This window comes from Bacillus altaicus (assembly GCF_042136375.2).
Lineage (GTDB): Bacteria > Bacillota > Bacilli > Bacillales > Bacillaceae_G > Bacillus_A > Bacillus_A cereus_U.
This window is the reverse complement of record NZ_CM143394.1, coordinates 3,107,477-3,222,819: the sequence shown is the minus strand read 5'-3', so window position 1 is coordinate 3,222,819 and position 115,343 is coordinate 3,107,477. Positions and strand designations below refer to the sequence as shown.

The following is a 115,343-nucleotide window of genomic DNA, read 5'->3' as shown; positions in this document are numbered from 1 at the left end:
AAAACGAAATGAGAAAATGATATTTGAAATGACACCGGTTCCAGCTCCTGAAGTTTATATGGATGGTGTGAAGCAAGGAATAGCAAAAATTCAGGACGGAGATTTAAAGAAAATCGTTCTATCTAGGTCGTTGGATGTTAAGTCTTCCGAGGTAATTGATAAACAAAAGCTTCTTCGTGAGTTAGCAGAACATAATAAGCACGGCTACACATTTGCAGTTAATTTACCGAAAGATGAAAAAGAAAAAAGTAAGACATTAATTGGAGCAAGCCCTGAATTGCTTGTTTCACGTAGTGGTATGCAAGTCGTTTCTAATCCATTAGCTGGTTCAAGACCACGAAGTGACGATCCAGTTGAAGATAAAAGAAGAGCAGAGGAATTACTTTCTTCTCCAAAAGATTTACATGAACATGCGGTAGTAGTTGAAGCGGTTGCCACAGTACTTCGTCCGTATTGTCATACATTACACGTTCCAGAAAAGCCATCAGTTATTCATAGTGAAGCAATGTGGCATTTGTCTACAGAAGTGAAAGGTGAACTTAAAGATCCCAATACTTCTTCTTTAGAATTAGCAATTGCCCTTCATCCAACGCCAGCAGTTTGCGGAACTCCAATGGAAGAAGCGAGAGAGGCTATTCAAAAAATTGAGCCATTTGACCGTGAATTCTTTACAGGAATGTTAGGGTGGAGCGATTTAAATGGAGATGGCGAATGGATTGTTACAATTCGATGTGCTGAAGTGCAAGAAAATACACTTCGCTTATATGCAGGTGCTGGAGTTGTTGCTGAGTCTAAGCCCGAAGAGGAGTTAGCAGAAACATCAGCTAAATTCCAAACAATGCTGAAAGCTTTAGGGTTAAGTGATAGCTCATTGAATGAAAAGTAGGGGGATGAAAGAATGTTAGCAGGTTATACGGAATGGCCAAAAGAATTATCGGACCGTTATCGAGAAGAAGGATGTTGGCTTGGTGAAACATTTGGCGGAGTGTTAAGAGAGCGTGCTGAAAAATATGGAAATCAAATTGCGGTTGTAAGCGGTAATACACAAATAACCTATAGTGAACTTGATAAAAAGGTAGATTGCTTAGCTGCAGGTTTACTGAATTTAGGAATAAAGCAAGAGGATCGAGTTGTAATCCAATTACCTAACATTATAGAGTTTTTCGAAATATGTTTTGCACTATTTCGAATTGGAGCGCTTCCTGTTTTTGCACTACCTTCACATCGAAGCAGTGAAATTAGTTATTTTTGCGAGTTTGGTGAGGCGAGTGCTTACGTTATTTCAGATAAGACTCTCGGCTTTGATTACCGAAAACTAGCAAGAGAAGTGAAAGAGAAAGTTCCCACTTTACAACATGTAATCGTAGTGGGGGAAGAAGAAGAATTTGTGAACATAACTGATCTTTATATGGATCCGGTTCCGTTACCAGAAGTTCAGCCAAGTGATGTTGCGTTTCTCCAATTATCAGGAGGGACAACAGGACTTTCTAAATTAATTCCTAGAACACATGATGACTATATTTATAGTTTACGTGTTAGCGCTGAGATTTGTAATTTAAATGCAGAAAGTGTCTATATGGCAGTTCTTCCAGTAGCACACAATTACCCGATGAGTTCTCCAGGGACGTTTGGAACTTTTTATGCGGGTGGAAAAGTAGTGTTGGCAACTGGAGGTAGTCCAGATGAGGCATTTGCTCTTATCGAAAAGGAAAAAGTTACGATTACAGCTCTCGTACCACCATTAGCAATGATTTGGCTTGATGCAGTGGATTCGCGTACTAACGATTTATCGAGCCTACAAGTACTTCAAGTAGGAGGTGCGAAATTTAGCGCTGAAGTTGCAAAACGAATACGCCCTACATTCGGATGTACATTGCAACAAGTATTTGGTATGGCGGAAGGATTGGTAAATTATACAAGATTAGATGATCACGAAGAAATTATTATTCATACGCAAGGTAGACCGATGTCTACGTTCGATGAAGTAAGAGTTGTTGATGAAAATGATAACGATGTAAAGCTTGGTGAAGTAGGTAGTTTATTAACACGAGGGCCATACACAATTCGTGGTTATTATAAAGCGGAAGAGCATAATGCACGATCATTTACAAGTGACGGATTTTATCGCACAGGTGATCTGGTAAAAGTAAATGAACAAGGTTACATCGTTGTAGAAGGAAGAGATAAAGATCAAATTAACCGTGGAGGTGAGAAGGTTGCTGCGGAAGAAGTTGAAAATCATCTATTAGCACATGATGCAGTACATGATGTAGCAATTGTATCTATGCCTGACGATTATTTAGGAGAACGTACTTGCGCTTTTGTTATAGCTCGCGGACAATCTCCAACTGTAAGTGAATTAAAAACGTTCTTAAGAGAACGTGGTATAGCGGCTTATAAGATTCCAGATCGAATTGAATTTATTGAATCATTCCCGCAAACAGGTGTTGGAAAAGTAAGCAAAAAAGAATTACGTAAAGCAATTGCTGAAAAACTTATTACACTAAAACGATAAAGAACTATTAAAATCGGAAGGAAGTGATTAGATGGCTATCCCATCTATTTCAGTATATAAAATGCCAATTGAATCAGAACTACCAAAAAATAAAGTGAATTGGACGCCAGATCCGAAACGTGCGGTTCTTCTAATCCATGACATGCAAGAATATTTTCTTGATGCATATAGCGATACAGAATCGCCAAAAATAGAACTAATTTCAAATATTAAGGTGATAAGAGAAAGATGCAAGGAACTTGGTATACCAGTTGTTTATACAGCACAACCTGGTGGACAAACGTTAGAACAACGAGGGTTATTACAAGACTTTTGGGGTGACGGTATTCCTGCTGGACCAGATAAAAAGAAAATTGTCGATGAACTTACTCCAGATGAGGATGATATATTCCTAACAAAATGGAGATATAGTGCATTTAAAAAGACGAATCTATTAGAAATTTTAAATGAACAAGGAAGAGATCAGCTTATTATTTGCGGTATTTATGCGCATATTGGCTGCCTTTTAACAGCTTGTGAAGCATTTATGGATGGTATCCAGCCATTTTTTGTAGCAGATGCAGTTGCTGATTTTTCACTAGAGCATCATAAACAAGCATTGGAGTATGCATCTAATAGATGTGCAGTAACGACATCAACAAACTTACTATTAAAAGATTTACAAAGTGTAAAAGGCGATGAGAGTGAAGGAATCACTTTACAGGAAGTGCATGAACTAGTTGCACAACTACTCCGAGAGCCAGTAGGGAGTATTGAAGTTGATGAAGACTTATTAAATAGAGGACTTGATTCGGTCAGAATTATGAGTTTAGTAGAGAAATGGCGTCGCGAAGGGAAAGAAATCACTTTTGCAGATTTAGCAGAACGTCCAACTGTTGATGATTGGTACCGTTTACTATCTTCACAAGCAGCACAAGTGCTGTAACAAATAGACTACATAATAAAGGGGTAGTAAAGAATGCCTAACAGTCAAAAGATTCGTCATTCATTATCATCTGCGCAGTCTGGTATGTGGTTTGCGCAACAATTAGATCCGCTTAGTCCGATTTATAATACTGGGGAATATATAGAAATAAATGGGAATATTAATCAAGAAATTTTCGAGTTAGCTGTACGTAAAGTTGTAACAGAAGCAGAAGCACTTCATGTTCGTTTCGAAGAGGATGAAATTGGCCCATGGCAAGTCATTGAGGAATCTTCAAAGTTTCATATGCATTTTATTGACGTTCGTAAAGAGGAAAATCCTGAAGAAGCTGCTAAGGTATGGATGAAAAATGATTTATCTATGCCCGTGGATTTAACAGAGGATAAATTATTTACTGAAGCACTTATTCAAATTGAAAATAATCGTTTCTTTTGGTATCAGCGCATCCATCACATTGTGATGGATGGCTATGGATTTTCACTTCTTAGCCAAAAGGTAGCGAATGAGTATACATCACTTATAGAAGAAACAAACAAGAATGAAAAGCCATTTGGCTCTCTTGCAAAAATTGTACAAGAAGATAATGAGTATCGTGAATCTAAACAATTTCAGGAAGATCGTACTTTTTGGTTAGAGAAGTTTGCAGATGAACCGGAAGTTGTAAGTTTGGCAGAACGAGCGCCGAGAACATCAAATGGATTTTCACGAGAAATTGCTTATTTATCAAATTCTAGTACGAAAACTTTACTAGAAGATATCAATATTTCGTTAACGAGTTGGCCCGAATTTGTTGTAGCTGTAACAAGTATTTATATGCATAAGTTAACAGGTGCAAATGATATTGTTTTAGGTTTGCCAATGATGGGGCGTCTAGGTTCTGTATCCATTCATACACCAAGCATGGTAATGAATTTAGTTCCACTGCGTCTCACTGTAACTCCAAATATAACTCTTGCAGAATTAATACAGCAAGTTTCTAAAGAAATTCGAGACGTACGTCGTCATTATAAATATCGTCATGAGGAATTAAGAAGAGACTTGAAGTTACTAGGTGAAAATCAAAGATTATTTGGGCCATTAGTGAATGTTATGCCTTTTGATTATGGGCTTAAATTTGCTGGGAATCGTGGTATTACACATAATTTATCAGCAGGACCAGTCGATGATTTATCGATAAATGTATATAAACGCTTCGATGAAAATGAGTTAATGATTCATTTTGATGCGAATCCGGAAGTATATAGCGATACGGAACTAGCATTGCATAAAGAAAGATTTATGAATCTATTAGAATTAGTGATAACTAATTATCACAAAGACGAGCCGATTGGAAAAATAAACATTACTCTTCCTGAAGAAAATCGTAAAGTTCTATTTGAATGGAATGAAACTAAGGAAGCTGAAGAGCTAATCAATCTACCTATATTATTTGAAAAACAAGTACGAAATAATCCAAATAAAATAGCGGTTATTTGTAACGGGATAAAACTTACGTATAAAGAGCTGAATGAACGAGCGAATGAACTTGCAAACTATTTAGTAGAAGAAGGAATAGAAGCAAATCAGTTTGTAGCCTTAGTATTTCCAAGATCAATAGAAATGGTAGTTAGTATGCTAGCAGTCCTAAAGGCTGGTGCAGCGTATTTACCAATAGATCCAGAATACCCAGCCGAGCGGATTAATTATATAGTAAATGATGCAAATCCAGTTTGTATCATAACACATTCATCTGTTTCATCAGATTTAGTTATAGAAAATGATATTAAAAAAATCGTATTAGATAGTGAAGAAACGAAACTAGCGTTAAAAACATATTCTCATATGAATATACGATTTAAGAATAATGAATCACCTTTAAACCCAGCTTATACAATTTACACGTCAGGATCAACCGGCAATCCAAAAGGTGTAATTGTTCCTATGAAAGGTTTAAGTAACTTCTTATTGGCTATGCAAGACATGTTTTCATTAAATGAAAACGATCATTTATTAGCAGTTACAACGTTTGCGTTTGATATTTCTGCTCTAGAAATATATTTACCTCTTATTAGTGGTGCAAGTATAACAATTGCTCAAAAAGAAGTAATCCAAGAGCCTTCGGCATTAACGACACTTTTACAAGAAGAAAGAGTGACAATTATGCAAGCTACACCGACGCTCTGGCAGGCGTTAGTAAATGAATATCCAGAGAGGCTACAAGGGCTAAACGTACTCGTTGGTGGTGAAGCTCTTCCAGCACATTTAGCAAATAAATTAAAAGAATTAGGTTGCTCTATAACAAACTTATATGGACCAACTGAAACGACAATTTGGTCTACCTTCATGAACATTGATGAAAGTGAAAGTGGTATACCTCCTATTGGAAAGCCAATTTGGAATACTGAAGTGTATGTGTTAGATACAGGGTTACAACCAGTTCCACCTGGAGTTATTGGTGAATTATATATTGCAGGTGAAGGACTTGCGAACGGATATTTAGGAAAACCTGAGTTAACAGCTGAAAGGTTTGTTGCAAATCCTTATGAAGAACCAGGAGCACGTATGTATCGCACAGGTGATCTTGTGAAATGGCGTACCGATGGTGTGTTAGAGTACATTAGTCGCGCAGATCATCAAATTAAAATTCGTGGTTTCCGAATTGAATTAGCTGAAATTGAAACGGTATTACAAGGGCATCAAAGTATTCGACAAGCGGTAGTAATAGTACGAGAAGATCGTCCAAATGATAAACGAATCATTGCGTATATCGTTGCTGAAGAGAAGGAACTGATTAATCTTTCAGAAATTCGTTCTTATGTTTCAGAAAGTTTAGCGAATTATATGGTACCATCGGCATTTGTTGTGCTAGAAGAATTACCATTAACGCCAAATGGTAAGGTTGATAGAAAGAAATTACCTGCTCCTGATTTTAATGGAATGAACAATGAGCGAGTTGCTAGAAATCCAAAAGAAGAAATATTATGTGATTTATTTGCAGAAGTACTTGGTGTTTCGCGGATCAGCATTGATGATAGCTTCTTTGAAATGGGTGGACATTCGCTTCTTGCATCTCGTTTAATGGCAAGGATTCGTGAAACGTTAAGTGTGGAATTAGGAATTGGAAAACTATTTGAATCGCCAACTGTTGCTGAATTAGCGAAACAATTGGATCGTGCAAAAAGCGCAAGACCAGCTATTAAGAAAGCAAATAGACCAAATGAAGTTCCACTTTCATTTGCACAGCGCAGGTTATGGTTCTTAAATTGTTTAGAAGGTCCAAGCCCTACTTATAATATTCCGTTAGTTATTCGTATGTCTGGAAAAATGAATGAGGAAGCATTGCAAGGTGCCTTTTATGATGTAGTTGAGAAACATGAAACACTTAGAACGATTTTCCCGAATTCACTTGGCAGTTCATATCAAAGAATTCTAGAAATGGATAAATTGAATTTAAAAATGATTATAACAAATACATGTAAGGATGAATTAGAAAGTACACTGTCTGAAGCTGTAAGATATAGTTTTAATCTTGATATCGAACCAGCAATTCGTTTGCAACTTTTTAAAGTAAGTGAAAACGAACATGTATTACTAATTCTTTTGCACCATATTGTAGGAGATGGTTGGTCATTACAACCATTAACGAGAGATTTTACAGCGGCTTATAAAGCGCGATGTCAAGGTGATAGTGTTCAACTAGAAACCCTTCCAGTTCAATACGCAGATTATTCACTATGGCAACAACAACTATTAGGTGATGAAACAAAACCAGACAGTATTATTTCAACACAATTAGATTTTTGGAAAGAGGAACTAAAAGGTTTACCAGATCAAATGGAGTTACCTACAGATTACCAGCGCCCAATTGAAACGAGTTATCGCGGAGAAACAATTCATTTTCATATAGATGAAGGTATGCATAGTAGGTTAGTAGAGCTTGCTCGTAAAAATGGAGTTAGTTTGTTTATGGTGTTGCAAGCAGGACTAAGTGCTTTATTTACGAAATTAGGCGCTGGTACTGATATACCAATTGGCAGTCCAATTGCCGGAAGAAATGATGATGCGCTATCAAATATAGTTGGTTTATTTGTAAATACATTAGTGTTACGCACAAATACATCAGGAGATCCAAGTTTTAAAGAATTATTAAATAGAGTGAAACACGTAAATCTTGCAGCTTATGAAAATCAAGATGTTCCATTTGAACGACTCGTTGAAGTGTTAAACCCAGTACGTACCCGAAATAGTCATCCGCTGTTTCAAGTTATGTTAGCTTTCCAAAATACGCCTGAAGCGACGTTTGATGTTCCAGATTTAGAAGCGAGCCTTGAAATTCAAAGTGTGGGCTCTGCAAAATTTGATTTAACATTTGAAATTAGCGAGAGTAACGGAGTTGATGGGACTTCAAAAGGCTTACACGGATTGCTAGAGTTTAGTACCGATTTATATAAACGTGAAACGGTTCAAAAACTAATAGAACGATTCATTCTGTTATTAGATGCTGCAGCGAAACATCCGGATCAATCAATTGGTAGATTAGAAATATTAACTTTAGCAGAGCGAAATACAGTTTTAGAAAAGTGGAATGGTGGTTTTCAAATTGTACCTGAAATGACATTGCCACAATTATTTGAAAAGCAGACTCATGTAAATCCAAATTCTATTGCTGTCGTCTTTGAAGATGAAAAGCTAACTTATGAAGAGCTAAATAGAAAAGCGAATAGAATAGCTCGTTTGTTAATAGCAAAAGGGATTGGTCCTGATCAACTCGTTGCTTTAGCGATGCGGAGATCTTTAAATATGGTTGTGAGCTTACTAGCTGTTCTTAAAGCTGGTGCGGGATACCTTCCGTTAGATCCGGATTATCCGTCAGATCGTATCTCATTTATGCTACACGATGCGAAACCATCATGTGTTTTAACAAATTCAGATGTGGAACTTGAATGTGATGAGGCACTAAAGATTTTAGTTGATGATGTGAACGTAATAGAAGAAATTGAGAAATATAGTGAAGACAATATTGATGAAATGGAGCGCATTAAACCGTTATCTCCTTCGCATATTGCTTACGTTATTTATACGTCAGGCTCAACAGGTAGACCGAAAGGCGTTATGATACCTCATCAAAATGTAGTAAGACTTTTAGGAGCAACTGATCATTGGTTCCAATTTGACGCAGACGATGTGTGGACGATGTTCCATTCATATGCTTTTGATTTCTCGGTTTGGGAAATTTGGGGACCTTTATTATATGGAGGGCGTCTAGTTGTAGTACCACATACTGTAAGTCGCTCACCGAAAGAATTTTTACAACTGCTTGTTAAGGAAAAGGTTACTGTTTTAAACCAAACTCCATCAGCGTTCTATCAACTGATGCAAGCAGATCGTGAAAATGAAGAGATTGGTCAAACATTATCTTTACGATATGTTGTTTTTGGTGGAGAAGCACTTGAACTAAGTCGATTAGAAGATTGGTATAGTCGTCATCCTCATAACTCACCGAAGCTGATTAATATGTACGGTATTACGGAGACGACGGTACATGTTAGTTATATTGAATTAGATGAAAGTATCGTATCTTTACGAGCAAATAGTTTAATCGGGTGCAGTATACCGGATCTTAAAGTATACGTATTAGATAACTATTTACAACCGATGCCACCTGGAGTAGTTGGAGAAATGTATGTTGCAGGTGCAGGGCTCGCTCGTGGATATTTAGGAAGAGCAGGATTAACTGCTGAACGTTTTATCGCAGATCCATTTGGTAAGCCAGGTACAAGAATGTATCGTACAGGAGACCTAGCGCGCTGGCGTCAAGATGGTACGTTAGATTATATAGGACGTGCAGATCATCAAATTAAAATTCGTGGATTCCGAATTGAATTAGGGGAAATAGAAGCTTTAATAATGAAACATCCTAAAGTTGAACAAGTAGCTGTTATTGTACGGGAAGATCAACCAGGGGATAAACGATTAGTTTCTTATATCGTCGCATCAAATAATGAAACGATTGATACGAATGAAATGCGTCAGCATGCAGGAGGTAGCTTACCAGATTACATGGTTCCATACGCTTTTGTAGTAGTAAATGAGTTACCTTTAACTCCAAACGGCAAATTAGATAGAAAGGCATTACCAGCTCCAGAATTTATTGCATCATCTTCTAGCCGCGGACCAAGAACACCGCAAGAAGAAATGTTATGTGACTTGTTTACAGAAGTTTTAAGTGTGTCTCAAATTGGAATTGATGATGGATTCTTTGATCTTGGTGGTCATTCACTTCTTGCAGTGCAGCTGATGAGTCGGATTAAAGAGGCACTTGGAGTTGAACTAAATATCGGAACTTTATTTGCAGCACCTACTGTTGCAGGGCTTGCTGAAAGACTTGAGATGGAAAATGGTCAAAGTGCACTTGATGTGTTGCTTCCATTACGAGCAAGCGGAGATCAATTACCACTATTTTGTGTACATCCAGCAGGTGGATTAAGTTGGTGCTATGCAGGACTTATGAAATCTTTAGGAACAGATTATCCAATCTATGGTGTACAAGCACGTGGTATCGCTGAAAATGAAGAACTTCCAAAAAGCTTAGAGGAGATGGCGGCGGATTATTTAAAACACGTTCGTGAAGTACAGCCTCACGGACCATATCGTTTACTCGGTTGGTCGCTTGGGGGAAATGTTGTTCATGCAATGGCGGCGCAACTTCAAAATGAAGGGGAAGAAGTAGAATTACTCGTTATGCTTGATTCGTATCCTGGTCACTTCTTACCGAATACGGAAGCACCTACTGAAGAAGAAGCGTTAATCGCATTACTTGCTTTAGGTGGATATGATCCAGATAACATGGATGGTAAACCACTTACTATGGAAAGTGCGGTTGCAATACTTCGCAAAGATGGAAGTGCATTAGCAAGTCTTGAAGAAGGGACTATTTTAAACTTGAAAGAAACATATGTAAATTCAGTAGGGTTGTTAGGGAAATACGTGCCAAAAGTTTATAACGGGGATATTTTATTCTTTAGATCTACTGTTATACCAGATTGGTTTGATCCTATTTCTCCAAATACGTGGCTAAATTATTTAGACGGGGAAATCGTGCAGCATGATATTGATTGTAGACATAAAGATTTATGTCAGCCAGGTCCACTTACAGAAATTGGACAAGTGCTAGCGAAATATTTGCAGAATAAGAAAGGGGTAAGTAAAGTATGACGAATCCATTTGAAAATGATAATTACACATATAAAGTATTAATGAATGAGGAGGGCCAGTATTCTCTCTGGCCTGCCTTTCTCGATGTACCAATTGGATGGAATGTCGTACGTGAAGAAGCTAGCAGACAAGTTTGCTTAGAATACGTTGAAGTTAACTGGAATGATTTAGAGCCGAAAAAAAATCAAATTAGCGAAAAAATATTAGTAGGAAAACAATAATGAAAGTAAAAATAAATCCAAAAGTAGTTGTAAGCATCGTTTATATAACAGCGATGTTTATGGCTGCGATGGATGCAACGATTGTGAATGTAGCACTGCAAACGATAAGTAAAGAACTACAAGTGCCCCCATCTGCAATGGGGACAGTAAATGTTGGGTATTTAGTTAGCTTAGCTGTTTTTCTTCCGATTTCTGGTTGGTTAGGAGATCGCTTTGGTACGAAAAAAGTATTTTTAACTGCCCTTTTCGTTTTTACAATTGCATCTGCATTATGTGGAATTGCTAATGATATTACTTCATTAAACATTTTTCGTATCATTCAAGGTGCTGGTGGTGGACTTTTAACACCAGTCGGGATGGCGATGTTATTCCGAACATTTTCACCAGAGGAAAGACCAAAAATTTCTCGATTTATTGTACTTCCAATTGCTGTGGCACCAGCGATCGGACCAATTATTGGTGGTTTCTTTGTAGATCAAATGTCTTGGCGCTGGGCATTTTATATTAATCTGCCGTTTGGTATCATTGCGTTGCTATTTGGACTTCTATTTTTAGCAGAGCATATTGAAAAATCAGCTGGTCGCTTTGATTCTCTCGGTTTTTTTCTTTCAGCACCAGGTTTTGCGATGCTCATATATGCACTTAGCCAAGGACCATCAAAAGGTTGGATTTCTCCAGAAATAATAAGTACTGGGATAGCTGGGATTGTGTTCATTACATTGTTTATTATTGTAGAACTGAAAGTGAAGCAACCGATGTTAGATTTACGCTTATTAAAAGAACCTGTTTTTAGAAAAATGAGTCTCATATCTTTGTTTTCATCAGCTGGTTTACTAGGAATGTTATTTATTTTTCCGCTTATGTATCAAAATGTAATAGGAGTTTCCACGCTGGAATCAGGTCTTACGACATTCCCAGAGGCGATTGGATTAATGATTTCTTCACAGATTGTACCATGGTCGTATAAAAAATTAGGAGCTCGAAAGGTAATCTCTATTGGATTAATAAGTACAGCGGTTATATTTGTTTTATTAAGTTTTGTAAATCATGATACGAATCCATGGCAAATACGAACACTATTGTTTGGTATAGGTATTTTCTTAGGTCAATCTGTCGGTGCAGTTCAATTTTCTGCATTTAACAATATTGCACCACCTTCTATGGGTAGAGCAACTACTATATTCAATGTGCAAAACCGACTAGGATCTGCAATAGGAGTTGCTGTTTTAGCTAGTATACTATCTGGATTTGGAAGTAATAGTGTACAAAATGATGCTCCAGCCGATTTCTTACCATATCAAGCAGCATTAATTGGATCGGCAATATTTTTACTTCTAGCATTACCATTTTCTTTACGTATTTCCGATAAAGAGGTAATGTCAAAGAAGAATAAAAAGCCGTTATCTGTATTACAAAAAGAGAAAGACGTCGTAAATGAATGAGTTGCAGCCTGCTAATACTCTTTTGAAATAAAGTGATATTGGTATTTAAAAGGAGAGAGTTTACATGATAGAGAGTAAAGTTGTAGATTCTGTACCAACTCTTAATGAGAATGGTTGTCAAATATGGTGGGCGAGAATTTCAGATTTACAATCATGGCATTACAATTTACTAAATGATGTAGAGCGAGAGAAAGCAAATTCATATCATCATTCGGCAGATTGTGCACGTTTTATAATAGGTTGTGTAATTAGTAGGTTAGTTCTTGGAAAGATACTTTCTATGTCGCCAGTTCAAGTACCGATTGATCGAATGTGCCCAGTATGTAAGTTACAACATGGTAGACCTCAATTACCAGAAGGTATGCCGCAAATATCCGTTTCCCATTCGGGTAAGTGGGTTGTCGTGGCATTTACAGAATCTGCACCTGTTGGTGTTGATGTTGAACAAATGAATCCAAATATAGATGTTATGAAAATGGCAGAGGGCGTATTAACAGACATTGAAATAGTACAAGTTATGAAATTACCTGATGAGCAGCGACTAGAAGGATTTTTAACATATTGGACTCGAAAAGAAGCAGTGCTGAAAGCGACAGGTGAAGGACTATTGATTCCACCAGTAGAAATTACAGTATCAGCTCCAAATGACCCTCCAAAATTGTTGGTTTTTAAAGATAGACAAGAGTTAGCAGAAAATACAATGATGGAAGATGTAAGGCCAAGTGTGGGTTATATGGCTGCAATTGCAATATTTAGTAAAGAAGTAACTGAAATTACGCAGTTAGACGCGGTATCGCTTTTAAATTATAAATAAGTTTAATAAAATATTTTATAGAAGAGGTGTTCCTCATGTTAGTGGCGGAAAATAGAAAAAGCGAATTAACTTATAATGTACAAGCAATTAAAAATATTTTATTTTCTGGAGATACATCATCTATTCTTGCTTTAGAAAAGCTTTTGAATGATACAGTTCAATTTGATGTTCTAGAACAAGAGGTAATTGATAGACAGTACATTCCGAAAGAAGCAAAAAATTTCTTTGATAAAAACGGAACATTTCTTTACCGCGTATCTAATGTTAGTTATAAAGGTAAGGTGTTATCTGAAAATCTAATTTTTGCAGATACTTCGTTTTTACCACATACTATAAAGCAAGAATTAGAGGATGGAAATATTCCAGTTGAAAAACTTATAGAAAAGATGGAAGTAAGAAGAAACGTATTATATGAAGGATATCAGCCATCTGGAAATATTATTGAATTGTTTGATGGATGTTCTGTTTCAGCGAATGTTTATCCAACTAGAAAATATCAAATTGTAAGGAACTGCAAATGTATATTTTATATTTGTGAAGTGTATCATGCAGAGAATATACAGGAACTGCTTAAATAAGAAATAAACAAGAAACCAGCCTATAAAATGGCTGGTTTCTTGTTTATTTAACAGCTTCTTTTAATTCTTTACCTGCTTTAAATGCTGGAACTTTACCAGCAGCAATTTGAATTTCTTCTCCAGTTTGCGGGTTACGCCCTGTACGAGCAGATCTTTCACGCACTTCAAAAGTTCCAAAACCGATCAGTTGAACTTTATCGCCAGATTGTAATGCAGTAGCAATGGTGTCAAATACGGATTGTACAGCTGTGGAAGCATCCTTTTGAGAAATATCAGCTGATTGTGCCACATTTTTAATTAATTCTGTTTTGTTCATGTTTTCACCTCATAAAAAAATTTTTAGAACGAATGTTTTAGTATAATGGTTAGTAAAGATAAAGCTATCTTTGTGATTAGAAAGAATGCTGTATATTTATGTTAATTTCGTTGAAAGAAACTGAATCCCTGCAAATTAAAAGGGATTTATTAAGAATTGATGCATACGACAAGCTATAATATGAAGATGAGGGGGAAGTATACGGATGATTTTTCGTGAAAAGAATGAGAAAGAAAGTATATTAATTCGTCAACATGATCATGGTTTTTTAGCTGGTGAGATTGCAAGCCATATAAAAGAAGATGTTTTTGAAGATAAAACATATTTAAAAGAGACAATCGATGCAATATACGAACATGATAGAGGATGGATAGAGCTTGATAAAGTACCAATTTTGAATGATGCTAAAAATATTCCATATACATTTATGGATTGTCCAAGTTCATTACGCTTTGTTTTTTATACGATTGGTTTGAATGCAATTGAAGAGTCAAATCCATACGGGGCGTTACTTTGTAGTAAACATTTTTTATCGTTTCCATTAAATGAGGAAGACGAAGAGATGATGTCATTTTATACAGGGGAATTGGAACGACAAAAAAGAATATTGAAAGCGTTAACAAAAGAACAGTTTGCGATGTTCGATAAACATTATAGATTATTAAAGTTTTGTGATGAACTTTCTTTATATGTATGCATGAATAAGCCTGGTGTAAAAAAGAAAAATGAAATTGATTTGTTTAAAGATGGTTTTGAAGGAACAGAAATTTTTAATAGTAAGGATGAGAAACCTATTCGAGCTGATTGGATGGATGAAGAAACAATTCGAATTACACCGTTTCCATTTAAAACGGAATTTTATACGTACGTAAAATATAAAACTATAAATAAACATGAAATTAATGAAAAAGGGATTGTAAAAGCTGATAGAGAAGTGGAATTGCAGAAACAGGTGATTCGTATAATAAAGTAAATAAAAAGGAATGCTCGTCAGTTTAGGAGCATTCCTTTTAAAATTAAATTAACTTGCCTGTTTTTTATTGATTTCTTTTAATTTCTCTGCTTGTAAAAACCGATTTGTTTCAGCGACAACTACACTACTTAACCCAATAAGACCAATTAAGTTTGGAATCGCCATAAGCCCATTTGCGATATCGGCAAATGTCCATACGATGCCTAGCTTTAAATTAGCACCAATAGCAATCATAACGATAAAGATTGCTTTATAATATCGTACAGCACCTTGTCCAAATAAATAAGCAACACACTTCTCTCCGTAATACGACCAACCTAAAATAGTAGAGTAGGCGAATAATATAATGGCGATACCGAGAATCATACTACCAGCAGTACCGAATACGGATTGGAATGCTAATGTAGTAGCTTCAACACCGGTTTTACCAGATTTCCATGCACCTGTTGTAATTAATACAAGACCAGTAATTGTACATACAATAAATGTATCTAGAAAAGTACCAGTCATAGAAACTAAAGCTTGTTTTGCAGGTGAATCTGTTTTGGCAGCAGCCGCAGCAATAGGAGCACTTCCTAAACCAGCTTCGTTAGCAAATACACCACGTGCCATTCCTATTTGAATTGCAGATGCAACTGTTGCACCGATAAAACCACCAGCAGCTGCAGTACCTTGAAATGCACCAGAAAAAATAAGTGAAAATGCTTCTGGAATTTGATCAAAGTGATAGAAAATAATAATAAGGCCAGCGATTATATAAAAGAATGCTTTAATAGGAACGATATATCCAGTAACTCTACCAATCTTTTTTACACCGCCCAAAATAACGATAGCGATTAAGAATGACATGAGTATACCAGTTAATGCAGGAGGGAAAGAAAAATTGATTCGCATTGCCTCTGCAACTGAATTAGATTGAACCATATTACCGATACCGAAAGAAGCAGCTGTGCCGAATATAGCGAATAAAACAGCCAGCCATTTTTTCCCTAAACCACGTTCTAAATAATACATTGGTCCACCGGAGTATTCACCATTTTCATTACTAACACGGTATTTCACCGCAAGGATTGCTTCGGCATACTTTGTTGCCATTCCGAATAAAGCAGTAATCCACATCCAAAAGATTGCGCCGGGTCCACCGATTGTCACAGCAGTTGCGACACCTGCTATATTTCCCATACCAATCGTTGCAGCCATAGCTGTCATCAGTGCTTGGAAGTGACTAATATCTCCAGAAGCTGATGTATCCTCTGATTTTTTAAAAGCTAGTTTGTGAGCGTATATTAGTTTACTAAACTGTAAACCTTTTAGGCGCACTGTGAGAATGATACCAGTTCCAACGAGTAGCAACAAAGTTGGTAACCCCCACACATATTGATTAATTTGTTCTAATACTTTACTTACTGTCTCCATCTGTATTCTCCTTTTTTAGAAAAAATAAAAACCACTTCAAGGAAATGAAATGGTCTCTGGAGAAACAAGGGATAGAAAAATAAACCGATACAAATCGGCATTTTCTTTCGCTTGTCTCTGTCCTTTTACCTGAGAGATTATCCGCTAGATTAGCGGATTTGCTCCTTCGGTGCTCGTTTTCCTCCGCGCTATATTAAGCGAGAGGGAGTCTCTCCAGAGATTCGTCCCCATGCAGTTCTACTTGTAAACAAGACCTGAGAGTTTCAAAGTTGGTTCAGCAACTTTTTGCCCCGTCGGTAGATCAATAGACCTTCTCCTGAATGGTTCATCCGAATTATAAAATTAAAAACTTAAACGTATTGATTGTGTATAGAATCAATAAAAATATTATAGATATACAATTAGTGAAATGCAATCATTTTTTATTTTGAAATAGTAAATATGTAAATGAGTTAAGAGTGAGATGTAATCCGTATAGGATTACATCTCACTTGAATTCCGAATTATTTGAAATAAAATCAATTTGGTGGTTTGATAGATTTAGAGGAACTAAAAATAGTTTTTGTTTATTGAGTATAAAAGCAGGGGTATTTTTGAAATACATAATATTATTATGTAAACAAAATAATGCAAGTGGGAAATGAACTGTATCATAAGGGGGATTAGAAATGCTATTAAAAACAATTTTTTGCAAGGTGGAAGAGGAGAAAAGGGAATTGTTTTCTGATGCGCAAGAAAAATGGCGTGATTTACAGTATTTAGACGGATTCTATGGACAATTTGGTGGGTGGCATGAAGAGGAAGCGTGTGTATATACTTTATGGGAAGATAGAAATGCATATCAATCATTCATGAATGATGCTCACGATACAATTTATTTAAATAGTAATCAAAAAGATACGTTTCTTTCATGTGAAATTGAACTATTTCAAACGTTGTATGATATAACAGAAACTCCTTTGAAAGGCGTAATTGCACAAGGATCATTTGTAAGAGTTGCAATTTGCGATGTGAAAGAAGGAAAAGAAAAGTATTTTTTACATACGCAAGAAACAATTTGGAATAAAGGAATGGAAAATGCAAAAGGAATGTTAGGTGGAGTTGTTGGGAAGTCTTTAAAGACTGAAAATCGTTACGTAGTACTAACGTATTGGCAAGATGAAATAGCACATGAACTCTATATGAAAGAAATTTTTCCAGAGTTATATCAGTTAGCAAATGTAAATGAGTATGTTGAAAATATAAATGGGAAGAGAGTTATTCGGAAGGAAGAATGGTCTGTTGCCGCTTCTAAATAAAGTTAGAACTTATTAAAGTAGCTAGTTTCGAAAAATTTGATACAGAACATTAGTTCTTGTATAATTACTTTGTACAAGAATAAGAGGGGAGATATTTAAATGAGTAAAGTTTTAAGATTTGAATTGCAAGTCCCAAACCCTGAAGAAGCTATTCAATTTTATACAAATAGTTTTGGATGGAAGTTTGAAAAAATGCCTGGGCCACATGACTATTGGTTCATAATTACAGGCGAGAGTGATAGACCTGGTATCGATGGTGGGTTAATGAAATCACCTGATGGTGCTACTAGGACGACTAATTCGATTGAAGTACCTTCAGTTGATGAGTACATAAAGAAAGTTATTGAAAATGGTGGACAAATAGTTGTACCTAAAACTGCTATTCCTAATATGGGTTACTTTGCTTATTGTATAGATAATCAAGGGCTTCTTTTTGGAGTATGTGAAGAAAATATTGAAGCGTAAAAAATTAGGGAGTTCGAGATTATTTTGTTTGTTGAACGATGTTTTCTATCAAAGATTATAATTATTGAACACTTTTGTATAAAAACTAGTATTATTTTAGCTGAAGAAGGATCCATTTTGATTATTTTCAAAAGGGTTCTTTTTTATTTTTCACATATTGTGAGTTATTTAGGCATTATTAATCCAACTTATATCGGTATATTATCTATGAAAAAAGTAAATAAATGATGTTATATTCAAGGGTTAATCTATTGACTGCTAAACAGTTTGAGGTGAAAAGGAAAAGAGGACCAATTATTTTCGTGTAAACATGTAATTAAGTGAAGACGTCATATACCCTTTCATGTTAATATATTTAAGTTATAATAGGAGGCTTACCCTTTTGTATTGTAGGGTAGAAGCAGTGTGAGCTTGAAATTTTTTATGAAAAGGATGTGCCTAACTTGCGTATCAATAAATTTATTAGTGAAGCTGGAAAAGCGTCTCGACGTGGAGCAGATAAGTTAATTAACGAGAGAAAAGTAATTATTAACGGTAAGGTTGCAAAAATTGGTGACCAAGTAAATCCAGGTGATGACGTACGAGTAAATGGAGAGCAACTTCGTATTGCTCGAGACCATGTGTATATCGCTTTAAATAAACCAGTAGGTATTACATGTACAAGTGAAAAAGCAGTAAAAGGTAATATTATCGATTTAGTGAATCATCCTTTACGAATTAGTCATATTGGACGTCTCGATAAAGACTCAGATGGTTTAATTTTATTAACGAATGATGGCGATATTGTTAATGAGATTTTACGTGCTGAAAATAAACATGAAAAAGAATATATTGTTTCAGTAGATAAACCGATTACACCTGAATTTTTAAAAGAAATGGAAGCGGGTGTTAAAATTTTAGGAACAAAAACACTTCCTTGTGAAGTAACACAGTTATCAAAATATGAGTTCCAAATTATTTTAACACAAGGATTGAATCGTCAAATTCGCCGTATGTGTGAAGCTTTGGGTTATCAAGTATACACGTTAAAACGTACGAGAATTATGAATATTGAGTTGAATAATTTACCAGTCGGACAGTGGAGAGATTTATCGAAAAAAGAGAAAAAACGCCTATTTTCAGACTTGAATTACGAACCACAAGATTGGTAAAAAAGAGAAGGGGAAACCAAAAAATGTTTTTGGTTTCTTTTTTTTGAATAAAAAATATATTTTTAACACTTGTAAAAATAAAATGAATAGGATATATTAAATAACAATAAATGGATTTGTTACAAAAGCAAAGAAAAGGACACGAGTTATTTTAAACGGTTATACAGAGAAGGAAGGAAAGCTGAGAACTTCCTAATGCAGTAAAATAACTTACCACCTTAGAGCTGCACTGGGGAAATCAAGTATCTAGTGCCGTGTAAGCGACGTTATCGCAAAAGAAGCCATTATGTTTTTTGTGATGGGAATCTGGGTGGAACCACGAATATAAGCATATTCGTCCCTATTTACTAGGGATGAATAGGCTTTTTTATATTTTATTTCATAATAAGCGAAGAAAAGGACACGAGTTATTTTAAACGGTTATACAGAGAAGGAAGAAAAGCTGAGAACTTCCTAACGCAGTAAAATAACTTACCACCTTAGAGCTGCACTGGGGAAATCAAGTATCTAGTGCCGTGTAAACGACGTTACCGTAAAAGAAGCCATTGCATTTAGTGATGGGAATCTGGGTGGAACCACGGGTAAAAGCACACTCGTCCCTATTTTAGGGATGAGTGTGCTTTTTATTATGAAATGGAGAGATGAAAAATGAAAGAACAGATGATCGAAATTAAATTTCCAGATGGTAGCGTTAAAGAATTTGTGAAAGGCATTACTTTAGAAGAAATTGCTGGGGCAATTAGTAGTAGCTTGAAAAAGAAAGCAGTCGCAGGAAAAGTTAATGATCAGTCTTTTGATTTACGACGAAATATTGAAGAGAATGCAGAAGTAGAAATTATTACTATTGATTCAAGTGAAGGTGTAGAAATTGCAAGACACTCTGCGGCACATATATTAGCGCAAGCTGTAAAAAGAATTTATGGTGATGTAAACCTTGGTGTAGGGCCAGTTATTGAAAATGGATTTTATTATGACATTGATCTTCAAAGTAGTGTAAACGTAGAAGATTTACCGAAAATAGAAAAAGAAATGAAAAATATTATAAATGAAAATGTAAAGATAGAGCGAGTTGAGGTTTCTCGAGAAGAAGCAAAAGAACTGTTTCAAGAAATGAATGATAGTTTGAAATTAGAGCTTTTAGAAGCAATTCCTAATGAGGAAAGTGTAACACTGTATAAACAAGGCGAATTTGTAGATTTATGTAGAGGACCACATTTGCCATCTACTGGTTATCTGAAAGCATTTCAATTAACTCATGTTTCTGGTGCATATTGGCGAGGCGATAGTAACAATCAAGTGCTTCAGCGTATATACGGTGTTGCATTTGCTTCACAAAAAGAATTAGAAAATTATTTGCATTTTGTTGAAGAGGCTGCGAAGAGAAATCATCGGAAATTAGGTAGTGAACTTGAATTGTTTATGTTTTCGGAAGAGGCTCCGGGAATGCCGTTTTACTTGCCGAAAGGACAGATTATTCGCAATGAATTAGAAGCATTTTTAAGAGAAATTCAAAATGAGTACAATTATCAAGAAGTGCGTACTCCATTTATGATGAATCAAGAATTATGGGAGAAGTCAGGGCACTGGGGGCATTATAAAGATAATATGTATTTCTCAGAAGTGGATCATAAAAGTTTTGCATTAAAACCGATGAACTGCCCAGGACACATGCTTATGTTTAAAAATAAATTGCATTCCTATCGCGAATTACCGATTCGCATGTGTGAGTTCGGTCAAGTGCATCGACATGAATTTAGTGGCGCTTTAAACGGATTATTAAGAGTTCGTACTTTCTGCCAAGATGATGCTCATTTATTTGTAACACCTGAACAAATTGAAGATGAAATCAAATCAGTGTTGGCGCAAATTGATTATGTGTATAAAACTTTTGGATTTGAGTACGAAGTCGAGCTTTCTACTCGTCCAGAAGATTCAATGGGTGACGATAAATTATGGGAGCAAGCAGAATCGGCATTAGAAAATGTATTACAATCATTAAATTATAAATATAGACTAAATGAAGGTGACGGAGCATTTTACGGACCGAAAATTGATTTCCATATTAAAGATGCTTTAAATAGAAGTCATCAGTGCGGAACAGTCCAACTTGATTTCCAAATGCCAGAGAAATTTGATTTAAATTATATAGATGAAAATAATGAAAAAAGAAGACCGGTTGTAATCCACCGAGCAGTTTTAGGATCTTTAGACCGCTTTTTAGCAATATTAATTGAGCACTTTGGCGGCGCGTTCCCAGTGTGGGTGGCACCAGTTCAAGTGAAAGTAATTCCAGTTTCAAATGCAGTACATGAACAATATGCAAAAGAAATTGAAGATAAACTAAAACAAGCGGGTATTCGTGTTGAACGGGATATTCGAAGTGAAAAATTAGGATATAAAATAAGAGAAGCGCAAATGCAGAAAGTTCCTTATATTCTAGTTATTGGAGATAAGGAAATGGAAAGAGAAGCTGTAAATGTACGGAAATATGGTGAAGAGAAGTCAGAAATTGTTGAACTAGATGCGTTTGTGGAAAGTATGAAAGAGGAAATAGGAAATAGAGATTGATAATAAAACACTCCATTAATATGTAATACTGAAGTTAAAGTAATTAAAGATATATTAAATAACAATAATAAACGCAGAGAAGGGATAGCTTAATTGCTATCCCTTCATCTTAATTTCACTATTTAATCCCATTGGTTGAAGAAAGTTGTTGTCTGTATTTATTGAGTGTATTCGTCGCTTTTGTACTCCAAAATATCACCTGGTTGACAATCTAAAGTCTTACATATCGCTTCTAATGTTGAAAAACGAACCGCTTTTGCTTTCCCATTTTTCAGAATGGAAAGATTCGCCATCGTAATCCCAACCCTCTCCGAAAGCTCCGTTACGCTCATTTTTCGTTTTGCTAACATCACATCAATATTAATAATAATTGCCATATCCTCCACCTCAGACCGTTAAATCATTTTCTGATTTTATATTAATAGCTTCTTGTAAAAGCCTTTGGAGAACAGCAGCAAAAACGGCGATCACCATAGAGGCGAAAATGATGGTCAATCCGATTGGTATGAAACTTGGAGGATCAATTTTTTTCGCCATGAGATAGTAGAGTGGCATACCTAGCAAGTACAAGGTACTGATCGTGATGGCACAGTATTTTATATTCTTTAAAGCCTTTACCGATAATTCCGAGAACGCTTGGTTCTTATCAATATAGCTTAAAAGTTTAAAAGCTTGATACAGAGCAAAGTAAAAAGGTATCGCTGCCGCGTACATATCGATTAAAACGAGAGATTTCATATAAGCAATATCTGGATACAATTCTCCAGCGAAATTCCCAATCTTAGGCACCAAAAATATGCACAATGCAAGAACTGGGACTCCTATAAAAATAATAGCTAGTTTTAAAAAGAGTGTCGTAACTTGTTTCATAAAAAGCACCTCACTTATGTAATAACAACATGATTTTATCACGTGATTTATCGTTTCGCAATAAAATTGTATTGTTTTTTATTGTGTTATTATTGTTATTGGAATATCTTTTTAATTTTGATAACAATAAAAAGCATTTCTCATTCCAAAGAAATGCTCTTATGAAGTGGTTTGTTTTCTTTTTTACCTTACAAAAATGTAAGGTAAATGTAAGGGAAATCGAATGAAAGGATTTTAGAAAAATGAGAATATTAAGCAGAGAAATCGTTTGTATTCCTTATGTATCTCAATCTGCATTTGGAAAATTTAAAAATTCTTAAGAATTTTTATGAGGAAAATATAAGAAATATATGGGAAATTCATACTATACAAAAGGGATGGAGTGAAAGAGATGTCAACAAATGTAGTTACTGTAGAAAGTGTAGAAAAAACGTATGGGAAAAGAAATGAGAATCAGTCAAAAGCATTAAGGGGTGTTTCATTAAGTATTAAAGAAGGAGAGTTTGTAGGGATTATGGGTCCTTCTGGATCTGGAAAAACGACATTACTTAATGTGATTAGTACACTTGATCAAGCGACAGGTGGCAGTGTAACAATAGCTGGCACAAATATTACTTCTATGAAAGGGAATGCATTATCAGATTTTCGTTCTCAAAAATTAGGATTTATTTTTCAAGATTTTAATCTACTAGAAAATTTATCAATTTATGAAAATATCGCTTTACCACTTTCCTTGCAAGGCGTACCGTCAAGTGAGATTACTGGAAAAGTTAATGAAGTAGCAAAGAAATTAGGGATTACTGAAATTTTAACTAAATATCCGACTGCTGTTTCTGGTGGACAAAAACAAAGAACAGCGGCAGCACGAGCTTTAGTACATAATCCGGCAATCGTATTAGCAGATGAACCGACAGGAGCACTTGATAGTAAAAATGCAAAAAGTTTATTAGAAGCGATGCAAGATTTACATGAAAATCACAATGTCAGTATTTTGATGGTAACACACGATGCATTTAGTGCGAGCTATTGTGAACGTATTTTATTTATTCAGGATGGACTTCTTTATAAAGAGTTAAAAAGTCAAGGAACACGAGAAAATTTCTATCAAGATATTTTAGGTGTGCTTGCCCAAATGGGCTCAGCAGCTGAGTCGAAGTAAGGGGGCGAGACTATGTTATTCAAATTATCACGTCATAGTATGAAAAAAATGTTAAAGGATTATATGGTTTTACTTATTGGTCTAGTCATTAGTATTAGTATTTTTTACATGTTCCAAACGATGGCGATGAATAGTGAATTTACAAAAGATAATAGTCTCATTAGTAGTATTAGGCTCGTCTTCTGGGTTGGTGCAATATTGCTTTCTTTCATTACAGTTTTTTACATCATATATGCCAATTCTTTTTTACTTACATTAAGAAGAAAAGAACTCGGTATGTACATGATGCTTGGAGCGAAAAAGAAAAAAGTAGCGCAATTATTATTTATTGAGACTTTTGGTATGGGGATTGTCAGTATTATTATCGGTATTTTAGTAGGAATAATACTTGCTAGTGTAGCAGGAAATTTTTTAATGAATGGAATGGGAATTTCAGCAAAAGGTAATTACGCATCTGTGTACACACCAGCTATATTAGTTACATCTATTTTCTTCTTAATATTATTTTTCATTACTGGTTTAATGAATAGTTTCCGATTATTACGTAAAACAGAATTAGAGTTAATACGTGAAGATGAAACGCAAGATGAGGTGAAGAAAAGTAAAACCCGCACAGTTATTATGACAGTACTAGGTGTATTGCTAGTAAGTACAGGATACTATTTTATGGTAAATATAAAAATGTTTGCTGAACTAGGATTTATAATAGCGACAATTGTTACGACATTAGGAACGTATTTCATTTTCAACTCGTTACTTCCACTTTTTGTAATGAAAATTAAGGGAAATAAAAAACGAAATGAAACGGGATTAAATAGTTTTACTTATGCACAGTTACGTTTTCGAGTAACTAGTTTATCGAGGGTACTAGGCACTGTAGCGATGTTAATTGCGTTAGGTGCAGGTGCAATGACAGCAGGTATGGCGTTTCAAAAGAATGTAGGCATTATGACAGACTTCTCACGTGTATATGATGTCGTAATTCATGATCCAAATGAACAAGATAAAGCAGCATTAAAAGAAATGGAAATTGTTGAAGAAAGCAAGTATAAGTATAAAGTAGATGGAGAAGCGGTGTATTACTTACGTAACGACTTAACTGAAAAACCACCACTTATTTCAGATCATTTTGATACAAAAACTTTAAAAGAACCTGTTCGTAAACGCGTGGCTGAACCTTTAACTGAACCTGTATATTCTGCTCTGGAAGCTCCTGAAGTAGCAAATAAGCTTCCTCGTATGCCAAAAGATTGGGAGGATGCGGTTGTAAGAGAGATACAAATTACACATAATCAATTTAACGGAAAAGCGGTAAGAATTGCAGATGAAGAGCATTATAAAGGAATTCAAGGAACAGAACATACTGTAACATTAGCAAAAGTAGATGATATGAAAAAGTATAAACAGTTATTAATCGAAATAGATAAGAGACAAAAAGAACAAATTGAAAAAACAACAGGTACAAAAGTAGACTTATATACTAAAATGACAATTTATCAGTTCATGAATAGTTTCATGAGCGGAACAATGTTTATGGGATTTTTCCTTGGAATTGCATTTTTAGCAATGATGGCGAGTTCTCTTATGTTCAAAATACTAACAGGAGCTTCTCGTGATGTACGCCGTTATGAAATGCTACGAAAAATTGGTGTGAGACGTAGTATGTTAACAAAAAGTATATATAAAGAGATTTCATATTTATTTATCTTCCCAGCAATTATTGGAATCTCCCACGTTTTAGTAGGGCTTAACTTATTCAGCTTTATATTAGTTGATCCGTTTGTGAAAGTGTGGGTGCCAATAGGGATATTCTTAGTAATTTATTTCATCTATTACTGGATAACTGTTCAATTGTATAAAGGTATGGTAATGCCGAAAGAAGAAGTGGTGAAATAGTTTAACGAAAGGGTCCTTGTTATGAAAACAAGGGCTTTTTTCTGTGTTTGTGATACATAAATACGTGTATGCGAGATGTTTTCAAGTCTTTCTGTAATGAATATATAGAAAATTAAGGAAATGTTAAGGGTTTATGTAGTGGAAAGTTAAGAAGTGTATGGGAGACTAATAATGTACAAACAAATTTAGATGGAATTGATATTTTTATAAATTTAAAGGAAAGGAAACGTTGTATGAGGAAGATAAAAAAATTAATAAAACTTATCGGAGTCATTACTATACTATTACTAATCATAGCGTTGGTATTTCCTACATGGACCTCACAAATAAAGGTCAAAAACAGTATAAGTACATTAGAACAAGTAGAGATAAATGGAACTGGTCATGAAATTATGATACGCGGCAAAGATAAGAGTAATCCAGTTATTATCTTTGTACATGGTGGACCAGGTTCTTCGGAAATACCATATGCTCAAAAATACCAAGACTTATTGGAAGAGAAATTCACGGTTGTCAATTACGATCAAAGAGCAAGTGGAAAATCGTATCATTTCTTTGAAGACTATTCTAACCTTTCATCAGATCTACTCGTGGAGGATTTATTAGCTATGACGGATTACGTTTCAAAACGTCTAGGCAAAGAAAAAGTAATTTTAATAGGCCATTCTTATGGTACATATATTGGAATACAGGCTGCCAACAAAGCTCCTGAAAAATATGAAGCATATATTGGCATTGGACAGATGAGCGATACAGTAGAAAGTGAGATGAATAGTTTAAACTACGTTATTGAACAGGCACAAAATGCTGGGAATGCGGATGAGGTTTCACATTTAAAAGGGTTAACTGAAAAAATTAAAAATGGTGATACATATACTCCGCGAAATTATGTTGCGAAATATGGTGGAACATCAAGACTCATTGAAAATCCAGATGGTGATAACATGGGGATGTTATTCAGTAATGAATATAACTTGTTAGATGTAATTCGTTATAACGTTGGATTATCACACTCTCAAACTGTCTTATTAGAAAAAGACTTAAAGAATCCATTACCTACTAAAGTAACTAAACTGAAGTTACCGCTTTATTTTCTTATGGGTAAATATGACTATAATACTTCATTTCATGCAGCTAAACAGTATTTTGATAGGATTGAAGCGAATCAAAAAGAATTTATAGCTTTTGAAAACTCAGCACATTACCCTCAATTTGAAGAGAAGGAAAAGTTTTATGAGTGGTTGTGTGATACATTCGTAAAATGAAATTAAATAAAAAAGCACTTATTTTAAAAATAAGTGCTTTTTTATAGTATATAATCGATCAAGAAGGAAAATGTTGGATAATAGTCGAAAGATATAATACAACTTCAGAGAAATGACGAGAATCGATATGTTTTGTCGAGAGAGGAGTTATTTTATTAAAAGATATAGGTACTATACATAGTTTTAGTTTCTGAATATTCATTTAAATAGAAGGGGTAATAGTTATGTTCATTCGAACTGCTAAGTGGTGTGGAATTACCTGTTTACAATTATTTGCTGCAATCTTATGTATAATCTGTCTAGGTGCGCTCCCTCGGTTATTTAAGGGATTGCAAATTGATTTAATCGGTTTTTGGAATGCAATTATATATGTTGGTGAGAAAGTACTTCACCCAACTGAAATTACATATGGTTTTCAAGCGCCGAGAAAATTATTTCCGCAAATTTGGATCCATTATATTGAAACGATGATAGTATTTCTTTCAGCTTTTTTACTTTCTTTATGTATAGCGTATGTACTTGTTGTTTTTGTACTGCAACGAACTCATATGAAACAAAGAATATGGAATGGGATTTTTCTTACCCTTGAGAGCATACCAGATATTTTACTTATTTTATTATCGCAACTTCTTGTCGTAATTATTTTTCAAAAAACAGGGTTTATGCCAATCAAACTGGCTGGATTAGGGGAAGAAAGAGTACGTTTGTTACCGATTATATGTCTTACAATACCAACAACGTTATTGTTTATTAAACTTTTGTTATTAAGGTTCAGAGAAGAATTAGAGAAAGATTATAGTATGTTTGCCAAGAGTAAAGGGTTAAGCTTACGGCATATTTTGACACATCATATTTCAAGAAATGTTTTATTGACGACAGTTTATTATGCGAAAACAAATATTTTATTTATGCTATCCAATTTATATATTATTGAATGGATTTTTAACACATATGGAATGTTTGTATTTGTAAAAGAACATTCGAACATAGAAATTTTCACAGTAAGTTTAATTATATTATATGTACCGATTTTTATCTTGTTTCGTTTATTACATACGCTTTTACAAAATGTTATAAAGGAGCGTGCGTAATATGTGGCAAGTTGTTAAAAGAGATGTAAGATTTTGGTTTGGTGTTACTTTTTTAAGTGTACTTATGATTGTTAGTATTGGGAATACGTTGTTTTTCGATGGGAACATTCGAGAACTAACGATGTTGTATAACGAAAAAGGAGAATTAGAGGCTGCTCCGTTTTCGCCATCGAGTAAATTTTGGTTCGGAAGTGATGACAAAGGTCGCGATCTTTTCCAGTTAATAATAGAAGGAGCGAAATGGACTGTAGGTGCGAGTATAGTTATTGCAGTTTTACGTGTAGTGATTGGGGGAGGCATTGGTTTATTACTTGGTATGTACAGTAAACGCTCATTTCCAGTTATCTCATCTTTTTTTGATCCATTCAGTATCGTGCCAATGGTTATGATTTCCTATTTTATTTTAAAGGAAGTTTTAATGTTCGACAGTGGAGAGGCAGCTGCTCCGTTTCATTTGCGAGTTGCGTTTCAAATTATAGTTCTTGCATGTCTTGCAGTACCGACAGTTATGTTGTATGTAGCGCAAGAAGTCAAGCGAATTAAGAAAGAAGAATTTATGTTGGCGGCAACAGTGCTTGGAGGAAGTAAGTGGCAAAGACTGAAGCGTCATGTATGGCCGCATATGTTACCATCATTTCTTTTATTAGTAGCCCAGCAATTTGTTAGCACTTTATTACTTCTCTTACATCTGGGTTTGTTGCGATTATTTTTTGGCGGAACAATAATCTTTGGCGGTATAGATGCAGATAGTGTAACAAAAGAATGGACAGGGTTAATTGGTCAAAACTTCCGTCACTTAACTACTCATACATGGATTGTACTTATTCCGATTGCTTTTTATAGTATGACAATCTTGTCAGGGAATCTTATTAGTAATAGTATGCAGGATGCAATTAAATTAGGGAATGTTAGAAGAGCGAAACGGAGGGATAAAGAAGTGAAAGTAGAGAAACAAATACAGCCTACAATTAAGGATTTTTCTTTCTATAGAGAGGTGCAAAAATAAAAAAAGATAGCTGAAGACAAATTGTTTTCAGCTATCTTTTTTCGTTTAAAGTGGAGGTAAATCAATCTTACCTTCTTCAAATAATTCTTTTATCATATGTTTTGTATAACCAGCTGCTTGACCAAATGTGATTTTCGCTGGCATTGGTGCTTCATTTACATCTACAACTACATCAATAATGCATGGTTTACTTTGTTTTACCGCATTTTCAAAGGCAGGAAGTAAGTCATCTAACTGTTCGACGCGGTATCCAATACCACCGCACGCCTCTGCGTATTTTGCGAAATCAGGATTCGTTAAGTCTGTACCAAATTCAATATTCCCCATAACTTCTTGTTCGAATTTAATCATAGCAATTTTATTATTGTTTAATACAACGACAACGATTGGTAGTTTATATTTAACAGCTGTTACGAAGTCATTCATTGTCATTCCGAATCCGCCGTCACCACAAACTGCAAACACTTGTTTATCCGGGAAAGCAATTTGTCCAGCAAGTGCACCAGGTAAACCGCAGCCAAGTGTTGCAAGCCAACTAGAAATGATAAATTTCTGGTTTGTCATACGGAAGTGCCTTGCAGTCCATACTGTTACATTTCCGACATCGACTGAAAGAATTGCGTCATCTTCTGCTACTTTCTGCAGTGCATGCATAACTCGTTGTGGTTTAATTGGAGTAGAAGAATCTTCTTCTTGAGTGTGTAATTTTTCTTCCCACTTTTTCATCATTTCTTGATGATGCTCTAAGAAGGAATGATCCTCGTGTTTTTCTACATTTTCAATTAACCATTTTAATGTTTTATCAGCATCACCAGCTAAGCCGATATCTGTCGTATAACGTTTTCCGATTTGTGCGGGGTCTGTATCAATATGAAGTGTTTTTGCTTTTTCGGGTAAGAAACCAGTGAACGGATAAGAAGTACCAACCATAATTAAAGTATCTGCATGCTTCATTGCTTCATAAGAAGGTTTCGTCCCGATTAATCCTAATCCACCGATACAAAGAGGGTGTTCATCAGGAACAATCCCTTTAGCTGGTAATGTAAGTACGATTGGAGCACCGATATGTTCTGCAAATGCAAGTAAAGACTCTCTTGCATGTTTTGCTCCTTTCCCGGCTAAAATAACAGGTTTTTTCGCTTCATTAAGTGCGAGTTTCGCTAAAGTTAAATCTTCTTCTTGCGGAAATATTTCTGGTAATGTAAAGGAAGAGTTTGTAATACGTGCACCATTTTTCACTTCAAATTTCGGAACATCATCTGGAATAGTTAGAACAGAGACACCTTTTTTCGTATATGCCATTCGAATTGCTTGATTCACAACAGCAGGTAACTGTTCAGCTGACATTATTCGTTGGTTATAAACCGCAACGTCATCAAACATTCTTTCTAAGTTTACTTCTTGGAAAAAATCAGTTCCGAGTAAATCACTTTCTACTTGTCCTGAAATTGCTAGTACAGGAGCTTGATCGAGTTTTGCATCGTATAAACCATTTAATAAATGAATCGCTCCAGGTCCTGCAATAGCCATACAAACACCAAGTTTTCCTGTTAATTTCGCATAGGCTGCCGCTGCTAACGCACCAGCTTCTTCATGGCGAACTTGAATAAATTTAATTTTATCTTGTTTTTTTCTTAAAGCTTCAATAATAGAATTAATGGAATCTCCAGGCATACCATATATGTGTTCTACACCCCAGTCAATTAAAAGATCCACTAATGCTTCACCGGCTGTTTTTCCAAACATAATCGTTCCTCCTTATAATAGGTAGATACTATTATGTTTTGGAGAAAAAGGAAAAATATACAAATGATATAACTTATTTGTTTTAATGATGTCCAGTGAAAAGAGTGAAGGCTGTTATTAGTAAAAATCCACTAATAGACCACGATAGAAACGGAAGGAAAGATAGCTGTTTTTTTGCTTTCCAAAGCATTTCGTGAATTGTGACATAGCCAAGAGAACCAATTGCGCTTCCCATAATAAGTCCTTGTAAATGGAGAGCTTTCCCGTCCATCATAATGCCAAAAACAGTACCGGTCCCTAGGATAAGAGAAAGTAATAAAGTTGTTAATAAAAATGAAATGTATTTATGTTTTGTAAAAAGAAATGGAATAATTAAAGCTAACCCTTCTGGAATATGGTGAATGACAATCGCAAGTAAGAAAGGAATGGCAGAGTCATTATGATTTATAAACGCTGTTCCTAACGCAAATCCACTCGGCATATTATGAATGAATATAGCGAAAGAAAGAAAAAGGAAGGTTTGCCATGCTTGTTGATCTTTCTTATGTATAATCGGATGATGACAATAGTTATCTAATAAGCTCATAACTAAAATACCGATAGCTATACCGAGCATAGGCCCAATTATTTCATAGCTTGAAAATGTTTCAGGAATAATTTCAAGTGATAAAAGCCCAAGCAAAATCCCACCACATAATGCGTATAAGCGATGCATCTTTTCTTCAATTAGTTGGCGTGTTGCTACTCCAACAGCACCTCCTAATAGTAATCCACCGAACGAAAAAAACGTAACGATTATAGGAATCCATAAACGTTCCATATCATCACACTCCAATTCTATCCCCTTGTTTTCAGCTTACTAATGGGGGAGGAAGATTAGTCCAAATAATTGTGTTTGATTATAGAGAAAAATCTATCAGCTCGTTATAATTTATATATTGAATTTAAATGGATGTAATAAAAGATAGTATTACGAAGAAGTAGTAAATTAGAGCATAGTTAACAACTGTTTCTATTTTATACATATAATCGATCATTTCAGATACAACGAAACAGATGTCGCTTTAACAAGGAGACCATTCGATACTATGAACGTTTAGGCTTAATTCCAGAGCCTAATCGTACCGAAAAAGGATACCGAATGTATTCCCTACAAATGGTCGATCGTTTGAATTTCATAAAACGGACGCAGGAATTGGGGTTTACCTTAAATGAAATTGACAAATTGCTAGGGGGTGTCGATCGCAATGAAGCAAAGTGAGGTGACATATATGATTTCACTGTTCTTAAATTAGAGGACATCCAACGTAAAATTCAAGACCTTAAAAAAATTAAACAACTGTTGATAGACCTTAAGGAAAGATGTCCGAAAGCAAAGATATTTACGAATGTCCTATTATCGAAACTTTAATGGATTCAGAAAAGAAAGCAGAAGAATATTTAAATAATAAATTGTAAAGGTGGAAGAATAATGGAAGATTGTTGTAGTAACCTTAAAGGAATAAAAATTGAAAATAATGGTCATTGTCCATCATGTAAAAATAAAGCTAAGAATGTAAAGTTGATTACATTAAAATCATTGCTTAAATCATCTGCATTAGAAACATTAAATGCTAAAGAAAATCACTATTTTTGTTCAAACGAAGATTGTGATGTAGTCTATTTTGATACGAATAATAAAAAATACTTTGTATCTGCCATAAAGGTAGCTGTACATCAAAAAGATGACTCAGCAACTACACCAATTTGTTATTGTTTTGATTGGACAAAAGAAAAAATTAAACAATATGTGGAAAATGGACTTACTCCTAATCCAGTAGAGCATATTCGCGAAAACATAAGAGAAAACCGATGTGGTTGTGAAGTAAACAATCCACAAGGTAGTTGTTGTTTAGGCAATGTTACAACTTATATTAGAAAAATGTCATAAGGAACCTAAATGTTGATTTTTTTTACCAAAATACTTGGGGGTATTTCAAAATCTTACGTTGATGGGTATGTGACGGTGCCCCATGCTTACCAAGCTAGTTGGTGTATGTTAAGTAAATCTTATGGATTTGTATATCTCATCCATCCACTTTCAGATTGTTTGGCTTTATACTTCCCATAAGACAGAAGCTTCATTGCCGAGCGATTGGCCGCATGAAAAACCAAGTTCAGCTTCCATTCTTCCTCCATTTCACTGGGATAGGTGGTGGATTCATAAACATAATAACCCGCCATGATACAGGGGACTACTTGCTCCGGTTCAAATCCATAAGCAGTTGCATCATCCACAACCAAATCAATGAGGCATTGGTTTCCATCTTTAACTTTTTTCTGGAGTAATTTTTTTACCGATCCTGGTACTAATTCTAATATTTTATCCTTCATGTCAGTCACCTCATCTTTTATTGTGTCCAGATAGCCTGGGGATATGTGTCAAACAGAATGAAATTCCAACCGTAATTGCACAGGTTTAACAAGATCTTAAGGACTATATCACCCTAAAAGGGAAAATGGCTTTAAATCCAAGAAATCTGGTGATACAGGGAAAAACGTATTCGTTCATTTTGCAGTCGATTGGAACGAAACAATTCAAATGTAGGAAAACGTGTCGTGTCTAAAGTGGACAACCTATGTTTCTATGATTCTCCATATTGGCAGGATAATAATGTTGCAGGCTTTGTAGATGCAGGAATTTCTTGAAAAGGTTTCGAAGTAGTTATTATACTGACGTTATTCAAAGGAGCAGGAAAATGCAAGGAAATATATCAATTCTTTTAAGTAATGTAAAATTAAAATAGTTGAGAAAGAGAAAGAAATATCAAAAATACAGAGGTGGCTTGCTTGCTAAGAGAAGAATTAAAGAAACGTGCAATATCGATGGTCCAAATTCCTAGTCATTTTCAACCTCTCATAGAGGAGTATGTTGAGCGAGAGAATGGAGAAGGAGAGGCTATTTTTTCATGGACAAACGAAGAACAAGATGAGGGTATTACTGTTAATCTGGATTTATCTGGTAATTTGACTGGTTTAACAATTGATAATAACGATAAAAATTCAGATGTGATTCCTTTAAATATAGAGGAAAAAAGAGAATGTGCCGAACAATTCTTACTTAGCCATTATCCTGAAGCATTAAAAGATTTAACATACTATAAAACAAAAAAAATTACTTGTGCAGACCGTTTTTACTATGAACAAATCGTTATGGACTTACCGTTAGAACATGCTGGTTGTTATATTGATATAGACCTCGCGGGGAATATTGTTAACTTTACATATAAAGGTGTAAAAAGGATTCTTGTTATTCCAAAAATGTTGATTTCAAAAGAAAAACTGGTTGAACACGTACAAAATAGACTTAATTTTCAACTGACAATTGCAAAGTTGTCTACTGCTACTCATGATGTAGCAGTAGATGGACTCCGTCTTGTGTACGAACCTGAGCAATTTTTTATGAAATATAAAGCTGACGTTTTGAAACCAACGTTAACGATTATACATGACGAAGACGCTCCGCAAACATATGTCTTGCTTACTCCTCCTTCGAGTACGACCGTACGAAAAGATTTATCTATTGAAGATATCATTGGTATTACCGAGAGGATGGAAGTCATTCGTGAAGTAGATATGGGAGAAGAAGCGGGCATAGTGTGGCGTAATCGAGACTGGGAGATGAAGGAAGCGGATTTATCTATAAATGGCTTTTTCAAAAGACAGTCAGAAGATACAGTTAAAGCCTTCATTTCAAAGAAAACTGGTAAAATCAGAAGCTTTATGTGGTTTAATGAACGAAGTGGTGATCTTAGACTTAGTCGTGAGGCATGTTATCAAAAAGCCATTGCGTTTTTACAAATGATTGTTCCAGATTATTATCGGTATTTACAACTGATTGTTCGAGAAAACGAGGAAGAAGAGGATGATTCTTCAATGAAAGAATCATTTACATTCCATATGCATAACGGTCATGGTATACCAATTCAACTTGAATTAGTTATGGTTGTTGTTAATCGTCAAACAGGACAGGTTGATCATTATAGTGGACCGCGTTTTGATATGGAACAATTGAGCCAAATCCCTGTTGAACCGGTTATTTCAAAAAAAGAAGCAAGTGAAATATTTATCAATCATTTGGATTTTGAATTAGCTTGGAACAAAAATTATGATAGTGAAACAGAATCCTATATCCTTGTTTATCGAGCGTGTGATCGTCATTCCAGGACCTCCATCCAGTACATTGATGCCATGACTGGAGCAGTTATTTCCAATATAGATAAATAACATGTGATGACGTCAAATTGCACAGGTTCAAAGGGACAAAATTAACTAACCAAACTACAACTATGTTTTCTTATTCAACTAAATCTATAGTTAATTAAGGATTAAGTGATTTTAAGATAGTTATTCCATTAAAGGGCGCGATTATTGAACAATACAGACAGAAAATGATCAAACTTTTTTTATAAAAGCTAAATAATTAATCTCAAAAGTTGAATCCATTTTGATCAATCTTGAACAGCTCCGACCCCAAGGGATGGGTAGGAAATGGACCAATGAGTAGGGGGAGATAAATGGCGGTTAGGCAAAAGCCTAAAGGGTCTTCTTGTTAAAGAATCAGTATAAGGTATCGTAATCAGTTCGTTCTTATAGAAAGAAAGTGCTGCGGCTCCGAAGCGTTCTTACATCTACGGAATTGTTCCATTGTAAAAGTTTTATCACCAATGGAAAGGGAAAAATATAGAAAAGATAAAAACTAACACGGTAGCCTAAACTACCGTGTTAGTTTTTATCTTATTATTTGTTTCGTAATAAACGCATACTGTTAAGGATTACAATAAGTGCAGCGCCTGTATCACTTAGGACAGCCATCCAAAGAGTAAGCCAACCTGGGAAGATAAAGGCAAGGGCGATAAATTTAATAATCAATGAGAACCAAATATTTTGTTTTATAATGTGCAATGCTTTCCGACTTAGTTTCATTGTATAAGGAAGTTTTTCAAGATTATCTGCCATTAATACAATATCTGCCGTTTCCATTGCGGTATCAGTTCCTGCACCGCCCATTGCAATCCCTAGGTTTGCAGTAGCGAGGGCAGGGGCATCATTTATGCCGTCCCCAATCATAGCCACTGTTTTTCCTTCAGATTGAAGTTGTTTGACAGAATGAACCTTATCTTCTGGAAGTAAGTTAGCAAAATAGCGATCTACTTTTGCTTTCTGTGCAATGTGTTCAGCTGTTCCTTCATTGTCTCCTGTTAACATAACAGTTTCTCGAATACCTGATTGTTTTAATTCTTGAATTGTTCCATAAGTAGTAGAACGAATGGAATCTGCTACTGAAATCATTCCTAAAATTACTTTGTTCGTTCCAACAAGTATTACGGTTTGACCAATTCTTTGCATCTCCTGAATCGGTTCGTTCCACATTTGAAGTGAAACTCCAAAACCTTCATATAATGCTTTATTTCCAGCGTAGTATGTTTCGCCATCTATCGTTACTTGCGCACCTTTTCCTACAATGGCGCGAAAGTCCGTTCCACTATGGATAGAAGTATGATGCTCTTTCGCATATGCTGTAATTGCTTTTGCAATGGGATGATTAGAGTATTCTTCGATTGTTGCAGCAATGGATAATAACTCATCTTCAGTACAATCTACGCTTCGCACATGCATTACTTTTGGTTTTCCTTCAGTCAATGTTCCTGTTTTATCAAACGCAATAGCATTTAATGAACCTGCGATTTCTAGAGCAGTACCACCTTTAATGAGTACACCGTTTCTTGCTGCATTTCCAATTGCAGATACAATAGCAACAGGAGTTGAGATAACTAAAGCACAAGGACAAGCAACAACAAGAAGTTCTAATCCTTTATAAATCCATTCCATCCATTCGCCCATACCAAGAAGGGGAGGGATAATCATGACACCAATTGCTAATACAAAAACGATAGGTGTATAGATTTTTGCGAAACGATCCACAAATGCTTCTGTCGGTGCTTTCTTTTCCTGTGCTTCCTCCACAAGATGAATAATTCGAGATAACGTAGTATCCTCAACAAGTTTAGTTACTGTAATCTCAAGCGAACCTTCTTCATTGATAGTTCCTGCATATACGGAATCACCAATTTGTTTATCGATTGGGATAGATTCACCAGTTATCGGCGCTTGGTTTACAGTAGAAGTACCTCCTGTAATTGTTCCGTCTAATGGGATTTTTTCACCTGGCTTCACAACAATCGTTGTATTCACTGCAATATCATCAACAGATTTTTTTATAAGTTCAGTTCCAATTTTTACCCAAGCTTCTGATGGTGCTAAATCAATTAATCCGCGAATGGATTCTCGTGTACGTTCAATTGATTTATTTTGTAGCGTTGCCCCTAATGCAAATAGCCAAACAACTGTTGCACCTTCTAGCCATTGACCAATTAATGCAGCACCAATAGCGGCCGATATCATGAGAACGTTCATATCGAGGGATTTACTTCTAATTGCATAAAAAGAACTTTTAGCAGGTTTATAACCACTAATACCAATGCTCATAGCATAGAGAAGTGTAATAAGAAGAGGGGATATGATTGTAAAACTTCCTCCAAATCCTAAAGCTAAAAATAAACCTGAGAGAATCAAAGTTGTATTTTTTGATTTGGAAACAGGTGTTGATCCTCTACGAGCTCCAGCTAGAGACGCTTCAAATCCTGCGTTGGACACTTCTTTTATAATGTCATCCACATTTCGGTCATGACGAATATGCATTTTTCCAGTAGCGAAGTTTACTCGAACTTCCTCCACGCCAGAAACGTTGTGTAGATGCTTTTCGATTGTTAAAGCACATGCCCCACAATCCATACCTTCTACAAGATAAGTTTGTACGCCATCTCCTGATATTTTCTGATTATTAAGAAGAGGTGATGGGTCTTCGCATGAGCTATCACTACAGCAAGAAGATTTTGATGTCACTGATTCTTTTGGTAGGGCTAATTCAGATGAACAACAGGTTTCAGTTTTAATAGAATTGTTGTTACTACTACAGCAAGAGGTTTCCTTAGTAATAGGGATAATTGGAATCTCTTTTTTAGAAGAGCAACATGACGATGTTGCTTTTATAGTTTCTTCTTTTTCTGTTTTGGTTTCACCATTACAACAAGAAGTGTTTTTAGCAACTGGCACAATAGGAATCTCTTTTTTGGAAGAGCAACACGATGAAGTTTCCTTTACTAATTCTTCTTTTGTGGGTGTTATGGAAGGATCTTGACAGCAATTCGCTTGTTTTTCGCTCATCTTTTTATCTGTCATGTCAGTTCTCTCCTTTTTGAGATAAACAACCATCGTTTTTATCACATGATGCTACTTCATTTTGTACCTCATGAAAGACAACATCGAACATTGTAAGTAACTGTTCAATTTGTGTACTGCGTAAGGAATAGTAGACATATTTTCCTTCTTGTCTACCTAGGATGATGCCGCATCCCTTTAAACAGTTCAGATGTTGTGAGATATTTGACTGATTTCCTTTAGTGATTTCTACAATTTCGGATACCGTTTTTTCACCATCCAACATACATTGAAGAATCTGAAGTCTTGTTTTATCAGCAAAGCCTCGAATAAATTTGGCTTTAATATCTAAGTCATTTGAGTTGCACAATCGTATTCACTCCAATCGTATTAGTCATTACTAATATGTTTATTCTTCATTCATATTAGCATTGGCTAATATGTGTGTCAAAGTGTTTTCGAAAAGTCTGATAAAAATTACTGCGCTTTATTTTTTACTGTGAGAAGGAATGTAAATAATGAATAAAAAATAATATAGTTAGTGGAAGCGAAGGGTATGTTATAGTGTTTGATGCACGCATTAAGAGATTTTATGTAACAGGAAAGAGAAGCTTTTTGTTTAAATTTCAGGGTATACAAAATGTTAATGTTGACTGGGATTTATTTCTCATGCTAACATATAGATAATTTAATCAAGGCGGTGGAAATGTATTGGACTCAGATGTTGACTCGGATAGGTGGCTAAATGACCTCGATTTTCTCAGAGTACCCCTCATCATTTTGAGAATGTAGATTTTATACAATCTCATGTTAATGTGTATGAAATTGTAGGTATGGAAAGAGAAAATATATCAGGAGGTGAATCCTTTAGTTTCAAGGAAGCTAAGGGAATTAGTTGGACATATTTAATTTAATCATGGTAGTGGTTTTAATCGCATGTACTGCATTTTTCGTGGCAATTGAGTTTGCTATTGTAAAAGTAAGAGGTTCAAAGATTGATCAATTTGTATTAGAAGGAAAGAAGGGTGCGCTGGCAGCTAAGAAAGTGACATCAAACTTGGATGAATATTTGTCAGCTTGTCAATTAGGGATTACAGTTACAGCAATGGGACTCGGGGCACTAGGTGAACCAACGATTGAGAGACTTTTACATCCTTTATTTGATAAGTGGAACATCAATCCTTCCATTGCAGGTGTATTATCTTTAGGAATTGCTTTTACTATAATGACGTACTTACATGTTGTAGTTGGTGAATTAGCACCAAAAACATTGGCGATTCAAAAGGCTGAGAAGGTTACTTTATTACTTTCGGCTCCGCTTATCTGGTTCTACAAAATCATGTATCCTTTTATTCGCTTGTTAAATGGCTCTGCAAGGATGATAACAGGAATGTTCGGCTTAAAACCTGCATCAGAGCATGATGTAGCACATACAGAAGAAGAATTACGATTGATTCTTTCTGAAAGTTATGAACGTGGAGAAATTAATCAAGCTGAATACAAATATGTAAATAATATTTTTGAATTTGATAATCGTATTGCGAAAGAAATCATGGTTCCCCGTACAGAAATTATAGGGCTACATGTAGATAACTCTTTAGCAGACCATATGAAAATAATCCGTGATGAAAAGTACACACGTTACCCAGTATTTGGGGAAGATAAAGATGAAATCATTGGCATGTTGAATGTGAAAGATTTCTTTATTCGTTATATGAATAAGGAAACAAAAGAATTCAGTTCTATTCAATCGTATACGCGTCCAGTAATTGAAGTAATTGAGACCATACCAATACATAATCTTTTACTACAAATGCAAAAGAAACGTATTCCGTTGGCTGTTTTATATGATGAATACGGCGGTACGGCTGGTATTGTAACCATTGAGGATATTCTGGAAGAGATTGTAGGAGAAATACGTGATGAATACGATGAAGATGAGCGTCCACCCATCCAGCAAATGAATGAAGGTCATGTTGTCGTAGAAGGCAAGGTATTAATTAGCGAATTAAATGATTTACTAGGATTACATATGAATGATAGTGATGTTGACACGATTGGTGGTTGGATTCTGATGCAGAATTATGATATCCAAGAAGGGCAAACAGTAAATAGCGAAGGATATGTATTTAAAATTCTTTCTAAAGACCCTCATCAAATCAAACGTGTTGAAATACAAAAAGAAATGTTGGAAGCAGCAACTGTATAGTTGCTGCTTTTATTCAGCTGATAACATGGTAGCCCTCCTCATTAAATTCATTGATTGATCAACTCTGTATCTGTTAACACATTACCGAAATAGGGAATGATTGTTTCCTTTGTATTCAAGGTTCAACACTTCTTCGATATTGTAAAATGTATCTCATTTATACAGATTGTAATATAATTTAAATGTAAATTCTTAGCGTAAAATAGATTGAAAGTAACAAATGTTGAGAAAGGGTACCTTTGTCAATATTAGTATTTGTATTTCACTAGATAATAAAAAATGTAGAATGATTTCATTTCTGACATTGTTATTTACTAGTAATCAAAATAAAGAATAAAGAAATTTCTCGGCTGGAAATTTTCACACAGTCATAAAATGGAGGCAATAGTTATGCAGCAAATTAAAAAAATAGGAAACGCATTTTGGTATATGACACCTGTTTCCGAGACTGATAGACCTATCTTAGGAATGGTAGTTGGAAAAGAAAAGACTTTGATGATAGATGCAGGTAATTCAGAAGCACATGCACAATTGTTTTTAGAAATGCTAAAAGAGCAAAATATCTCAAATCCTGATTTTGTAGCATTGACGCATTGGCACTGGGATCATATTTTTGGATTGCCTGTACTACAAAATGCATTGTCTATCGCACATTCTGAAACAAAAAAAGAGATGAACGCACTTGTTTCTTATGAGTGGTCAGATGAGGCATTGGACGCACGAGTGAAAGAAGGTACAGAAATTGAATTTTGTGCGGATTGTATAAAAAAAGAGTTCAGTGAACAAACAAGAAATATTCAAATTATTCCACCGTCCTTAACCTTTCAGAAACAACTTGAATTAGACCTTGGTGATGTGACATGTGTGTTAGAGCATGTGGGCGGAGACCATTCACATGATTCTGTTGTTATTTATATTAAAGAAGAAAAGATTTTGTTTTTAGGAGACTGTATATATGCAGATATCTTTTCTACAAAGCGGAACTATACAACGAAACGAACGTTTAAACTGATACAAGAATTAGAGAAATTTGATGCTGAGACATATATTCTTTCCCATGGGACAGCTATAAATCGGGATGAGTTTTCACAAGAAATTCATTTGCTAAAAACAGTAGGAACTTATACGGAAACACATAAAGGTGATGAAGAGAAGATAAAAGCAGCATATAAACAAGAACTAGATAGAGAATTAAATGAAGATGAGCTAGAAACAATAGAGTATTTTGTAAATGGTTATGAAATGGTTAATCTGTAAAATCTAACTTTAATTAAATTGATGCTTATTCTGACCAAATGCAATTTAACTGTACAAAAAGAGTATTGAAAATTAATTCAATACTCTTTTTAATAATTAAATATTTAGTCCCAACCAATTTCTAAATCTTTTTGCTGGCCCATCATCTGGGTTTATACCACTTTCAAGACTGGTTGTGATTAGCAGCTTTTTTAGCTAATTCAGTAATATATTCAAAGAATGCATCACGTTTTACATCATAAACGACATTTACTGGTCTTCCGTTAGCAGTTTCCACTGTACGTCCTTGGCTGGGTCCGTATGTATGAACGATACTAGTAATCTTTTTTGTTTTTGCAAGATCAGCTCTCCCAACAAAAGCAGCAGTTAATACATCCCACAAATAGTAGGTAGAATTAGTTGAAAAGTGAACGAGAGGAGGGACCCTTGCATAGCATTGACCAAGGAAGTCAACACCAATATACTTTCTCTCTTTTGCCCAACGTTCACGTACGTCTAAAGTTAGTGGAACCTGATTAGTACTTTCTAGAGTTACTAAATCAATTACTATATTAGCATCCCAAACACGAGCTACTGCTTCGGGATCCCAAAATGAATTCCATTCGGCTGTTCCGTCATGTTCTGGCTCATGTACATTTCCCGCAGTACGAAATGTACCGCCCATCCAAACGAGAAGTTCAATTTTATCTTCGATTATTGGAGATTCATATAGTGCACGGGCAAGGTCAGTCAGGGGCCCTGTAAATAATAAAGTTGTTTTTCCATCAGTTTGTAGAAGAGTCTCTATTATATGATGATGTGCAGGTTTAGCTGCCGCGGGTGTTATAACTTTTCCAAACTCATTTAAAATTGGTAAAGCATCTACATAAAATGCATGCATCCGCCAGTCTTTTGGAAATGGGTTTTTCCCACGAGAGTTGGACGCTGCTACCTCAATACTACTTTTACCAAAACGATCGATAATTTTACGACTTGCATACATTGCTGGTTCTAAATAGCAATCTGCTGGAATAACAGAGACTCCAGTCAGTTCCACATTGTCCATCTGTAGTAATAAAAATAACGAAATTAAATCATCTACACCGCCATCATGATTGAAGTATACTTTTTTCTTCATAATAATCTCCATCCTATATGATTTAGTTAGGAATTAAATATGAATTGAGGCAAAGTCATCAATAATTTCCACCACTTCAATTTGCCCGTTAATCAATAGCTCAGGAAGTTCATTTCTAACGTTTCCTTCCCAATACTCTCTAGCCTGTTCCATTTTTTGAGCGAAAGGAATACCATCTTCTTTCGGTAAAAGATTTGCATCACCTTCAAAAGAATTACCGATCACTCGTAGTTTAACAATCTGCAAAACTTTTCGATTGTAAGAATCAAATAGCGCTTTCCATTTCAAAGCATCTTCATAGCTTTTGGAAGCATATAAGCAAGACAACCTTGAGGGATATTCAGGGAATTCTTGCAGTCTGACCATTTCTACAATCGTTTCTCTAACCGCTCTAATTGTTTGATCTATATAATTTATAACTACTTTAGCACTTTCATTATTTATATGTAATTCCTCATTGATATAATATCTTTTTAAAATTTGAATGGAGTCTTCATCATGAGAATTTAATTGTTCTCTTTCAAAAAAGAAGTGATAGAGGGTATTAGTTTGATTTTTGTCAAAGTGAATGATTTGTCCGAGGTTCATTTTTTTTCTAGTAACAACGTGATAAACGTAAAATTCGTTCTTGTTCATGATTTTCCTCCTAGCGTTTTTTCATATATAAACGGAAATTATAGAATTATTTTATAAAAAGCTTTACGGATTGCTGTTTCTCTAGGGTCATCAAACATTTGCATACCAACTCGTGTCATTGCATATGAAAAACCGACTCGATTAATTGGATCAGCAAAACATAAGGAGCCACCTGCACCAGGATGACCAAAGCAAGATGGATTTCCATAGTTAGAACCGGTTGTTAACGGCTTGAAAAACCCTAATGAAAATGCCGTGTCGACGGTTTGGACAGCATCACGCCAGCCATTTTTCGTTTGGATAGGTGGTTTGGATAATTCATCTAATGTATGTTGGATTATTCCTAAGTGAGGACCACCACTAGCAAATTCGCTATATATTTTGGCCATATCACGTACTACTCCAATACCATTTCCAGATGGGAATTCTACTTCTCGTAATTCTCTTCTGTTGAAATTATCATGAGCTAATAATCCTTTTGGATCAACCATACTACGTTTTGCTAATGATTTTGGATTCATTAATGCCCATAGTAAGCTTTTAGGGAAGGAGCCGAAGTTTTTAAATATATCAAAGATAGATTGGATTCCTTTAATAGTCGCTATTCGTTCATCCGAAAGGGTAGAGGGGATACCAATATACATTTCGGCTTGCAAGGGACATGAAATTTCTTCATTGAAAAATTGAGTCAGACTTCTGCCCTTTGGATCTACATGACGAATTAACTCACTTATATACCAGCCGATTGTCCAAGTATGATAGCCGTGTTTTGTACCAGGTTCCCAAGCTGGTTTCATAGTTTCTAAATATGGGGCAACGTTTTTGGTATCAAAGTCACTAAGTGTATGTAATGGTAATTCATTAATACAGCATAATCCCGCTGTATGTCCAAGTAACTGCCGGACTGTAATATTTTCTTTTCCATTTATCCCAAATTCATTCCAGTAAGTAGATACTTTTTCATTGTAATCTATATACCCTTTTGAATGGGCTAAAGCTAATGCAAGAGCAGCAAACCCTTTTGTCCCAGAAAATATGAGAACTGCTGTATCTTCTGTCCAAAATTCCTTAGTTTGGTGATCACGATACCCACCCCATAAATCAACAACACACTCACCGTTGAAATAGATACAACATGCCGCCCCTAATTCTTCACGAGTTGTAAAATTTTCTATAAATGCATCCTTAACTTTTTCAAATCCAGGTTTGACGAAACCGTCAATATGAATAGTTTGTTCCATTATTTAATCTCCTTACTTTTAAGTATTGGTATCGAAAAAATGTTATATATAGTAATACAACATTGAGATATGTAAAACCTTTATAAAAAAATAAAGTTATAGAACATGAGAATTCAAGTGAAAAAGGGGAGAGATCTGAAATTGATTTAAAAACGTTCGCAAAACGTTCACAAAATTTCCGCTTACGAAGGAGTTTCCAATATCGATATAATGACAAAGACTTAAACAGAAAGGATGATAGAAATTGCCAACAACAAGAAAGGAAAACCTCCAATTTGGTATGATGATGTGCCTCGGGATGGTTATCGTTATGACGTTTTACAATGTAGTAATGAATGGAGCAGGAGGGCCAATTCATATTAAGGGGATCTTAATAGAACTTGTTATCGGATTTATTATTGCGTTATTAATTGAAATATGTATCGTTGGACCGTGTGCGAAAAAGATTGTATTTGCATTACCATTTGATAAATCAAAAAAAGTAAACATGATTATTGCGATGGCAACAACATTGGTAATTGGAATGGTATTCTTTATGTCATTTTACGGAATGGCTATGATGTATTTACATAATGGGTTACATGGTGACTCATTCGTTACAATTTATTTTTCGGTTTTTATTAAAAATTTTATTATGGCGTACCCACTTCAATTAATAATAATAGGACCGTTTGTACGTTTCTTATTTGGAAAGTTTGTTTTGAAGAATAAAGGTGTTAATGTAGCCTAGTTAAATTTGTTTTATTCAATTATAAAAATTAAACAATGCTATGGATTCAATGTATCGAAAGAATTTGAAATGCATGTTAACAAATGAATTATTGAAGTCATGTGAAAGGGATTTAGTTAGGATAATAAACTTCTTAGTGCACGTTGTTAAAAAGCTGTACCTTTTTTTGTATAAGGGTACAGCTTTTGTTGTGAAATTTGTTTGGACTTTATATGGAAAAATGCAGCAATTATTCGCCTGTTGAAAAATTAATATGAATTTAAAGGGGAGAGCTAAGTATGTAAAGAAAAAATATAAGTGAATGTGATCTCGATTTGTGGTGGGATAAAATTCATTTTGAAGTAGGACTTAGTCGGAAGGCGAACTTATACATTTAGTAGTTAGTTAAAAATGAAAGCCTAATAGTAAGGGCATTATACATAAGGGAGAGACGCAAAGTGATTCATTATATGTTAAAAGATGGTGAACTTTATTTAGATATATCCGGTATTAAACATTGGTGTAAAGTTGCAGGGGCGGCTCATAATACAGTTCCTCTCATTATTATACATGGAGGTCCAGGTGGTAATCATTATGTATTTGAGAGAACTCTGGGAATGAAATTAGAAGAATATTTAACTGTAGTTTATTATGAACAAAGAGGTTGTGGGCGTAGCGAGGCACCTCAAGATGACAATGCCTATTCTATAAATACGTTAGCAGAAGATTTAGAGGAATTAAGAAAGCGATTAAATATAAACAAGGTAAATTTGTTAGGATATTCTTTTGGTGGACAACTTTGTTTAGAGTATGCTTTAACATATCCGGAAGCAGTTGAGAAAATGGTATTACAGGCACCATTATTAGACGATTATGATGAAGTGTATAAGGTGCAGATAGATGGGTTCCTAAAAGTAACGGAAGGGAACATGAAAGAACAAATATCTATAATTAGTAAGTCGGAAATCTCCTTGAAAGAAAAAAACAATCAAGTTTGGAACATTGTTGATACTGAAGTTGTTGATCGGCTATTGTTTAAAAATCAAGAATTTGCAAAGTTAAATCGTAGTCTTTGGGAAGAAAGTCATTTAAATAATACAGGGAAGATGAGTAAAGTTATTTTTGAAACGAAATCAATTGTACCGCTTATTGAGCGCATTAATGATTTGGAACAAGATACATGTGTCATTGTTGGAGTGTATGACTATAATACTGGTGTGGAAATGAGTAAAAGGATAACGAGTCATATGAAAAATAGTAAACTTGTTATATTTGAAAATAGTACACATTTTCCAGATATCGAAGAAACAGATAATGTATGTGAAACGATTATAGAGTTTTTAGAAATATAGTATAAAAACACGGATAGGATTAATTGTTTGAATATTGAATTATATAAGTTGTGAATTGTTTATTTATAATTGGGGAGGATGCAATATGATTGAATACAGAAAAGCAAGAGTAGAAGATATACAAGGGATTATTAAAGTGTGTTCAGACGGTTATAGAAATACATACCCAGGTTTGTTGCCTCAGCAATACATAGAAAGTACGATTAAGGAATTTTACAATGATGACAGGGTGAGAAATGAAATATTAAATATTAGCCAAGAGTGGAATGTGGAATGGCTGGTTTGTTGCAAGTGATAATGGAGAAATACTCGGTGCTGGTGGAGGTGGTTTCACTGGTAAAGAGACAGCAGAGTTATTTGTAATATATTTAAATCCAAATAGAAAAAGAGAAGGCATTGGTACAGAATTACTGTCTATAATTACAAATGATCAAATTGAACGTGGTGCAAAAGAACAATGGGTTTCAGTTGCAAAAGATAATGATATGGGAATTCCATTTTATGAAGCAGTTGGATTTAAATACCAAGATGAAAGACCAGCTTATGGGCTACCTGTAAGCGAAGGTTTCACATCTATTCGATACAAACGTGAGTTAGCAATTAGCTTAGTTGAAAGATAAATAAAGAAGACCTCGCCCGAATTATATTTAGGTTATAGTTGTTGAAGTCAATAAAAGGAAAGGAAAGGAAAGGACCTATTTGATATGTACAATATGTTTTTGCCTTTATATTATAGTTAGTTTTGAAAAAAGTTTGACAAAAAGGTCTATTTGGTAGGGTAAGTACTTATGCATAAAATAACACTAATTTTTTGTACACTGTGCTATAAACTCTCGCGAGAGTTGGAAAATAGATTCGCGAATCTATTTTCCAACCTGATGTGGTGATGAGATGCGAAGCTATTATGAGTGCAGTGATATAACTAGGAGGTTTCCACTATGACAGCTTTATTTAAAGCTATGGAGTTCCAGCTAAAAACTGAACGACTTGATCTGAGTATGTGGGAGGAATCCGATTCAGCCTGGATGAGAGAGTTAATTGGCGAACGTGGTGTGGATATGCCAACCCTTGACGCCGTTCGTAGCCAGCTTATCGAGATGCGCAAGAGAGCAGTCGAAAATGGCATTTCCCTTCTCACTATTCGCAGACGAGACGAAGGTGATTTCATCGGATACTGTGGCTTGATTATCGGTCGTTCCACACTGGAAGAGCCGGAAATCGCATACGAGTTGTTCCGCAGTGCTCATCGTAAAGGATATGCGACTGAGGCAGCATCCGCTGTGCTGGACGCTGCGATTGCTACCGGGCGCCACAGACTTTGGTCGACTGTAGGCGCTTGGAATGTTGCGTCCTTCAGGGTGTTAGAAAAGATAGGATTTGAGAGGCATCACAGTACGTGGGACGAGCGCGGTGAGATTGTTTGGAACGTACGCAATCTTTAGAGAGCCCGACCTAACTCGAAACTATTGAAAAGGAGAAAAGCGCATTAGTTTGGGGGAGAATCCAGATAAAGATAAAATGACTGATTTATAACCCAAATAGTGACAAACTATAACTGAAGCATGTACTCCTTGTTTTTCTCACTACCATATGCTCGTCCCCATAGTGGAATAAGCATAGTACCTTGAACTGATTGTAAATCTATTTTTTTAACCATGAAACGTCCTCCATTTAATAATAAAAAACATCATATATATATGATTAGTCGTTATTTAGCATTTTTGATAGCATTTTATTTATTTTATACAGTCCGTAAGTTAAATCACGTTGATCTTCTTCACTGAGTTTTTCAAGATTACTAGTGAAATTATTATAAATTTGTTTCCAGCTTTCATAATGTACTTTTTCAGCTTTATCTGTTAAGGAAATTAAAACAGCTCGTTTATCTACTGTATCTTGTTTTTTTACAGCCCTTTCCGAACGAGAAAGCCCATTGCCTTTAGGCATGGGATGAAAGTGAGGTTGGATACGGAGTACCACTAAAAATCGCAAGGTTCGTGGTACTTTAAGTATCCAAAGTATAGGTAGTTTCTCCAGGGGTTTTTGTTGTAATTTTTCGAAAATAAATGATATATTGTAACGAGAATAAATGATTATAGAAGAACGTTTCAAAGTGTTTGAGAGAAAAATCTCCTCGTCTCATGCAGTTGCAAAGTTTATGGACACGTTCTTATTTTGTTTCTATTGCTAGAAATGTATCAAATGAACGATGCTACAAATCAAAAAACAAGGGGATGAAACGTATGTCACAGACCCTAACAGTGAAAGTGAAATTGATTCCAACAAAAGAACAAATCCGTTTATTGGAACAAAGTAGTCACGAATATATTAAAGTTATAAATACACTTGTATCGGAAATGGTTAAAGCAAAGAAAAGTACGAAAAAAAGCACAAAAGATATTGAAGCAAATATCCCAAGTGCGGTGAAGAATCAAGCGATTAAAGACGCAAAAAGTTTGTTTGCTACAAAAGTAAAGAAAAGCCATTATAAAATCATTCCGATTCTAAAGAGACCTGTTTGTATATGGAACAATCAGAATTATTCATTTGACTCTACTCATATTTCAATCCCGTTTAAGAGAAATGGAAAATCGACTCGTGTAAAAATCCGAGCTTTATTTAGCGATAAAAACAATCGCAATCTGAATCTGTTAAAACATAAATTAGGTACACTTCGCATCACAATGAAATCGAATAAGTGGATGGCCCAAATAACTGTCACGCTTCCTACAAATGAAAGGGTAGGAACGAAAATTTTAGGAGTAGACTTAGGTCTCAAGGTCCCCGCGGTAGCAATCACAGATGATGATGATAAGATTCGTTTTTTTGGAAATGGTAGGCAAAACAAATGTAAGAAGCGTAAGTTTCGGTGTATTCGTAAGAAATTAGGAAAAGCCAAAAAAGTGAATGCGATTCGGCGATTGGATGATAAAGAACAAAGATGGATGCAAGATAAAGATCACAAAATAAGTCGTGAAATTATTAATTTTACGATTGCAAATCATATTTCTGTCATTCGATTAGAACAATTAACGAATATAAGACAGACGGCAAGAACAAGCCGTAAAAACGAAAAAAACCTACACACTTGGTCATTCTATCGTTTGTCAAAATTTATTGAATATAAAGCGATATTAGCTGATATTCAGGTTGAATATGTGAATCCAGCGTATACAAGTCAAAGCTGTCCGAAATGCGCTGAAAAGAACAGGGCACAAGACAGAAAGTACAAGTGTCAATGTGGGTTTGAGACACACCGTGATATCGTTGGGGCGATGAATATTCGCTACGCAACTGTGATTGATGGTAACAGTCAATCAGCCTAAGCACCTATATGGTCTGGTTTAGGAGGGGCAATGAGATGCCCTCATCTTGAAGGCTGTTCAAAACAGAAATGGACTGCGAACGCTTAGTCATTCAAGAATCCCACCCGTAATTCCGTAAGGATTCGGGCTTGCGACTTTAGTCGTGGGAGTCTCAAGAACGGTTACACTTAATTGTTGTTTAGGTATGTTTAAATAACTAGCAATCATTTTTAAATTTACAGCGACTTTTTGCTGGGCAATATACTCAACTATGTGTTGCTCTAAATGCGTAAATTCAGTGGATTTCTCTGATAATAATTTGAAAGTACCTGACATATTTAATAATAAATTCATGTATTCGTTTTGGGGCATTATTTTCGATTCCTTTATGTATTTAGTAATTATTTTATTACTATTTTAATGATTAATCAAATTGTTTAATTGATTATAGTAAACAAATATTTACTATGTTATTATTTTTGGAACTATACAAACAGAAGTAGAAGAGTATAAGAGGTGTTTTTGGGGTAGGATAATATGATAGAAAATAAAATATTACTAAATACATATAACTAATGCATGTAATGTCTTTTACAGTTATTATGCTATAAATAATTTTATGGTAAAATCTTTAACATAATTAAATAAAGGGGTAGTATACTATGGGTTATTTCTCAAATAGTTTATTAGTTTTGTTTGTTCTTATCGTCTGTAGCTGTATGATTTTTGGTTGATAATATAATGATAGATTTATATAAAAGAAGTTAACTTAGGTGAGGTTAACTTCTTTTTATTTTATGTTGAGAAGGAATTATATTTTTCTTATTGAAGTTTGTTTAAGTTAATTTCATATTAAGGATAATTTTATGAAATACAAACAAACGAGAGAATAAGGAGTATTCACATGAATAATAGTATAAATTACACAATTGAACATCCAACGGATTTCAATGGATTATTAGCCTTATATGAATCTTTAGGATGGAATTCTCTTAAATTAACGGTTAATGAATTGGAACAAATGTGTAAACAAAGTTGGCATGTAATTTATGTTTTTGATGATAAGAAGTTAGTAGGGATGGGGCGTGTTATATCAGATGGAGTAATAACAGGCATTATTTGTGGAGTAGGTGTATTGCCAAAGTATCAGTCTAGTGGCATTGGGAAAGAAATAGTGAAACGATTAATACAGCATTGTGAATACAATAAGGTTATTCCACAACTTATGTGTGTAGAAAATTTGCAATCTTACTATGAATCTATTGGGTTTGAGGCATTCTCAATTGGGATGAAAAAACATATTATAAGATAGCGTGGCTTTATACTTTCGGTGTACTTGTACATATGTTCAAACTTTATCATAAAGGAGCATAAAGTTATGAAGATTGCTAAAGGGGTAGAACTGTTACAACTTGAGTTTCAAGAATTTATTATTCACCCAATTCTTTTATGGGATGATGAAATGGCAGTTTTAATAGATACTGGATTTCCTGGACAAATTGAAGATATACGAGTAGAAATGGGTAAGGTTGGAGTATCGTTTGATAAACTAAAAGTCGTGATTTTGACGCATCAAGATATAGATCATATAGGTAGTCTTCCTGAACTATTACAAAACTGTGGAAGTAATCTGAAAGTCTATGCTCACGAGCTAGATAAGCCATATATCGAGGGGGAGTTACCTTTATTGAAGGCTGCACAAGTACAAAATCCTCCGAAAGGAAAAGTGGATGATACTTTGGTTGACGGCCAAGAACTTCCATATTGCGGTGGTATTCTTATTATTCATACCCCAGGGCACACTCCTGGTCATATTAGTTTATATTTGAGGCAAAGCAAAACTCTTATCGCTGGGGATTCAATGTATAGCGTAAACGGAATTTTAGGGGGAATTCATGCCCCAACTACTTTGGATATAAAAGAAGCGCAAAATTCTTTGAAGAAGTATTTAAATCTAGAAATTGATTCGGTAGTTTGTTACCATGGTGGATTAAGTAAGGGGAATATAAATGCACAAATTCAAAAGCTGTAGATAAGAATTTATTGTTAATCGGTGCTAAAGTATAATCTAATTGCTAGTATATAAATAAAACCCTTAAATTAATAAAGAGCACGTTTGAAGGAATTTCAAACGTGCTCTTTATTAAATATAATCAATTTAATTTTGATGACTTAACCCATTCCAATAAAACGAAACGATTTGTTTTGCTAATTCATCTATATTTGCAAGAATAGGATTGTGATTCTCATCCTTAAAATTTCCAATTGATAATAAAGCTACGAAAGCATGAGCAGCTAATTTTGGATTTCCTTTAGGTATTTCTTCAATGTGCATCGCATTATCAATTGATTTTTCCAATACCTCATACATGTTATCTTCGGCATTTTTTAATTCCTTTAATTGCTCTTCAGATAAAGAGAGTTTTGCATCTTTCATAAAATTATTCATATCAATATCCATCGTTGCGTGTAAGTATACTGTAGCAAAGTCCAATAATCTTTCTTCCAAAGTCTTATTTGTAGAGAGGATTTGATCCATATTTTCTCTTATTCGTACCATCATTTGAATCATAGTAGCGGTAAATAAATCCGCTTTTGTTGAATAGTAATAGTAGACGGTTGCTTTTGTAACACCACATTCTTTCGCGACCTCATCCATTGAAACAACTTGATAATTTTGAGTGAGAAATAACCTAGTTGCAACTTCTAAAATGATTTCTTTTGTAGACTTTGTATTTTTATTTTGACGAGGTCTTCCGAGAGGACGTTGTTTTTGATCCAAATACATTCGCTCCTGACATTTATTATTGAGATAATTATAACATAATTTTTTAATCATTCTTGATTAATTAACCGACCAGTATATATAATTAATATTGGAGGAAAAAAGGAAGGTGGGTTTTTATGAAAAAGCACCCGTTAAATATGTTAGGGAAGCTTGTAGCAGGGAAGAATACGCAATGGATAACTTTATCGGTTTGGATTCTTATTACATTATTACTTTCATTTACGTTGCCACAAGTAAACAGTATGAAAGAACCGAATCCGAAAAATTTACCTGAAACAGCTATGTCACAGCAAGCTGAAGCACTTATGAAAAAAGAATTTCCTAATAATGCAGGAAATCCGTTGTTAGTAGTATGGCATCGAGATGGTGGGTTAGAGTCAAAAGACTACAAATTAATACAGGACGTTTATAAAGAGTTAAAAACGGACCCTTTAAAAGAGCAATCATTGTTACCACCATTTGATACAATTCCTGAACAAGTATTATTAAAAAGTGCATCAAAAGATGGCACATCATTTGTCACACCAATATTCTTTAATAAATCTGCTGGAACGGATATATTAAAAAGTAATTTAGAAGAGTTACGAAAAATAGTGAATAGTAAAGTGGATGAAGATCCATTCAAACAAAAAATTACCGACTCTGGTTTACATGTTCGATTATCTGGACCTGTAGGTATTCAAACGGATGCAGTAAGTTTATTTAGTCAAGCTGATGTGAAATTATTAGTTGCTACTGTATTACTTGTATTGGTTTTATTAATTTTATTGTATCGCTCTCCAATTTTAGCAATTTTACCTTTACTCGTTGTTGGCTTTGCATATGGAATTATCAGTCCGACACTGGGCTTTTTAGCAGACAATGGATGGATTAAAGTAGATGCACAGGCTATATCGATTATGACAGTCTTACTGTTTGGAGCAGGAACGGATTACTGTCTATTTTTAATTTCAAGATATAGGGAGTATTTACTAGAAGAAGAAAGTAAATATAAAGCGTTGCAACTTGCGATAAAAGCATCAGGCGGAGCAATTATAATGAGTGCACTAACTGTAGTATTAGGATTAGGAACATTATTACTTGCACATTATGGAGCGTTTCATCGATTTGCAGTACCATTTAGTGTTGCTGTTTTCATAATGGGAATCGCTGCATTAACAATTCTTCCGGCATTTTTATTAATTTTTGGTAGAGTTGCATTCTTCCCATTCATACCGAGAACAACTGCAATGAATGAAGAGTTTGCGAAAAAGAAAGTTTTAAAAGTAAAAACTACAAAGGGGGCCTTTAGTAAAAAGATTGGTAATATTGTTGTACGTAAACCATGGACAATTATTATGCTAACTGTATTTTTATTAGGGGGATTGGCTTCATTTGTACCACGTATTCAATACACATACGATTTATTAGAATCATTCCCGAAAGATATGCCATCACGTGAAGGATTTACATTAATTACTGATCATTTTTCAGCTGGAGAATTAGCACCGGTAAAGATTGTAGTTGATTCAAAAGGAAAAGATTTACCTATTAAACAAGAAATAGAGAAATTATCTTTTGTTAATAAAGTGAAAGAACCAATGAAGGGAAAAGAAAATAATCAATTGCAAATGTATGAAGTTTCTTTAGCGGAAAATCCGTACTCAATTGAAGCATTAGATCAAATCCCTAAATTGAAAAGTAGTGTAAAAAAAGTATTAAAAGACACAGGGATTAGTAATGCAGAAAATCAATTGTGGATTGGCGGGGAAACAGCTTCATTATATGATACAAAACAAATAACAGAACGTGATGAAGCGGTTATTATTCCTGTGATGATTAGTATTATCGCTTTATTATTGCTTGTTTACTTACGTTCTATCGTCGCGATGATTTATTTAATTGTAACTGTCGTTTTATCATTCTTCTCAGCGCTAGGAGCAGGATGGATTTTACTGCATTTCGGTATGGGAGCTCCCGCAATACAAGGTGCAATACCGTTATATGCATTCGTATTTTTAGTTGCTTTAGGGGAAGATTATAATATCTTTATGGTTTCAGAAATATGGAAGAATAAAAAGAAACAAAATCATTTAGAAGCAGTTAAAAATGGTGTTATACAAACAGGTAGTGTAATTACATCAGCAGGTTTAATTTTAGCAGGAACATTTGCAGTGTTAGGTACGCTACCAATTCAAGTTCTAGTTCAATTCGGTATTGTGACAGCAATCGGTGTACTGCTAGATACATTTATTGTAAGACCACTGTTAGTGCCTGCAATTACAGTCGTTTTAGGACGCTTCGCTTTTTGGCCAGGAAAGCTTTGGAAAGAAGAAAAGCAATTACAAAAAGAAGATACTTTATAAAAGAAGGTTGCCGATAAAGTCAGTAAAACTGATTTTTAGGCCACCTTCTTTTTTGTTGGTCTGATATAGAATTATCATTTTGAATATGCAACGAAAAGTATAGATGAAATGTATGATGAAGTTTTAAGTGCATTAAAATTTTTCTTATCAGACATAATAATTCATAAGAAATTCCAATTGAGTGAGGAATTTCTAAAATTATGTATTGTTATAGGATGATAAAAATGTGGGACACGATTGTTTTGTATGTACCTGAGTGGAAAGTTTTTATACAAGCCTTTATCGTACTTTTCATTCCATATATAATTTCAAGATTTTTTAGTTGGATTCGCACATTAGAAAAAGAATAATATAACGAACTACATTCAAGTGAAAACAAATATTGATATGTAAAGAAGAGTAGTATAGGAAGCTTTTTAGAGAAAGAGTGATGAAGGTGAAAGCACAGGATCCAATGGCTAATCAAACACAAGGACAGGGTAATACATATGAGGATAAGCCTACTAAAGCTTCTAAAGACTACTTTACAGGTGATTTTAACTTAGATTTGGAGACTATAAAAAAAGAAGCACTTGATAACTCGGACGTTTATTGTCGAGAGTTTAACATAGGTGGGACTAACATTCGAGCAGTTCTTGTTTTTATAGAAGGGCTGTCAAATAAAGATCTTATTGATATGCACATTATGAAATCATTAATGTGTAAATTTCCTGATGAGTATAAAGATGAATCATCTAATATGAAAGATAGTGTTTCAAAAGAATTTATTAAAAACCGAGTTCTTCCTATTAGTGGAGTGGAAGAAGTGCAATCTGTGCAAAAAATGATGTCAAAGGTGTTAATGGGTTCAACGGCATTATTAATTGATGGATTATCAGATGTATTAATACTTAACACAAAAAAAGGAAAAACGCGTAATGTTGAAGAGCCAGTATCAGAGGGATCGGTCAGAGGTCCACGGGTAGGTTTCACAGAAGTTTTGTCGGATAATACTGCTTTGTTACGGTTACACGGTGAAAACGAAGGATTATCTTTAATAAAATTTCATGTAGGAGAGCGGGCCAAGAAAGAATTGGTTGTTGCCTTTATGAAAGAGATTGCTGATTCGGAATTAGTAGAAGAAGTTAAGAAGAGAATTCAGAAAATTAATATTGATAACGTGCCTGAGTCAGGTTATGTAGAACAATTAATTGAAGACAATTATCTTAGTCCTTTCCCGCAAGTACAGAGTACGGAACGTCCTGATAAAGTGATTGCTGCATTAATGGAAGGTAGGGTTGCAATTTTATTAGATGGAACACCTTTTGCGTTAATTGTTCCGGTTACATTTAGTATGATGATGCAATCACCAGAAGATTATTATGAACGTTGGATACCAGGTACGCTTATTCGTTTATTGCGATTTGGAACAGCTGTTATTTCTCTTTTTGCCCCCGCTCTGTACATTTCATTTATTTCATTTCATCCGGGATTGATTCCGACTAAGTTAGCAATTTCAATTATAGGAGGAAGAGAAGGCGTTCCGTTTCCTGCAATTATAGAGGGATTATTTATGGAAATTGCTATTGAAATTTTACGAGAAGCAGGGTTACGACTACCTAAGCCGATTGGTTCAGCGATGGGAATTGTAGGAGGATTAATCATTGGACAAGCTGCTGTATCAGCTGGAATTGTGAGTCCAATAATGGTAATTGTTGTGGCGGCCACAGCTATTTCTTCTTTTGCACTTTCGCACTATAGTACAGCAATTCCATTACGTATTCTTCGCTTTGTAGCGATGTTTTTCGCTGCCATATTCGGATTATATGGAGTTATTCTATTTTTCCTATTTATATGCAGTCATATTGCAAGGCTTAAAAGTTTTGGTGTACCGTATGCTAGCCCGGCTGTCTTATATCAATTTAGTGATTGGAAGGATTTTATGGTTCGTATGCCAATTCAGATGATGAAGCGACGTCCGAAAATGTTGAAATTAAAAGACTATGTACGGAAAGGAAGTGAAGAGGAATGATTACGAACTCAAAGGATAAAATTCCTACTTCACAAGCAGCTGTTATTCTTATCAATTATATACTTGCTATCGGAATTCTCACTTTACCTAGAACCGCTGCTGAGAAGGTGCATACACCTGATGTTTGGATAACTGTTATTTTAGGTGGATTAATTGCGATGGTTGCGGGTGTAATTATCGTGAAGTTAAGTCAACAATTTCCTGAAAAAACATTTTATCAATATAGCCAAGAACTTGTAGGGAAATGGCTTGGGGTGTTAATTAGTTTAATGATTATCAGTTACTTTTTTACACTTTCGTCATTTGAACTTAGAACGTTGGAAGGTATAACAAGTTTCTTTCTACTAGAAGGTACGCCTGACTGGGCTATTATTATGCCATTTATGTGGATAAGTCTATATTTAAATTTAGGCGGAATAAATGCGATAGCACGTTTATTTGAAATGATTTTTCCAATTACAGTTTTCATTTTCTTAGTGACATCTTTTATGAGTATTGGAATATTTGAACTCGATAACCTTCGTCCTGTATTAGGACTTGGGATTGTTCCGGCATTAAAAGGACTAAAAACAACAACTATGGCATATTCGGGTGCAGAAATTATGTTGTTACTTTTAGCCTTTATGAAGAAACCATCTCAAGCTGTAAGGGTTGTTATAATTGGCACTATGATTCCGTTACTTTTTTATGTCATTACAGTTGTAATGGTTATTGGTGCGTTTTCTATCGATGGGGTATTGATGAGAACATGGCCTACAATAGATCTTATGAGAAGTTTTGAAATTCAAGGTTTAATTTTTGAACGGTTCGAATCTTTGCTATTAGTGATATGGATTATGCAAATCTTTGCAACATATACAATCTGTTATTATGCAGCTGCTTTAGGGTTATCACAGCTCTTTAATAAAAATATTCATTCCTTTTTGTATGGATTACTCCCAGTAATATATATCGTTGCCGCAATTCCGAAAAACATAAATGAGGTATTTGAATTTGGAAATTTGATTAGCAACGCAGCGATAATATTATTTGGTATTCTTCCGGTTCTTCTCCTAATGATTTCGAAGGGGAGGAAAAAAAAGCATGAACCAAAATGTTAAAGGTAGAAAAATTATTATAAGAATAACGTCAATAGTTTTTCTCTTATTACTTACAGGATGCTGGAGTAGTCATGAAATTGAGGAGTTAGGTTTCGCTGTAGGTATAGCAATAGATAAAGAAAAAGAAACAAAGATTGAGAAAGAAATTGAAGAAAAGGGCGGCGGATATAAAAAGAAGAATTTGATAACAACCACCTATCAATTTGTTAAAGCACAATCATCATCAGACGGAGGAAAAGGTGGATTATCGCAACAAAAAGCTTATATGAATGTTGCAGAAACAGGAGATTCTCTTCATCAATCAATACGTGAAGTTGCATTAAGAAGGCAAAGGCCTATCATTTTTCATCATACGAAAGTAATAGTTGTTAGTGAAAGTATTGCCCGAACCTATAATTTAACGCAGTTATTAGACATCTATGTTCGTGATAATGAGATGAGACCTAGTTGCTTTATTATGGTTAGTAAAGGGCTAGCTAGTGATGTGTTAAAATCAAAAGAACTTGGGGAAATTCCAGCATTTCGCTTGATTGATATCGAGGATAATCAATATAGATCCTCACGAATTTTACCGCCGATGCCACTTGCAAAACTACCAGGAAAAGTGAAATCTGGGGCGAGTTTTCTTTTACCAAATGTGATTTCTATAAACGGAGAAGTGAAATATGTAGGTGCTGCTGTTATGAAAGGGAGCACAAAAAAACTCCGTGGCTTTTTGAACGAGAATGAATTAGAAGGATTAATGTGGATAACCGCAAAAGGGAAAAGTGGCTTGGTGAAAAGTTATGATAAAAAAACGAAAAAATTAGTTATGTATGAAGTGAAATCTATGAAAAGTAAAATTACGCCCCATGTTAAAGGGGATAAAATCTCATTCGATGTCAATGTGCAGTCTGTGGGCCGGTTATCCGAAAACTGGTCTGAGTCAGAGGAAGCTTTTAAAAATACATTTCTCAAAAGGGCGGAGCAATCTGCCCAACAAGAAGTAAAGCGATTAGTGAAGCATACATTACAAAAAATTCAAAAGGAATATAAAACTGATGTCGCTGGCTTTAATACTAGTTTGAAAATCGAGTATCCAAAAGTATGGAAGAAAGTTGAAAAGGATTGGGATAAAGTGTTTAGTAAGACACCAATCAAATATAATGTAAAGCTAACCATTGAAGACTATGGTACGGAAGGTGCATAACGAAGAAACAACAAAAAATATACAAAAGCTCTGAATCGTGGACTTTTATTAATGCTCACGATTTAGAGCTTTTATGTTATGTAGGTCTAATTGTATTAAATCAATTAATAAATATTAAATATTAAATGGTTTATTTTAATGTTCTTTATTTTATAATTATTTTAAGGGGGATTCAAAATGGCTATGTGGCCAAGAGGGTGTAATTGATTATAACATTCAACCACCAGGATATTCTTCAGTTGAGATGACTATATATTCGATCGAAGAATTGGATTATTTTAAATTGATAATGGACGAAGAAATTGTTGGTGGAATTATAGTTACGATTTCTGGTAAGTCTTACGGTAGAATTGATCGTATATTTGTAGATCCTAAACATCAAGGAAAAGGAATTGGAGCACAGGTAATTGATTTTATAGAAGAAGAGTTTCCAAGCGTAAGAATTTGGGATCTTGAGACGTCTAGTAGACAAATTAATAATCACTATTTTTATAAAAAAATGGGCTTTGAAACAATTTTTGAAACGGAAGATGAATATTGTTATGTGAAAAGAATAAAGACAGCTTCAAGCGAAGAGAACTTAGTTAATAATAATGATATGAAAAATGGGCAATATGAAAACTGTAATTTGGTAAATACAGAGTATTATCAAGTAAATTTAAAAAATAGTTCATATGTTAGTAGTAATGTAAGTCAATCAACCTTTAGAAATATTAATTTTAGAAATTCCTCCTATGCAGATTTAAATATTTCTGGCAGTAAATTTAATTTTGTGACTTTAGGTGGAGTTCAATTTAGAGATACAAGCCTTGGAGAGGATAAAGATCCTATTTCATTTGATAGATGTGATTTGGAAAGTACTACAATACGTAGTAGTAATCTGAAAAGTATTGAAATAGAAAATTGTAATATAACTGGTATGAAAATAAACGGTATTTCAGTAGAAGAACTGCTTGAGTTGTATAATCGGGTAAAAAATTAAACAAAAAATCACTTAGTATCTTCTAAGTGATTTTTTTTATTTTGAACGAGGGAATATAAGAGATGATGTCCAAAAAAATAATATTATATCGAAATAATTATATAAAAATAACATAAAGAAATAAGGATAGGCAGGATTTTAATATTGGATATTAGAAATGAATATTTGAATGGAGGAGAGAAAGATGGGGATTAACGTTAGAGCAGTAGAAATACAAGATGCTAGAGCAATTCATCGTATATGCATTCAAGATGATGTTTTACCATATATGGTTTTCCTACCTAGTATGCGTGTAGATGCAATGGAGAATAGAATTCGAAATTTAGCACAGAATCAATTTGAATTTGTAGCAGAATATGATGGAGAAGTTGTTGGATTTGTCGGTTTAACCCAAAGTCCAGGACGAAGATCTCACTCGGGTGATTTATTCATCGGAGTAGATAGTGAATATCACAATAAAGGAATTGGAAAAGCACTTCTTACAAAAATGCTTGATTTAGCTGATAATTGGCTAATGTTAGAACGAGTGGAACTTGGTGTATTAGAAACGAATCCTAGAGCCAAAGTATTATATGAAAAATTTGGATTTATCGAAGAGGGTGTAAAGGTTGGGAATTTGAAGGCTCATGGGAAATTTGTTAACGAAATCATGATGAGTCGTTTTAGACCAAATGGTTTGATTGTACATAATAAATAGAGGTGTAAATTGAACAGAAATATCGATTTGTTTTGAAAAAAGTATGGCAAAAGGACGCCATGCTTTTTTTAGTTTATTAAAAATAAAGAGCAATTTTTATTTAAAGGATGTTTTAACGGGTGAAGCATTAGGAATCATCTTGATCCGGAAAGCATATGACTTAATAGAATCTATTTCTATATGCAAGGGGAATGCATATGTGGAAATTTCAAAAACCTTGAAAAAACGATCGCATAAGTATATTTAAATTTTATTTATTTTCATACATAGCATAATTGCGCATTCAAGGAACAAGGAGTGATTGTAATGTCGACAGACCAACCTATTCCTGGACATTTTATTATGGACCCACAGCGGGCTATGCTGTTGCCACCGGAATTGAAAGCAGCTCCATCTGAATCATTAACAGAACAATTATTTATTGAACGATCTATAACTGAAAATAGATTTTGGTTACGTATTATGAAAGAGCATGCATTGTTTCTTGGTGAGGGGTTTAACCGTAACGATAAAAATTTAATTCAGCAGGTAGAACAATTTTATAATCAGTTTGATAGGCTGCTGCAAAAAGCATTTACTATTCCACAAACTGTTCAAGCGGTAAGGCAATTAAATGAAGAGAGCATTCAGCTAGTGTATGCTTTTCGTAATTATAAAAGAAATTTACTAATTTTAATCATCAATTGTAAAGTGAAAGGGTTTAATTTCCCACTTTTAGTGGATCATGTTGCACGAGAAGCAGAATATTTTATACGGACACTTCAAAAGTTTAACGAAGGGAAAATGGATCCTATTCAAGATGCGATTATTAGTGAGAATGTTTTCTGGCTGCGTATTATGATGGAACACTCACGTTTTATTGGATCATTACTGGATCAATCGGAAAGAAATCTTGTTCATACAGCGTTGAAATTCGGTGATGATTTCGAAATTCTGCTTAACCAAGCTAGAGATGTTGAATCAATGTTATATCAAAAAGAACCGACATATCCGATTATAGGAAAAATGAATAAAGATAGTGAAAATGCCACTGTTGAGTTAAGGGATTTCAAAAAAGCAGGATTAGAGTTAATTCAAACATGTCAAATCCGAAATGTCATAAATCCATTGCTTGCTGATCATGTTACAAGAGAGGCAGAGCATTTCCTCTTCATGATTCATGTATTGGAGCAAAGGCTAAAGCAAAAGCAGTTGGAACAATCTCCGCAATAATAAATAAGAAAAGCATGACAAACTAATGTCATGCTTTTCTTATTTATCCCGCTATTTGTGGGCAGTAAAACTCCCACCTCAAAATTCGGCTGGAGCAAAGAAGTTAGGTGGGAGATAAATTGCCCGTAAACGCCCGATTGTAAGGGCTAATAATCAGCGGGGGATGAACAAAAACCCCCCACTGATTAAAGTTTCACTTTATAAATTGTGATTTGATTGTTTCGGTTGTAATAAAAATGATGCTAATCCAATGAAAATAAGTAGAATTCCTAGTCCTTGCTGTAAAGAAATTGTTTCATCTAAAATGAAGTAAGCTAAAATACAAGTTCCAATTGTTTCTCCTAAAATACTCATCGAGATAACAGTAGCGCTCATCCATTTTAATAACCAATTGAAAATTGTTTGCCCTAAAATCGTTGCAATGAATGCAAGACCTATAAAGGACCACCATGTTTGTGCAGTGTAATTGAAGAAAGATGACTGCTGTGTGTAAGCAAATATACCGAGAAAGAGTGAACTACTGCCATAACTAATTACCGAGTACGGTATTAGGGATAGGTCTTTACGAACATGTTGACTAATGAAAAAGTAAGCTGTTATGACGCCAGCAGCAATAAAAGCTAAAATATCGCCGTATAAAGCCTCACCACTAATTTGAAAATCTTGCCACCCAATCACGATACTTCCTGAAATTGCAATAAGGCAGCCTATAATCGCACCTTTCGTAAACCGTTCCTTAAATAAAAAATAACCACCGATCATTGAAAATAAAGGTTGCAACGTTACGATAACTGTAGAACTTGCTACAGAAGTATATTGTAATGATTCAAACCATAGGACATAATGAGATGCTAGAAATAATCCAGATAAGAGTCCAAATCCCCATTGCTTTTTTGATAATGAGCGAATTTCGCTGCGATTGTCTGTATTAAATATTAGAAACGGTAAAAGAATTACCGTAGCAAACAATAATCGATAAAAAGCAGTGATTGCTGCAGGGGCATCTGCTATTTTTACGAAGATTGCTGAAGTAGATAAGGCGAACACGCCGAAAAATAAGATGAAATATGAAAGAATAGGTGATTTCAAAGTTTGTCCCTCCGTTTGATTGTTTATTATAATGAACTGTATATAATATAATGTACAAAAGTTAGTATATAAGCCTAAGATGAAATAAGGAAGGATTAATTGCCACTGTTTAGTATGTCAGCACAAAAGGAACGAAAGATGTATTATGATGGACGAAAGGAAGTTGTAACAATGATTCATTATCGACTAGGTCAAACTGTTTTAAGTTATCGTAAGAAAAATAATATGACAATTCGTGAATTTGCTGATTATGCAGGAATCAGTACTTCACTTATTAGTCAAATTGAAAGAGGACATGCCAATCCTTCTTTGAATGTATTGGAATTAATAGCGAAAGCATTAAATGTACCGCTGTTTACTCTTTTTATTAATGATATTGATACAGACTCGCTTATTTCTAAGAAGAAAGATCGAAAAAAAGTATATCGAGAAAATAATGATCATATTGTTTATGATGTGTTAACACCAGATTTTATGAAAGCTCGCATTGAAATGCTAATGATGGATTTAAATGGATATGCAAATACAATAGAAAGTCACTATTCTCACGAAGATAAAGAAGAAATTGCGGTTGTAATGAAAGGTGAAGTGTATGTGGAATTGGAAGGGCATGAATATTTTTTAGAAGAAGGTGATGTTGTGCGTATTCCACCGAACGTGAAACATAGATTTTTGAATAAGAGTGAGGAAATGAATCATATCTTATTTGTGTTAACACCTTCATTAAGGTAAATTTCTTTCTGTAAATACATACACATTTGATTTGCACTTTCGTCAATTTGAAAATGAAGTAATAAGAATATCTAAATTGGAGAAGATGAGAGATTTGACAAAAGAAAAAACAAAAATAAGATGGTTCTATGACTATCAAACAAAATGATTCAGATGAACAAAGAGTGAAAAATTTTAAGGCTTTGGCAGAAGTGAAATAAATCGAAATGAATCGTTTCAAGAGTTTTCACCTGGCTTTTTGGCGACTTTGTAGAGGTCGAAAAGCTAATTTTATTGGGATTTAGAGGAGGGATAGTAATGATGGGAAATATAAGTGTTTTAAAAGATGGACTTTCAATTATCTCTCAATGTAAAAAAGAAACAAATGATATTTGGCATGCGCATTTCGGAGCAGCTGCAATTGCTAGTTATTTTTTACGAAAGATCATAAAATTGATGAAGAAACCGCATGTAATATTTATTCTCAAGCGAAAATGATGATCCATAAGCAAAGGTTAGGCGCAACAATTGATAATAAACAAGGTGTCGATTATCAAAGTGCTGAAGAAACGATAATCAAATCTTTGGAACAAACGCTTGATGAACTCCATTGGGTTGGTCATAATGTAATTTACGCTTCTTTAAGTTTACTAGCCATTAAGGAGTTAAGTCATTGGGGGAGTGAGCAAGATATTAATAATATAGCAAACCTTATATTATCGTTTCAAAAAACAATTCCCGGTAGGTCTTGGATTGGTTTTACAACTAAAGAAGTAAAGCAATTAAGTATAAGTAATGATGAGATTCAAAATGAAATTAAAAACCCAAAGCAATTATCTAAATTTATTTTAAATGAATTATCAAAATTTCATGTTATATATAAGGCGGAATCACATCACGATTTAATTGGTCATATGCTTACCTTTTCACATGCGATTAATATATTATATGACTTAGGGCATATAGAATTATTTCAACGAGGAATAACACCACTATTAAAGCTAGTTTATGTACTTAGAAAAAGTCGCAATTTAATGCCGAATGCCCAAATAATATTGAATTCTCCTATAGATCGTTTACCTCTCACAAAAGCAAAACAAGTTGATACACTTCCGCTAGATAATGCATTCTGGCTTAAAGACTACAGTGAATTTAATTGGGATTTTGGCCACATATTTAAATTTTCATATAGTTATTTTGATCACTTAACAAGGGTTCCAGAATATAAAGATAAAACATTTGAGAAATTCTGTTGTATTATTAATGAGTAAAAGTATCTAACTAATAGTAATTGGCACGTATTCATAAGCTTCAGTAACATATTTATAAAAATACGAAAGTTTTTGTAATAACTTATTATATTTTACGTGAGAGGATGTAGAATATGTTTATTTCTGTTACTAGAATGCGTCTAAAAGGAAAAAGGATGTTACCGTGCTTTTTTATATATACAACGAGAGCTGGACTACAGGCAAATAAAGCGAATGGATCAATACATTCTTCATTTGCAAAAGAAGGATGGCATACGTTTTGGACGTTAACTGTTTGGGAGAATAAGGAATGTATGAAAGAGTATCGTAGTAATGGAAGCCATTTAAAAGCCATGAAAATAGCAAAAAAGATAGCGAATGAATTAGAATTTACAAATTGGGAAAGTGATACGATTCCAAAGTGGGATGATTGTAAGGACGTGTTACATAATAAATATGGTAGAAAATTATAATGATTTGTAATAATAGGCTTAGTGTAAGTCTCTTTTTTTGTTAGTAGTATATTATTTTTTCAAATATGTAAGATTTTACATTAGTATGAGACTTTTACTTATTATGTAAGTAGGCTATACTAAAATACATATATTTTGAAATTGGAGCGAATAAAGACGACATGGAATTAGTGAAGTTAGAAAAAGTAATTGAATTGAAGAAAGAAGAATTATTGAATCTAGTCTCAAATTATGGACTTCAACATGAAAAAGTAATAGCACTCAGCCAAGAAATTGACAAATTAATAAACTGGTTTATGTTTTTAAAATAGAGAGAACTATGATGTGATTTGAATTATGTTATAGTTCTTTTTTATTTGGTAATTTTGAAATATATTCGATACACTATCAATAACTATCAACAAACAGAATATTATGTTTAAACGGAGGGCAACTAATGATTTTACATACGCATATTTCAGGTGAAGGGGAACCAATTGTACTTTTACATTCTGGTGGTATGACAGGTTTAGTAGAGTTTGAAGAACAGGTAGAATTTTTTATAGAAAAACAATATAAAGTAATTCGTCCTGATTTGAGGGGACATGGAGAATCAGGAGGTACATTAGATAATTATTTTCTTTGCTCTGCTGATGATTTGAATGATACACTAGAACATTTGCAAATTAATAGTTGTTATATAGTGGGTGTTTCACTAGGGGGATTAGCCGCTTTATTATTTGCAAAAAAATATCCAAATAAAGTGAGGACATTAACTTTTTCAGGTATCTTTCCTGTTGAGCAAGATAATTGGGAAGAGTCTCAGGAGTATGAAGTAAAGTGTCATCAACAGTTGATGGAAAATGAAGAAGTTGTAACTTACATGAATCAAATTCATGTGAAAAGCGATTGGAAAGGGTTGCTGGAATCTTGGCAAGTTAAGGATTGGTATCCATTTCATGAAACGGGTGATGTAGCTAATCTTCAAGTACCTACTCTGTGTATTGTTGGGGGAGATTCAGAAGATGAAGTTACAGCTGCTACAACGTTTAAACAATTAAACAACAATATACATATTGCTGTTATTCCGTTTGCAGGTCATTTAGTCCATAATGATCAACCTAAAATATATTCATATATATTGTCTAATTTCTTACAGAATGCGCAAGCTGCTAGTCGAATATGAGGGATTTTGGGTATAATATAATAGGATTTATTAAATGTATCGGTTAGGAGCGCAGCAAATATGAAAACAGTCGTTGTCATCGGTGGAGGTATTACTGGACTTTCTACTATGTTTTACTTAGAAAAATTAAAGAAGGATTATAATATAGATTTAAATTTAATCCTTATTGAAAAAGAAGAGTATTTAGGTGGTAAAATCCACAGTGTGGAAGAAAAGGATTTTATTATGGAATCAGGAGCAGATTCAATCGTAGCTCGTAATGAACATGTTTTGCCGCTTGTAAAAGATTTAAATTTAGAAAATGAAATGGTATATAACGAAACAGGTATTTCTTACATATACGCTGATAATAGATTACAACCAATTCCTGCTGACACTATATTTGGGATTCCTATGAGTGTTGAATCATTATTTAGCAGTACGCTAGTCTCAAAAAAAGGAAAAATCGTTGCTTTAAAAGATTTTATTACGAAAAATAAAGAGTTTACAAAGGATACATCACTTGCTGTATTTTTAGAAAGCTTTTTAGGGAAAGAGTTAGTGGAAAGACAAATTGCACCTGTGCTTTCAGGTGTATATTCCGGTAAATTGAATGAGCTTACAATGGCATCTACATTACCGTATTTACTGGATTATAAAAATAAATACGGAAGTATTATTAAAGGTTTTGAAGAAAATAAAAAACAATTTCAATCAGCAGGAAATAAAAAATTTGTATCATTTAAAAGTGGACTATCTACGATTATTAATCGCTTAGAAGAAGTGCTGACGGAGACTGTCATTAAAAAAGGTGCTGTAACAACAGCGATAAGTAAAAAAGGGGATCGGTATGAGGTTTCTTTTGCAAATCATGAGACAATACAAGCTGATTATGTCGTTTTAGCAGCTCCACATGATATCGCACAAACTTTATTACAGTCTAATGAGTTAAATGAGCAGTTTAATAAGTTTAAAAACTCATCTCTTATTAGTATTTACTTAGGTTTTGACATACTAGATGAACAACTACCGGCTGACGGCACAGGTTTTATCGTAACGGAAAACAGTGATTTACATTGTGATGCTTGCACATGGACGAGCAGGAAGTGGAAACATACATCGGGTAAACAAAAGCTATTAGTAAGAATGTTTTATAAGAGCACTAATCCAGTATATGAAACGATCAAAAGTTATAGTGAAGAGGAATTAGTACGAGTAGCTTTATATGATATTGAAAAGAGTCTTGGAATTAAAGGTGAACCAGAAGTAATTGAAGTTACAAATTGGAAAGATTTAATGCCGAAATATCATTTGGAACATAATCAAGCTGTTCAATCATTACAAGAAAAATTGGCCACTCTGCATCCTAATGTATACTTAGCTGGAGCTTCATATTACGGTGTAGGAATTGGTGCTTGTATTGGAAACGGAAAGAACACTGCCAAGGAAATAATTGCGACATTGAATGAACAGTTAAAATAATAATATTGAATACATATGTAAATAAAATGTCCCTCCAACATAATGGAGGGACATTTTATTTGTAATTATTTCACATTAATTGCAATCTTTTTATGAGATGTTTTATTTTCTTTAATAGTTAATATTATTTTTCCAGATTCTTCAAAGGAATATGGTGAGAGTTGATAAAGTTCTTTAATATTATGTTCTTCTTGTAATTTATTTGTAGGTATTATTGTTATACTAGGCTTCCATGTTTCCTGTTTGCCTGAAGGATAGTCTACTATTATTTCTGGATTATTTAATTGTATTGTTTCCCAAGAGACAAAATACAGTTGAACTTCTGCATCTTTTTTTAGTAATTCTTTTGAGAAATAACCAAACTCACCAACATTACCGAAAACAGTAAAATTTTGATTTTGCAATTTAATATCTAAATATCTAGGTTGATATGTTGCTGCGTGATACATTCCGTATGAAAGAGAGAGTGTGGCAGCGATTAATATACCAACTGAAAATGTCTTAAAGCTATTTCCTTTAAAACTAGTCATCATGAATGAGTTTGGTGTGAATTTTTTTGCGAATAAAAAAATGAGTAAAATGAGCAAGAGGGATAAGCCGATGAAAATATACATAGGAATTTTACACCTCCATAATAAAAAAACTTATTTTCTATATTTTAACATGAATGTATGAGTTAGGTTGTCGTTTTAGAAGGGAAAGGAGGATATGGTATCGAAATTATAAAATAGCTTAGTACGAGCGGAGTGATAGAAATGAAAAGAATAAAATATATTTTTAAGTGAAGATGAGAAAAGAGTAACAGGAGGGGTGTAATTGTTACGTACTCTTGAAGTGAAAGAAATGATTCAATTAAATAAGAGGCAAAAGATTATTGATATTGGAACGGGTGCATTTGCTTCATTAGTAAGTGAAAATGAGGAAAAGCGTCGCTAGAAATGTTTGATTTGTGGGACATTGAGGACTTTCCTAATTATAAATACTTTTTCTGCTATAATAAATTAGTAGAGAGAAAGGAGTGATCCTATGGTTATGGCATTTCCTATATTAGAAACGGAACGCTTGCGCTTAGTTGAAATAGAACAATCTTATTGTCAAAAAATATATGAAATATTCTCATTGGATGAGGTAACATGTTATTACGGTATGAATTCTTTTACTGAGTTTGGACAAGCTTCACGTATGATTGAATCTTTTTCGAAAAATTACTTTGAGAAAAAGGCAATGCGTTGGGGGATTGTATTAAAAGACACAAATACTTTAGTAGGAACAATTGGATTAAATAATTTACAACTTTGGAGTAAACGCTCAGAGATTGGATATGATTTGCATCCTCGTTATTGGGGGAATGGTTATGCTTCTGAAGCTGCTCGAGAAATTATTACTTATGGATTTCGAGATTTAGGTTTATTTAGAATTGGAGCTATTACATATCCTGAAAATATAACTTCGTGTAATATGTTATCTAAATTAGGTTTTCAACAAGAAGGGCTGTTACGCGGATACATTCATCAAGGAAATAAACAACACGATGCATTAATGTATTCTATTGTACGAACAGATGTAGAGGATATTCATTATTAATAAAAAAGCCCCTCTTATTTAAAATAAGAGGGGCTTGTAAAAATCAACCTATTTTAGGTAATAAACGTTCTCCGCTTTTCATACTACTTTTACATAAAGGGCATTTAGGCTCTTCTTCAAATGAAAAGTTCTTTCTCATCCATCCTAAACAATCCTCTGATTCACATTCCCAAACAGGGGTTTGTTCTGGTGGTACTTCTGCTACATCGTTCTTTCGATTGCGATACATGTAACCACTCCTTTTATGTAAAAATTTTTAGTTATATATTAAAAAGGTTGTTAACCGAGCTGGTAACAACCTTTTTATTGATTGAATTATAGCTTTACAACGTTTTTAGCTTGAGGTCCACGGTTACCGTCTTCAACTTCGAAGCTAACTTCTTGACCTTCGTCAAGAGATTTGAAGCCGTCGCCAGTGATAGCTGAGAAGTGAACGAATACGTCGCTACCGTCTGCAACTTCGATGAAACCGAAACCTTTTTCGCTGTTAAACCATTTTACTTTACCTGTTAATGTCATGGTAATGCCTCCTAAAATTTAAAAAGATTACAATATGATCGGCCTTATTCGATTGAAAATAAAAGTTCACATATTATCAAAAATCCATAAGGAGTACAAAACATTCCTGATTGATACTTGATAATATGCAAAGAAAATATAATGTTAAATTGACCTTAATTACTATCTTACAACAAATGGTGGGAAATAGCAAGTGCTGGTAATACCAATAAGTAATAAGAGGAGAAATTGATAAAAGGCACAAAGACATCTCTTTTATTTATATATTATTCCAAATCTGGATTTATTCTAAACCAAGATCATTTATATTAAAAAATTAGTTTAAAGGAAAGGATATATATATTTTAATAATACTGATGAGTACAATAATTAGGAGGGGGATAGAATATTGCAAAATAAACAATTTAAAATAATTGAAGCAGCAAAAGAAGGAAGAAGAAAAGTTCATCCTGTTTTCGCTGTTATACTTGCTATTGTATTTTTAACTTTAGGTGAATTTTTCATGTTATTTATGCTGTTTTTACCGAAAGCAGAAACAACCTTTATGAAGGCGATTTATAGCAATATTGAGATGATATTAACGTTTGGTGGGGCTATATTTTTTGTTTTTTTATGGATTAGATTTGTAGAGAAAAGATCATTTTCATCCATTGGTTTTTGGAAAGTGCAATGGATGAGAAAGTATTTGAGAGGTGCGTTAATAGGATTTGTCTTCATTTCAATACCAGTAAGTGTACTTGTATTAACAGGGATTGTAAAACTACAAATGCAACAAATTACGGCAACCGCCATATTTGGTATTGTAGGATCTTTAATTGCTTTTTTAATACAAGGTGCAACGGAAGAAATTGTTGTACGAGGTTGGTTATTTCCAGTTCTTTCTGTTAGAAGTCGTATATGGGTTGGGATTATAATGACGTCCTTTTTATTTGGTTTTCTTCATTTACTTAATCCTGGTATTACAATTCTTTCAATATCGAATATAATATTAGTTGGTATATTTGCAGCATTTTACGTTTTAAAAGACAGTAGTCTTTGGGGGATATGCGCGTGGCATTCAATTTGGAATTGGGCGCAATATAACGTCTATGGTTTTGCAGTTAGTGGCATGACGATATATTCAACGCCGCTATTTAAACCTGTAACAAATGGGTCAGAAGTGCTTCACGGAGGCACATTCGGAATTGAAGGTAGTATTATTACAACAATAATGCTTGCGATTGCTTCAATCGTTTTATGGAAACAGTTATGGGGGCGAAAAGCGAAACAACGAATTATTAGCTAATGAAAGAGGGAGAAAATATGGGGATTATAGCGTTTGAGGGAGCGAGTGCTGTTGGTAAGAGTACAACATGTAGAGAATTAGAAAGAAATTACGGTGCATTTATTATTCCTGAAGTTAACTTTTTATTTGAAAGACCTAGAAATGAACATAAAACATGGTATTTTGAAAAACAAGTGGAGCGCTGGAATATGGCAGTGCAGAAATCACATCAACATGAAATAGTAATACTTGATGGTGATATTTATCAGCCGCTTAGCTATAATTGGTGTTTCCATTTTGATATATTTAATCAACCATTATCTTTAATAGAAAATTTTTATAAAGAAAAGTTGATAAATAGGGAAATTGGTTTTCCTGATCAATATTTTTATTTATACACGGGTGATGAAGAGCTTAGAAAACGGAAAGAATCTGATCAAACGAAAAAAAGAAGAAACTTTGAAAAACATTTACATATATCTAAAGCATTTCAGCGTTATTATGAAAATTTAAATAACGTTGCAGAAGGGTACTGCAAGTTAATTGAAGCGAAGAGCGTAAGAAACAATGAATTGGAAATTATGAAAAGTGTAAAGGAATTGAATGTTCGTGAAGAAAGACGTTTTGATATTTCGAGGCTAGATGCTATAACGAGGTGGTTACAAGAGAAACGTGCATATTAAAAAGCAACGGGTGTCATATAAGGCGCTCGTTTTTTTATTTAAGTCAATATTTTTTCATCTTCTTTATAAGTGGAAATAGTATAAAGTTTCGTAGTTTTAAATGAAATGCTTAGTATATGTAATAAAGATTAGAGAAGAAATTTTATAACATAACAGAATAATCTTTTAATTTGCCTGAAAAAGAAATACAATATAAGGAAATGTATGAAAAGTTTTGCTATATAGTTTAAGGAGGAATAGGTGCATCAAAAGTAATGAAAGTATTGATAAATTTATTAAAATAATTCTATTAATGTAAATAATGATAATTTATGAGAGGAGACTTAATTTAAGCATGAGGAAAGTTATTATTTCGGATCTAGATGGGACTCTATTAAGAAGTGATAAAACAATTTCAGAGAAATCTATTAATATTTTGAGGGCATGTAAAAATAATGGAGACGAATTGATTTTTGCTACGGCAAGACCTCCAAGAGATATAAATCGGTATATTCCCAATGCGTTAAAGAATGACATTATCATTTGTTATAACGGAGCTCTAGTTCTTAAAGGTAATGATATTTTATATGAAATGAAGATTTCTAAAAATGATACTTTAGAAATCATAGAAATAGCAAAAAAGTATAATCTTCATCAGATTTGTCTTGAAATAAATGATAAGCTGTACTCAAATTTTGATGTTACTGATTATTTTGGTAATGTGCCGTGTGAAGTCATGGATATAAGAGAGTTAAACTTTGAAAAAGCTTCTAAAGTAATTGTTTGTACTAATGGCTCAATAAATAAGGAGTTCACTAAGGAATTGCCTGATGAGTGCAAGGCAGTCATTACAGATAACGGAACATTGTGTCAAATTATGCATGCGGAAGTTTCAAAATGGAATAGTATTCAACATGTTCTTCAGCACATTAATTGTGACGTATCTGACGTAATTGCATTTGGAGATGACTATAATGATATGGAAATGATAGAGAAATGTGGCATTGGTGTTGCAATGAACAATGCTGTTGAGGAATTAAAATCAGTCGCTAAATTTATAGCGAAAAGTAACGATGAGGATGGCGTTGCTACATTTTTGGAAAGTAATAGTTATATTTATGTTAATTAGTATGAAAAAATGAATTGCAGTAAGTTGTGAAAAAAGAGAATCTACATCTGTTTTTGATAGATAGAAATTATGAAAAGGGCTATGTGGGAGGAAACAGGCGAGATGAAAACATTATTTAAAATAATAGGTATTATAGCTGGTATGGCGGTAATTGGAGTAGGTTTAACGTATGGGATATTATATTATTTGAATAATAGTAAACCAACTGTGAAAAAGACATCAACAGCCGCTCCGGCAGTGGAAGTTTTAGCTGATAGTAATGTAAAGGCTGAAGATGCAAAGCTTTTAGAGAATGGTAACTATTCATTACCGAATAGTGGTTTTAATAAAAATTTTAAATGGAATGATGAGAAAATACAGACTGCATTACATGAAATGGCACATCAAAAAGCGAAAGCAGATCAAAAATGGGGATATATCTTTATTACACAAGAGCGTATTGAAAGTTTAATTGAAATTGTAAATAGCAATGATCTTGTGCAAAAAAGTACATATGCAGAAATTTTAGAACGATGGAAGCAAGGAAAGTATGAAAAATCCGATGCTGATCACAATAAGATTTGGAAGTTGCAAAGCGGGAATTTAGGAGAGGGAAAAGGAGTAATGTCACAAGCGGAACAAAAAGAATTAATTAATCAAGTGTTTATGCAAAAAGGTACATATTCAGGTAGTACATTAATTGCAGGTGGGGGACAAACTAATAAATAAGGTACATATTGATTTTGAAATACATGTATTGTTATGAACACAAATGTTTTAACAAAAATGAGTAATTGCTTTTTAGAGCAGTTACTCATTTTTGTTATTACGCGCTTACTTTTCTAGGTTCTCTAATAATGTAAGAAACGATTGTAAAACTGGTGATATCCATCTAGATTTATGGTAGATTACGTGGCTTTGAATGACTGCTGGAGTTTCGATGGGCTGAAAACAGAGTTGCTCTTTTTGAAAACTTTCTTGTACAACGATGTAAGGGAGAATAGAAATTCCTAACTCACACATAACGGATTGTTTAATGACTTCAACATTGGAAGTCTCAAATGTTTTATTAGGATTTCTGCCGCTTTGACGTAAAAAATTATCTACCATTGGTCTATAGCCACAGCTTTGTTCTGTAAATATAAATTGAGTATCCTGTAATAAAAGGAGTGGATCAGTGTTTGAAGGGAAATGAGCAGGGAAAATCCATCCAAATGTTTCATTACATAAATTGCACGTAATCAAATCATTATGCTCTATACTTTCTCCAATTATGAAGATAACATCGGTTTCCCCTTCATGTAGTTTTGTCAATGCTTGCTCATTGGTATTTGTCTCAAGTACGATATTTACTCTCGGATTTTCCTGTTTGTAAGTACGTAATAATTGTGGTAACCGATACACTGCCAATGATTCGTTAGATGTAATAGTCAATGTTCCTTCTAAATGGTCACTGTTTTGAGGGATTTCTTGAGCCTTTTCATAAATAGCAAGTAATTCTAATGCGTACGGATGAAATTGATGACCTGCTTTTGTAAGAAGTACTTTTTTGCCTAATCGATCGAATAGAGGAATATTTAAATCATTCTCTAATGCTTTAATATGCCCTGTAACAGTAGATTGCGCATAACCTAACGCATGAGCAGCTTTGGAAAAACCACCATATTTAACAATGGCACAAAATGTTTTAACATGTCTCATTTCCATAAATGATACCTCTTTTATTATCATGATTTGTGAACGATTATATCATGTATTTCAATTTTTCAAATCATTAAATTTCTTTTAAAATTAATTTGTGGAGAAATTTATTTAAGTGAAATTGGAGGAGAAAAAATGAGTGAAAAAAGCTATCATGTAGCTGTAGTTGGGGCTACAGGTGCAGTTGGACAAAAAATCATTGCATTGTTAGAGAGAGAAACGAAGTTTAATATAGAAGAAATTACATTACTTTCGTCAAAACGATCTGCTGGTAAGGCAGTAAGTTTTAAAGGAAGAGAGATTAAAATACAAGAGGCAAAATCAACTAGTTTTGAAGGGATAGACATTGCATTTTTTAGTGCTGGAGGAGAAGTTTCTAGACAATATGTAAATCATGCAGTTTCTAGCGGGGCAATCGTAATTGACAACACAAGTGAATACCGAATGGCACACGATGTACCACTCGTCGTTCCAGAAGTAAATGCACACACCTTAAGGGAGCATAAAGGTATCATTGCAGTTCCGAATTGCTCAGCACTACAGATGGTAACAGCTCTCCAGCCAATTCGAAAATCATTCGGTTTAGAACGAATTATTGTTTCAACGTATCAAGCTGTATCAGGTTCAGGAATTCATGCGATTCATGAATTAAAAGAACAGGCTAAGTCAATGCTTGCAGGTGATGAAGTGAAGAGTACTATATTGCCCGCGAAAAAAGATAAAAAAAATTATCCAATTGCATTTAATGTACTGCCACAAGTAGATATATTTACAGACAATGATTTCACATTCGAAGAAGTAAAGATGATTCAAGAGACGAAGAAAATTTTAGAAGATCCCAATCTAAAAATGGCAGCTACTTGTGTCAGAGTTCCAGTTGTATCAGGGCATTCCGAATCGGTTTATATTGAACTTGAAAAAGAAGCGACCGTTGCAGAAATTAAAGAAGTATTACTGAATGCACCAGGTGTTATTTTACAAGATAACCCTAGTGAACAAATTTATCCAATGCCATTATATGCAGAGGGTAAAAGAGATACATTTGTAGGTAGAATACGCAAAGATCCTGATACACCAAAAGGATTCCATCTTTGGATTGTTGCTGATAATTTATTAAAAGGTGCAGCTTGGAATTCAGTTCAAATCGCAGAGACATTGGTGAAAAAGGGGATTATTTAGTATAAATTTATATAAATATTGAAAATAGAAGGATATTTGGGAAACCGTTAATTATTATGGTTTCCCAGTTCTTGCGTAATGAGTATTTTCCTAACTTTAATTGAAATTTAATTTAAGTTAGTTTTTATAGTGTTTTTATAAATATCAATTTTATCTGCAGAGAATTTTAAAAATCTAGGCTCTCCGTTAATTGTGAGATTAATATTAAGTGATAAAGGCATTTCAACCTTTTTCACTACATCTTCTATAGCAATATACTCATCTTCTTTGTCGTTATAAAAAACAATGGAACTAATTAATACCTCATTATTTTCAATATCAATACTACACATCATAGGGGATTTCTCATCTTGGCGGTATTTTTACTTGGCTAGTCTCAATCGTATTGTTGCTAGTGGGGGCGTATTTTACAAAATATATTCCAATCTCAAAAAAGGTGCACTAAAATTATATGAGTTTATATGTAATGTTTTATTTCATTATGAAAAGAAATTATTCTAATAGGTCGTTGTGCATCGGCTTCATAGGATAATCTCTTTTATGCTTATTTTTGTAGAGAATGTACTGTTATTTTGAGTTGCTCAATAAATTTCCGGGTAGCAGCGCGCATATACTTATCTTTTCTATAAATAAGTCCTATATCTATTGTTGGAGTGGGGTTTTCAATTTTAATAGCTTGTATGTGCTCACTTTGCAAAAAGTCTATATACGGTTTTGGTAACACGGTAATCCCCATACCTTGTGAGACCATTTGAATTAAAGATTCCATCGTACTAATTTCTAAAATTGGCTTTGGTTTAAAGTTGAAGTTTTGACAATGCGTTGTTATTAGCTCTGTTAAATAGAAATTTTTTGGCAGAAGAATTAAAGGATATTCCTGTAATTCTTCGATAGATACATACTTACGTTCAGTTAAAGAATGGCTGGATGGCACAACTAATGTAAGTTCACTTTTATATAGTGGGATAGAAATAATCTCTTTATCTTGCACTGGTAGAAATGTAATGCCAATATCTAATTCGTTTTGTAATAATTTTTCACGAATTTCTCCTGTACGAAGACCTAATACAGAAAGCTCAATATTAGGATATAAATTATTGAAATTTAAAATGGTTGGTGGTAGTAAATAATTTACGACGGTTAACAATGAGCCGATTGTTAAGGATCCATGCTGTAATCCGTTTAAATCTTGAATGGCAGAACGGGCTTGTTCGACTTCATGAAAGATTGTTTTACTGTGCGATAATAAAACTCTTCCTGCTTCAGTTAAAGATATTTTTTTACCAATTCGATCGAAAAGTGGCATGCCTACTTCATGTTCTAATGCACGTATTTGTTGGCTTAGTGAAGGTTGTGAAATATTTAATTTCTCGGCTGCTTTTGTGAAATGTAATTCTTTCGAAACAGCTAAAAAGTATTCTAATTGTCGTAATTCGATTGAAATCACCTCAAGTTTAATCATAGGATATACCTATCATTATTATATAAATAATTGAATTGAACAATGGTTTTGTGGGATTTATAATCACTTTATCAGAAATGGATTGATTAAAAAATTAGATGAGGTGAAGAAGAATTGTTGAAATCTAGTGTATTACCGGGCAGTTATTCACAAGTGCTTCAAAAAAGGTATGAGGAGGCTGTACCGACAGGAATATATCATTTAACGCCTTTATATGTAAAAGAAGCAAGGGGAGCGATAATAACAGATGTAGATGGAAATCAGTTTATTGATTTTGCTGGTGGAATTGGTATGCAAAATGTTGGACATTGTCATCCGAAAGTTGTAAGAGCGGTACAAAAACAAGCAGAATCATTTATACATCCTTGTTTTCATGTAACTCCATATGAAAATTATATTACTTTAGCGGAGAAAATTAATGAGAAAGTGCCAGGTACAAGCAAGAAAAAAACGATGTTTGCCAATAGTGGTGCGGAAGCGATTGAAAATGCTGTAAAGATCGCACGTAAAGTAACAGGGAGGAGTAAAGTAATTTCGTTTGAACGAGGATTTCATGGGAGAACATTAATGACGATGTCTTTATCGACCAAAGAAAATCCATATAAAGCAGGATTTGGTCCGTTCGTTTCAGACATGCATATATTGCCGTATCCGTACTATTACAGAGCTGAAGAAGGGGCTTCTCCTGAAGAAGTGGATTCTCAAGTCATCTATCAGTTTGAAAAGTTTTTAGAAGAAGTATCACCTGAAAAAGTAGCGGCAATCGTAATGGAACCAGTACAAGGAGAAGCTGGATTTATTGTTCCTTCTATTTTATTTGTAAAACGAATCCGGGAGATTTGTAATCAATATGGTATTTTAATGATAATGGATGAGGTGCAAACTGGATTTGGTCGAACTGGGAACTGGTTTGCAACGGAACATTTTCAAATAGAGCCTGACATTATTACATTATCAAAATCAATAGCTGGAGGCTTACCATTAAGTGCAATTGTTGGCCGTGCGGAGTTGATGGATATTCCTGGGAGAGGGCAAATCGGTGGGACCTTTGCGGGAAGTCCATTATCATGTGCAGCCGGTCTTGCTGTATTTGAAATTATGGAAGAAGAAAATCTAGTTGAAAGAGCTCAGCAAGTTGGAAATAGAATAATGTCACATCTACATCAAATGCAATTAAAGTACGAAGTGATTGGTGATGTTCGTGGAATCGGTGCGATGGTTGCAATGGAACTTGTAACGAATCGCATAACGAAAGAACCTGCAAAAGAACTAACAGTAAAGCTAATTGAAGATTTTTGGAAGAATGGGCTTATAAGTATTGGAGCGGGGATATTTGATAATGTACTACGCTTTTTACCACCTCTAGTTATCTCAAACGAAGAAATAGATAGAGGGTTTGAAATAATAAATGAGTCTTTTGAAAAGTTGTGCCGCAAGTAAGAGGAGGGATTTGAATGACTAAAGTATATGAAATCCTATCTTTAAATATAGGATTGCCAAAAGAGGTTATGTATGGTGGGAAGTTAATTCAAACAGGGATAAATAAAAAGCAAGTAAAGGAACCTGTTTTTTTATCATTTTTAAAGTTTAATGGAGATGGACAGGCGGATTTAGTTCATCATGGAGGGGTAGATAAAGCGGTTTGTGTTTATACTGGTGACCACTATCCGTACTGGGAAAAAGAATTGAATCAGGAACTTGTATATGGGGCTTTCGGTGAAAATATAACAGTAAGCGGAATGCGTGAAGAAGATGTTTGTATTGGTGACACGTTTCAACTCGGAGAAGCGATTGTACAAGTAACGCAGCCAAGACAACCTTGTTTTAAATTAGCGAAGAAATATAATATTCCAAAGCTACCATTATATTTTCAAGATACAGGATACACAGGTTTTTATTTTCGAGTATTAAAAGAAGGGTGGATATTACCGGTAGATACTTTGAAATTTTTGAGGCCTGATCCAAAAGGTGTGTCAATTTCGTTTGCGAATCGCATAATGCATAAAGAAAAGCAAAACTCTGAAGGATTAAGAAGGATTTTAGAAGTAAATGCACTGTCTACTAGTTGGAGAAAGACGTTTGAAAAGCGTATTAGGGGTGAAGAAATAAGTACGAAGGAGCGACTTGAAGGAACAAAATAATAAGTGAATAATATTTTTATAAATGGTGCATTTCTATTAGTAATAAGTTAATTAGAAAGCACCATTTGTATATAATAAACTTATTAATATTCAAAAATCTTTATATGAGTTTATTTGACTTGTTTTTAAATAGTCAAAACAAAAAATAAATTAGACTATTTTTTTATGTTTTATGATACTATATTGATTTGAAAGGCCTATTATTCTAGGAGTAGGTCATATAAGTATATCTAATTTAATGGAATCGACGTATGGAGGGACAATATGGGGAATGTTGGTAATTTTGTAAATATTCTATTAGAAGAACCGAAAAGAGAGCAGTTATTTCCTTTATTTGAAGAAGTGTTTGGGATTACAAGTCAAACATTGCATGATTTTTCAGCGAAAGGATATTGGGATTATACATATAAAGCATTATCATTTTTACAAGATGATAAAGCGATTGCAAATGTTGCGGCATTTTCACTTCCGCTTTTAATTAATGGTGAAAAAATAAATGCAGCGGGTATTCAATCAGTAATGACACATCCGAATTATCGTAGACGAGGATTAATGAAACAATTGTTTAGTAAGATGATAGAGGAAATTGATGAGCAATGCGAGTGTGCGGTCTTGTTTACTGAAAATCCGGAACTATATAAACCATTTGGTTTTCAAATTGTGCAAGAATATTTGATGACAGTATCATACGAAAACAAGAGTGATAAAGATTCTCAACTTAAAAAGTTAGATTTTTATAATGAAGAGGATAGACAATTAATACATGAGATTATTGAAAATGGCCAAAGGCTTTCTAATAAATTTTCAACGTTAAATTACCGCTCTTCGTTTTATTTAAATATGTATGATTCAACATGGAATGAAAACCTTTATTATTCAGAGAAATTAGATGCGCTGATTGTTTTTACAGTAGAAAATCAAAAACTAAAATTATTTGGAGTATTTGCGCCGGTAATTCCGATTTTAGATGAATTATGTGAGGAAATCTCTGGGGAATTTACGGAGATTGAATTTTATTTCTACCCAGATCAATTAGGAATTGATGATGTACAATATACAGAATTACAGACTAGTAAGTATTTAATGGTTCGAAGTAATAAAGAATTAGATTTTAAAGGTTATAAATTCCCGGTATTAACTGAGTTTTAAATATTAATTTAAATGCTTTTTTATGGAGGAATTATGAAAACATCATATATACCAAATCATATTGAGCAACTTACTGTAATGAACGCACCTAAATTTTACAAACTTGAAGACAATGATACATTCATTGTCCATTCGAAAGAAGAAACAGATTTTTGGCTGAAAACCCATTATGGTTTTGAAGTAATGAATGGCCATGTATTTTATGATGAGATAATGACAGATTTTCAGGCTGAAGTTCAATTGCGCATGAATCCAAATGCGACATACGATCAAGCGGGTTTATTTGTTATGATTTCTGAGAAGTGTTGGTTAAAAACATCTTTAGAATATATTCCTGAGGGCCCATCACATTTAGGTGCTGTCGTAACGAATAATGGCTATTCTGATTGGTCAACGCAAGACTATCCAAATGAGTTTGCTAAGCAACAATTACGTTTTCGAATTATTCGAAAACTTGGCGATTATACAATATATGTGAAAACGAGTCAGCGATGGGAACAAATAAGAATCGCTCATTTGATGGAGGACATAGGTAATGAGCCTGTTAAAATTGGTTTTTATACGTGTAGTCCTTCTGAAAATAATGGATTCGAGACCGAGGTTTTCGATTTTAAAATTGAACAAATATAGATGGAAAAACCGCATTCTTACTAAATGAGAATGCGGTTTTTATTAAGTTAAAGAGTATTCACATCAACTGGCAGTGAAAATGCCTGGTAGATTAAAGTTCCATTTTATTGACTAAAAATGATTTAAAACTTATCATTTAATAATGTTAAATATTAATTTGCCTAATATAATAGGACTAATGGAGAAATTACAGACTATATCGCTCAAATAAGGAGGAATATAAATTATTCGATGGTAATTTCATGAAAAAAGGAGATTGTGTATGAAATCATTTCGCAAGTTGTTACAGTATTTAAAACCATACATGTTCTTCGCTATTATTGGACCGCTATTTATGGTACTTGAGGTTGCGATGGACTTAATTCAACCGACAATAATGCAACATATTATTGATGTTGGAATTGCAAACCGGGATTTGAATTATGTAATAAAAATGGGGCTTCTTATGATAGGAGCAGCAGCAATCGGTTTAGTTGGAGGACTTGGTTGTATGATGTATTCTACAAAAGCTGCTGTTAATTTCGCTACAGACATACGAAAAGATGTGTTTGCGAAAATAGAAACATTTTCTAGCAAAAATCGTGATTCATTTGGAACAGGTAAATTATTAACAATCGTGACAAATGATATTACATCTATTCAATCGGCAATGACGATGACGTTACGTGTACTTGTCCGGGGACCGTTATTATTTATTGGAAGTATCATTATAGTCTTTGTAACAGCGAGAGACCTATTTCCAATTTTACTTGTTGTGGTACCCGTTTTATTAGTTGCAATTGTATGGATTGCAGGCCAAGCGAGCGGTTCATTTAAACGAGTACAAGAAGCATTAGATAAAGTAAATACAAAGCTACAAGAAAATTTATCCGGTGTACGTGTTATAAAAGCATATGTAAGACAAAAATATGAAATCTCACAGTTTGAGAAAGTTAATATAAGTTTAACTGAAATAAATATTCGTGCTATACAAATTATTTCATTGATGATGCCAATTATTATGCTAGTTGTAAATGGCGGGATTGTAGCAACTTTGTGGATAGGTGGAGAAAAAGTATTCAATGGTACCCTTCAAGTTGGAGCAATTTTAGCATTTATAAACTATTTAAATATCATTTTAATGTCACTTATGTCTATTAGTATGGTATTTATTCAAATTGCCCGTGCTTTTCCATCAGCTGATCGTGTACAACAAGTCTTACATACTGAAGTTGATATTACAGCTGAAGGCGACGCATATGAACCAAAACAAGTGGATGGTAATGTAGAGTTTAAAAATGTTAGTTATAGTTATACGAAAAATAATGAATATGTTTTAAAAGATATTTCCTTTACCGTACGTAAAGGTGAAAAAATAGGGATTATTGGATCTACTGGAAGTGGTAAATCTACATTGGCGAAACTATTGCCACGACTTTACGATGTTGATCAAGGTGAAATATGTATAGATGATGTTAATGTGAAAGCATACGATTTGCAAAAACTTCGTGCTTCCATTGGCTTCGTTCCACAAAAGGCAATTCTCTTTTCAGGCAGTATAGAAGAGAATTTACGTTATGGCAAAGAAGATGCAACTGATGATGAATTGGAATTAGCATCTTCATCTGCTTGTGCGACTGAATTTATCAATAAGCTGGATGACTCTTATCAATATAACTTAACACAAGGGGCAACCAATCTATCTGGCGGTCAAAAACAACGTATATCTATTGCGAGAGCCTTAGTGAGAAAACCATCTATTCTTGTATTAGACGATTCTACATCGGCAGTTGATGCGAAGTCAGAAGCTGTAATACAAGAAGCGTTAAGGTCGAAATATAGTGGCACAACGACATTTTTAATTGCATCAAAAATATCTTCTATTATAGATGCTGATAAAATCCTCGTTTTGGATAACGGTGAATTAGTTGGAACTGGTATGCATGAGGCTTTATTGGCAACTTGTGAAGTGTATCAGGAAATTTATCTTTCCCAAGGTGGTAACCTGCAGCAAGAAGGAGGGGAAGAGCGTGCGTAATTTTCAAGGACAATTTGGAAATAAAGGTGGACGTAACAATCCGAAAACGGGAAAAACAAAGAATACTAAAGGAACTATAATGCGAGTATGGAACTACATGGGGTATCAAAAAGCATCTCTTATGTTCGTTATTATTCTTGTATTTATCACTACATTACTAGGTTTACTTGGACCATATTATATGGGGGTCATCATTGATGAATACATTGTACCGAAGGATTTAAGCGGGACAGCGAGAATGTGCATGCTGCTCATTGCAATATATGGGATAACCGTATTGTTAACATGGTTACAAACATTTGTAATGATTAATGTTGCATTAAAGACAATACAAAAAATACGACAAGATATTTTTGAGAAAATCCAAACACTTTCTCTACGATTCTTTGATGTACGTTCTCAAGGTGATTTAATGAGCCGTGTGACAAATGATATTGATAACTTAAATCAAGCTTTGACACAAAGTGTTGTACAAATTATTTCATCAGCGTTAACGTTTATAGGTGTAACAATTGCGATGTTTTCATTAGATTGGATTTTAGCGATTGTAACTTTAATTACAGTACCTATTATGTTTTTCGTTACGAAAAAACTAGTTGCTTATAGTGGCAAAAACTTTGCGAAGCGTCAAAAGGATTTAGGGGAATTAAATGGATTTATCGAGGAAGCTATTACAGGCGCAGACGTAACTACGTTATACGGAAAAGAAAAAGAAACCGTACATAACTTTAATGAAATTAACGAACAGCTAAGAATTTCAGCAACGAAGGCTGAAACGTTTTCAGCATTTATTTTTCCAAGTATGAACTTTATTAATAACTTAGGAATGGGGCTTGTAATTGGAACTGGATCGGTAATGGTATTAAACGGAATGACAACAGTAGGTGTCATTGCAGCTTTTATTAATTATTCTCGACAATTTTCAAGACCACTTAGTCAATTTGCAACTTTAATGAATACGATTCAAGCGGCAGTTGCTGGAGGAGAACGTGTTTTTGAAATTATGGATGAAGTACCAGAAATTCAAAATAAAAAAGATGCAGTACTTGTACAAAATTTACAAGGACATGTTAGGCTTGAGAAAGTTTCATTTGGATACGCACAGGACAACATGATTTTAAAAGATGTGAGTCTCGAGGCAAATCCTGGGGAGACCATCGCTTTAGTCGGTCCAACTGGATCAGGAAAAACAACAATTATTAATTTGTTAACTCGCTTTTATGACATTCAAAAAGGGCAAATTAACATTGATGAAAAAGATATAAAGGATTATGATATTAATTCTTTGCGGAGTAAAATAGGGGTTGTTTTACAGGATACGTATTTATTTGCTGGGACGATTATGGATAATATTCGGTATGGGCGTTTGGATGCAAGTGATGAAGAAGTAATGGCCGCTGCTAAAGCTGCATCAGCACATTCTTTTATTAAGCATTTACCGAATCAATATGAAACAGAAATCGCTTCAGAAGGTTCGAATTTAAGTCAGGGACAAAAACAACTTCTTGCGATTGCACGAGCAATTTTAGCAGATGCAGATATATTAATTCTCGACGAAGCCACATCTAATATTGATACGAGAACAGAATTACAAATTCAAGCCGGATTAAATAATTTAATGAGAGGGCGAACGAGCTTTGTAATTGCTCATCGGCTGAAAACGATTGAAAAAGCAGATCAAATACTTGTAATAAAAGATGGAAGTGTTTTAGAGAGAGGAAATCATGAAACTCTCATGGAAGATGGAGGGTTTTACTTTGATCTGTATACGAGTCAGTTTAAAATTTAACGGAAATATTGATGTGATACGGTTTCTCGTGGGAAGAGAAACCGTATTTTTTGTATTTGCAAACATTACCATCCGAATAGTCTTTCACTAAATGTTTTAACAGCGTCCTTTTGCAGACCAGGTGAAAAATGTGAATAGCGATTTAAGGTTATGAAAACGTCCTTATGACCCAATTGTTCACTTACAATATTTGGATGTGCTCCTTGTTTTAAAAGAAGCGTTGCATGTGTATGGCGTAAATCATGAAATCTAATGTTTTTTAATTCGGATTTTTTCAAATAGGCTTTAAATGTATCATGAAAGCCACTTTTGTCTTCTTTTTCCTGTCTCTGGATCAGCTCCGATATTGACAATAATATACCACTTTGTTCCTCTTTTTCGAATACGTCCTTTCACTTAAAACATTCCTTCATTGATTTTTGAATCATGTTGTATAAGTCTAGTTGTAATTTTGCTGATATGAAAATTACATGTTTGGACATATTAGCGATGGATATATTTTACCATATATAAATTAAATCATTTTGGAGTCGTCTATTTAGTAAATAAATTAAAATTATAAGAAATATGATTTTTAGTATATTTTTATCTGTTGGTGTATATATGTTGTTTTTATTATTTTTGGATTTCAAAAGAAATTTCTTTAGCCGCTTCTAAAGCTATTTTTTTTGCTTCTGTTTTAAAATATGACGCTGCTAAAACGTATCCATATCGATGTCCCATTGATGTAGGTGGTTTTAGAAAAGTTCCTTTTTTAGGTTTTATATAAACTTTCTCTACACCAGGATATCTAGAACTACGATTTTTCCCTGTAACTCGAATTAGTTTTCCTTTAAATTTAACTGTTAGGTAATGAGCATACACATATTTATAATGTTTTTTATTTAGTGAAGGTTTATTTCCTAACATTAATTGAATAGTTTCTTGTACTAAGTTGATTCCATGTCCAATTTCAATTATGTCATTCATTGCTCCACCTGATATTCTGGGGTTTATCTCAATTAATTTCCAAACATCATTTATTCTCCGGAGTTCTAGATGACAAGCTCCATTTTTCATATTAAAAGCCTGAATAACAGAATTAACTGCATTGAAAAGACTATTATATAGTCTTTTGTCTACCTGTCCTAGTAAAGAATAACCAGTAACAATAAAGCGTTCAAAAAGTGTAATTTCTTGTTCAATTACTGCTATAATATGGACTTTTCCATTTTGAACTAAAACTTCGACTAAGTACTGAGGTCCATCTATATATTCTTCAAGTAGAATTTCTTCATTAGGTAGTTTTTTTAAAAGACTTTTCATAGATAAAATTAATTGATCTTTATTTTTTATTAATAATACATCTTTTGAACCTGTGGATTTGGGGGATTTTACAATAAGAGGGAAATTCATATTTTTAGTTTTTTTAAGGAAAGATGATAATGATTCTGTTGGTTTATAAGTTAAATATTTGAGTGAGATTGGTAAATCTTTAAGTACATTACGAGTTAATATTTTGTTTTCCATATGATAGATTGCTTTAGTAGATACAATATTTGAACAGAAATTTTCTGATAAACGTGCAGCTACATAAACAAAAGGATCAATAAAACTAAAGATTCCTTTTATGTTTTTCCCTGATTTTATTATTTTTTCGATTATTGTAATTATATTTTCATAGTCGTTTATATCAGTAAGAATCATTTGATGTACATCGGGGAATATATTTCGTTCTTCAATAAATTTTGTTTTGTTAGTTAACAAAACAGTAAAGAAATTAAGTTTTTCGGCTGCTTTGATTGCTTCCCTACTTGATCCAGATTTATTTGTTTCAATGAAAATAATAGTATCCATTTTATGTCACCTTAACCTTTATCATTTATCATTTTATAAAACCTCAGGTTTATTATTTCTATAGGTAGAATATTAAAATGAGGTTAAGCTTGTTCTGGATTTTTCAAAAAATGGTTGAATGAGGGAGAACATGAATATATATATAATGAATTTGATATTTGTTTTGAAAAAGATCTTTAGAAAGAAGGGAAGAAGAACTAACATGACTATAATTGGTATGCTTCATCATCGGAAAGATCCGAATGACGTAAAGAAAGCATATACTTATGCTGCTGTAGCTAAAGCTGAAGGTGTGGAATTTTTTTATTTTACTTTAGGGAAAGTAAATATAGAAACGAAGAAGATTTTAGGTAAAACTTATGAAAATGGTAAGTGGATTGAACAAGAATTTTCTTTTCCAGATGTTATTTACAATGCAAGTGTTCATGTTAGTGATAAAAATCAGCAAATTTATGATTATCTACATGAAAAAGTTCCTTTTACAAGTCATTCAATTGGAAATAAATTAAGTGTATATAACAGAATAAATAGAGCAAAAAAATTTAAGCAATATCTTATTCCTTTTTATGAATTAAATGATGTTAATAAGTTTTTTGACATGTTTAATCGTTTTGAAAAACTTATTATTAAACCAATTTCTGGACATCAAGGTAGTGGTATTATTTTCATTGAAAAAAATGGGATGAATTACAGTATGAATGATTCAGAACAAATTTCATCTATTAATAAAAAACAATTACGGAGCTTTATATCTGATAAGATTCAAGAGCAAGGTTACATAGTTCAACAGTTTATTTCATGTCAAATGAAATCTGGTCATGTTTATGATTTTCGATTGCATGTTCAAAGAAATGGGGAAGGCAGGTGGGTTGTTACTTCTATATTCCCGAGAATAGGTCCATTAGGAAGTATTGTATCAAATATGGCTAAGGGTGGTTACAGTACTTATTTAGATGTTTTTTTAAAAGCGGAGTTTGATAACGATTGGTATAATATTAAAAGGTATTTAGAACGATTTGCAGTAACTTTTTCTAACCATTTTAATTCTTTATATAAGGATGTATTATTTGATGAGTTAGGAATTGATGTAGGGATTGATAAGGATCAAAAATTGTGGTTATTTGAGGTGAATTGGAGACCAGGGGTACCTAATATATTTAATCTTGAATTAGATGTAGCTAGAAATTTAGTTCACTATGCTAGATATTTGGCTGATAAATCTAAATAAGAAAAGGAAAGTAGAAAAATAAAATGAAACCTAGAAACCTTTATATACCAATGTTTCTACTAATCTCTCTTTTTATATCTCCTATAAGGCTTTTCTCCATGCATTCCGAAATTCGGCGGATGTTGGACTGTCGCCAGCCGACGTACCTAATACGAGGTAAATGCTATAATCTGGTAATACATCCTTCATTGTGGGCGGGGGCACATATTTGTAAAAAAAATACGCTTGTCCAATCCATTATCATTCTCCAGTCATTTAATACTACAAAGGGGGGAGAACATGGAAAACAATGAAAAAATCACGTTTCGATTTGTAAAAAAAGATGGAGAAGAAATTAATTTGGGAAATCTTGCTGATAAACGAAAAATTGTCATTGTCATTAATAATCAGATTACATTTGCACCGAATACAACACAAATTGCCAGTGGGGCCGGACAAAACAGTGCAGCAGGAAGTAATGCAGCAATTGATTCATCGAATACCAGACAGCAACAAACGGTGGGCGCTGGAGGCGAAGCCATAAATAAGGGAATTAGTGGGGACCAGATTGAGCCGCATAAAATGAAAAAAGAAACTTCGGATGAAGAGGCAGAATTTGTACTTATCATCAATAATCAAATTAATAAAACCCGTAAGGAACAGGCTGGTGCTACTCAAGTGGCAAGTGGTGGCGGAGAAGACAGTGCAGCGGGAACCAACGCTGCCATCGAAAGTTCTAATACCAAACAGCAACATGCAGTGGGAGGCGGAACGGATAGTTCGGCAGAAAATGCAGGTGAAGAAGGCGACCAAATAGAAAAATGCGATTAAAGAAAAGAGGCTGTAATTATTTCGCAGCCTCTTTTTCTTATTATGAATTAATTGGTCTATTACTTACCCAACCAAATTTGGAATATATTAAATGTCTTGATGGATCATATACTGTCCATAATCCTATCCTTTGAGAAGTATTTGGATTTTTATATACTGCGATTGTTCCATAAGATTTTCTATGACTAGCTAAAGTATTGTCAATATATACTGCAAGGTCATAAGGCTGAAGTTGTATTTAATAAAAAGTTGTAGCTTCCGATTTTGATGATGCGAAAAATCAAAATCGTCAACTCGAATTGTCTTTTGCCATAGAAGCATGTGTTTCTATTTTTGAAGAGCTATTAGTATTTGTACGGTTTCTAGTAATAAGTTTTGGATTATACATTCAAAAATAGAAAAAATATATCCAGCTTTATTTAGCAATGAAGCTTAGTAAGAAGCGTGTGGATGTAAAAATCGTTATTGAATAAAAAATCAAAAGAGCACGCCTATAAACGTACTCTTAGAAAGGTAAGAATCTTATGAGTGGAGGGGATCTCCATATAATAACATATGCTTGTCTAGTTTAAATGTGTAAAATTTATAAAGTGAAACTTTAATCAGTGGGGGTTTTATTCATCCCCCACTGATTATTAGTTGAACCAATCGGGCGTTTACGGGCAGTTGATCTCCCACCTAACTTCTTTGCTCCAGCCGAATTTTGAGGTGGGAGTTTTACTGCCCGTTAATGCGGGATAAACAAAAATGCTATTTTATTAAGAAATGAGAAATGAGAAATGATAGATAAGTAAATACATAAATTATCGGATGTTAATTGTTTTAATGAAAAAGAAACCTTTTTATAAAGGTTTCTTTTTCATTAAAACTAACAATCATAATCATTGTCTTCATGGTTACATTCATCGCAAGGGTTGTTCTGGTCATCACAGCAAATACAAAACGTTTTATTGATAAATATATCAATAAAATCAAAGGAATCGGAATTATTTGTGAGGGTAAGTTCTTGGAAATCTTCTACTTGAAAAATCCTTGTTTCATTAGGAACTATCGTAGCGATAATTGGTGTGTTAGAAATCCTTGTTCGAATAGTTACTTCAATGGGACCGGAATCGTTAGGAACAGATATTTGAAGTAATGTTTTGTTGTGATTAATAGTAAGATCTTCAAAAACCACTCTTGAAGAGTTAGGGGGTACGATAATATCTAGAGGTACATTTCCAGTTGAGGAAGTTCCCGAACCGGCTATGGTATGAGTCTCAATAAAACAGTTACTCTTTTGGTTAAGAGAATGTGATTGTTCTGCATAGTAATCATTTTGGTCATCACAGCAGATGCAAAACGTTTTTTGAATAAAAATACCAATATCGCTACTTGTATTGGTATTATTTGTGACAGTGAGGCTTTCAAAATTTTCTACTTGAAAAATCCTTGTTTCACCTGTAGCTATTGTAGCAGTAATTGGTCTACGAGAATTTCTTGTACGAATAGTTATTACAATCGGTGCAGAAGTGCCAGGAACATGAAACTGAAGTAATGTTTTGTTATGATTATTAGTAGAATCTTCAAAAACTATTCTTGAAGTGTTAGCTGGTACGACAATATCTAGAGGTATATTTGAACCGGCAATCGTATGCGTTTCAATGAAACAGTTCTCTTTTTTGTGGTGAGAATACGAATAGTTTTTATAGTACTTTTTTCCATGTTTATAAAAATAGTCAGCCATTCTTTAATCTCCTATCTTTTATTTGTCTATATATAGTATTTAATAAAAGTAAGAAATGTTTGTACAAGGTAGAAAAAAGTTCTATTTAGGAGAATAAGAGAAAAAATTTTAGATGTATGTTCTGTAGAATTTGTTTCAGTTAACCCAAATATAAGAAATGTATAGCTAACCTTTTTACGATATTAATAGTTAGGAAAGCATAGATCGGGAAATACAGTTTGGTATTCTGGGATTAACCGAAGATCAGTAGTTAAGGTCGCATAGTGCGTATAGTTTTTTTCTAATTTTTCAAGTGTTGTTAAATGATGAGAACCTAAACCACGCTGTACACTATGTTTAGAAAGAGTGGGTCCAATTTGTAATTTTCTTTTTTTCATAGCCTCGTTCCATGGACTATAAAAAAATTTTAAAACGAAGGCAGGCTGCATGTAAATGCTATATGGATAATGTGAGCCATGTCTGCCGACTCTGTAGTCACCATGGGAAGTATTGTGAATTAATCTACCGTTGAGATAAAGCAGATTGGGACTGGGTTGGATTAAAATACCGTGATAACGTTGTTTGACTAGTGGAATACTGTATCTTGGATTAGAATAGCCGTGAGAAGGTTCATCGATCATCATTATAACTCTAATGGAAAACATGTTCCCTCCATTAGAGTTAAGTGAAGTAAAAAATTGTTCTTTATTAAAACAACAAAGAAACTCTGTCGTATTTAATACCATTTTCCATCCAGTAACTTCTTTTTCAATTTCCATAACTTCTTGATCAACTAAATAGGCATCAAATTCTAATACTTTTGAATTGCGAATTTCCCAATGAGGTGCAAATAACTTACATATTTCCACTGAACGGTCAGTAGATCCTCGGTTAATTAGAATACCGTGATCAAATAGTTTTGTATGATGCATTAACCACCATGGAAGTAAATATTCTTCATTGTAAAAATGAGAAATTAAAGTAGTCTTAATGAAAACCTCCTCCTTATATAACACACTTCTTATTTAGTATGATATGGTGGGAATCTTATCGCTAGAAGGTTCCCACCATATCATACTAAAAAAACAAAGATGATAGGTGGAAGGATAATTATTTATTTCGGATTGACTGTTAAATTAAGAATTAGGATGGTTATGGAGCTAGTTGATAACAATTGAAATAGCGCTAAAAACTAATAAAACTGCCATAATAATGTTAAAGAATTGGTTATGTTTTAATAAAAGTTTTTGGAACATTGAACCGAATAGGCTCCAACTAAACGTACTCATTAAACCGACTACTCCTAAAAATAATGAAAAAAGAAGGTAACTAGAATATGAATTGTAATAAGGGAGAATAAAAGTTGATACTACAGTCAGTCCGAATAATATTCCCTTTGGATTAACGAATTGAAGCATAATTCCTACTAAAAATAAGTTTTTATTGCTTTTTTCATTTGTATTTGCACTACTTTTACTATTGAGTATTTTAAAAGCTAAATACAGCATATAAGCTACACCTAAAATTTTTAAAGGAAATTCAATTATTGGCAGAATGTTTATAAGTATAATATTAAAGAAACTACATAATGAAGTGATGATGAAAAAGCCGAAAGCCACTCCGAAGCAAAATTTAATGCTACTTTTTAACCCATGTTGGTTGGCGTATGTCATAGCTAAAAAATTGTTAGGACCTGGTGTGAAGCTACTAATAAAGACGAATAATAAAAAAGAAAATATAGGCATTTCAAACCTCCCTTTGAATTTGTATGTTATAATGACTGAAAAGAACAATATAACGTATACTTTTTATTATACATAATGGTCGTTATATTGTATAGGAGTGTTTTTTTATGGAGGAAATTCAACTTATTCTTGCAAAAAATTTAAAAGCTATTCGAGAAAAAGAAAAGCTGAGCTTAGAAAAAGTTTCTCAATTAAGTGGTGTAAGTAAAACGATGATCGGACAAATTGAAAGGGGAGAATCTAGCCCGACACTAACTACGATTTGGAAAATTGCTAATGGCCTGAAAGTGTCTTTTACTTCTTTAATCAATAATCCACAGCCAGATACGAAAGTTATTTTACGAAACGATGTTCAAGTATTATCTGAAGACAATGGGAGATATAAAGTGTATCCTTCGTTTCCTTTCCAAGATGATAGACATTTTGAAATCTATACTGTTGAAATTGAAACAGAAGGAAAGTTATATGCTGAAGCGCATAAAGAAGGAACAGAGGAATTTATAACTGTGTTTGATGGTGAACTGACAATTGAGGTAAATAATTGTCAATATAGATTAAATAGTGGAGACTCAATCAGGTTTAAGGCGGATAGACCTCACGCTTATTATAATTCAGGAAGTACGTTAACTCGGTTGAGTATGACAATTTATTATCCAGCTTCATAAGTTTTTATGTACATAAAAAATATAAGGGAAGCGTAATTATAAAACCATCTATACAAGGTGGTTTTTATTATGTGAAAAATTACAAAAAAAAGACACTCATTTGAGTGTCAACACAGTATTTCTCTCGCGTATAGGATTGGAGAATGTTTCTCAAATACATATTGAGATGATTAGTAAAGGAGAAACTGTCTTCATAAATAACTTAACATTGATAGCGTATAGAGTAAATTGATAATGTTTATCCGGAATATTTAGTATAGATAGTTTCTACTATCTATATAGGGGAATGGCATTTAAAGCTAAGAAGAAAAAATGAATCATTTATTAATCAACTCGTATAATTGTTAGAGAGGCGCCAGTTGATCCACCACCGACTAAATTGACAATTGATAAGAGACCGAATAATTGAAGAGAAATAGTATTACCTGCATTTAATATTGTAATTAAATTATTATTATAACTTGAAGTAGATAAGGCAGGAGATAGAATTGAGCTCAGAAGTGATGTAGATCCGTTTAAAATTAGTCTTGAACCCGCAAGAAGTGCAGTTGTAGTATTAATTTGATAAGAAAGATAATAACGTCCCGTTACAGGGACTGTAAATAAATCATTTGCACTATTGACTGCAAAGCTATCAAGGCTTTAATTGTTTGAGAGTGGTATGTTAGTACCACCTAGTACAACTGAAACTGTTCCACCCACTGTATTATTTGCAAACATAGAATTTGTTGTAACGTTTATGCCGGTACTACCCGTGGGTCCGGTATTACTCATGGGTCCAGTACTACCAGTAGGACCAGTTAGTCTATAAGGAAGGATAATTGTACGTCATTATTTTGGGGATTTTCTCTATCTTTATTTTTAATTAAAATCACCTCATTTTTATGATAAAGGAGATACTTTTCATATATTCTATTAATAATATTTTTTATAGTAACGGCATGCTGTTTAAAATACATTCATTTTTAGTAAGTTACATTAAATTTGATTTTGTACAAAGATTTTAATCGAGAGATTAATAGTATTTTTTTAGATAATTCTTTTAACATTTCGGAACATCTAACATTTAATAAATACTATAGAAGGGAGATGCAAATTTGAATCGATATGACAAATTACCAATGTCTAAGGAAGTTATGGATTCTAAAAATATTGGTCCTACATTTCCACCTCTTCCGTCTATTAATTTTCCAACCGGAGCAACCGGAGCAACCGGAGCAACCGGAGAAACCGGAGCAACCGGAGCAACCGGAGCGACAGGAGAAACAGGAGCAACCGGAGCGACAGGAGCAACAGGAGAAACCGGAGCAACCGGAGAAACAGGAGAAACCGGAGCAACCGGAGCAACCGGAGAAAAAGGAGTAACAGGAGAAACAGGGGAAACAGGGAAAACAGGGGCAACAGGAGCAACCGGAGCAACAGGAGCAACCGGAGCAACCGGAGCAACCGGAGTAACAGGGGCAACAGGAGCAACCGGAGCAACCGGAGCAACCGGAGTAACAGGGGCAACAGGAGAAACAGGAGCAACCGGAGCAACCGGAGCAACCGGAGTAACAGGAGAAACAGGGGCAGCAGGAGAAACAGGAATAACAGGAGTAACCGGCCCAACCGGAGAAACAGGGGCAACAGGAGCAACCGGAGAAACAGGGGCAGCAGGAGAAACAGGAATAACCGGAATAACCGGCCCAACAGGAGAAACAGGGGCAACAGGAATAACCGGTCCAACGGGAATACCGGGAACAATCCCAACAACAAACCTATTATATTTTACTTTTTCAGATGGGGAAAAACTTATATATACTAATGCAGATGGTATAGCACAATACGGTACAACACAAATCTTATCACCAAGTGAAGTTTCTTATATTAATCTATTTATAAATGGAATTCTTCAACCACAACCTTTTTATGAAGTTACAGCTGGTCAGTTAACTTTATTAGATGCTGAACCACCCTCACAAGGATCTTCAATTATCCTACAATTTATTATTATCAATTAAAAAGGACAGATTTCCTATAAAGAGAAATCTGCCCTTTTTGTTCTAAATTTGGTTAGTTAAAATTAAGTGACGATAAATTCAATTGTAATTGGAATTCCACCGTCTAATACATCTCCGCCAGGAATTGTAATAGCACCAGTAGGACCAGTAGTAACACTGGAGTTTACACTAGGCTGAAGAATACCGTTTATATAGAGATTGTAATACGTAAAAGTTGGGAAGGCAGTTGCAGTAGTACCCGCATCGTTTAAACAAGCTGTGGCAGCAATCGCAAAAGCAGCACCTGTGCCTGTTCCAGCTCCTAGTGTAGAGGTGAATCTTCTAGATGCCATAAATGGTTGAATGATAGGCATTTAATTCTCACTCCTATTCTAAATTTATTGGAACGAAGTTTAGAATAACTTGTCCACTATATAATATGAGAATTTTCTATATTAGAAACGGCATCTTGATTATAGTTTCAACACAATTTTTGTATAGGTAAAATACTAATTATTCTAGTATGGAAAAAGTGATGTCATTATAAGTGGAACGTATGTTGTTGATTGTTTTAGTGATTACTATGGATAATTAAATTGATAGGCAATTGAATTTGGGAGATAAACGTGGAAAAATAAAATAAACTCTTAAGTTTAGGTGTTTAATCTAAGCAGTCAATTATTAAAAACATATAATTAATATGTGAGTCATGAACATAATTAAATTACGTTTTCAAGTTTGATTATAATTCATGTTTCCTATTTTAAGAGAAACATATAACTCAACTACTTTTTACAATCGCATCTTTTATAGTTCTTAGAATAGGAAAACACTCAACTATAAGAAAAGTAAGGAGGAAATAAATGTCACATAATAATTGTTTTGGTCATAATAACTGCAATCCGATTGTTTTTTCAGCAGATTGTTGTAAAAATCCACAGTCAGTTCCTATTACTAGCCAACAATTAAGTCAATTAATTACTTTACTAAATTCATTAATATCAGCTATTGCAGCATTTTTTGCAAATCCAAGTAATGCAAACAGATTAGCGTTACTCGATTTATTTAATCAATTTTTAATTTTCTTAAATTCCTTATTACCTTCCCCAGAAGTTAATTTTTTGAAACAATTAACTCAAAGTATTATAGTTTTATTACAATCTCCAGCACCTAATTTAGGACAATTGTCAACATTATTGCAACAATTTTATAGCGCTCTTGCACAATTCTTCTTCGCTTTAGATCTTATCCCTGTATCCTGCAACTCAAATATCGATCCTGCAACTTTACAAGTTCTTTTTGGTTTATTAATTCAATTAATCAATGCTACTCCAGGGGCGACAGGCCCAACAGGTCCAACAGGTCCAACAGGTCCAACAGGTCCAACAGGTCCAACAGGAGCAACAGGAGGCGGAGCGACAGGAGCGACAGGAGCAACAGGAGCAACAGGAGCGACAGGAGCAACAGGAGCAACAGGAGCAACAGGAGCAACAGGAGCAACAGGAGCGACAGGAGCAACAGGAGCGACAGGAGCAACAGGAGCAACAGGAGCAACAGGAGCAACAGGAGCAACAGGAGCAACAGGAGCGACAGGAGCAACAGGAGCAACAGGAGCAACAGGTGCAACTGGTGGCGGAGCTATTATTCCGTTTGCTTCAGGTACAACACCATCTGCGTTAGTTAACGCGTTAATAGCTAATACAGGAACTCTTCTTGGATTTGGATTTAGTCAGCCTGGCATAGCTTTAACGGGTGGAACAAGTATCACATTAGCGTTAGGGATAGGTGATTATGCATTTGTAGCACCACGCGCAGGGACTATTACATCGTTAGCAGGTTTCTTTAGTGCAACAGCTGCATTATCTCCATTAACACCTGTTCAAGTGCAGATACAAATATTAACTGCACCTGCAGCAAGTAATACGTTTACAGTACAGGGCGCACCTTTATTATTAGCACCAGCATTTGCTGTAATAGCGATTGGTGCTACAGCATCAGGTATCATACCTGAAGCAATTCCGGTAGCCGCTGGGGATAAAGTATTATTATATGTTTCATTAACAGCTGCTAGTCCAATAGCTGCAGTTGCTGGATTTGTAAGTGCAGGTATTAATATCGTCTAACTTGTTACAATGTTTGTTTGAAATTTAAACAGGCATTTGTATATAGCCCCTCCTAATTTTATTAGGTGGGGCTATATTTTTTGTGGGAAATTAGAAATAAATCAATTGAAAAGTTACTCTTTGTTAAGTTGGTATATAAGAAAAATCAAAATTTATGATTTACACTTTATTGTTTATGGAATAAGTTATATGGTTTGAAAAATTACATATAAACAAAAAAGATGAATTCTATTAAAAACAGAATTCATCCATTAAATAAACTATATACTAGTGGGTTAAATTGTTAATCATGAGCGGTGAAATGTCATTGCTCAAATTAGTAATAAACTATTTATTTTTATTACAGTTACATCCTTTTTTCTTTACATAGCCTTGCTCGGCTAAATCTCTTTGTGACTGGGAATCGGAAGATTGAGAGTTCGAAGATTGAGAGGATGCTGAAGAGCTACTATTTTTATTATTAGAGTAGTTTTTTCGATAGTTATAATTACTCATAGTACTATCACCTCCAATTAAATATATAAATATTATATGTATGTACTCTATTAATTGTTACGATAAAAAATCTCCTCGATATTTTCCGAGGAGATAAATGGTGGTTCTATTAAAATGATACTAATTAATGCCCCCAGTATAGAGGGAAGTAATAAGAATCTTGGTAATATAGATTTTGTTGTTGAGTAGGGGGCTGAGTTGACTGATTTATCATGTCGCGGTTTTGATTACAGTTTCCGGGAGGACCAATTACCGTAGTGGATTGAATTGGGGATACTGCTTGTTTCCATTGTTGTTCATTGAGGCAATAAGTATGAGCCATCATATTAGCGGGAGTTAATCTTAAAATATCAGAACCAAAAATAACTTCTGGGGTTGGGGCGTCGAATATAGCTAATAAATGAGTATTATCTGCTGAAGCAATTTCATAATGCCACCACGCTTGTGGAATGTTGGCAACTTGCCCTGGTTTTATCGGTAAGTTTAATATTTGATTCGTAAATGGATTAAGTAAAGAAACAACAGCAGATCCTGAAATACAGTAAACAAGTTCAGCTGCATTTTGATGAATATGTGGTTCTACAACGTTGCCTGTACTTAAATAAATATCTAATAAAGAAGTATTTTCTAAAGTGTTTAATTGTTTTATGCCAAGTACATTTATATAATTTTGGGCATCTTTCTTAAAAAAATTACTTTTACTTAAATCATGAGTGAAGTTCGTTGAAGGAGAGGTGTAGTCAATAGTAGAAGTCAATCGTATTACCTGCCTTTCTATAGGTAAGTATGGATACAACTTTAGGATATGTGCCTAGTGTTAGTTATGTGCATTTGTCTGTATCATAATAAATTCACCTGTTTTATAAAGAATATAGGTTGTGCTTCTTATTTCTCATAATGTAAATACGGATAAAAATTAGAGCGAACTAATGAAAGTCGGAATTATTGATGTTAGGTTAGGAGTAAAAATATTAAAATTTATTTCGTATATTTTAATGGTTACGTTATATGAAAAGACCAATGCCTTATAGAAAGGAATTGGCCTTGTATTTAAGATAGTTTTTGATGAATCATTAATTGTGCTTTAGCAGTATTGGCGTAATTTAGCCACTCTAATTCCAAGTTTTGTTTTAAATCGAAATGGATTTCGATGACGTCAAAATGAGATACCTTTGTTTTAAGTGGAACAGGCATCCCATTTACTTTTTTCATGCTATGTGCAATTTTTGGAAATGCAGAGAAAGAAAAATCAATAATTGTAGCACCATCTGGTAAATAAATAGGTTGTAAATCTGTAGTATAAGCCGTAATAGTATTTTCGAATAGTTCATACGATACTAAGTTATGAAAAATAATTGGATCTTTAGTTAATAAATTGTTATTCATTATTGTATCATTCATTATTTTATAAGAGATTGTTTGGATATCTGCAGTTCTATTATTCAATAAAGAAAAAATACCATTATCTCTTAATGTTTTCTCTGATTGTGTTTGAATGATAATTGATTGTTCAATATCATTTATATTGACTTTAGTTTTTAAATTGTTATTAAAATGAGTATTTTCAAGTGCTATATTGTCTTCGAAATATTGTGTAGTTGGTTTGTATAATTGATGAACTATTCCAAGGATTTTATAACAATCTAGGACACTTATAGTGGTGATACGTATTTGTGAAACTCTTGATATGTTTTGTGCTTCTTGCAGTTGTGAGTAAGCAGAATAAATTGGGGTAAATTCATAACTTACTTCAAATGAAAGGTTCGTATCATAAAAAAAATTTATTCCTTTTCTTAAATCAGTTATGTTTTTTTGAATATATGGCACATATTCCATTAAAAAATTATGTGCTTTTTTATATCTCTCTTTATGTAGATATTGAAAAGATAGGTTTTCTAATTCATGTTGGATAGAATATAAACCTAATCGCTTTGCAAGTGGTGCAAAGAATGTTAATGTCTCGTTTGCATAAGCTACTTGTTTTGCAGGTTTTTTAACACTCAATGTTTTTATGTTATGAAGACGATCTATAACTTTAATAATGCCAACACGTATATCTTGTTGAGAAGCTAACAGCAACTTTTTAAAATTAATCGCTTCGTATAATGTCTTCTTTTGACCGTGTTGTTTTTTCACTTTTGTTAATCCATCAACAATGTAACTGACGGTCGTACCGAAAAGTAATTCTACTTTTTCGAGAGAATAAGTCGTATCTTCTACAACATCGTGTAATAACGCAGAAATCAAAGTTGTAACATCAGCTTTATAATCTAATAGTACCTCTGTAATAGCAAAAGGATGAATAATATATGCCTCTCCAGTTTGACGGTATTGACCATTATGCGCATGTTCAGCAAACTCTATAGCTTTTTTCATTAACTTTAGTTCATCAGATTGTAGATAAGTAGCCTTTTGTAATAATAATTCGCTCATATATATCCATCCCTTGAAGTTATTTCTAATAATAATTCTGTATAATATGATAAAGACCTTTTAGATTATTAATAAATATTAAAAAATTATTTATTGATTGAGATTAAACTATATTCGTATAGCCTTTCATACTTTAGATTGATGAAATATATGGAGAGGAATGGTAATTTTAAGTTACACCAATCGTAAAGGAGCGAATGACTATGACATATAGTGAAGTAATTAGAAAAGAAGTGCTTAGCTGGGAAGGTGTTTCTGAAAAGCCACACCGATTTGGTGGAGTAGAATTAAACTATGGCAAGAAAGAATTAGGGCATCTTCACGGGGATAAGTTAGCTGATTTACCATTTCCGAAACTAAAGCGAGATGAATTAATTAATCAAGGATCAGTTCAACCACACCATGTATTACCCGAATCAGGATGGATTAGTTATTTTATAAAGAGTGAAGAGGACATTCCGTTTGCTATTGAGTTATTTCGTATGCAATATGATCGGATCGCCAAAAATAAATAAAGTAGCTAACTTAATAATATATTTTTTTGTCACATCCTTCCTTCATCGTTCGTCTTGTATTTAGAATGATAAGGAGGGATTTTATTATGAAAAAGTTTGATGTAGCAATTGTTGGCGGGGGGCTTGCAGGGTTAACAGCATCTATATATTTAGCGAAAGAAGGAAGGAAAGTTGTTGTATTAGAAAAATCAAGCCGTTTTGGTGGCAGAGCGATGACAATAAATAAAAATGGCATATATATGAACCTTGGAGCACACGCTTTATACCGCGGAGGAGAAGCGTTCTTAACATTTAACGAGCTTGGTATGAATCTTACGGGAGGAATGCCGTCCACGAAAGCACACGGAATATGGAAAGATGACGTATATACTATCCCAACGGATTTTCGCTCCATTTTATCAACGCCGTTACTTTCATGGTCAGCTAAAATACAATTTTCTCGCCTTATGATTCATTTAGGGAAATTGGATATAAATATGATTCCAAAAATGAGTCTTTCTGTATGGGCAGAAAAAGAAATACAGGATCCTATGGTACGAAATATGTTTTATGCGTTATGCCGAACAACGACATACACATATGCTCCTACAATGCAATTAGCATCATCAGTACTAAAGCAAATTCAGCTTTCTATGAAAGAAGGAGTATTTTATGTAGATGGTGGCTGGGAGACGATAATAACAAAATTAAGAGATATAGCTAATAATGTTGGTGTGCAATTTCTGGCTAGTAAGCATGTTTTGGAAGTAGAATATTGTGAAGGTGTACAAAAAATCCGATGTTTGGATGATGAAGTATTTGAAGTTGATGCAGTCGTCGTGACGATTCCACCTAAAGAAGCTTGTAAAATAATAAAAGGTGCAGAAGGAACAAGTTTGCAAAAATGGAGTGAACAATCAATACAAGTGACTGTGGCAGCGTTAGATATTGGTTTGAAACGATTACCGAATCCATTGCATCATTTTGCATTGGGGTTAGACCAACCCATATTTTTTACGAATCAATCAAGAGCAGCTAAATTAAGTGAAGATGGATCGATAGTAGTGAGTTTAATTAAGTATCACAATCCTCTGGTAGAGTTAAATTATTTTGCTGATGATAAAGACCAGTTAGAAAAAACGATGGAGTTGTTACATCCCAATTGGAAAAGAGAAGTTATTGTAAAGCAATATTTACCGAAAATAACGGTAGTACATGATTTTCCTCATATTGGCCGAGTTGAAAATCCGGGTCCTAATATACCTGAAATGCCAGGTGTTTACGTTGCAGGAGATTGGGCTGGGCATGATGAAATATTAGCTGATGCTGCGGTAGCAAGCGGGAAACGTGCAGCGTTACACATTTTAAAGCAATTAGAAAGTGAGGCAGTTCATCATGGAAACGGAGCAATTATATGAAGCGTATCAACCATTATTATTTTCATTAGCATATAGAATCCTTGGGAGTGTTATGGACGCTGAAGATATTGTTCATGACGTATTTATCGCGGTAAATAATATAGAGGATGTTCAATCTATAGAAAATATGAAAGCATATTTGTGTAAAATGGCGACAAATCGTTCAATTGATACATTACGTTCGGCAGCGCATAAACGTAATGTATATGTAGGGATGTGGTTACCAGAGCCATTTGTGGAAGAGTCTGATGAGCCAGCAGAGTCATTTGTAATGAAAGAATCAATTTCTACGGCATATTTATTACTTTTACAACAATTGTCTGAGGTAGAAAGGGTTGTTTTCATATTAAGAGAGGTTTTCAGTTATGACTACGAGGAAATAGCTTCAATTGTTGATAAGAGTAGTGTGAATTGCCGGAAGATCTTTCAACGCGCACGAAAAAGTATTTTAGATAAGCCGAAGCAATCAACATTAAGTACGAAGAAAATGGCTGCCTATGTGGAAAAGTTTGTATCATCATTACAGTGTGGGGATACGCAAGGCATGTTAGAAGTATTAAAAACAGATGCGATATTTAAAGCAGATGGTGGTGGTAAAGTTACAACTGCAATTAATCCGATTTATTCTGTAGATAAAATTATACGTTTGTTCTTTGGAATTGCAAAACGATTGCCAGAAAAGTATAGTGTTGATTTCAAAATAGTAAATGGTGCACCAGGCGTTATAGTTACAATAAATAATAAAGTGACGTATGTACTTTCATTCATATTTGAGGATGAGAAAATCTCAAACATTTATATGATGGTTAATCCTGAAAAACTTATGCACTTAAATGTAATAGTATAAAAAAGACGCATTTCTTTAGAAGTGCGTCTTTTTTTTATTTTTCTAACATTTCAAGAGGTACATCTTTTTCGCCGGCTACCTCGAATTTAATTTCCCCGTCTTCTTCATAAATGCGTTTAATAATCGGTATAGTTATCATTAGTTTTTTATGCTGTTTACGTCTTCTAGCAGCATCTAAGTTAATCACGTTCATGTGTAAGCATCCTTTCTTACAGAAATATATAAACAAAAGAAAATGCGTCCGAAAAGGGCGCTTAGTTGAATTAGAAATACCGATTCATTTAAATGGGGTTTAGATTATCTTATAATTGAAAACTGATTGTAAAATAATGTGAATTAAATAATTGCACGTAGAAATTAACTTTACCAAAAAACGAAACAATATGCTATAAAAAATTTTAATTCTTTGTCGTATAACAGGAAAAAGGTGTGCATTTCGCATATAATGAAAAGTAGACGGGCATCATGTACTTTTTCATCATATTGCTTGGAAAGGCGATGGAGAAAATGAATACTCTAGATTCATTATTATTGCAACTTGAACAATATGGAGAAGAGCATGATCGACATAAAGAAAAAAGAGAAGAAAAATTAAGAAATATTTCTCGTGAAATGGGGCAGTTTTTATCAATTTTAGTAAAAGGGTGTAATGTGAAAAAAATTTTAGAAATTGGAACTTCAAATGGTTATTCTACATTGTGGCTAGCAAATGCGGTAGAAGAAACAAATGGAAAGGTTACAACTGTAGAACTTTCTTCAGAACGGGTGGGAGAGGCACTTGGGAATTTTAGGAAGGTGAATTTCACACAGCGAATCGATATTCACAATCAAGAAGCTGGAGCATTTTTAGATTCGCAATTAGATCATTCATTTGATTTTATTTTCCTAGATTCAGAACGAACGCAATATATGTGGTGGTGGGAACATATAAAACGTATTTTAGAGCCAAAAGGTTTTCTTGTTATTGATAATGCAACTTCTCATGCGGAGGAACTAGCAGAATTTATAAAGATGATTGAAGAAGATGATACGTTTGAAACGGTGTTAGTAGCTTTTCAAAAGGGAGCATTTGTTGCGCGGAAGAATAATTAGAAGTGGGCTTAATGTAATTATCACATTGAAAGATAGCATATGTCAAAAGATAGAGCATTATATAAATTTAAGAGGATAACTAAATGGAACTTCAATTTAATATTCAGTGGTGATTAGTAAGGTAATTCGTAAAGAATCCGTCTTCAGCATGTTGTTCTCTAGGTCTTAAGTCTGAGGAAAATAATGACGAGAACAGGTATACTTATACTATGAAACAGGGAATGACTGCATAAGCAGGTATTTCTTGAAAAATCGATTTCAAGCAAGCAAAAATGTATATGAAATACGATATATTAGATGAAATATAGTGCACATAAATTCGCACATATAAATAAAGGAGCGATTTTGTTGACTGAACTCGAGAAAAAAGAACCTGTATCGATTGTGAAAGATAATAATGTAGAAGTAGTAGTGGATACAGTAATAAAAGATGCAGAACTTGAAGAACTGAATAAAGAAGCAGATCTTTATGTACAAAAGTTAAATAGCGAGCAAAATACAGATTTATCAAAAGTATTGTCGCAGCTAGGAGACTTAGGGGATAAAGAGCAGCAAGCGGCAGGACAAACGCTATCAGCTTTAAAACGTCCTGTGACAGCGATGATGAATGGAAAGAATGAAGAAATTCCAAATACATTGTTAGAATTACGAAAAGTGGTATCAGAACTTGATCCAAACTCATTAAAAGCAACTGGTATGAAGAAACTTATGTTTAAAGTGTTTAAGAAAAATCCGCTTGAAAATTACGTGCATAAATATCAATCTATAGATAAGCAAATCGAGGAGATTATAAGATCACTTCTCATTGGCCGTGATAACTTGCAAGAGGATACGGTTGGTCTTGAAATGTTAAAAGAGCAATCACACGATAAAATTCACGCTCTTGATAAACAAGTATACTTAGGAAGAAAACTTGCTGGTATGCTTGAAGCTGAGAAACAAAATCCAGAACGTCAAAGGGATATTCCGTTAATAAATGATGCATTAGAAAAGATACTTGTGCGTACTCGTAATATGCAACAAGCAAAAAGTGTATTATTACAATCTATCGCATCTGTAGACATCATTAAGAAAAATAATGAAAAGCTAGCAGAAGCAATTCGCAATGCAATTACGATGACACAAAACGTTATAACGGTTTCAGCTGCAATTCAGCTCGCATTAACAAATCAACGTAAAACAATTGATGCAGTTAATGCGACAAATGAAGCGATTGAATCAATGGTATTAAGCAATTCTCAAGCATTAAAACAAAATACAGAAGAAACAACAAAACTCCTAGAAAATCCTGCAATTAGCATGGATAAATTACGTGAATCATTCCAAAATGTATTCGCTGCTATTGAAGCATCTGAGAAATCGTCAGAGCGTATTATTGAGTCTAGTAAGAAGTTTGTAATTGAACTTGACACATTTAATGATGAGATGAAGCAGAAACTCATTCAGCGTCCAAGGAAATAACAGATTATTTGAGGAGGTGAAAAAATGAGTTTCATTCAAGGAGTATTATTACTATTAGGGTCATTACTTTTAATCGCATTTACTGTCGTTGTTTTAGTTGTATACTTCGGACGTAAACTTTATTTTTCATGGACGAAACCATATAAGAGAGCGCAAGATTCTATTGAAAAATTATCGAACAAATCAACACCGTTTTTACAAGAATTTACGCAGCACCCACTCTTTTATCGCTGGATTCGTACAGAAGGGAAAAAAGAACAAAATATATTAAATACACTTTTCTGTTCATCGGGCCAACGTACGAGAGAGCAAGTTTTCTCAATGTTACCGAAAGAAAAGCAGAAAAAAGTGCATGTGATGGCAAAAACAACGAAAAAGCTTACGAATGAAGATATTGATATTGCAACAATGAAAGTGAAAGATTTCTTGAGACAAGAATCACAGCAAACTGTTAAACCGACAGACTTATCGTTTTATAAATTGTATTTCTATGATCGATATCCAGATGCATTAAATACAATTCAAGCATATAAACGCTCGATTAATCCTTCACTACAAAGAACGGTTGATGACATTACAATTTCAGTATTAAATGCACTTCCGTACTATCAAGAACAACGCATGTTTGAACAACAACATAAACTTGAAACGTTCTTAATGAAAGATTTAACAGCGATGTTATCATTAGTGGTACAATTACCACCATCACAACGTCCTGAAAAAGAAGAAGAACTAAAAATATACTTGCAAAATTTCCAAAAGGAAATGGAAGTAGTAGAGCGTGATATTCGTGACTCCATTGATCATGATTTGAATGTGAAGATGAGAGCAGCGACAGAGAAGTTTAAGAACAAATAGAAAAAACCGCCTTAAAAGTTGAATGTTTCGGCTTTAAGGCGGTTTTTTTAATATAAGGGATTCTATTATTATTTTGCTTTAATAGTTGCTTTACTAGAAGAAATACTCTCATTATGAAGTCGATCTAAAGCTGTCACCACATACGTATAAGTCTCCTCAGATAAAGCTGTTTTATCCACAAAAATTTCTGCCCATTGTGTCTTCCTTACAGTAGTAAGTAAATTCTTCGGATCTTGAATATCAACTACATTCTTTCCATTCACACGGTATATCGCATAATAAGCAGAGTCATTATCTCTATCATCAATTATGCCTAAAGCAATACCTTCATCTCTTGGAATGGCACCTTTTAAAGTAGGTTGTTTTGGCGGATCATGATCAAGCCAAGGCATGGGTGGGATTAATGCAGGATGTTTATATATGTCTTTCGAGAGTCTATCTTTAATTTCTAGTGGGTTGTTATTTATATCTTTTAAGCTGAAATGCATGCTACCTTTTATTTGAGGATATTGACGGTTTAAAGCGATTTGCTTTGGATATTCTTCTGGATCAGACCAAGCAGAGACAGAGTTGTTATTTATTTTATAAGCCGCTTGACCGATGTATAGGTGAATCGGTTTGTTATTTGTTTCTTTTACCCACCAATCTACTAATATGTCATATGCAGCAGGTGTGAAACCAATATTCCAATATATTTGCGGTGTGATGTAGTCAATATAGCCTTTTTGTATCCATTCTCTTGTGTCTGCATATAAATCATCATAGTTTCTTTGTCCGGCAGTTGTGTTAGAGCCGGTGGAATCGTCAGCAATATTTCTCCAAACACCAAATGGACTTATACCAAACTTTACATATGATTTTTCTTGTTTAATAGCAATGTTTAATCCCCTTACAAGCTCATTTACATTGTTACGTCGCCAATCTTCTATGTTTGAAAACTGACCATTATTATACGTTTTATATGTTTTTTGATCAGGGAATTCTTCGCCAACGACTTTATAAGGATAAAAATAATCATCCATATGAAGGCCGTCAATGTCGTAATTTTGGACGATTTCCAAAGCACCTTCCGTTATAAAGGTTTTTACCTCTGGAATACCAGGATTGTAATATAGCTTTCCACCATAAGGAACAATCCAATCTGGATGCTGCCTTGCAGGATGGGTTTCTGCTAATCGGTTTATATCAGTGTGATTCATTGTAATTCGGTATGGATTAATCCATGCATGAAACTCCAGATTTCTTTTATGGGATTCTTTAATCATAAAAGCGAGTGGATCGTATCCAGGGTCTTTTCCTTGTGTACCTGTAATGTATTCAGACCAAGGACCATATTTGGAAGGATAAAAAGAATCAGCAGTTGGTTTAATTTGTACGACAACTGCGTTCATACCGATGTTTTTAACATCATCTAATAGTTTCGTAAATTCTTGTTTTTGTTTTTCGATAGGTAAGTTAGTTTTTGAGGGCCAATCAATGTTGAGAACAGATGCTATCCATACAGCGCGTAATTCATGTTTTTTGTAAGTAATATTTACTTCAGCATAAGTAGAGTGAGGGGAAATGAAAGAGAAAGGAGTAAACAAGATGACGATACAGCACATCATTACTAAACGTTTCATAATCATTTATACGCCTCCCTATTATACGATTATTTAAAATAATATATGATGTTAGGTTGGCCCTGCAATTGAGAAAAATAAATATTGAAACATTAATTTAATAGGGAAAATATTTTTAGTGAAATTTACTTTCAGTATAACTAAATCGTTTCATTTCTTCATATGCTTGTTAGTAAAGTGAAACTTTCTTTCATTTGAAAGAAACAATTTATAAGTATAGGAGGATTCAATAATGAAAGTTTTATTCGTTTGTTCTGGAGGAATGTCCAGCGCAATTGTTGTAAACGCTTTAAAAAAAGAAGCAGAGAAAAAAGGTATGAACATGGAAGTGCATGCTATTGGAACAAGTGAGGTGGAGGAAGAAGTAAAGAATGGTTGGGATGTTGTAATGGTTGCACCTCAAGTTAGACATCGATTTGACGCTGTAAAAAAACTTACAGAACAAGAATCTATTCCGTGCGGTATTATTCCGCCGCAAGCATACACGCCGCTTGGTGGACCGACTTTATTAAAAACTGTAAATGAATTAATTAGTTAGGGGGAAGCGTTATGAATAAGTTTGTCACGTTTCTTGATAAAAACTTATCTGGACCGATGGCAAGGCTTTCTGAACAGAGGCATTTACAAGCAATCCGTGATGGAGTTATTTCGGCGTTACCATTTATTATCGTAGGGAGTTTCTTTTTAATAGTAGCATTTCCACCATTACCGAAAGATAGTTTCATATCAGTTTGGGCATTGAAAAATCAAACAAGTATATTAATACCATATCGTTTAACGATGTTTATTATGTCTTTATATATAGCATTTGGTATAGGATACAATTTAGCGAAAAGTTATAAGTTAGATGCTTTATCAGGGGCACAGTTAGCAGTATGCTCACTACTTTTAACATTGACGCCCGAATTAATCGATAAAAAAGGATTTATGCTTCCGATGACAAATCTCGGGGGGCATGGATTATTCGTAACGATGATCGTATCTATTTTATCAGTAGAGATTTTAAGATTTTGTAAGACGAAAAATGTAATGATTAAAATGCCAGAACAAGTACCGCCGTCTGTTTCACGTTCGTTTGAAGCACTTATACCTGCTGCATTCGTAATTATTTTAATGAGTTTAGTAACTGTCGTTTTTAGTATTGATTTACATCATGTTGTTGATAAATTAGCAGCACCGTTAGTAAAAGCTGGTGATAGTTATTTCGGTGTAATCATTCCAGTGTTTTTAATTACATTTTTTTGGTCATTCGGAATCCATGGTGTGTCGGTTGTTGGAACTGTTGCTCGGCCATTATGGGAAGTATACTTAGGGAAAAATGGTGAAGCAGTTGCTAGTGGAGCAGATCAGTTGCCATTCATATCACCAGAGCCGTTATACCAATGGTTTATATGGATTGGCGGTTCTGGTGCGACGTTAGGGCTTGTATTAGCTATGATTGTATTTGGTCGATCAAAATATTCGAAAGCATTATCAAGAACTTGTATTGTTCCTGGTATTTTTAATATTAATGAACCTGTTATTTTCGGATTACCGATTGTACTAAATCCAATTTTAATTATCCCGTTTATCATTACACCACTCGTAACAGCAACTGTTGCATATTCAGCAACTGCGATGGGATTTGTAACGCCAACACATATTATGCCGCCGTGGACATTACCAGCTCCAATTGGCGCGTATTTAGCCACAGGTGGAGATTGGCGTGCAGTAGTATTAGTTTTTATAAATATAGCAATATCATTCCTTATTTACCTACCATTCTTTAAAATATACGACAAAAACATGCTTGAAATTGAGAAAAATGGTGATGGGGAATCTGTTAATCCGTAAGTTTTATATTTTATTTTTGAGTGATAGGCATTTTGTCTATCACTTATTTCACATTAAGTCCAGAGAGGGTGAAATAGAATGAATATAAAATTTAGCTATAAAGGTGTATTTTTATTGTTATTTGGAGTGATATGTGCAAATTTACTTTTCGTACCTTTATTAAGAATGCTAAATCTATCACAAATGCATAGTATATGGCTCGTTACAAGCTTTGCGGCAAGTATTTTGCTTACGGTAGTTGTTTCTTTCATTGATGGATCGTTTGCATCGAAAGCACAGTTGTTTTTTAGATTTATATTGTTTTCTGTAGGTTGTACGTTGTTTACTTACATAATTGTTTTTTAGTGAATAGGGGGCATGCATATTATGTATATTGCAGGGATAATGTCCGGTACATCGTTAGACGGAATAGATGTAGCGCTCGTTCATATAGAAGGAAACGGTGTAGATTCTAAAGTCGAACTCATTCATTTTACTACTGTTCCATTTTGTAAGGATATAAAAAATGAGATACTGCAGGCTTTATCAATTGATACATCTAATGTTCAATTGATATGCAGTTTGAACTTTAAGCTTGGTTTATGTTTTGCCAATGCTGTGGAGGAAGTTTGTAAAAAGGCTGATTTGTCATTGGAACAATTAGATTTAATAGGTTCTCACGGACAAACGATTTATCATCAGCCAAAGCAAGAAGGCAATAGTATTTCTTCGACATTGTAAATTGGAGAACCAGCAGTTATGGCATATGAAACGAACACTACGGTTATCTCTAATTTTCGAACGATGGATATGGCAGCAGGGGGACAAGGTGCACCACTTGTGCCATATTCAGAGGTCATTTTGTATCGTCATCAAACTAAAAATAGATTACTACAAAATATTGGCGGAATCGGTAATGTTACAGTAATACCAAGTCATCTAAGTGATAAGAGCGTTATTGCTTTTGATACTGGCCCAGGAAATATGGTAATCGATGATGTATGTCAAAGATTATTTCAGTTGCCATATGATCAAAATGGTAGGATTGCAAAACAAGGAGTAGTTGTAGATGAAATTTTGACATATTGTATGAACCATCCATTTTTGAAAATGAATCCACCGAAATCAACTGGTAGAGAACAGTTTGGAGAAGAGTTTGTAAGTGAATTATTGAAGCGGTTTGAAAAGCATGGTAAAGAAAATCTTTTGACGACTGTCACGATGTTTACAGCAAGTTCAATTGTTCATCATTATAAGGAGTTTATTCTGCCGTATTATGAAATCGATGAAGTAATTTTAGGTGGTGGGGGCAGTTATAATCGTACACTTGTTGAAATGATACGAAATGGATTGAAGGAAGAAAAGTGCGCGATATTCATTCAAGAAGATATAGGCTATTCTTCAGAGGCGAAAGAAGCAATCGCCTTTGCGATATTAGCAAACGAAACGCATCATCGTAATCCGAGTAATGTGCCAAGCGCAACAGGTGCAAAGCAATCTGTAGTTTTAGGGAATATAACATTCCCTCCAATAAGATGATGAAAATGAGGCGAACATATGAAGTATATGATTGGAGTAGATGGTGGGGGCACGAAGACAGAAGCAATTGCATTTGATCAAGACGGAAACGAAGTTGTAAGAGGTACGAGTGGGTTTGGAAATATATTAATAGATTTTGAAGAAGCTCTTGTGCATATTATGGAAGCGATTGATCAATGCCGGAAAGGTGTATTAAATGGGCATTGCGTTTGTATTTGTTTAGGGTTAGCGGGTGTAAGTGGAGCAAATACAAATGAATTAACAGTACGTCTAAAAAAGAAGTACCAAACACAAATTGAAGTTTTAAATGACGCAATGCTTGCACATGCAGCTGCTTTAAAAGGGAAGGATGGAATTTTAACGATTGGCGGTACAGGCGCAATTTGTATTGGAAAGAAAGGAGAAGTGTACGAGTATAGTGGTGGATGGGGACATATTTTAGGCGATGAAGGAAGCGGTTATTGGATTGCGTTACAAGGTTTAAAGAGAATGGCAAATCAATTTGATCAAGGAGTTAGACTTTGTCCATTAAGCTTAAGGATTCAAGACGAGTTTCGACTTTTAACATCATCTCATATAAAAAGACTAGTATATAGTTCTTCAAAAGATAAAGTTGCAGCAATTGCACCATTAATTATAGAGGAAGCGAGGAATGGGAATGATGATGCACATAAAATTATTCTGCAAGCGGCTAAGGAATTAACGATAATTACGGTGAATATTTACAACAAGATGCAGTTTGATTTATCACCTTTAATTGCAGTAAGTGGCAGTATATTGCGTTTCGTTCCTGAGATATATGCTGAATTTAAGAAATGCTGTGAGAAAAGTATGGGAGAAGTTATATTCGTATCACCATCAGAAATGGCAGTGAAAGGAACATATCATTTAATGAAGGGTGTATATTTTATAAAATAGAAGTATGAGAATTTTTGTATGATTTGTAAAAATATGATGTTAAAATATACAAAGGGATGTAAAGCAAGAAAAAGTACAATATACATAGTCATTGAATATTGTATAAGTACTCCCATGTAGAAAGTGAATGATTACATGATTAATAGTATGCAATTTTTGTATTTGGTGGCTTCTTATTTATTTGGAAACATATTGACCGCTTATATAGTAACGAAATGGAAACATAATGTTGATATTCGTGAAGAAGGAAGTGGTAATCCTGGCGCAAGAAATATGGGGCGCGTATATGGAAAAGGGTCTTTCGTCGCTACATTTTTAGGTGATGCGATCAAAGGGGCAATCGTAGTTTCTATTGCAAAATACCTTTTCGAAGATTCTACATTTGTAATGTTAGCTTTACTGGCTGTTATACTTGGACATATTTACCCAATTTTATTTAAAGGCAAGGGCGGAAAAGGCATTTCAACATTTATTGGAGGGTTAATTGCATTTGATTATTTGATAGCGCTTACTCTTATTGCTGTTTTCATTATATTTTATTTAATCTTTAAAGGATTTACTAAGCCCGGACTAATTACAATCGCTTGTTTACCAGTTTGCATGATTTTGTATTCTTACTCTATTGTTACGACTATTTTAAGTGCACTTATCATTGTACTTATTTTATATGTAAATCGAGAATGAAATGAACTTTTAATAAGTGGAGTTAATCTCCACTTATAATTTTTATTAAATACATAAAGGAGATACAACATGGGGTTAATTTATAAAGTTGCTGATCAAGCTTGGGAATTTGAAAGTATACATAAATTGAATTATAAAACATTTGTAGAAGAAATTCCGCAACATGAAGAAACGAAAGATCGTGTTCGTATAGATCGTTTCCATGAAGAAAATACATATTTAATTTGTTTAGATGACGATAAGTTAGTAGGTATGGTTGCATTGCGAGGAAAACGACCATTCTCGTTAGAGTATAAAATTCCAAATCTAGATTTTTATTTGCAAGAACATGGAGAAAATGTATATGAAATTCGTTTACTTTCAGTAGAACGTGAATATCGAAATGGAAGAGCATTGTTAGGTTTAATTCGCTTTTTACATCGTTATTTGCTTCTAAATGGATATGAATTAGCACTCATTTCTGCTACAACACGTGAACTACCTTTATATGAGCAAATGGGATTCAAATCTTTCCATACGTTAGTTGGTACTGAAGAAGCAGTCTTCCAGCCAATGTATGTTACCCCAGCTATGTTTGAAGAGTCGAGTGTTGGGGGTATTATGACGAAAGAATATACGTTTTTACCTGGTCCAGTGGATATTGAAGAAAATGTTCGAAAGGCATTTTCTACTAAGCCTATTTCGCATCGTTCTAAGTCATTTCAAGTGACAATGGAAAATGTAAAAAAACGTTTACTGCAAATGACAAAAGCAAAACGTGTGCAAATAATGTTAGGAACAGGGACGTTAGCGAATGATGCCATTGCTTTACAGTTGAATTCTTTAAAAGGGAAAGGACTAGTTTTAACAAATGGGGAATTTGGAAATAGGTTAGTGGGACATGCAACACGTGCGCAATTACATTATGATACGCATAAAAAAGAAATGGCAGAGCCGTTTCTTTATAAAGAATTAGAAAAAATAATGGCAACTGGAAATTATGAATGGCTTTGGTTTGTTCACCATGAAACATCAACTGGAATGTTAAATAATTTAGAAGAACTAAACATTCTTTGTAAAAAATATCAAATGAAACTATGTGTAGATTGTATAAGCTCAATTGGAGCAATACCAATAAATTTGAAGGATGTATATTTTGCAAGTGGTGTTAGCGGAAAAGCGATTAAATCATATACAGGATTATCTTTCGTTTTTCATAATCACATGATAGAGAAAAACGAAGCAATACCTGTGTATATGGATATTGGTATGTATGAAATGAATGATAGTATTCCATACTCCCATTCATGGAATTTAATTTATGCATTGCAAGAAGCATTGAAGCGACTTGAAGATGAAGAGGCATTTGAAAAAATAAAAGAGGCGTATGCTTATATTGAACAAGCTATTAATACTATGGGTTTAAAGCTTGTTTCACCTAAAGATCATGCCGCTCAAATTGTTCTTACCATTCAATTAAACGAAGGGCAGTGTTCTAAGGCAGTAGGTGATGCATTAGCATTACAAGGATATATTGTTCATTATGAATCAGCATATTTACAAAAGAATAACTGGATTCAAATAGCATGTCTGAATCACTATAAAGAACGTGATATGAAGAGGATGTTAAATTGTTTGCAGATGTGTGTGTTAAAGAAAGTTCTTTTAACGTAAATGCTTGTATATTTATTATATAATTTCTACAAGGCTATGAGTCACACTTGCTAAGTGTATAGAAGTGCATTTTTTGACAAGAGTTTAAAAGAGAGCGAAAGCTCTCTTTTAAACTTACTTAAATGAATTACCCACAGATTGGAATACCGAGAACTCTCAAAGCTAGTGCTACTTGAAGAGTAATTTCCAATCTAGCAATTTCGATGCCAGCAACTGTGAGTACTAAAAAAGGTTGGCCGTTTACGAACACAAT

Annotated in this window: 99 protein-coding genes, 12 pseudogenes, 1 riboswitch and 2 other annotated features (2 of these 114 running past the window's edge); of the genes and pseudogenes, 74 read left to right on the top strand and 37 right to left on the bottom strand. The window is 34.0% G+C overall.

Going from position 1 to position 115,343, the window contains the following annotated elements; genetic code table 11:
- The 8 genes from dhbC to ACE38F_RS16715 all read left to right on the top strand — a co-directional run.
- Positions 1-886, top strand: the 3' portion of a protein-coding gene (dhbC, locus tag ACE38F_RS16750) for an isochorismate synthase DhbC (RefSeq protein WP_215556279.1). Its footprint begins 314 nt before the window's first position; the window shows 886 of its 1,200 coding nt (coding positions 315-1,200); the start codon falls outside the window, past its left edge; the stop codon is at positions 884-886.
- A gap of 12 nt (positions 887-898) precedes the next feature.
- Entirely contained in the window at positions 899-2,515 is a 1,617-nt protein-coding gene (locus tag ACE38F_RS16745; RefSeq protein ID WP_215556280.1) for a (2,3-dihydroxybenzoyl)adenylate synthase, read from the top strand.
- Positions 2,516-2,546: 31 nt separating this feature from the next.
- The gene (locus ACE38F_RS16740) at positions 2,547-3,440 is read left to right on the top strand and encodes an isochorismatase family protein (protein ID WP_215556281.1); all 894 of its coding nucleotides are present in this window, start codon (positions 2,547-2,549) and stop codon (positions 3,438-3,440) included.
- A 33-nt stretch (positions 3,441-3,473) separates the two neighbouring features.
- Positions 3,474-10,634, top strand: a complete 7,161-nt coding sequence (locus ACE38F_RS16735; protein ID WP_375369237.1) for an amino acid adenylation domain-containing protein — start codon at positions 3,474-3,476, stop codon at positions 10,632-10,634.
- The gene (locus ACE38F_RS16730) at positions 10,631-10,855 is read left to right on the top strand and encodes an MbtH family protein (protein WP_215556283.1); all 225 of its coding nucleotides are present in this window, start codon (positions 10,631-10,633) and stop codon (positions 10,853-10,855) included. The genes ACE38F_RS16735 and ACE38F_RS16730 overlap by 4 nt, the downstream gene beginning before the upstream one ends.
- Positions 10,855-12,297, top strand: a complete 1,443-nt coding sequence (locus tag ACE38F_RS16725; protein ID WP_375369235.1) for an MDR family MFS transporter — start codon at positions 10,855-10,857, stop codon at positions 12,295-12,297. The genes ACE38F_RS16730 and ACE38F_RS16725 overlap by 1 nt, the downstream gene beginning before the upstream one ends.
- Positions 12,298-12,361: 64 nt before the next feature.
- Positions 12,362-13,111: a 4'-phosphopantetheinyl transferase Sfp gene (gene sfp / locus ACE38F_RS16720; protein ID WP_215556285.1), complete on the top strand. Its 750-nt coding sequence runs from the start codon at positions 12,362-12,364 to the stop codon at positions 13,109-13,111.
- 35 nt (positions 13,112-13,146) lie between these two features.
- Positions 13,147-13,689, top strand: a complete 543-nt coding sequence (locus tag ACE38F_RS16715; RefSeq protein WP_078181582.1) for a chorismate pyruvate-lyase family protein — start codon at positions 13,147-13,149, stop codon at positions 13,687-13,689.
- Positions 13,690-13,732: 43 nt separating this feature from the next.
- Here ACE38F_RS16715 and ACE38F_RS16710 read toward each other — a convergent pair whose 3' ends face one another.
- Positions 13,733-14,005, bottom strand: coding sequence for an HU family DNA-binding protein (locus ACE38F_RS16710; protein ID WP_215556286.1), 273 nt, complete (start codon positions 14,003-14,005; stop codon positions 13,733-13,735).
- A 205-nt stretch (positions 14,006-14,210) separates the two neighbouring features.
- Between ACE38F_RS16710 and ACE38F_RS16705 the strand changes: the two genes are divergently transcribed.
- Positions 14,211-14,978 carry a DUF3891 family protein gene (locus ACE38F_RS16705; protein ID WP_375369233.1) on the top strand — a complete coding sequence of 256 codons (768 nt, stop codon included), beginning with the start codon at positions 14,211-14,213 and terminating at the stop codon, positions 14,976-14,978.
- Positions 14,979-15,026: 48 nt separating this feature from the next.
- Here the strand turns inward: ACE38F_RS16705 and ACE38F_RS16700 are convergent, their stop codons facing one another.
- Positions 15,027-16,394, bottom strand: coding sequence for an alanine/glycine:cation symporter family protein (locus tag ACE38F_RS16700; RefSeq protein ID WP_375369232.1), 1,368 nt, complete (start codon positions 16,392-16,394; stop codon positions 15,027-15,029).
- A gap of 107 nt (positions 16,395-16,501) precedes the next feature.
- A riboswitch (glycine riboswitch) is annotated at positions 16,502-16,621 on the bottom strand.
- 441 nt (positions 16,622-17,062) lie between these two features.
- Between ACE38F_RS16700 and ACE38F_RS16695 the strand changes: the two genes are divergently transcribed.
- From ACE38F_RS16695 to thrS, 4 genes are all read left to right on the top strand, one after another.
- Positions 17,063-17,692, top strand: a complete 630-nt coding sequence (locus ACE38F_RS16695) for a YdbC family protein (RefSeq protein WP_215556289.1) — start codon at positions 17,063-17,065, stop codon at positions 17,690-17,692.
- 99 nt (positions 17,693-17,791) lie between these two features.
- A complete protein-coding gene (locus tag ACE38F_RS16690) occupies positions 17,792-18,157 on the top strand; it encodes a VOC family protein (protein WP_215556290.1) in 366 nt (121 codons plus the stop codon).
- 443 nt (positions 18,158-18,600) lie between these two features.
- Positions 18,601-19,308, top strand: coding sequence for a 23S rRNA pseudouridine(2604) synthase RluF (rluF, locus tag ACE38F_RS16685; protein ID WP_215556291.1), 708 nt, complete (start codon positions 18,601-18,603; stop codon positions 19,306-19,308).
- A 121-nt stretch (positions 19,309-19,429) separates the two neighbouring features.
- Positions 19,430-19,653 (top strand) — a binding site (T-box leader).
- Positions 19,654-19,690: 37 nt separating this feature from the next.
- Positions 19,691-19,912: a binding site (T-box leader), on the top strand.
- 44 nt (positions 19,913-19,956) lie between these two features.
- Positions 19,957-21,876, top strand: coding sequence for a threonine--tRNA ligase (thrS, locus tag ACE38F_RS16680; protein WP_215556292.1), 1,920 nt, complete (start codon positions 19,957-19,959; stop codon positions 21,874-21,876).
- A gap of 158 nt (positions 21,877-22,034) precedes the next feature.
- Here thrS and ACE38F_RS16675 read toward each other — a convergent pair whose 3' ends face one another.
- On the bottom strand, positions 22,035-22,253 hold the full coding sequence (locus tag ACE38F_RS16675; RefSeq protein ID WP_002168434.1) for a helix-turn-helix domain-containing protein: 219 nt from the start codon (positions 22,251-22,253) through the stop codon (positions 22,035-22,037).
- Between the two features lie 10 nt (positions 22,254-22,263).
- Positions 22,264-22,746 (bottom strand): DUF2975 domain-containing protein, encoded by a 483-nt coding sequence (locus ACE38F_RS16670; protein ID WP_375369230.1) that lies wholly within the window; start codon positions 22,744-22,746, stop codon positions 22,264-22,266.
- A gap of 391 nt (positions 22,747-23,137) precedes the next feature.
- Between ACE38F_RS16670 and ACE38F_RS16665 the strand changes: the two genes are divergently transcribed.
- The 5 genes from ACE38F_RS16665 to ACE38F_RS16645 all read left to right on the top strand — a co-directional run bounded on the left by ACE38F_RS16665 (position 23,138) and on the right by ACE38F_RS16645 (position 29,163).
- The gene (locus tag ACE38F_RS16665; protein ID WP_375369229.1) at positions 23,138-23,905 is read left to right on the top strand and encodes an ABC transporter ATP-binding protein; all 768 of its coding nucleotides are present in this window, start codon (positions 23,138-23,140) and stop codon (positions 23,903-23,905) included.
- Between the two features lie 12 nt (positions 23,906-23,917).
- Entirely contained in the window at positions 23,918-25,801 is a 1,884-nt protein-coding gene (locus tag ACE38F_RS16660) for an ABC transporter permease (RefSeq protein WP_375369228.1), read from the top strand.
- Positions 25,802-26,034: 233 nt separating this feature from the next.
- Positions 26,035-27,066 (top strand): alpha/beta fold hydrolase, encoded by a 1,032-nt coding sequence (locus tag ACE38F_RS16655; RefSeq protein ID WP_375369226.1) that lies wholly within the window; start codon positions 26,035-26,037, stop codon positions 27,064-27,066.
- A 224-nt stretch (positions 27,067-27,290) separates the two neighbouring features.
- Positions 27,291-28,157, top strand: a complete 867-nt coding sequence (locus ACE38F_RS16650) for an ABC transporter permease subunit (protein WP_375369225.1) — start codon at positions 27,291-27,293, stop codon at positions 28,155-28,157.
- A 1-nt stretch (position 28,158) separates the two neighbouring features.
- The gene (locus ACE38F_RS16645) at positions 28,159-29,163 is read left to right on the top strand and encodes an ABC transporter permease subunit (protein ID WP_375369224.1); all 1,005 of its coding nucleotides are present in this window, start codon (positions 28,159-28,161) and stop codon (positions 29,161-29,163) included.
- A 45-nt stretch (positions 29,164-29,208) separates the two neighbouring features.
- On the opposite strand, the gene ACE38F_RS16640 is transcribed toward ACE38F_RS16645, so the two are convergent.
- A complete protein-coding gene (locus tag ACE38F_RS16640) occupies positions 29,209-30,909 on the bottom strand; it encodes a pyruvate oxidase (RefSeq protein WP_375369222.1) in 1,701 nt (566 codons plus the stop codon).
- Between the two features lie 82 nt (positions 30,910-30,991).
- Complete coding sequence (locus ACE38F_RS16635) at positions 30,992-31,729, bottom strand: ZIP family metal transporter (RefSeq protein ID WP_002136231.1); 738 nt, start codon at positions 31,727-31,729, stop codon at positions 30,992-30,994.
- A 222-nt stretch (positions 31,730-31,951) separates the two neighbouring features.
- Between ACE38F_RS16635 and merR the strand changes: the two are divergent.
- Together merR and ACE38F_RS16625 are read left to right on the top strand one after the other, a co-directional pair.
- Positions 31,952-32,367, top strand: a pseudogene (gene merR / locus ACE38F_RS16630) (Hg(II)-responsive transcriptional regulator).
- 13 nt (positions 32,368-32,380) lie between these two features.
- Complete coding sequence (locus tag ACE38F_RS16625) at positions 32,381-32,839, top strand: putative iron-sulfur cluster-binding metallochaperone (RefSeq protein WP_375369220.1); 459 nt, start codon at positions 32,381-32,383, stop codon at positions 32,837-32,839.
- Positions 32,840-32,958: 119 nt separating this feature from the next.
- Here ACE38F_RS16625 and ACE38F_RS16620 read toward each other — a convergent pair whose 3' ends face one another.
- The gene (locus ACE38F_RS16620; protein ID WP_375369219.1) at positions 32,959-33,282 is read right to left on the bottom strand and encodes a hypothetical protein; all 324 of its coding nucleotides are present in this window, start codon (positions 33,280-33,282) and stop codon (positions 32,959-32,961) included.
- Between the two features lie 456 nt (positions 33,283-33,738).
- On the opposite strand from ACE38F_RS16620, the gene ACE38F_RS16615 reads away from it, so the two are divergent.
- Positions 33,739-35,175, top strand: a complete 1,437-nt coding sequence (locus ACE38F_RS16615; protein WP_375369217.1) for a YcdB/YcdC domain-containing protein — start codon at positions 33,739-33,741, stop codon at positions 35,173-35,175.
- A 513-nt stretch (positions 35,176-35,688) separates the two neighbouring features.
- Here the strand turns inward: ACE38F_RS16615 and ACE38F_RS16610 are convergent.
- Together ACE38F_RS16610 and ACE38F_RS16605 are read right to left on the bottom strand one after the other, a co-directional pair.
- Entirely contained in the window at positions 35,689-38,190 is a 2,502-nt protein-coding gene (locus tag ACE38F_RS16610; RefSeq protein WP_375369215.1) for a heavy metal translocating P-type ATPase, read from the bottom strand.
- 1 nt (position 38,191) lies between these two features.
- Entirely contained in the window at positions 38,192-38,539 is a 348-nt protein-coding gene (locus ACE38F_RS16605; protein WP_002109853.1) for an ArsR/SmtB family transcription factor, read from the bottom strand.
- A gap of 525 nt (positions 38,540-39,064) precedes the next feature.
- Here ACE38F_RS16605 and ACE38F_RS16600 point away from each other — a divergent pair.
- Together ACE38F_RS16600 and ACE38F_RS16595 are read left to right on the top strand one after the other, a co-directional pair.
- Complete coding sequence (locus ACE38F_RS16600) at positions 39,065-40,378, top strand: hemolysin family protein (RefSeq protein WP_215556304.1); 1,314 nt, start codon at positions 39,065-39,067, stop codon at positions 40,376-40,378.
- Between the two features lie 390 nt (positions 40,379-40,768).
- Entirely contained in the window at positions 40,769-41,635 is an 867-nt protein-coding gene (locus tag ACE38F_RS16595) for an MBL fold metallo-hydrolase (protein ID WP_215556305.1), read from the top strand.
- Positions 41,636-41,731: 96 nt separating this feature from the next.
- Here the strand turns inward: ACE38F_RS16595 and ACE38F_RS16590 are convergent.
- The 4 genes and pseudogenes from ACE38F_RS16590 to ACE38F_RS16575 form a co-directional block, all read right to left on the bottom strand.
- Positions 41,732-41,821: pseudogene (locus ACE38F_RS16590) on the bottom strand (SMI1/KNR4 family protein); the annotation flags it as partial.
- Entirely contained in the window at positions 41,799-42,752 is a 954-nt protein-coding gene (locus ACE38F_RS16585; RefSeq protein WP_375369214.1) for a nucleoside hydrolase, read from the bottom strand. The pseudogene ACE38F_RS16590 and the gene ACE38F_RS16585, both read right to left, overlap by 23 nt.
- Positions 42,753-42,785: 33 nt before the next feature.
- Positions 42,786-43,388 carry a DUF2441 domain-containing protein gene (locus ACE38F_RS16580; protein ID WP_215556307.1) on the bottom strand — a complete coding sequence of 201 codons (603 nt, stop codon included), beginning with the start codon at positions 43,386-43,388 and terminating at the stop codon, positions 42,786-42,788.
- Between the two features lie 38 nt (positions 43,389-43,426).
- The gene (locus ACE38F_RS16575; protein ID WP_375369212.1) at positions 43,427-44,629 is read right to left on the bottom strand and encodes a serine hydrolase domain-containing protein; all 1,203 of its coding nucleotides are present in this window, start codon (positions 44,627-44,629) and stop codon (positions 43,427-43,429) included.
- A gap of 244 nt (positions 44,630-44,873) precedes the next feature.
- Here ACE38F_RS16575 and ACE38F_RS16570 point away from each other — a divergent pair, with 244 nt between their 5' ends.
- The 4 genes and pseudogenes from ACE38F_RS16570 to ACE38F_RS16555 all read left to right on the top strand — a co-directional run bounded on the left by ACE38F_RS16570 (position 44,874) and on the right by ACE38F_RS16555 (position 48,132).
- Positions 44,874-45,359 carry a DUF2798 domain-containing protein gene (locus ACE38F_RS16570; protein ID WP_375369211.1) on the top strand — a complete coding sequence of 162 codons (486 nt, stop codon included), beginning with the start codon at positions 44,874-44,876 and terminating at the stop codon, positions 45,357-45,359.
- Positions 45,360-45,808: 449 nt separating this feature from the next.
- Positions 45,809-46,690, top strand: coding sequence for an alpha/beta fold hydrolase (locus ACE38F_RS16565; protein WP_375369354.1), 882 nt, complete (start codon positions 45,809-45,811; stop codon positions 46,688-46,690).
- An 85-nt stretch (positions 46,691-46,775) separates the two neighbouring features.
- Positions 46,776-47,310, top strand: a pseudogene (locus ACE38F_RS16560) (GNAT family N-acetyltransferase).
- A gap of 318 nt (positions 47,311-47,628) precedes the next feature.
- Entirely contained in the window at positions 47,629-48,132 is a 504-nt protein-coding gene (locus ACE38F_RS16555) for a GNAT family N-acetyltransferase (RefSeq protein WP_341306799.1), read from the top strand.
- A gap of 119 nt (positions 48,133-48,251) precedes the next feature.
- Here the strand turns inward: ACE38F_RS16555 and ACE38F_RS16550 are convergent.
- Positions 48,252-48,347: pseudogene (locus tag ACE38F_RS16550) on the bottom strand (class I SAM-dependent methyltransferase); the annotation flags it as partial.
- 44 nt (positions 48,348-48,391) lie between these two features.
- Positions 48,392-48,802, bottom strand: coding sequence for a MarR family transcriptional regulator (locus ACE38F_RS16545; RefSeq protein ID WP_375369209.1), 411 nt, complete (start codon positions 48,800-48,802; stop codon positions 48,392-48,394).
- On the opposite strand from ACE38F_RS16545, the pseudogene ACE38F_RS16540 reads away from it, so the two are divergent.
- Both ACE38F_RS16540 and ACE38F_RS16535 read left to right on the top strand, forming a co-directional pair.
- A pseudogene (locus ACE38F_RS16540) lies at positions 48,799-48,897 on the top strand (IS200/IS605 family transposase); the annotation flags it as partial. The gene ACE38F_RS16545 and the pseudogene ACE38F_RS16540 sit on opposite strands and share 4 nt — an antisense overlap.
- A gap of 36 nt (positions 48,898-48,933) precedes the next feature.
- A complete protein-coding gene (locus tag ACE38F_RS16535; protein WP_375369208.1) occupies positions 48,934-50,016 on the top strand; it encodes an RNA-guided endonuclease InsQ/TnpB family protein in 1,083 nt (360 codons plus the stop codon).
- A gap of 156 nt (positions 50,017-50,172) precedes the next feature.
- On the opposite strand, the pseudogene ACE38F_RS16530 reads toward ACE38F_RS16535, so the two are convergent.
- A pseudogene (locus ACE38F_RS16530) lies at positions 50,173-50,367 on the bottom strand (MarR family winged helix-turn-helix transcriptional regulator); the annotation flags it as partial.
- A gap of 532 nt (positions 50,368-50,899) precedes the next feature.
- On the opposite strand from ACE38F_RS16530, the gene ACE38F_RS16525 reads away from it, so the two are divergent.
- Both ACE38F_RS16525 and ACE38F_RS16520 read left to right on the top strand, forming a co-directional pair.
- Complete coding sequence (locus ACE38F_RS16525) at positions 50,900-51,307, top strand: GNAT family N-acetyltransferase (RefSeq protein ID WP_215556312.1); 408 nt, start codon at positions 50,900-50,902, stop codon at positions 51,305-51,307.
- A gap of 66 nt (positions 51,308-51,373) precedes the next feature.
- Positions 51,374-52,027, top strand: coding sequence for an MBL fold metallo-hydrolase (locus tag ACE38F_RS16520; protein ID WP_375369206.1), 654 nt, complete (start codon positions 51,374-51,376; stop codon positions 52,025-52,027).
- A 126-nt stretch (positions 52,028-52,153) separates the two neighbouring features.
- On the opposite strand, the gene ACE38F_RS16515 is transcribed toward ACE38F_RS16520, so the two are convergent.
- On the bottom strand, positions 52,154-52,777 hold the full coding sequence (locus ACE38F_RS16515) for a TetR/AcrR family transcriptional regulator (RefSeq protein WP_375369205.1): 624 nt from the start codon (positions 52,775-52,777) through the stop codon (positions 52,154-52,156).
- A 122-nt stretch (positions 52,778-52,899) separates the two neighbouring features.
- On the opposite strand from ACE38F_RS16515, the gene ACE38F_RS16510 reads away from it, so the two are divergent.
- The 7 genes and pseudogenes from ACE38F_RS16510 to ACE38F_RS16480 all read left to right on the top strand — a co-directional run bounded on the left by ACE38F_RS16510 (position 52,900) and on the right by ACE38F_RS16480 (position 62,319).
- Complete coding sequence (locus ACE38F_RS16510) at positions 52,900-55,128, top strand: MMPL family transporter (protein ID WP_215556315.1); 2,229 nt, start codon at positions 52,900-52,902, stop codon at positions 55,126-55,128.
- A 430-nt stretch (positions 55,129-55,558) separates the two neighbouring features.
- Positions 55,559-57,139 (top strand): spore germination protein, encoded by a 1,581-nt coding sequence (locus ACE38F_RS16505; protein WP_215556316.1) that lies wholly within the window; start codon positions 55,559-55,561, stop codon positions 57,137-57,139.
- Positions 57,136-58,239, top strand: coding sequence for a spore germination protein (locus ACE38F_RS16500; RefSeq protein WP_215556317.1), 1,104 nt, complete (start codon positions 57,136-57,138; stop codon positions 58,237-58,239). Before ACE38F_RS16505 ends, ACE38F_RS16500 begins: the two co-directional genes overlap by 4 nt.
- Entirely contained in the window at positions 58,223-59,428 is a 1,206-nt protein-coding gene (locus tag ACE38F_RS16495) for a Ger(x)C family spore germination protein (RefSeq protein ID WP_215556318.1), read from the top strand. Before ACE38F_RS16500 ends, ACE38F_RS16495 begins: the two co-directional genes overlap by 17 nt.
- 175 nt (positions 59,429-59,603) lie before the next feature.
- Positions 59,604-60,410: pseudogene (locus ACE38F_RS16490) on the top strand (GNAT family N-acetyltransferase); the annotation flags it as partial.
- Positions 60,411-60,594: 184 nt separating this feature from the next.
- A complete protein-coding gene (locus ACE38F_RS16485) occupies positions 60,595-61,107 on the top strand; it encodes a GNAT family N-acetyltransferase (protein ID WP_375369204.1) in 513 nt (170 codons plus the stop codon).
- A gap of 306 nt (positions 61,108-61,413) precedes the next feature.
- On the top strand, positions 61,414-62,319 hold the full coding sequence (locus tag ACE38F_RS16480; RefSeq protein ID WP_375369202.1) for a DUF2935 domain-containing protein: 906 nt from the start codon (positions 61,414-61,416) through the stop codon (positions 62,317-62,319).
- A 198-nt stretch (positions 62,320-62,517) separates the two neighbouring features.
- On the opposite strand, the gene ACE38F_RS16475 is transcribed toward ACE38F_RS16480, so the two are convergent.
- The gene (locus tag ACE38F_RS16475; protein WP_215556321.1) at positions 62,518-63,408 is read right to left on the bottom strand and encodes a DMT family transporter; all 891 of its coding nucleotides are present in this window, start codon (positions 63,406-63,408) and stop codon (positions 62,518-62,520) included.
- 114 nt (positions 63,409-63,522) lie between these two features.
- Between ACE38F_RS16475 and ACE38F_RS16470 the strand changes: the two genes are divergently transcribed.
- The 6 genes and pseudogenes from ACE38F_RS16470 to ACE38F_RS16445 all read left to right on the top strand — a co-directional run bounded on the left by ACE38F_RS16470 (position 63,523) and on the right by ACE38F_RS16445 (position 68,468).
- Complete coding sequence (locus tag ACE38F_RS16470; protein ID WP_375369353.1) at positions 63,523-64,140, top strand: helix-turn-helix domain-containing protein; 618 nt, start codon at positions 63,523-63,525, stop codon at positions 64,138-64,140.
- Positions 64,141-64,440: 300 nt separating this feature from the next.
- A pseudogene (locus ACE38F_RS16465) lies at positions 64,441-65,390 on the top strand (hypothetical protein).
- 113 nt (positions 65,391-65,503) lie between these two features.
- Positions 65,504-65,842 (top strand): hypothetical protein, encoded by a 339-nt coding sequence (locus tag ACE38F_RS16460; RefSeq protein WP_215556322.1) that lies wholly within the window; start codon positions 65,504-65,506, stop codon positions 65,840-65,842.
- Positions 65,843-66,003: 161 nt separating this feature from the next.
- Positions 66,004-66,153: an aspartyl-phosphate phosphatase Spo0E family protein gene (locus ACE38F_RS16455; protein WP_098767787.1), complete on the top strand. Its 150-nt coding sequence runs from the start codon at positions 66,004-66,006 to the stop codon at positions 66,151-66,153.
- Between the two features lie 125 nt (positions 66,154-66,278).
- On the top strand, positions 66,279-67,007 hold the full coding sequence (locus tag ACE38F_RS16450) for an alpha/beta fold hydrolase (RefSeq protein ID WP_215556323.1): 729 nt from the start codon (positions 66,279-66,281) through the stop codon (positions 67,005-67,007).
- Between the two features lie 60 nt (positions 67,008-67,067).
- Positions 67,068-68,468, top strand: a complete 1,401-nt coding sequence (locus tag ACE38F_RS16445) for a protoporphyrinogen oxidase (protein WP_375369200.1) — start codon at positions 67,068-67,070, stop codon at positions 68,466-68,468.
- 65 nt (positions 68,469-68,533) lie between these two features.
- On the opposite strand, the gene ACE38F_RS16440 is transcribed toward ACE38F_RS16445, so the two are convergent.
- Complete coding sequence (locus ACE38F_RS16440) at positions 68,534-69,082, bottom strand: hypothetical protein (RefSeq protein WP_375369199.1); 549 nt, start codon at positions 69,080-69,082, stop codon at positions 68,534-68,536.
- 418 nt (positions 69,083-69,500) lie between these two features.
- Between ACE38F_RS16440 and ACE38F_RS16435 the strand changes: the two genes are divergently transcribed.
- Entirely contained in the window at positions 69,501-70,052 is a 552-nt protein-coding gene (locus ACE38F_RS16435; protein WP_033710605.1) for a GNAT family N-acetyltransferase, read from the top strand.
- A gap of 43 nt (positions 70,053-70,095) precedes the next feature.
- Here ACE38F_RS16435 and ACE38F_RS16430 read toward each other — a convergent pair whose 3' ends face one another.
- Together ACE38F_RS16430 and cspD are read right to left on the bottom strand one after the other, a co-directional pair.
- Positions 70,096-70,281: a cold-shock protein gene (locus tag ACE38F_RS16430; protein ID WP_000286202.1), complete on the bottom strand. Its 186-nt coding sequence runs from the start codon at positions 70,279-70,281 to the stop codon at positions 70,096-70,098.
- An 86-nt stretch (positions 70,282-70,367) separates the two neighbouring features.
- Complete coding sequence (gene cspD / locus ACE38F_RS16425) at positions 70,368-70,571, bottom strand: cold-shock protein CspD (protein WP_002012849.1); 204 nt, start codon at positions 70,569-70,571, stop codon at positions 70,368-70,370.
- Between the two features lie 388 nt (positions 70,572-70,959).
- Here cspD and ACE38F_RS16420 point away from each other — a divergent pair, with 388 nt between their 5' ends.
- The 4 genes from ACE38F_RS16420 (at position 70,960) to ACE38F_RS16405 (ending at position 74,334) form a co-directional block, all read left to right on the top strand.
- Positions 70,960-71,856 (top strand): CPBP family intramembrane glutamic endopeptidase, encoded by an 897-nt coding sequence (locus ACE38F_RS16420; RefSeq protein ID WP_215556326.1) that lies wholly within the window; start codon positions 70,960-70,962, stop codon positions 71,854-71,856.
- The gene (locus tag ACE38F_RS16415; RefSeq protein ID WP_375369197.1) at positions 71,856-72,518 is read left to right on the top strand and encodes a chloramphenicol acetyltransferase; all 663 of its coding nucleotides are present in this window, start codon (positions 71,856-71,858) and stop codon (positions 72,516-72,518) included. The genes ACE38F_RS16420 and ACE38F_RS16415 overlap by 1 nt, the downstream gene beginning before the upstream one ends.
- Positions 72,519-72,852: 334 nt before the next feature.
- Positions 72,853-73,626 carry an HAD family hydrolase gene (locus tag ACE38F_RS16410; protein ID WP_215556328.1) on the top strand — a complete coding sequence of 258 codons (774 nt, stop codon included), beginning with the start codon at positions 72,853-72,855 and terminating at the stop codon, positions 73,624-73,626.
- Positions 73,627-73,728: 102 nt separating this feature from the next.
- Complete coding sequence (locus ACE38F_RS16405; RefSeq protein ID WP_375369195.1) at positions 73,729-74,334, top strand: PRK06770 family protein; 606 nt, start codon at positions 73,729-73,731, stop codon at positions 74,332-74,334.
- Positions 74,335-74,439: 105 nt separating this feature from the next.
- Here the strand turns inward: ACE38F_RS16405 and ACE38F_RS16400 are convergent, their stop codons facing one another.
- Positions 74,440-75,312, bottom strand: a complete 873-nt coding sequence (locus tag ACE38F_RS16400; protein ID WP_215556330.1) for a LysR family transcriptional regulator — start codon at positions 75,310-75,312, stop codon at positions 74,440-74,442.
- 129 nt (positions 75,313-75,441) lie between these two features.
- On the opposite strand from ACE38F_RS16400, the gene ACE38F_RS16395 reads away from it, so the two are divergent.
- Entirely contained in the window at positions 75,442-76,485 is a 1,044-nt protein-coding gene (locus ACE38F_RS16395) for an aspartate-semialdehyde dehydrogenase (RefSeq protein ID WP_215556331.1), read from the top strand.
- Positions 76,486-76,592: 107 nt separating this feature from the next.
- On the opposite strand, the pseudogene ACE38F_RS16390 reads toward ACE38F_RS16395, so the two are convergent.
- Positions 76,593-76,835: pseudogene (locus tag ACE38F_RS16390) on the bottom strand (hypothetical protein); the annotation flags it as partial.
- 194 nt (positions 76,836-77,029) lie between these two features.
- Positions 77,030-77,932 (bottom strand): LysR family transcriptional regulator, encoded by a 903-nt coding sequence (locus ACE38F_RS16385; RefSeq protein WP_215556588.1) that lies wholly within the window; start codon positions 77,930-77,932, stop codon positions 77,030-77,032.
- Positions 77,933-78,061: 129 nt separating this feature from the next.
- On the opposite strand from ACE38F_RS16385, the gene gabT reads away from it, so the two are divergent.
- From gabT to ACE38F_RS16355, 6 genes are all read left to right on the top strand, one after another.
- A complete protein-coding gene (gene gabT, locus ACE38F_RS16380) occupies positions 78,062-79,387 on the top strand; it encodes a 4-aminobutyrate--2-oxoglutarate transaminase (RefSeq protein ID WP_215556333.1) in 1,326 nt (441 codons plus the stop codon).
- 14 nt (positions 79,388-79,401) lie between these two features.
- The gene (locus ACE38F_RS16375; RefSeq protein ID WP_215556334.1) at positions 79,402-80,088 is read left to right on the top strand and encodes an MOSC domain-containing protein; all 687 of its coding nucleotides are present in this window, start codon (positions 79,402-79,404) and stop codon (positions 80,086-80,088) included.
- Positions 80,089-80,352: 264 nt separating this feature from the next.
- Positions 80,353-81,237: a GNAT family N-acetyltransferase gene (locus tag ACE38F_RS16370; protein WP_375369194.1), complete on the top strand. Its 885-nt coding sequence runs from the start codon at positions 80,353-80,355 to the stop codon at positions 81,235-81,237.
- Between the two features lie 33 nt (positions 81,238-81,270).
- Entirely contained in the window at positions 81,271-81,867 is a 597-nt protein-coding gene (locus ACE38F_RS16365) for a DUF1349 domain-containing protein (protein ID WP_002127357.1), read from the top strand.
- A gap of 262 nt (positions 81,868-82,129) precedes the next feature.
- A complete protein-coding gene (locus ACE38F_RS16360) occupies positions 82,130-83,884 on the top strand; it encodes an ABC transporter ATP-binding protein (RefSeq protein WP_375369193.1) in 1,755 nt (584 codons plus the stop codon).
- Positions 83,877-85,673: an ABC transporter ATP-binding protein gene (locus ACE38F_RS16355; RefSeq protein WP_340986572.1), complete on the top strand. Its 1,797-nt coding sequence runs from the start codon at positions 83,877-83,879 to the stop codon at positions 85,671-85,673. Before ACE38F_RS16360 ends, ACE38F_RS16355 begins: the two co-directional genes overlap by 8 nt.
- A gap of 65 nt (positions 85,674-85,738) precedes the next feature.
- Here the strand turns inward: ACE38F_RS16355 and ACE38F_RS16350 are convergent, their stop codons facing one another.
- The 3 genes and pseudogenes from ACE38F_RS16350 to ACE38F_RS16340 all read right to left on the bottom strand — a co-directional run bounded on the left by ACE38F_RS16350 (position 85,739) and on the right by ACE38F_RS16340 (position 87,509).
- Positions 85,739-86,008: a tyrosine-type recombinase/integrase gene (locus ACE38F_RS16350; protein WP_375369352.1), complete on the bottom strand. Its 270-nt coding sequence runs from the start codon at positions 86,006-86,008 to the stop codon at positions 85,739-85,741.
- Positions 85,971-86,069, bottom strand: a pseudogene (locus tag ACE38F_RS16345) (Arm DNA-binding domain-containing protein); the annotation flags it as partial. The gene ACE38F_RS16350 and the pseudogene ACE38F_RS16345, both read right to left, overlap by 38 nt.
- Before the next feature lie 219 nt (positions 86,070-86,288).
- The gene (locus ACE38F_RS16340) at positions 86,289-87,509 is read right to left on the bottom strand and encodes an ATP-grasp domain-containing protein (RefSeq protein WP_002109911.1); all 1,221 of its coding nucleotides are present in this window, start codon (positions 87,507-87,509) and stop codon (positions 86,289-86,291) included.
- A gap of 130 nt (positions 87,510-87,639) precedes the next feature.
- Here ACE38F_RS16340 and ACE38F_RS16335 point away from each other — a divergent pair, with 130 nt between their 5' ends.
- Both ACE38F_RS16335 and ACE38F_RS16330 read left to right on the top strand, forming a co-directional pair.
- A complete protein-coding gene (locus tag ACE38F_RS16335; RefSeq protein ID WP_375369191.1) occupies positions 87,640-88,737 on the top strand; it encodes a YheC/YheD family endospore coat-associated protein in 1,098 nt (365 codons plus the stop codon).
- Positions 88,738-89,016: 279 nt separating this feature from the next.
- Entirely contained in the window at positions 89,017-89,547 is a 531-nt protein-coding gene (locus ACE38F_RS16330; protein WP_002109913.1) for a hypothetical protein, read from the top strand.
- 868 nt (positions 89,548-90,415) lie between these two features.
- On the opposite strand, the gene ACE38F_RS16325 is transcribed toward ACE38F_RS16330, so the two are convergent.
- The 3 genes from ACE38F_RS16325 to ACE38F_RS16315 all read right to left on the bottom strand — a co-directional run bounded on the left by ACE38F_RS16325 (position 90,416) and on the right by ACE38F_RS16315 (position 92,997).
- Positions 90,416-91,273, bottom strand: a complete 858-nt coding sequence (locus tag ACE38F_RS16325) for an exosporium protein D (protein WP_375369190.1) — start codon at positions 91,271-91,273, stop codon at positions 90,416-90,418.
- A gap of 182 nt (positions 91,274-91,455) precedes the next feature.
- Positions 91,456-92,268, bottom strand: coding sequence for a glycosyltransferase family 2 protein (locus ACE38F_RS16320; protein WP_341306773.1), 813 nt, complete (start codon positions 92,266-92,268; stop codon positions 91,456-91,458).
- 144 nt (positions 92,269-92,412) lie between these two features.
- On the bottom strand, positions 92,413-92,997 hold the full coding sequence (locus tag ACE38F_RS16315; RefSeq protein ID WP_063219529.1) for a LysE family translocator: 585 nt from the start codon (positions 92,995-92,997) through the stop codon (positions 92,413-92,415).
- 107 nt (positions 92,998-93,104) lie between these two features.
- On the opposite strand from ACE38F_RS16315, the gene ACE38F_RS16310 reads away from it, so the two are divergent.
- Complete coding sequence (locus tag ACE38F_RS16310) at positions 93,105-93,662, top strand: helix-turn-helix domain-containing protein (protein WP_002069930.1); 558 nt, start codon at positions 93,105-93,107, stop codon at positions 93,660-93,662.
- Positions 93,663-93,986: 324 nt separating this feature from the next.
- Here the strand turns inward: ACE38F_RS16310 and ACE38F_RS16305 are convergent.
- Positions 93,987-94,436 (bottom strand): annotated as a pseudogene (locus ACE38F_RS16305) (BclA C-terminal domain-containing protein).
- A gap of 323 nt (positions 94,437-94,759) precedes the next feature.
- Here ACE38F_RS16305 and ACE38F_RS16300 point away from each other — a divergent pair.
- Positions 94,760-95,662: a DUF4183 domain-containing protein gene (locus ACE38F_RS16300; protein ID WP_375369189.1), complete on the top strand. Its 903-nt coding sequence runs from the start codon at positions 94,760-94,762 to the stop codon at positions 95,660-95,662.
- A 62-nt stretch (positions 95,663-95,724) separates the two neighbouring features.
- On the opposite strand, the gene ACE38F_RS16295 is transcribed toward ACE38F_RS16300, so the two are convergent.
- Positions 95,725-96,015: a DUF4183 domain-containing protein gene (locus ACE38F_RS16295; protein WP_002012883.1), complete on the bottom strand. Its 291-nt coding sequence runs from the start codon at positions 96,013-96,015 to the stop codon at positions 95,725-95,727.
- Positions 96,016-96,504: 489 nt separating this feature from the next.
- Here ACE38F_RS16295 and ACE38F_RS16290 point away from each other — a divergent pair, with 489 nt between their 5' ends.
- Complete coding sequence (locus ACE38F_RS16290) at positions 96,505-97,764, top strand: exosporium glycoprotein BclB-related protein (protein ID WP_375369188.1); 1,260 nt, start codon at positions 96,505-96,507, stop codon at positions 97,762-97,764.
- 619 nt (positions 97,765-98,383) lie between these two features.
- Here the strand turns inward: ACE38F_RS16290 and ACE38F_RS16285 are convergent.
- Entirely contained in the window at positions 98,384-99,016 is a 633-nt protein-coding gene (locus tag ACE38F_RS16285) for a cupin domain-containing protein (RefSeq protein WP_375369187.1), read from the bottom strand.
- Between the two features lie 293 nt (positions 99,017-99,309).
- Positions 99,310-100,692, bottom strand: a complete 1,383-nt coding sequence (locus tag ACE38F_RS16280) for an HD domain-containing protein (protein ID WP_375369186.1) — start codon at positions 100,690-100,692, stop codon at positions 99,310-99,312.
- Positions 100,693-100,895: 203 nt separating this feature from the next.
- Between ACE38F_RS16280 and ACE38F_RS16275 the strand changes: the two genes are divergently transcribed.
- From ACE38F_RS16275 to ACE38F_RS16265, 3 genes are all read left to right on the top strand, one after another.
- On the top strand, positions 100,896-101,207 hold the full coding sequence (locus ACE38F_RS16275) for a luciferase domain-containing protein (protein WP_144507059.1): 312 nt from the start codon (positions 100,896-100,898) through the stop codon (positions 101,205-101,207).
- 86 nt (positions 101,208-101,293) lie between these two features.
- Positions 101,294-102,604, top strand: a complete 1,311-nt coding sequence (locus ACE38F_RS16270) for a phytoene desaturase family protein (RefSeq protein ID WP_375369184.1) — start codon at positions 101,294-101,296, stop codon at positions 102,602-102,604.
- Positions 102,582-103,451: a sigma-70 family RNA polymerase sigma factor gene (locus ACE38F_RS16265; protein ID WP_375369183.1), complete on the top strand. Its 870-nt coding sequence runs from the start codon at positions 102,582-102,584 to the stop codon at positions 103,449-103,451. The genes ACE38F_RS16270 and ACE38F_RS16265 overlap by 23 nt, the downstream gene beginning before the upstream one ends.
- A 34-nt stretch (positions 103,452-103,485) precedes the next feature.
- On the opposite strand, the gene ACE38F_RS16260 is transcribed toward ACE38F_RS16265, so the two are convergent.
- Positions 103,486-103,644, bottom strand: coding sequence for a hypothetical protein (locus ACE38F_RS16260; RefSeq protein ID WP_002085567.1), 159 nt, complete (start codon positions 103,642-103,644; stop codon positions 103,486-103,488).
- Between the two features lie 305 nt (positions 103,645-103,949).
- Between ACE38F_RS16260 and ACE38F_RS16255 the strand changes: the two genes are divergently transcribed.
- The 3 genes from ACE38F_RS16255 (at position 103,950) to ACE38F_RS16245 (ending at position 106,862) form a co-directional block, all read left to right on the top strand.
- On the top strand, positions 103,950-104,543 hold the full coding sequence (locus tag ACE38F_RS16255; protein ID WP_215556589.1) for an O-methyltransferase: 594 nt from the start codon (positions 103,950-103,952) through the stop codon (positions 104,541-104,543).
- A 348-nt stretch (positions 104,544-104,891) separates the two neighbouring features.
- The gene (locus tag ACE38F_RS16250; protein ID WP_215556349.1) at positions 104,892-106,004 is read left to right on the top strand and encodes a toxic anion resistance protein; all 1,113 of its coding nucleotides are present in this window, start codon (positions 104,892-104,894) and stop codon (positions 106,002-106,004) included.
- 24 nt (positions 106,005-106,028) lie between these two features.
- Positions 106,029-106,862 carry a DUF3974 domain-containing protein gene (locus ACE38F_RS16245; protein ID WP_375369182.1) on the top strand — a complete coding sequence of 278 codons (834 nt, stop codon included), beginning with the start codon at positions 106,029-106,031 and terminating at the stop codon, positions 106,860-106,862.
- 68 nt (positions 106,863-106,930) lie between these two features.
- Here the strand turns inward: ACE38F_RS16245 and ACE38F_RS16240 are convergent, their stop codons facing one another.
- Entirely contained in the window at positions 106,931-108,490 is a 1,560-nt protein-coding gene (locus ACE38F_RS16240; protein WP_375369180.1) for a glycoside hydrolase family 10 protein, read from the bottom strand.
- A gap of 226 nt (positions 108,491-108,716) precedes the next feature.
- Between ACE38F_RS16240 and ACE38F_RS16235 the strand changes: the two genes are divergently transcribed.
- The 7 genes and pseudogenes from ACE38F_RS16235 to ACE38F_RS16205 all read left to right on the top strand — a co-directional run bounded on the left by ACE38F_RS16235 (position 108,717) and on the right by ACE38F_RS16205 (position 115,090).
- Positions 108,717-109,022, top strand: a complete 306-nt coding sequence (locus ACE38F_RS16235; protein WP_000865888.1) for a PTS sugar transporter subunit IIB — start codon at positions 108,717-108,719, stop codon at positions 109,020-109,022.
- Between the two features lie 11 nt (positions 109,023-109,033).
- Positions 109,034-110,317 (top strand): PTS sugar transporter subunit IIC, encoded by a 1,284-nt coding sequence (locus tag ACE38F_RS16230; RefSeq protein ID WP_375369179.1) that lies wholly within the window; start codon positions 109,034-109,036, stop codon positions 110,315-110,317.
- Between the two features lie 78 nt (positions 110,318-110,395).
- Positions 110,396-110,662, top strand: coding sequence for a hypothetical protein (locus tag ACE38F_RS16225; protein ID WP_002136308.1), 267 nt, complete (start codon positions 110,396-110,398; stop codon positions 110,660-110,662).
- 21 nt (positions 110,663-110,683) lie between these two features.
- Positions 110,684-111,835 (top strand): annotated as a pseudogene (gene anmK / locus ACE38F_RS16220) (anhydro-N-acetylmuramic acid kinase AnmK).
- Between the two features lie 18 nt (positions 111,836-111,853).
- Positions 111,854-112,753 carry a BadF/BadG/BcrA/BcrD ATPase family protein gene (locus ACE38F_RS16215; protein WP_215556351.1) on the top strand — a complete coding sequence of 300 codons (900 nt, stop codon included), beginning with the start codon at positions 111,854-111,856 and terminating at the stop codon, positions 112,751-112,753.
- A gap of 135 nt (positions 112,754-112,888) precedes the next feature.
- Positions 112,889-113,437, top strand: coding sequence for a glycerol-3-phosphate 1-O-acyltransferase PlsY (gene plsY, locus ACE38F_RS16210; RefSeq protein ID WP_002127407.1), 549 nt, complete (start codon positions 112,889-112,891; stop codon positions 113,435-113,437).
- Positions 113,438-113,506: 69 nt separating this feature from the next.
- Complete coding sequence (locus tag ACE38F_RS16205) at positions 113,507-115,090, top strand: aminotransferase class V-fold PLP-dependent enzyme (RefSeq protein ID WP_375369176.1); 1,584 nt, start codon at positions 113,507-113,509, stop codon at positions 115,088-115,090.
- A 127-nt stretch (positions 115,091-115,217) separates the two neighbouring features.
- On the opposite strand, the gene ACE38F_RS16200 is transcribed toward ACE38F_RS16205, so the two are convergent.
- On the bottom strand, positions 115,218-115,343 hold the 3' portion of the coding sequence (locus ACE38F_RS16200) for a DUF3956 domain-containing protein (protein ID WP_002127410.1). It continues 12 nt past the right edge of the window; the window shows 126 of its 138 coding nt (coding positions 13-138); its start codon lies off the right edge, out of view; the stop codon is at positions 115,218-115,220.

Coding starts and splice junctions, on each gene's coding strand:
- ACE38F_RS16205 (WP_375369176.1), top strand. CDS start 113,507: ATGGGGTTAATTTATAAAGTTGCTGATCAAGCTTGGGAATTTGAAAGT.
- ACE38F_RS16520 (WP_375369206.1), top strand. CDS start 51,374: ATGAAGATTGCTAAAGGGGTAGAACTGTTACAACTTGAGTTTCAAGAA.
- ACE38F_RS16485 (WP_375369204.1), top strand. CDS start 60,595: ATGGGGATTAACGTTAGAGCAGTAGAAATACAAGATGCTAGAGCAATT.
- ACE38F_RS16260 (WP_002085567.1), bottom strand. CDS start 103,644: ATGAACGTGATTAACTTAGATGCTGCTAGAAGACGTAAACAGCATAAA.
- ACE38F_RS16215 (WP_215556351.1), top strand. CDS start 111,854: ATGAAGTATATGATTGGAGTAGATGGTGGGGGCACGAAGACAGAAGCA.
- ACE38F_RS16495 (WP_215556318.1), top strand. CDS start 58,223: ATGAACCAAAATGTTAAAGGTAGAAAAATTATTATAAGAATAACGTCA.
- ACE38F_RS16745 (WP_215556280.1), top strand. CDS start 899: ATGTTAGCAGGTTATACGGAATGGCCAAAAGAATTATCGGACCGTTAT.
- ACE38F_RS16235 (WP_000865888.1), top strand. CDS start 108,717: ATGAAAGTTTTATTCGTTTGTTCTGGAGGAATGTCCAGCGCAATTGTT.
- ACE38F_RS16565 (WP_375369354.1), top strand. CDS start 45,809: ATGTTAAAAGATGGTGAACTTTATTTAGATATATCCGGTATTAAACAT.
- ACE38F_RS16435 (WP_033710605.1), top strand. CDS start 69,501: ATGGCATTTCCTATATTAGAAACGGAACGCTTGCGCTTAGTTGAAATA.
- ACE38F_RS16270 (WP_375369184.1), top strand. CDS start 101,294: ATGAAAAAGTTTGATGTAGCAATTGTTGGCGGGGGGCTTGCAGGGTTA.
- ACE38F_RS16705 (WP_375369233.1), top strand. CDS start 14,211: ATGATTTTTCGTGAAAAGAATGAGAAAGAAAGTATATTAATTCGTCAA.
- ACE38F_RS16480 (WP_375369202.1), top strand. CDS start 61,414: ATGTCGACAGACCAACCTATTCCTGGACATTTTATTATGGACCCACAG.
- ACE38F_RS16580 (WP_215556307.1), bottom strand. CDS start 43,388: ATGAACAAGAACGAATTTTACGTTTATCACGTTGTTACTAGAAAAAAA.
- ACE38F_RS16445 (WP_375369200.1), top strand. CDS start 67,068: ATGAAAACAGTCGTTGTCATCGGTGGAGGTATTACTGGACTTTCTACT.
- ACE38F_RS16310 (WP_002069930.1), top strand. CDS start 93,105: ATGGAGGAAATTCAACTTATTCTTGCAAAAAATTTAAAAGCTATTCGA.
- ACE38F_RS16555 (WP_341306799.1), top strand. CDS start 47,629: ATGACAGCTTTATTTAAAGCTATGGAGTTCCAGCTAAAAACTGAACGA.
- ACE38F_RS16670 (WP_375369230.1), bottom strand. CDS start 22,746: ATGAAACAAGTTACGACACTCTTTTTAAAACTAGCTATTATTTTTATA.
- thrS (WP_215556292.1), top strand. CDS start 19,957: ATGAAAGAACAGATGATCGAAATTAAATTTCCAGATGGTAGCGTTAAA.
- ACE38F_RS16335 (WP_375369191.1), top strand. CDS start 87,640: ATGAATATATATATAATGAATTTGATATTTGTTTTGAAAAAGATCTTT.
- ACE38F_RS16735 (WP_375369237.1), top strand. CDS start 3,474: ATGCCTAACAGTCAAAAGATTCGTCATTCATTATCATCTGCGCAGTCT.
- ACE38F_RS16245 (WP_375369182.1), top strand. CDS start 106,029: ATGAGTTTCATTCAAGGAGTATTATTACTATTAGGGTCATTACTTTTA.
- ACE38F_RS16290 (WP_375369188.1), top strand. CDS start 96,505: ATGTCACATAATAATTGTTTTGGTCATAATAACTGCAATCCGATTGTT.
- ACE38F_RS16645 (WP_375369224.1), top strand. CDS start 28,159: ATGTGGCAAGTTGTTAAAAGAGATGTAAGATTTTGGTTTGGTGTTACT.
- ACE38F_RS16415 (WP_375369197.1), top strand. CDS start 71,856: ATGAAAGAGGGAGAAAATATGGGGATTATAGCGTTTGAGGGAGCGAGT.
- ACE38F_RS16265 (WP_375369183.1), top strand. CDS start 102,582: ATGGAAACGGAGCAATTATATGAAGCGTATCAACCATTATTATTTTCA.
- ACE38F_RS16395 (WP_215556331.1), top strand. CDS start 75,442: ATGAGTGAAAAAAGCTATCATGTAGCTGTAGTTGGGGCTACAGGTGCA.
- ACE38F_RS16725 (WP_375369235.1), top strand. CDS start 10,855: ATGAAAGTAAAAATAAATCCAAAAGTAGTTGTAAGCATCGTTTATATA.
- ACE38F_RS16695 (WP_215556289.1), top strand. CDS start 17,063: ATGCTATTAAAAACAATTTTTTGCAAGGTGGAAGAGGAGAAAAGGGAA.
- ACE38F_RS16460 (WP_215556322.1), top strand. CDS start 65,504: ATGTTTATTTCTGTTACTAGAATGCGTCTAAAAGGAAAAAGGATGTTA.
- ACE38F_RS16450 (WP_215556323.1), top strand. CDS start 66,279: ATGATTTTACATACGCATATTTCAGGTGAAGGGGAACCAATTGTACTT.
- ACE38F_RS16535 (WP_375369208.1), top strand. CDS start 48,934: ATGTCACAGACCCTAACAGTGAAAGTGAAATTGATTCCAACAAAAGAA.
- ACE38F_RS16510 (WP_215556315.1), top strand. CDS start 52,900: ATGAAAAAGCACCCGTTAAATATGTTAGGGAAGCTTGTAGCAGGGAAG.
- ACE38F_RS16410 (WP_215556328.1), top strand. CDS start 72,853: ATGAGGAAAGTTATTATTTCGGATCTAGATGGGACTCTATTAAGAAGT.
- ACE38F_RS16365 (WP_002127357.1), top strand. CDS start 81,271: ATGAAAACATCATATATACCAAATCATATTGAGCAACTTACTGTAATG.
- ACE38F_RS16505 (WP_215556316.1), top strand. CDS start 55,559: ATGAAGGTGAAAGCACAGGATCCAATGGCTAATCAAACACAAGGACAG.
- ACE38F_RS16595 (WP_215556305.1), top strand. CDS start 40,769: ATGCAGCAAATTAAAAAAATAGGAAACGCATTTTGGTATATGACACCT.
- ACE38F_RS16370 (WP_375369194.1), top strand. CDS start 80,353: ATGGGGAATGTTGGTAATTTTGTAAATATTCTATTAGAAGAACCGAAA.
- ACE38F_RS16610 (WP_375369215.1), bottom strand. CDS start 38,190: ATGACAGATAAAAAGATGAGCGAAAAACAAGCGAATTGCTGTCAAGAT.
- ACE38F_RS16690 (WP_215556290.1), top strand. CDS start 17,792: ATGAGTAAAGTTTTAAGATTTGAATTGCAAGTCCCAAACCCTGAAGAA.
- ACE38F_RS16675 (WP_002168434.1), bottom strand. CDS start 22,253: ATGGCAATTATTATTAATATTGATGTGATGTTAGCAAAACGAAAAATG.
- ACE38F_RS16740 (WP_215556281.1), top strand. CDS start 2,547: ATGGCTATCCCATCTATTTCAGTATATAAAATGCCAATTGAATCAGAA.
- ACE38F_RS16230 (WP_375369179.1), top strand. CDS start 109,034: ATGAATAAGTTTGTCACGTTTCTTGATAAAAACTTATCTGGACCGATG.
- ACE38F_RS16625 (WP_375369220.1), top strand. CDS start 32,381: ATGGAAGATTGTTGTAGTAACCTTAAAGGAATAAAAATTGAAAATAAT.
- ACE38F_RS16710 (WP_215556286.1), bottom strand. CDS start 14,005: ATGAACAAAACAGAATTAATTAAAAATGTGGCACAATCAGCTGATATT.
- ACE38F_RS16295 (WP_002012883.1), bottom strand. CDS start 96,015: ATGCCTATCATTCAACCATTTATGGCATCTAGAAGATTCACCTCTACA.
- plsY (WP_002127407.1), top strand. CDS start 112,889: ATGATTAATAGTATGCAATTTTTGTATTTGGTGGCTTCTTATTTATTT.
- ACE38F_RS16375 (WP_215556334.1), top strand. CDS start 79,402: ATGACTAAAGTATATGAAATCCTATCTTTAAATATAGGATTGCCAAAA.
- ACE38F_RS16440 (WP_375369199.1), bottom strand. CDS start 69,082: ATGTATATTTTCATCGGCTTATCCCTCTTGCTCATTTTACTCATTTTT.
- ACE38F_RS16405 (WP_375369195.1), top strand. CDS start 73,729: ATGAAAACATTATTTAAAATAATAGGTATTATAGCTGGTATGGCGGTA.
- ACE38F_RS16315 (WP_063219529.1), bottom strand. CDS start 92,997: ATGCCTATATTTTCTTTTTTATTATTCGTCTTTATTAGTAGCTTCACA.
- ACE38F_RS16715 (WP_078181582.1), top strand. CDS start 13,147: ATGTTAGTGGCGGAAAATAGAAAAAGCGAATTAACTTATAATGTACAA.
- ACE38F_RS16640 (WP_375369222.1), bottom strand. CDS start 30,909: ATGTTTGGAAAAACAGCCGGTGAAGCATTAGTGGATCTTTTAATTGAC.
- ACE38F_RS16585 (WP_375369214.1), bottom strand. CDS start 42,752: ATGAAGAAAAAAGTATACTTCAATCATGATGGCGGTGTAGATGATTTA.
- ACE38F_RS16340 (WP_002109911.1), bottom strand. CDS start 87,509: ATGGATACTATTATTTTCATTGAAACAAATAAATCTGGATCAAGTAGG.
- ACE38F_RS16330 (WP_002109913.1), top strand. CDS start 89,017: ATGGAAAACAATGAAAAAATCACGTTTCGATTTGTAAAAAAAGATGGA.
- ACE38F_RS16430 (WP_000286202.1), bottom strand. CDS start 70,281: ATGTATCGCAATCGAAAGAACGATGTAGCAGAAGTACCACCAGAACAA.
- ACE38F_RS16470 (WP_375369353.1), top strand. CDS start 63,523: ATGTCAGCACAAAAGGAACGAAAGATGTATTATGATGGACGAAAGGAA.
- ACE38F_RS16655 (WP_375369226.1), top strand. CDS start 26,035: ATGAGGAAGATAAAAAAATTAATAAAACTTATCGGAGTCATTACTATA.
- ACE38F_RS16280 (WP_375369186.1), bottom strand. CDS start 100,692: ATGAGCGAATTATTATTACAAAAGGCTACTTATCTACAATCTGATGAA.
- ACE38F_RS16650 (WP_375369225.1), top strand. CDS start 27,291: ATGTTCATTCGAACTGCTAAGTGGTGTGGAATTACCTGTTTACAATTA.
- ACE38F_RS16665 (WP_375369229.1), top strand. CDS start 23,138: ATGTCAACAAATGTAGTTACTGTAGAAAGTGTAGAAAAAACGTATGGG.
- ACE38F_RS16455 (WP_098767787.1), top strand. CDS start 66,004: ATGGAATTAGTGAAGTTAGAAAAAGTAATTGAATTGAAGAAAGAAGAA.
- ACE38F_RS16240 (WP_375369180.1), bottom strand. CDS start 108,490: ATGATTATGAAACGTTTAGTAATGATGTGCTGTATCGTCATCTTGTTT.
- ACE38F_RS16500 (WP_215556317.1), top strand. CDS start 57,136: ATGATTACGAACTCAAAGGATAAAATTCCTACTTCACAAGCAGCTGTT.
- ACE38F_RS16525 (WP_215556312.1), top strand. CDS start 50,900: ATGAATAATAGTATAAATTACACAATTGAACATCCAACGGATTTCAAT.
- ACE38F_RS16660 (WP_375369228.1), top strand. CDS start 23,918: ATGTTATTCAAATTATCACGTCATAGTATGAAAAAAATGTTAAAGGAT.
- ACE38F_RS16730 (WP_215556283.1), top strand. CDS start 10,631: ATGACGAATCCATTTGAAAATGATAATTACACATATAAAGTATTAATG.
- ACE38F_RS16225 (WP_002136308.1), top strand. CDS start 110,396: ATGAATATAAAATTTAGCTATAAAGGTGTATTTTTATTGTTATTTGGA.
- ACE38F_RS16635 (WP_002136231.1), bottom strand. CDS start 31,729: ATGGAACGTTTATGGATTCCTATAATCGTTACGTTTTTTTCGTTCGGT.
- ACE38F_RS16575 (WP_375369212.1), bottom strand. CDS start 44,629: ATGGAACAAACTATTCATATTGACGGTTTCGTCAAACCTGGATTTGAA.
- ACE38F_RS16255 (WP_215556589.1), top strand. CDS start 103,950: ATGGAGAAAATGAATACTCTAGATTCATTATTATTGCAACTTGAACAA.
- ACE38F_RS16620 (WP_375369219.1), bottom strand. CDS start 33,282: ATGAAGGATAAAATATTAGAATTAGTACCAGGATCGGTAAAAAAATTA.
- ACE38F_RS16275 (WP_144507059.1), top strand. CDS start 100,896: ATGACATATAGTGAAGTAATTAGAAAAGAAGTGCTTAGCTGGGAAGGT.
- ACE38F_RS16700 (WP_375369232.1), bottom strand. CDS start 16,394: ATGGAGACAGTAAGTAAAGTATTAGAACAAATTAATCAATATGTGTGG.
- ACE38F_RS16400 (WP_215556330.1), bottom strand. CDS start 75,312: ATGGAAATGAGACATGTTAAAACATTTTGTGCCATTGTTAAATATGGT.
- ACE38F_RS16360 (WP_375369193.1), top strand. CDS start 82,130: ATGAAATCATTTCGCAAGTTGTTACAGTATTTAAAACCATACATGTTC.
- ACE38F_RS16325 (WP_375369190.1), bottom strand. CDS start 91,273: ATGGCTGACTATTTTTATAAACATGGAAAAAAGTACTATAAAAACTAT.
- sfp (WP_215556285.1), top strand. CDS start 12,362: ATGATAGAGAGTAAAGTTGTAGATTCTGTACCAACTCTTAATGAGAAT.
- cspD (WP_002012849.1), bottom strand. CDS start 70,571: ATGACATTAACAGGTAAAGTAAAATGGTTTAACAGCGAAAAAGGTTTC.